Annotated in this window: 73 protein-coding genes, 5 pseudogenes and 1 riboswitch; of the genes and pseudogenes, 29 read left to right on the forward strand and 49 right to left on the reverse strand. The window is 66.0% G+C overall.

Annotation, left to right across the window (positions count from 1 at the left end; genetic code table 11):
* The 5 genes and pseudogenes from AC1DWT_RS14890 to AC1DWT_RS14910 form a co-directional block, all read right to left on the reverse strand.
* Positions 1 to 147: pseudogene (locus tag AC1DWT_RS14890) on the reverse strand (SHOCT domain-containing protein); the annotation flags it as partial.
* Positions 148 to 157: 10 nt separating this feature from the next.
* Positions 158 to 616 carry a DUF6325 family protein gene (locus tag AC1DWT_RS14895; RefSeq protein WP_477921123.1) on the reverse strand — a complete coding sequence of 153 codons (459 nt, stop codon included), beginning with the start codon at positions 614 to 616 and terminating at the stop codon, positions 158 to 160.
* A gap of 597 nt (positions 617 to 1,213) precedes the next feature.
* The gene (locus AC1DWT_RS14900) at positions 1,214 to 1,795 is read right to left on the reverse strand and encodes a transglycosylase family protein (protein WP_477921124.1); all 582 of its coding nucleotides are present in this window, start codon (positions 1,793 to 1,795) and stop codon (positions 1,214 to 1,216) included.
* 8 nt (positions 1,796 to 1,803) lie between these two features.
* A riboswitch (cyclic di-AMP (ydaO/yuaA leader) is annotated at positions 1,804 to 2,018 on the reverse strand.
* Positions 2,019 to 2,366: 348 nt separating this feature from the next.
* The gene (locus AC1DWT_RS14905) at positions 2,367 to 3,119 is read right to left on the reverse strand and encodes a DUF4232 domain-containing protein (RefSeq protein WP_477921242.1); all 753 of its coding nucleotides are present in this window, start codon (positions 3,117 to 3,119) and stop codon (positions 2,367 to 2,369) included.
* Between the two features lie 130 nt (positions 3,120 to 3,249).
* Positions 3,250 to 5,679: a DUF4185 domain-containing protein gene (locus tag AC1DWT_RS14910; RefSeq protein ID WP_477921126.1), complete on the reverse strand. Its 2,430-nt coding sequence runs from the start codon at positions 5,677 to 5,679 to the stop codon at positions 3,250 to 3,252.
* Between the two features lie 418 nt (positions 5,680 to 6,097).
* Between AC1DWT_RS14910 and AC1DWT_RS14915 the strand changes: the two genes are divergently transcribed.
* Positions 6,098 to 6,919 carry a hypothetical protein gene (locus AC1DWT_RS14915; protein ID WP_477921128.1) on the forward strand — a complete coding sequence of 274 codons (822 nt, stop codon included), beginning with the start codon at positions 6,098 to 6,100 and terminating at the stop codon, positions 6,917 to 6,919.
* Positions 6,920 to 6,934: 15 nt separating this feature from the next.
* On the opposite strand, the gene AC1DWT_RS14920 is transcribed toward AC1DWT_RS14915, so the two are convergent.
* Genes AC1DWT_RS14920 through AC1DWT_RS14930 form a run of 3 tightly spaced genes read right to left on the reverse strand, consistent with a single transcriptional unit; the run spans position 6,935 to position 8,306 of the window.
* Positions 6,935 to 7,735: a GvpL/GvpF family gas vesicle protein gene (locus AC1DWT_RS14920; protein WP_477921130.1), complete on the reverse strand. Its 801-nt coding sequence runs from the start codon at positions 7,733 to 7,735 to the stop codon at positions 6,935 to 6,937.
* Positions 7,732 to 8,097, reverse strand: a complete 366-nt coding sequence (gene gvpJ, locus AC1DWT_RS14925) for a gas vesicle protein GvpJ (protein WP_477921131.1) — start codon at positions 8,095 to 8,097, stop codon at positions 7,732 to 7,734. Before gvpJ (AC1DWT_RS14925) ends, AC1DWT_RS14920 begins: the two co-directional genes overlap by 4 nt.
* The gene (locus AC1DWT_RS14930) at positions 8,094 to 8,306 is read right to left on the reverse strand and encodes a hypothetical protein (RefSeq protein WP_477921132.1); all 213 of its coding nucleotides are present in this window, start codon (positions 8,304 to 8,306) and stop codon (positions 8,094 to 8,096) included. The genes gvpJ (AC1DWT_RS14925) and AC1DWT_RS14930 overlap by 4 nt, the downstream gene beginning before the upstream one ends.
* Positions 8,307 to 8,653: 347 nt before the next feature.
* Between AC1DWT_RS14930 and AC1DWT_RS14935 the strand changes: the two genes are divergently transcribed.
* The 4 genes from AC1DWT_RS14935 to AC1DWT_RS14950 all read left to right on the forward strand — a co-directional run bounded on the left by AC1DWT_RS14935 (position 8,654) and on the right by AC1DWT_RS14950 (position 12,730).
* On the forward strand, positions 8,654 to 9,751 hold the full coding sequence (locus AC1DWT_RS14935) for a ferredoxin reductase (RefSeq protein ID WP_477921133.1): 1,098 nt from the start codon (positions 8,654 to 8,656) through the stop codon (positions 9,749 to 9,751).
* An 18-nt stretch (positions 9,752 to 9,769) separates the two neighbouring features.
* Positions 9,770 to 11,164 carry a fatty acid desaturase family protein gene (locus tag AC1DWT_RS14940; protein WP_477921135.1) on the forward strand — a complete coding sequence of 465 codons (1,395 nt, stop codon included), beginning with the start codon at positions 9,770 to 9,772 and terminating at the stop codon, positions 11,162 to 11,164.
* 129 nt (positions 11,165 to 11,293) lie between these two features.
* Positions 11,294 to 11,698, forward strand: a complete 405-nt coding sequence (locus AC1DWT_RS14945; RefSeq protein WP_477921136.1) for a hypothetical protein — start codon at positions 11,294 to 11,296, stop codon at positions 11,696 to 11,698.
* 687 nt (positions 11,699 to 12,385) lie between these two features.
* A complete protein-coding gene (locus AC1DWT_RS14950) occupies positions 12,386 to 12,730 on the forward strand; it encodes a hypothetical protein (protein WP_477921138.1) in 345 nt (114 codons plus the stop codon).
* A 561-nt stretch (positions 12,731 to 13,291) separates the two neighbouring features.
* Here the strand turns inward: AC1DWT_RS14950 and AC1DWT_RS14955 are convergent.
* The 3 genes from AC1DWT_RS14955 to AC1DWT_RS14965 form a co-directional block, all read right to left on the reverse strand.
* Positions 13,292 to 13,567: a hypothetical protein gene (locus AC1DWT_RS14955; protein WP_206017224.1), complete on the reverse strand. Its 276-nt coding sequence runs from the start codon at positions 13,565 to 13,567 to the stop codon at positions 13,292 to 13,294.
* A gap of 255 nt (positions 13,568 to 13,822) precedes the next feature.
* On the reverse strand, positions 13,823 to 14,179 hold the full coding sequence (locus AC1DWT_RS14960) for a hypothetical protein (RefSeq protein WP_477921140.1): 357 nt from the start codon (positions 14,177 to 14,179) through the stop codon (positions 13,823 to 13,825).
* Positions 14,180 to 14,230: 51 nt separating this feature from the next.
* A complete protein-coding gene (locus AC1DWT_RS14965; protein WP_317613003.1) occupies positions 14,231 to 14,362 on the reverse strand; it encodes a hypothetical protein in 132 nt (43 codons plus the stop codon).
* Between the two features lie 765 nt (positions 14,363 to 15,127).
* Here AC1DWT_RS14965 and AC1DWT_RS14970 point away from each other — a divergent pair.
* Positions 15,128 to 15,376, forward strand: a complete 249-nt coding sequence (locus AC1DWT_RS14970) for a hypothetical protein (protein WP_172650884.1) — start codon at positions 15,128 to 15,130, stop codon at positions 15,374 to 15,376.
* 71 nt (positions 15,377 to 15,447) lie between these two features.
* On the opposite strand, the gene AC1DWT_RS14975 is transcribed toward AC1DWT_RS14970, so the two are convergent.
* Positions 15,448 to 15,759 carry a hypothetical protein gene (locus AC1DWT_RS14975; RefSeq protein ID WP_477921143.1) on the reverse strand — a complete coding sequence of 104 codons (312 nt, stop codon included), beginning with the start codon at positions 15,757 to 15,759 and terminating at the stop codon, positions 15,448 to 15,450.
* 255 nt (positions 15,760 to 16,014) lie between these two features.
* Here AC1DWT_RS14975 and AC1DWT_RS14980 point away from each other — a divergent pair, with 255 nt between their 5' ends.
* Positions 16,015 to 16,662: a TetR/AcrR family transcriptional regulator gene (locus AC1DWT_RS14980; protein ID WP_477921144.1), complete on the forward strand. Its 648-nt coding sequence runs from the start codon at positions 16,015 to 16,017 to the stop codon at positions 16,660 to 16,662.
* Between the two features lie 76 nt (positions 16,663 to 16,738).
* Here the strand turns inward: AC1DWT_RS14980 and AC1DWT_RS14985 are convergent, their stop codons facing one another.
* From AC1DWT_RS14985 to AC1DWT_RS15035, 11 genes are all read right to left on the reverse strand, one after another.
* Positions 16,739 to 17,035: a hypothetical protein gene (locus AC1DWT_RS14985; protein WP_477921146.1), complete on the reverse strand. Its 297-nt coding sequence runs from the start codon at positions 17,033 to 17,035 to the stop codon at positions 16,739 to 16,741.
* A 218-nt stretch (positions 17,036 to 17,253) separates the two neighbouring features.
* Positions 17,254 to 17,664, reverse strand: coding sequence for a PAS domain-containing protein (locus AC1DWT_RS14990; protein ID WP_477921148.1), 411 nt, complete (start codon positions 17,662 to 17,664; stop codon positions 17,254 to 17,256).
* Positions 17,665 to 17,984: 320 nt separating this feature from the next.
* The gene (locus AC1DWT_RS14995; protein ID WP_477921150.1) at positions 17,985 to 18,452 is read right to left on the reverse strand and encodes a DUF4190 domain-containing protein; all 468 of its coding nucleotides are present in this window, start codon (positions 18,450 to 18,452) and stop codon (positions 17,985 to 17,987) included.
* A gap of 338 nt (positions 18,453 to 18,790) precedes the next feature.
* Positions 18,791 to 19,018: a gas vesicle protein GvpG gene (locus tag AC1DWT_RS15000; protein ID WP_133988160.1), complete on the reverse strand. Its 228-nt coding sequence runs from the start codon at positions 19,016 to 19,018 to the stop codon at positions 18,791 to 18,793.
* Positions 19,019 to 19,021: 3 nt separating this feature from the next.
* Positions 19,022 to 19,837 (reverse strand): GvpL/GvpF family gas vesicle protein, encoded by an 816-nt coding sequence (locus tag AC1DWT_RS15005; protein ID WP_477921153.1) that lies wholly within the window; start codon positions 19,835 to 19,837, stop codon positions 19,022 to 19,024.
* Entirely contained in the window at positions 19,837 to 20,202 is a 366-nt protein-coding gene (gene gvpJ, locus AC1DWT_RS15010; RefSeq protein ID WP_206017217.1) for a gas vesicle protein GvpJ, read from the reverse strand. The genes AC1DWT_RS15005 and gvpJ (AC1DWT_RS15010) overlap by 1 nt, the downstream gene beginning before the upstream one ends.
* A gap of 311 nt (positions 20,203 to 20,513) precedes the next feature.
* Positions 20,514 to 20,930, reverse strand: a complete 417-nt coding sequence (gene gvpJ / locus AC1DWT_RS15015) for a gas vesicle protein GvpJ (protein WP_477921155.1) — start codon at positions 20,928 to 20,930, stop codon at positions 20,514 to 20,516.
* A complete protein-coding gene (locus tag AC1DWT_RS15020; protein WP_477921157.1) occupies positions 20,927 to 22,327 on the reverse strand; it encodes an SRPBCC family protein in 1,401 nt (466 codons plus the stop codon). The genes gvpJ (AC1DWT_RS15015) and AC1DWT_RS15020 overlap by 4 nt, the downstream gene beginning before the upstream one ends.
* Positions 22,328 to 22,333: 6 nt before the next feature.
* On the reverse strand, positions 22,334 to 22,930 hold the full coding sequence (locus tag AC1DWT_RS15025) for a hypothetical protein (RefSeq protein WP_477921159.1): 597 nt from the start codon (positions 22,928 to 22,930) through the stop codon (positions 22,334 to 22,336).
* Between the two features lie 589 nt (positions 22,931 to 23,519).
* Complete coding sequence (locus tag AC1DWT_RS15030; RefSeq protein WP_477921161.1) at positions 23,520 to 23,915, reverse strand: SRPBCC family protein; 396 nt, start codon at positions 23,913 to 23,915, stop codon at positions 23,520 to 23,522.
* Positions 23,916 to 24,533: 618 nt separating this feature from the next.
* The gene (locus AC1DWT_RS15035) at positions 24,534 to 24,809 is read right to left on the reverse strand and encodes a LuxR C-terminal-related transcriptional regulator (protein ID WP_477921163.1); all 276 of its coding nucleotides are present in this window, start codon (positions 24,807 to 24,809) and stop codon (positions 24,534 to 24,536) included.
* Positions 24,810 to 25,320: 511 nt separating this feature from the next.
* Between AC1DWT_RS15035 and AC1DWT_RS15040 the strand changes: the two genes are divergently transcribed.
* The 3 genes and pseudogenes from AC1DWT_RS15040 to AC1DWT_RS15050 all read left to right on the forward strand — a co-directional run.
* Positions 25,321 to 27,201: an RNB domain-containing ribonuclease gene (locus tag AC1DWT_RS15040; protein WP_477921165.1), complete on the forward strand. Its 1,881-nt coding sequence runs from the start codon at positions 25,321 to 25,323 to the stop codon at positions 27,199 to 27,201.
* A 198-nt stretch (positions 27,202 to 27,399) separates the two neighbouring features.
* Entirely contained in the window at positions 27,400 to 28,113 is a 714-nt protein-coding gene (locus tag AC1DWT_RS15045; RefSeq protein WP_477921167.1) for a nucleotide-binding protein, read from the forward strand.
* Positions 28,113 to 28,523: pseudogene (locus tag AC1DWT_RS15050) on the forward strand (ParB/RepB/Spo0J family partition protein); the annotation flags it as partial. The gene AC1DWT_RS15045 and the pseudogene AC1DWT_RS15050, both read left to right, overlap by 1 nt.
* Before the next feature lie 254 nt (positions 28,524 to 28,777).
* Here AC1DWT_RS15050 and AC1DWT_RS15055 read toward each other — a convergent pair.
* Both AC1DWT_RS15055 and AC1DWT_RS15060 read right to left on the reverse strand, forming a co-directional pair.
* Positions 28,778 to 30,214 (reverse strand): annotated as a pseudogene (locus AC1DWT_RS15055) (ISNCY family transposase); the annotation flags it as partial.
* Positions 30,215 to 30,317: 103 nt separating this feature from the next.
* Positions 30,318 to 31,385 (reverse strand): DMT family transporter, encoded by a 1,068-nt coding sequence (locus AC1DWT_RS15060; protein WP_477921169.1) that lies wholly within the window; start codon positions 31,383 to 31,385, stop codon positions 30,318 to 30,320.
* Positions 31,386 to 31,456: 71 nt separating this feature from the next.
* Between AC1DWT_RS15060 and AC1DWT_RS15065 the strand changes: the two genes are divergently transcribed.
* On the forward strand, positions 31,457 to 32,005 hold the full coding sequence (locus tag AC1DWT_RS15065; protein ID WP_477921171.1) for a CGNR zinc finger domain-containing protein: 549 nt from the start codon (positions 31,457 to 31,459) through the stop codon (positions 32,003 to 32,005).
* 323 nt (positions 32,006 to 32,328) lie between these two features.
* Positions 32,329 to 33,234, forward strand: coding sequence for a MurR/RpiR family transcriptional regulator (locus AC1DWT_RS15070; RefSeq protein WP_477921173.1), 906 nt, complete (start codon positions 32,329 to 32,331; stop codon positions 33,232 to 33,234).
* A 197-nt stretch (positions 33,235 to 33,431) separates the two neighbouring features.
* Here the strand turns inward: AC1DWT_RS15070 and AC1DWT_RS15075 are convergent, their stop codons facing one another.
* Positions 33,432 to 34,847 (reverse strand): amino acid permease, encoded by a 1,416-nt coding sequence (locus AC1DWT_RS15075; RefSeq protein WP_477921175.1) that lies wholly within the window; start codon positions 34,845 to 34,847, stop codon positions 33,432 to 33,434.
* Positions 34,848 to 35,341: 494 nt separating this feature from the next.
* On the opposite strand from AC1DWT_RS15075, the gene AC1DWT_RS15080 reads away from it, so the two are divergent.
* From AC1DWT_RS15080 to AC1DWT_RS15110, 7 genes are all read left to right on the forward strand, one after another.
* Positions 35,342 to 36,115, forward strand: a complete 774-nt coding sequence (locus tag AC1DWT_RS15080; RefSeq protein ID WP_477921177.1) for an enoyl-CoA hydratase/isomerase family protein — start codon at positions 35,342 to 35,344, stop codon at positions 36,113 to 36,115.
* A 2-nt stretch (positions 36,116 to 36,117) separates the two neighbouring features.
* Positions 36,118 to 38,301, forward strand: coding sequence for an acetate--CoA ligase family protein (locus AC1DWT_RS15085; protein WP_477921179.1), 2,184 nt, complete (start codon positions 36,118 to 36,120; stop codon positions 38,299 to 38,301).
* Positions 38,298 to 39,098, forward strand: a complete 801-nt coding sequence (locus tag AC1DWT_RS15090) for a crotonase/enoyl-CoA hydratase family protein (RefSeq protein ID WP_477921181.1) — start codon at positions 38,298 to 38,300, stop codon at positions 39,096 to 39,098. The genes AC1DWT_RS15085 and AC1DWT_RS15090 overlap by 4 nt, the downstream gene beginning before the upstream one ends.
* Entirely contained in the window at positions 39,095 to 39,955 is an 861-nt protein-coding gene (locus tag AC1DWT_RS15095) for a 3-hydroxybutyryl-CoA dehydrogenase (protein ID WP_477921183.1), read from the forward strand. The genes AC1DWT_RS15090 and AC1DWT_RS15095 overlap by 4 nt, the downstream gene beginning before the upstream one ends.
* 15 nt (positions 39,956 to 39,970) lie before the next feature.
* Positions 39,971 to 41,179 (forward strand): acetyl-CoA C-acetyltransferase, encoded by a 1,209-nt coding sequence (locus tag AC1DWT_RS15100; protein WP_477921185.1) that lies wholly within the window; start codon positions 39,971 to 39,973, stop codon positions 41,177 to 41,179.
* 162 nt (positions 41,180 to 41,341) lie between these two features.
* Complete coding sequence (locus AC1DWT_RS15105) at positions 41,342 to 42,439, forward strand: C45 family autoproteolytic acyltransferase/hydolase (protein ID WP_477921187.1); 1,098 nt, start codon at positions 41,342 to 41,344, stop codon at positions 42,437 to 42,439.
* Positions 42,440 to 42,966: 527 nt separating this feature from the next.
* On the forward strand, positions 42,967 to 46,275 hold the full coding sequence (locus AC1DWT_RS15110; RefSeq protein ID WP_477921189.1) for a protein kinase domain-containing protein: 3,309 nt from the start codon (positions 42,967 to 42,969) through the stop codon (positions 46,273 to 46,275).
* A 175-nt stretch (positions 46,276 to 46,450) separates the two neighbouring features.
* Here the strand turns inward: AC1DWT_RS15110 and AC1DWT_RS15115 are convergent, their stop codons facing one another.
* Positions 46,451 to 47,218 (reverse strand): enoyl-CoA hydratase-related protein, encoded by a 768-nt coding sequence (locus AC1DWT_RS15115; RefSeq protein ID WP_477921191.1) that lies wholly within the window; start codon positions 47,216 to 47,218, stop codon positions 46,451 to 46,453.
* 326 nt (positions 47,219 to 47,544) lie between these two features.
* The gene (locus tag AC1DWT_RS15120; RefSeq protein ID WP_477921193.1) at positions 47,545 to 48,906 is read right to left on the reverse strand and encodes an MFS transporter; all 1,362 of its coding nucleotides are present in this window, start codon (positions 48,904 to 48,906) and stop codon (positions 47,545 to 47,547) included.
* A 209-nt stretch (positions 48,907 to 49,115) separates the two neighbouring features.
* Here AC1DWT_RS15120 and AC1DWT_RS15125 point away from each other — a divergent pair.
* The 5 genes and pseudogenes from AC1DWT_RS15125 to AC1DWT_RS15145 all read left to right on the forward strand — a co-directional run.
* Positions 49,116 to 49,493, forward strand: a pseudogene (locus AC1DWT_RS15125) (PaaI family thioesterase); the annotation flags it as partial.
* Positions 49,494 to 49,640: a hypothetical protein gene (locus AC1DWT_RS15130; RefSeq protein WP_477921246.1), complete on the forward strand. Its 147-nt coding sequence runs from the start codon at positions 49,494 to 49,496 to the stop codon at positions 49,638 to 49,640.
* 153 nt (positions 49,641 to 49,793) lie between these two features.
* Positions 49,794 to 50,285 (forward strand): flavin reductase family protein, encoded by a 492-nt coding sequence (locus tag AC1DWT_RS15135; protein ID WP_477921195.1) that lies wholly within the window; start codon positions 49,794 to 49,796, stop codon positions 50,283 to 50,285.
* Positions 50,286 to 50,430: 145 nt separating this feature from the next.
* Positions 50,431 to 51,375 carry a beta/alpha barrel domain-containing protein gene (locus AC1DWT_RS15140; RefSeq protein WP_477921196.1) on the forward strand — a complete coding sequence of 315 codons (945 nt, stop codon included), beginning with the start codon at positions 50,431 to 50,433 and terminating at the stop codon, positions 51,373 to 51,375.
* A complete protein-coding gene (locus AC1DWT_RS15145) occupies positions 51,372 to 52,022 on the forward strand; it encodes a 3,4-dihydroxy-2-butanone-4-phosphate synthase (RefSeq protein ID WP_477921198.1) in 651 nt (216 codons plus the stop codon). The genes AC1DWT_RS15140 and AC1DWT_RS15145 overlap by 4 nt, the downstream gene beginning before the upstream one ends.
* Before the next feature lie 70 nt (positions 52,023 to 52,092).
* On the opposite strand, the gene AC1DWT_RS15150 is transcribed toward AC1DWT_RS15145, so the two are convergent.
* The 13 genes from AC1DWT_RS15150 to AC1DWT_RS15210 form a co-directional block, all read right to left on the reverse strand.
* On the reverse strand, positions 52,093 to 53,310 hold the full coding sequence (locus tag AC1DWT_RS15150; RefSeq protein ID WP_477921200.1) for an acetyl-CoA C-acetyltransferase: 1,218 nt from the start codon (positions 53,308 to 53,310) through the stop codon (positions 52,093 to 52,095).
* A 219-nt stretch (positions 53,311 to 53,529) separates the two neighbouring features.
* Positions 53,530 to 53,946: a WhiB family transcriptional regulator gene (locus AC1DWT_RS15155; RefSeq protein WP_477921202.1), complete on the reverse strand. Its 417-nt coding sequence runs from the start codon at positions 53,944 to 53,946 to the stop codon at positions 53,530 to 53,532.
* Between the two features lie 191 nt (positions 53,947 to 54,137).
* Complete coding sequence (locus tag AC1DWT_RS15160; RefSeq protein ID WP_477921204.1) at positions 54,138 to 55,898, reverse strand: thiamine pyrophosphate-binding protein; 1,761 nt, start codon at positions 55,896 to 55,898, stop codon at positions 54,138 to 54,140.
* A 372-nt stretch (positions 55,899 to 56,270) separates the two neighbouring features.
* On the reverse strand, positions 56,271 to 57,995 hold the full coding sequence (locus AC1DWT_RS15165; protein WP_477921244.1) for an acyclic terpene utilization AtuA family protein: 1,725 nt from the start codon (positions 57,993 to 57,995) through the stop codon (positions 56,271 to 56,273).
* Between the two features lie 71 nt (positions 57,996 to 58,066).
* Positions 58,067 to 60,079 carry an acetyl/propionyl/methylcrotonyl-CoA carboxylase subunit alpha gene (locus AC1DWT_RS15170; protein ID WP_477921206.1) on the reverse strand — a complete coding sequence of 671 codons (2,013 nt, stop codon included), beginning with the start codon at positions 60,077 to 60,079 and terminating at the stop codon, positions 58,067 to 58,069.
* A gap of 11 nt (positions 60,080 to 60,090) precedes the next feature.
* On the reverse strand, positions 60,091 to 61,689 hold the full coding sequence (locus AC1DWT_RS15175) for an acyl-CoA carboxylase subunit beta (RefSeq protein WP_477921208.1): 1,599 nt from the start codon (positions 61,687 to 61,689) through the stop codon (positions 60,091 to 60,093).
* 131 nt (positions 61,690 to 61,820) lie between these two features.
* Positions 61,821 to 62,879 (reverse strand): Ldh family oxidoreductase, encoded by a 1,059-nt coding sequence (locus tag AC1DWT_RS15180; RefSeq protein ID WP_477921210.1) that lies wholly within the window; start codon positions 62,877 to 62,879, stop codon positions 61,821 to 61,823.
* Positions 62,880 to 62,902: 23 nt separating this feature from the next.
* Positions 62,903 to 63,838 carry a PDR/VanB family oxidoreductase gene (locus AC1DWT_RS15185; RefSeq protein ID WP_477921212.1) on the reverse strand — a complete coding sequence of 312 codons (936 nt, stop codon included), beginning with the start codon at positions 63,836 to 63,838 and terminating at the stop codon, positions 62,903 to 62,905.
* 64 nt (positions 63,839 to 63,902) lie between these two features.
* Complete coding sequence (locus tag AC1DWT_RS15190; protein ID WP_477921214.1) at positions 63,903 to 64,772, reverse strand: SDR family NAD(P)-dependent oxidoreductase; 870 nt, start codon at positions 64,770 to 64,772, stop codon at positions 63,903 to 63,905.
* A gap of 29 nt (positions 64,773 to 64,801) precedes the next feature.
* On the reverse strand, positions 64,802 to 66,064 hold the full coding sequence (locus AC1DWT_RS15195) for a cytochrome P450 (protein ID WP_477921216.1): 1,263 nt from the start codon (positions 66,062 to 66,064) through the stop codon (positions 64,802 to 64,804).
* 57 nt (positions 66,065 to 66,121) lie between these two features.
* Positions 66,122 to 67,738 carry an AMP-binding protein gene (locus AC1DWT_RS15200; RefSeq protein ID WP_477921218.1) on the reverse strand — a complete coding sequence of 539 codons (1,617 nt, stop codon included), beginning with the start codon at positions 67,736 to 67,738 and terminating at the stop codon, positions 66,122 to 66,124.
* 37 nt (positions 67,739 to 67,775) lie between these two features.
* Entirely contained in the window at positions 67,776 to 68,804 is a 1,029-nt protein-coding gene (locus tag AC1DWT_RS15205) for an LLM class flavin-dependent oxidoreductase (protein ID WP_477921219.1), read from the reverse strand.
* Positions 68,805 to 69,335: 531 nt separating this feature from the next.
* A complete protein-coding gene (locus AC1DWT_RS15210) occupies positions 69,336 to 69,845 on the reverse strand; it encodes a MarR family winged helix-turn-helix transcriptional regulator (RefSeq protein ID WP_477921220.1) in 510 nt (169 codons plus the stop codon).
* A gap of 249 nt (positions 69,846 to 70,094) precedes the next feature.
* On the opposite strand from AC1DWT_RS15210, the gene AC1DWT_RS15215 reads away from it, so the two are divergent.
* The 3 genes from AC1DWT_RS15215 to AC1DWT_RS15225 all read left to right on the forward strand — a co-directional run bounded on the left by AC1DWT_RS15215 (position 70,095) and on the right by AC1DWT_RS15225 (position 72,838).
* Positions 70,095 to 71,036, forward strand: coding sequence for a beta/alpha barrel domain-containing protein (locus tag AC1DWT_RS15215; RefSeq protein WP_477921222.1), 942 nt, complete (start codon positions 70,095 to 70,097; stop codon positions 71,034 to 71,036).
* 379 nt (positions 71,037 to 71,415) lie between these two features.
* Positions 71,416 to 72,594: a flavin reductase gene (locus AC1DWT_RS15220; protein ID WP_477921224.1), complete on the forward strand. Its 1,179-nt coding sequence runs from the start codon at positions 71,416 to 71,418 to the stop codon at positions 72,592 to 72,594.
* A gap of 52 nt (positions 72,595 to 72,646) precedes the next feature.
* Positions 72,647 to 72,838: a ferredoxin gene (locus AC1DWT_RS15225; protein WP_477921226.1), complete on the forward strand. Its 192-nt coding sequence runs from the start codon at positions 72,647 to 72,649 to the stop codon at positions 72,836 to 72,838.
* 559 nt (positions 72,839 to 73,397) lie between these two features.
* Here the strand turns inward: AC1DWT_RS15225 and AC1DWT_RS15230 are convergent.
* The 7 genes from AC1DWT_RS15230 to AC1DWT_RS15260 form a co-directional block, all read right to left on the reverse strand.
* Positions 73,398 to 74,030, reverse strand: coding sequence for a GntR family transcriptional regulator (locus AC1DWT_RS15230; RefSeq protein WP_477921228.1), 633 nt, complete (start codon positions 74,028 to 74,030; stop codon positions 73,398 to 73,400).
* A 220-nt stretch (positions 74,031 to 74,250) separates the two neighbouring features.
* Positions 74,251 to 75,552, reverse strand: coding sequence for a cytochrome P450 (locus AC1DWT_RS15235; RefSeq protein ID WP_477921229.1), 1,302 nt, complete (start codon positions 75,550 to 75,552; stop codon positions 74,251 to 74,253).
* Positions 75,553 to 75,685: 133 nt separating this feature from the next.
* The gene (locus AC1DWT_RS15240) at positions 75,686 to 76,693 is read right to left on the reverse strand and encodes an alcohol dehydrogenase catalytic domain-containing protein (protein ID WP_477921231.1); all 1,008 of its coding nucleotides are present in this window, start codon (positions 76,691 to 76,693) and stop codon (positions 75,686 to 75,688) included.
* A 188-nt stretch (positions 76,694 to 76,881) separates the two neighbouring features.
* On the reverse strand, positions 76,882 to 77,733 hold the full coding sequence (locus AC1DWT_RS15245; protein WP_477921233.1) for a cyclase family protein: 852 nt from the start codon (positions 77,731 to 77,733) through the stop codon (positions 76,882 to 76,884).
* Positions 77,734 to 77,822: 89 nt separating this feature from the next.
* Complete coding sequence (locus AC1DWT_RS15250) at positions 77,823 to 78,248, reverse strand: Zn-ribbon domain-containing OB-fold protein (RefSeq protein WP_477921234.1); 426 nt, start codon at positions 78,246 to 78,248, stop codon at positions 77,823 to 77,825.
* A gap of 8 nt (positions 78,249 to 78,256) precedes the next feature.
* Entirely contained in the window at positions 78,257 to 79,375 is a 1,119-nt protein-coding gene (locus AC1DWT_RS15255) for a thiolase family protein (RefSeq protein ID WP_477921236.1), read from the reverse strand.
* A gap of 77 nt (positions 79,376 to 79,452) precedes the next feature.
* Entirely contained in the window at positions 79,453 to 81,060 is a 1,608-nt protein-coding gene (locus AC1DWT_RS15260) for a class I adenylate-forming enzyme family protein (RefSeq protein WP_477921237.1), read from the reverse strand.
* A 420-nt stretch (positions 81,061 to 81,480) separates the two neighbouring features.
* Between AC1DWT_RS15260 and AC1DWT_RS15265 the strand changes: the two genes are divergently transcribed.
* Together AC1DWT_RS15265 and AC1DWT_RS15270 are read left to right on the forward strand one after the other, a co-directional pair.
* Positions 81,481 to 83,154, forward strand: coding sequence for a GMC family oxidoreductase (locus AC1DWT_RS15265; RefSeq protein ID WP_477921239.1), 1,674 nt, complete (start codon positions 81,481 to 81,483; stop codon positions 83,152 to 83,154).
* A gap of 406 nt (positions 83,155 to 83,560) precedes the next feature.
* Positions 83,561 to 84,263, forward strand: a pseudogene (locus tag AC1DWT_RS15270) (ExeA family protein).
* Between the two features lie 350 nt (positions 84,264 to 84,613).
* Here AC1DWT_RS15270 and AC1DWT_RS15275 read toward each other — a convergent pair.
* Positions 84,614 to 85,858, reverse strand: a complete 1,245-nt coding sequence (locus AC1DWT_RS15275; RefSeq protein WP_477921240.1) for an IS256 family transposase — start codon at positions 85,856 to 85,858, stop codon at positions 84,614 to 84,616.
* Positions 85,859 to 85,991: the final 133 nt, after the last annotated feature.

Consider the following 85,991-nt stretch of genomic DNA (forward strand, 5'->3'; position numbering starts at 1 on the left):
CGGCGGCGCCGCCGCGGGCGCGGCCGGCTGCGGCGGTTCGCCCGCGCCCCAGCGGCGGCCTTGCCGCCGCGAGACCCGGTTGGACACGGTGGTCGCGGTTCCCGCGACCACGGCGGTGCGGGCAATTCCGCGGAGAAGTCCGGGCATGATGTGCTCCTTATGAATTTTCAGGTGGGTCGTCGAGAGCATCGAGCGCCGCCAGGATGCCCTGGACGGGTATCCGTCCCGAGGCGACGAGTTGAGCGCCTTCCCGGCGTAGCGCGCAGGCGAACGGTGCGGCCCAGCGGTTCTCGTAGACGAGGATCGCTCCGGCGCAGCCCGGTTCGAGGACAGCGCCTGCCTGGTCGAGGTCGTCGCGGTCGATCAGGCCCGACGATGCCTCGGCGAACAGTGTCACATCGACGGTGCCGGTGAAACCCAGATCCTCGACGGCGATCCCGGCGAGCGAACCGTCGGCATTTTTCCGGACGAAGACCAGGTCGAGCACCCGGATGATGTTCCGCTCGACCAGGTCGAGTAGCAGGGGAAGAGCGGAGCCGTCGGGCGGGTGGTCGGCGGGGAATTCCACGACCAGGTAGTCGATCGGCCCGACCTCGTCGAAATTGGTGTCGGTCACTGCCCTGACCTCTTTTCTGAAGACAGCAGCGAGGCAACGTCAGGTGAAACCTCTGCTGCCGGGGACGATCGGACGCCGCCGACCAGTCGTCACAGTTTCCCACCCACAGCCCAGGTCATGTGGGAAAACAAGAGTGGGAGCGTTGTTCGTCTATACATCGCCAGGGCCGGCACCTTGCCCAGCACTGGACTGACGATCATCAGTGTCGATGCCTTCGCCGACAAGTCTTCCCTCTGACTTTGCAGCTCGTCGAGCACGGCGAGCTGGAACGGAAGATGCCGCGGGAACGCGTGGGAGGGCTGACTCGGTCAGGTCCAGCAACGACATAGAGACGCGACCGCCCGGGGGCCTCGGTCAAGGGAAACCGAAAATCTGACCGGCGTGCTCGAAGCAACAGTGCGTGACCCTTCCAGGTCGGCCCCACCGCCAGGCTCATCCGCGGGCTGACAGCCCAAGAATCCATCGGCGTCGACAGGCGACCGGCGGAGTCGCTGCCGTATGCGCATCCGCACACCGTGATCAACCGCTGACCCGACGACGGAAGAGGGGCCCTGCACCGGATCGGTGCAGGGCCCCTCTTCTGTGAGGTACCGGGGATTACTGCGGGAGCAGTCCCTTGTTGGCGTCGATGAGCTGCAGGATCTGCGGATCGATCGCGATGCCCTGAGCCTTGGCGGCCTCGATCGCGCTGTCGACGACGCCGGCGTACTGCGAGGTGCCGTTGGTGCTGGGGACGCCACCGGTGAGGTCGGGGAGTGCCGGTGCCGCGGGGGCCTCGGGCACGGTGGCGGGGGCGTTGCGCTGGGTGGGTGCGCTGCTCAGGCCGAGACTCGAGGAGCAGGACGGCCATGCGCCCCAGCCCTGGGAGTCGAGGACCTTCTCGGCGACGACGATCTGCTGTTCACGCGTGGCCTGGTTGGCGGTGGCCGCGTACTGGGTTCCACCGTGTGCGTTCCAGGTGCTTGGGGAGAACTGGAGTCCACCCTGGAAACCGTTTCCGGTGTTGATGCCCCAGTTTCCGCCGGACTCGCACTGCGCGAGGCGGTCCCAGTCGGAGTCGGGTGCCGCGTTCGCGGTGCCCGAGAAGGCTGCTCCGGCGACGCCCATGATGGCGCCTGTGACGGCGACCTTGGCGACGGTGCGGCCGGTGGTGGTGGGCTTGCGATGGCGTCCGCTCATAGTGGTCGAGATCCTCTCCACACGCGCCTGCGAGGTCAGCTGTCGGGTTCGGGCTGAGAGGTCGCCCGGCCTCGCCGCTCCTGGCTGGAGAGGGTCTGGCTTCACCCCAAGATCCGAGTGCGCGAGGCACATTCGGACCGGTGTCCTTCCGGGAACTCGCGTTCCCTGGAGGACTTTTGGGTCCCCCGTCCTCGTCCCTGGAATGCTTCGTCGGGACTCCGGTACCCGCGGGACGAGGCTTGGCGCGGCGGGCCGGATGTGGCCGATGTTTCCTCGGCCGGTGACGACCGTAACGGGCGGAGGCCGCAATGTCACCATTTGATAACGCGGAGTGTCTTCGCCTGCCGCGGGACCTCATTGGACGCGCAGAGACCCTTCCCAGCTAGTGGCGACGACACGCGGGTATCGCCGAGCCGTTGCCTTTCCGTTACCGCGACGTTATGTGAGGAAGCTCACGTGGGTGCGTCGACGATGTCCTTGCCGAGGGGCCGCTCGCCCGCCGCAGAGAGGTTGCACCGGGGGCCGATGATGGTCGGCGAGCACGTGCGGAGAGCGGATCGGCGCCCGACGATCATTGGCCCGTGGTGCCCGGTACCACCGGGCCCACCCGGAGCTGGGTGGTGACGGGTTCGGGTCGGCTGCAGGCGGTACCCGGGCGCTCGAGATGGAGGGGGACTTCGTCTCCCGGCAGGTAGACGCGCAGGCCGGTTACCGCCACCGGAGCGCAGAGGTCTTCGTCGTAGTTGCGCACGTTCACCGCCACGACCAGTGCGGACGCCGGCTCGGCGACGCCCACCCGGATCGGTCCCGGTGGCCGCTGCCCCTCGGGTACCGCGGAGGCACCGACGGGTTCGCCGTCCCGGCCGGTGACGTAGGAGACCCGGGGGAACCCGTCGAGCTCGCAGGTTCGTTCACTCGCAGCGGTAAAGATGATCGGAAACCCGATACTGCCGGCGGCGCTGGAACTTTGTCCCACCGTGGCAGTCACATCCGATGCCCGGCAGGGTTGCGGTACATCGGGTACGACCGACGACGCCGGTGCGGTTGGTGGGGACACCGACGCCGAGTGCGGCTGGTCAGCCGATGGCGCAGCGGCGGTCGTTGTCGAACCGGAGTCGGGCGCGGTACACCCGACCCCCGCAATGACGATCGCGGCGAGCAGCCAGGCAGCTCTCGCGGATTGTCGTGCCACCCTGTGGACCGTACGCCGGGTCGGTCCCCTCCACGAGGCCCGCCCCGCCCGCGTCCGGCGAATCTTCGCGTCGGACGGGGAGCGAGCGCCGGTGGGGTCCGTCTTCGGTGGCGAGGGGTGTCGCGGCGCCATCGGGTGCGTGAGCACACGAGCTTCCCTTCTCGCTCCGTGTCCCGTCGGCCGCGCCCCACCGCTTCTGCCCTGTCCGGCGCCGCGCACCCCGGTACCCCCTTCGCGTGGGTGTCGGGTGCGCCGTGTGTGTTCAGTACCCGGGCACCCCGAGCTGGTGGGCGAGTGCGGCGATGGCGTCGACGATCGACCGGTTCCCGAGCTGATTCCAGCCGTGGCCGTCCGGACCGCGGATCTGATCGAACACGTCGCGGGCCCGGTCCGCGGTGCCGGCGGGCAGCGGGGCGGGCGCCGCCCCGGCCGGGGGTGGCACCATCCCGGGAACCCCTTGGTGCAGGCCGATCTCGGCGAGCGCGTCGACGACGGACCGGTTGTTCAGTTGTGGCCAGCCGGCACCGGCGGGGCCGAGGAGCTGCAGCCAGAAGTCGAGCACGCAGTCGTCGACGCTCAGTTCGCCGGGAGCACCGCTGAACAGGGTCCGGAGGCCGTCCAGGGTGCCCTCGTAGGCGTTGACGTCGACCAGCCGGCCGGCGACCTGCCCCTGGTCGGAGAACTGGAGGATCTCGACCGGGGCGCCGGGGGTGTAATTGGCCCAGCCGGCGAATCCTTTGCCGGGGTAGATGACCGAGGCGTACCCGGACGCGGTGACGTAGTGCGAGTTCCACAGCGGGGGGAGATTGTTCAGCGGCGGGGATCCCATGTGACCTTGCCAGTACCAGCGGGGCAGGTAGACGGCGCACACCCGCAGGCCGGCCGAGTGGATGGCGTCGACAAGGGCGCGCAGGTTGGCGCCGCTACCACGGGCGTCGGGGTCCTCGTAGTCGAGCATGACCGGAATGCTGGGGTCGCCGAGGTGCGCTTTGAGGTTGGCGACCTGCGCGTTGATCGGGTCACCGTTGCGGGCGAAGTGGTAGCCGCAGAACATCCCGGGGAAGTGCTGTTGCATCAGGTCCCGGTTGCGGGGCCAGAAGGAGTCCTTGAAGAAGTCGCCCTCGGTGCACTTGGCCGCCATGAAGGAGAACCCTTCGCGTTTGGTGGCGGCGATGTCGAAGTTGCCCTGGTGGTTGGAGATGTCGACCCCGTAGAAGGTGCCGGTGGTCGGGTCGATGGTTCCGGTGGGTGGGTTGGCGGCGCCGACCAGCAGCGGTTGCGGGTCGATCGGGGCGCCCCCGAACCGGCCGGGGGAGGTCCAGACCTCGAAGTGCAGGTGCGGGCCGGTGGAGTCGCCCTCGGCGCCGACCCGGGCGATCTGCTGGCCGGCGCGGACGAACATGCCCTCCGAGACGAGCAGGTCCACGGCCCGCATGTGGCCGTAGACGGTGTCCACGTGGGCCGTGGGCTGGTGGTCGATGACGATCCAGTTCCCGAACCCGGAGGCCGGTCCGGAGCGGACCACCACCCCCTCCTCGACGGCGTAGATCGGTTCACCCAGCGGGGCGGCGAAGTCGATGCCGTTGTGATCCGGTCGCCCGGGGGTGCGGAAACCGGAGGAGATGATGTTGTTGCCGTTGGCGACGGGGACGAAGCGGAAGGCCATCGGAGTAGTCCCTTCAGTGACGGGGGTGCTGGTGACCGGCACCACCGGTGTGATGCCGGAGATGCGGTATTGCATCGCCCGGTACGGGTTGCCGTCCGCCGCCCACTGGCTGACGATCATGGCGAATCCGCCGGTCCGGTCGAATCGGCTGTCGGGGTGGATGTAGCAGCCGTAGAGCCGGTCGACGACATCGGGACCACCCGCACCGAAGAAGGAGCCCTTCACCGGACGGTAGGTGGGGGCGGTGTGCCAGTTGTCGGTCGGTTTCGCCGCGACCTTCACGAAGGCGTTGTAGGCGCCGGCGTCGAACCCGGAGAACACCAGGTTGCCCTGGATACGGCGCAGGCAGATCTCACCCAACTTGGTGCGGTCCGGCAGGATGCCCTTGGTCGGGTCGTCGCCCGGCGGGTTACCCCAACCCCAGGAGCTGCCGTTCCAGCCCCACGGCACCCAGGCGGCCGGGTCGGCGATCCGCGCCTCCGGGACCCGGTGCAGGATCGCGTTCTTGTTCCGCGCCAGGCCGCCGGTGGAGAGGATGTAGACGAACCCGTCGCCCCCCTTCTCCCAGGTGACCATGGTGCGCTTGCCGCCGTAGACGGTGGTCGACCACTTGACGCCGGTGTCGGTCCAGTTCTCCCCGAGGTCGTCGGAATACCGGATTTCGCACCACTTCTCGTTGCCGAGGCCCTGGGTGACCATGACCCACAGGTAGATCCGGGTGCCGATCGTGATCGCGTCGCAGGGCAGGATCGTGGAGTATTCCGGGTTGTCGTGCACGTAGTCCCACAGCTGGCGGGCGTTGCGGGCCGCCGATGCGAAGGTGATCGGTGCGGTCACATCGTGGGTGCCACTGCGCAGCAGCATCGGGGACCGCCAGTTCGGTCCCCCCACCTGGGGCTGGGTCCCGGCGAACGTGTCGCCGAGGAGAAAGCCGATCTGACCGTTGGGCATGCGGAACGGAATGCCCAGGTCGGTGCCGCCGATGTCGAACTGCGGCAAAGGGTTCAGGGACTTCACGAATGACATGTCGCCTCCTCGCATCAATCGTGCGGGACCGTGACATGAAATCCGGAAAGTGACACACCATTTGACACGAAATCCGGAAAGTGACACCGCTCCACGGAACCGACACATGAGGCGACCAACCGGGGCAAATCGCCTTGCGATGGCCGCGCCGGACGATCCTGACGGGATGGGGGAATCCGTAGTCGGCCCTCACCGGAACCCCACAGGTCACCAGACCGGGAAAAGTGACATCGACCGGCGGAAAGCGCGGACGTTGTGGGGCGATGTCGTGTCCACGACGCCCGCGGAGGCACGAGGTCCGGTCACGCCGGTCGGTGCAGTGGAGGTCGACCCGTTCGACGTCAGCTGACGACCCATCGTTCCCGCCCGCGTCCCCGGCGCAGTGGCTGGTTTCCGGGGAAGGTCCTATCGTGAGCGCATGGGACTGCGCCAGTTACTACTGGACCTGCCGACCACGTGTTCCCGCCAGGAAGCCCTCTACACCGCCGCCGCCGATCTGCACGACCGCGGCATCCGCGGGTGGCGCAACCTCGAACTGCGCACCACCGATCCGACCAGCACCGCCTCGATCCGCCGGTTCACCTTCACCTACTGGCACCCTGCCACTGTGCCGGCCGCTCCGCCGAACCTCAGTTACCACGTCCTGTGGGAACGCATGGACCAGCCCGCCCGCACCGCCCTGCTCCGACTGGCACCCGCAACCGTTGTGACCGCACAGATCGAGAACGCCCTCGACATCGACGTATCCCCCATCGGTGAAACGAAGCTCGAGAATGAACCTCTCCCCCGGACCTGCCGCGCCCAGGCGCGCGATGATTACGTCGACGATCGCATCGACCACCCACGCGAGCACCCCGCCGTAATCCGACCTACCGTCGGTGGGGTGCGGTTCGGTGCACACCCGGGATACCTCGCACGAGAATCGGGCGGTGTCACGGTCACCGGCCAGTTGTATCAACCGGCCACCGAGAGCTGCAGCCGACGAGCTGGTGGGGTGGCGGCCTGCGTTGGATTCCATACCTGGGGAGTGCCCGACCCTGGGCATTGCGACACGCAGCCCGGTCCACGCCGCGCACCGATACCGCCGACAGGCGTGGATGGACCCGAATCTGTGTCCGCGGCAGCCACCGGCCCGGCAGTTTCCGCAGGCGTCGTTCGACGGCATTACCCGTTATCTCCGGCTCGACCGCCAGCGCGATCACACCCTTCACCGGATGGAGGGCAGCGGGACGATGACTGACAGCGGACCCCTCGGTCAGCCCTCCGGCTTCGGTGCCACCACGAAGTCGTAGGGCGCCATCGGGCCGACGAGGCGCATGGTGACCCGGTCGTCCCAGCGCGCGGCCAGGTCTCCGACCGTTTGCTCGAGTTCGCCTTGCCGGTCCACCTCGAGCAGGACCGCGATCTGGACGGCGTCCTCGTCGTGGGTAGGTTCGCGGACGGTGACGGTGTCGGTCAACGGTGACAGCGCGTCGAGAGTGATGCCGGTGTCCGCGTCCCGCTTGGCCTCGAGGGTGTGGCCGATGATCTCCCCCAACGCCATCCGGTCATCGCGGGACAGCTCCTCGGGCTGGTCGCGGATCGACTTCAGCAGGCTGGTGGCCTTCGGGTTCTCGTCGACGATCTCCCGAACGATGGCCTCCTCGACGTAGCGGCCCCTGACCAGGTACTGGGCGAAGCCCTCGAGCTCATTGAGAGCGGCGGCGAACTCGTCCTCGTGTTCGGCGAGTAACTCGTTGATCACCGCGTCACGGTCGGACACGACGGCACCGAACCGCAGCGGCAGCACCGGCGCGACCTGCGAGGTGCCATCGAGGATGCGGGCGTGAGCCTGCAGATCCGCCGGGGTGCCCAGTCGTTGATCCGGGTCAATCTCGCTAACCACGGCCGCGATGTCGCCGTGGGTGACGATCTCGATCGGGGCGTCGTGGATGCCGGTGGCATCGTCTTCGGGTTGCACGTCGGCGGGCACGATGCCGTACACGTAGATCACGGCCGCCGTCGCAGCCTCTTCCCCAGCGCTGTCGACGTCGTCGGCGTCGTCTGTTGAGGTCATTTCCGCCTCCGGTGGGGTGCGGGTTCGCGTTCGCTGCCGGATCCGCTGAGCAGCTCACCGAGCGTCTCCCCGACGCCCTCGAGGACGCCCTTGGTCTTGGACTTCGTGCTGCCGCTGCCCTTGACGTCGGAGACGAGGTCGCTCAGGCCCTTCGGTTCGCTGCCGATCGCGAGTCGGTTCGCCGCCTCGGCGAAGCGCAGGTAGGTGTCGACGCTGGCGACGACGATGCGGGCGTCGATGGTGAGCAGTTCGATGCCGACCAGTGAGACCCGCACGTAGGCGTCGATGACCAGGCCCTTGTCCAGGATGGTGTCGATGACGTCGGCCAGGCTGCTCGAACTCGGGCCTCCTGCGGTGGTCATCGCTGGACTCCGCGCTTCCGGCTCCCGGAGGTTTTCGCCGGGACGCTCCGCTTGCGGGGCGGCGCATCACTGCGCCTGCGGGGCGGTCGCCGCGCCGACCGTTCCTCGGCCTGCTCAGCCGTCTCGTCGCCCTCGTCTTCGTCGTCTTCGTAGCGGTCGTCCGGCGGAGGTGCCTTCTCCGCTGCAGCGACCTGCAATCGGGTCATCATCGTCGACTCCCTTCACCCGGATCGGCGATCATCGGTCGACGCCGGGCACCCAGGAGCGGGCCGCCCCGCGTACCCGAGATCAGCACGCGCCGGTGCGAACCACCCCGAACCGGACTACCCCCAACGACCAACCTTCAATCGGTCAAAAGCCTGAAGTGACTGGGAAATTCGGCACGTGCGATCGAGGGCCGAAACGGGCCGACCGGTCGCTCCCCAGATACGGTCCGGCCGCGCCGCCGCCCGAACACAGGGAGCCCGCGGCGTTCCGTCGGCGCCGATGCTGATGTGGACGGCGGGGAGGGCGAGGTTCGCCTGTCGGTGAAGGCGCGGTCCTCTACGGTGGATCCATGGCGGAGCGTGGTGCGCGTCCCAAGGTTCCCAAGGCGCAGAAACGCTTCCTGCGCGCGATCCGGCACCTGTTCAGTCCGTTGCGGCCGGACGACTATTTGGAGATGATCAACCCGCTGTGGACCACGAGGGAGCTGCGCGGACGGGTGGAGAGGATCGAACCCGCCGGCGAGGCCGCGGCCACGGTGGTGATCCGGCCCGGTCACGAATGGTCGGGACACCGCGCCGGACAGTACGTGCGCCTCGGCGTGATCATCGACGGCGTCTACCACTGGCGGGCGTATTCGTTGACGTCCGACCCGCACGCCAACGACGGGCTGATCAGTGTCACCCCGAAGGCGGTGCCCACCGGCACGGTCTCCCCGTACCTGGTCCGCGAAATGGCCCCCGGCGACATCGTGCGGCTCGGCGAGATCGAGGGCGTGTTCACGCTGCCCGAACCGCTGCCCGAGCGCCTGCTGTTCGTCAGCGCCGGCAGCGGCATCACCCCGATCGTGAGCATGATGCGCGATCTCGACCACCGCGGCCGCCTCCGCGACGTGGTGGCCGTGCATTCCGACCGGACCGCCGACCAGATCATGTTCGACTCCACGCTGCGCGAGCTGGACCGCCGCCACGACGGCTTCCGTCTCCAGGTGCGGCTGACCGAAACGGAAGGCCGCATGACACCGGCCGATCTGGACACGCTGTGCCCCGATTGGCGCGAGCGTGAGGCGTTCCTCTCCGGGCCCGGCGACATGCTCGACGCGATGGTCGAGCACTGGGACAAGCACGGCGACCCCGACAAGGTGCACCTCGAGCGTTTCCAACCGATCATCGGCGGATCCGCGGGCGCCGGTTCGGGCGGACGGATCCATTTCACCGAAAGCGAGATTGAAACCGACTGCGATGGGGGTACACCGATCCTGGTAGCCGGAGAGGAAGCAGGAGCCACACTCCCCTACGGATGCCGGATCGGGATCTGTCACACCTGCACCGGGACCCTGCGGTCGGGGCAACTGCGCGACCTCCGCACCGGTGAGGTGGCGGACCTCGCGGGCCAGGTGGTGCGGACCTGCGTCAACACCGCGGAAGGCGACATCGAGATCGAGCTGTGAAGCGAAGGGAACCACGAGGTGAGTATCGATACCGAAAGCCCCCTCGCGCACTTGAGTGAGGACACCATCGAGGCGCTGGCCAAAGAGTTCGATGCCATCCACGCCGAGGTCTACGCGGACCTCGGCGAGCGTGACCGCCGCTATATCAAGAACGTGATCGCCGTCCAGCGGCAGTTGGCGGTGGCGGGCAGGGTCCTGTTGCTGGGGTCGGCCTCGAAACCCGCATGGCTGGCGGGCACCGCCTGCCTGGGGATGGCGAAAATTCTGGAGAACATGGAGATCGGTCACAACGTCATGCACGGCCAGTGGGACTGGATGAACGACCCGGACATCCATTCCTCGGTGTGGGACTGGGACAGCGCGTCGACCGCGAAGGCTTGGAAGCACTCGCACAACTACATCCATCACACCTTCACCAACATCCGCGGCAAGGACAAGGACCTGGGTTACGAGATCATGCGGATCGACCCGCATCAGAAGTGGCACCCAGTCTACCTGGCGCAGCCCTTCTACAACGTGCTGCTCATGGCCTTCTTCGAATGGGGGGTCGCCCTGCACGACATGGACCTCGAAGCCGTGCGGGCCGGCGAAAAATCCTGGCCGGAGGTCTGGGAGGACCTCAAGGGCATCGCGGGCAAGGCGCGGGCACAGATCGTGAAGGATTATCTGGGCTGGCCGTTGGTCAGTGCCGGCGCGTTCGGCCTGGCCCAACTCGCCTTCCGGGGCCGGCTCGGCCAACCGACATCCTCCCGCCTCGGGCGGCGGCTGCGGGCCTTGCGCTCGACCGGGCGACTCTCGGGCGTCGCCGACGCACTTGATCGGACCATCCCGGGAGTCGAGCGCACGTTCCTGTCCACCCTGATGGCGGACGCCACCGCGAACATCATCCGCAACGTCTGGGCGCACGGGATCATCTTCTGCGGGCATTTCCCGGACCAGACCTACACGTTCAGTCAAGACGAGGTGAAGAACGAGACCCGAGGTGGCTGGTACGTGCGCCAACTCGTCGGCGCGGCGAACATCGAGGGCAGCCCGCTGTTCCACATCATCAGCGGGAACCTCGGATACCAGGTGGAACACCACCTGTACCCGGACATGCCCAGTACCCGCTACGCCGAGATCGCGCCCCAGGTGCGAGAGATCTGCGAACGGTACGAGCTGCCCTATAACTCCGGGCCGCTGATAAAGCAGTGGGCCATGGTGCAGCGGACCATCCTGCGGCTCGCGTTCCCCGGCGGAACAGCACGCCCGAAGCCGGGCCCGTACCACGGTGAACTCGACCACCACGGCACACCCGGGCCGAGTGAGGCGGCGCGGTTCCGGGAACGCGTTCCCGCCGGCGGCCCGGCCGCGGGCCCCGAACACGACACCGGAGAGGTGCAAGGCTCACCACCCCCGCACGGGCAGGACTAATTCCCCTTCCGACCAGGCCTGCGCCTGCCCGGTGGTGGTCAGGGGCATCGCTGAGATGATCGTGCACTGCATCGAAACCGGACGGGAGCTGACCTCCGACGACGCCGGTCACCGCAGAGGGTCCTCACCGTGCCCGTCGCTCGAGGGGACACCATTTCACGGTGGTCGCGGCACCTGGCCACCGTGATCACCGACACCGCATCCACTGCCAGTGATGTGCTCGTCGAGGAGGGCTTCTACGAAGCGGCCCTCGCGGTGCTCACCGACATCCTCGAGGCGACCACGCCGAAGCCCACGATCAACTGCTCCCCGGCTGGTATTGCCGTGACTGGTACGACCCCGATCCTTCGCCGGGCCACGGGAGTCGTGTGGGAACCCAGCGCACTCGCTCACCGGAATCCTCGACGCCGCGGTCACCGAACTCCTCGACACCCGCACAGTCGGTTCGCTGCCGCAGACGTAGCGCGGCTCGCGGCCACGCCCTACCCCAACAGGGCCTCGGTCCCGCCCAAGTTGGCGAGAATCCGGGAGTGACACCAATTGAGGACTGGGCGGTTCAGCAATCGTGAGACTGGGCAGTTCAGCGCGCTGTCGCTATGACACGTTCCGCGAGAACCCCCATGCTGGTGTCGGTGCGCAGCCTGCCCCCGGCTGTCCTGCTGTCCGGTGACAGCCGATCTTCCTTTTCGCCACTGAATCTTGCTTATCCAGGCACGTCTCGCCAGTGCAATTTGCTCGGTTCGAGATCATCTCATCTGCTAGAGGGACCCTGGCGGCCAGGGCGCTCTCGTCAAGAGCGCCGCCCACCTGGCTCGATCGGCCTCTCTGCGTTTAATCAGGATGCCCGAATAACTGACCGCTGAGAACGCCAGTTCAAGCAAGATCCAATGGCGAAATCCTCCGGGTCCCCCGGTCCAACAAGGGCGTTGACCACGGCCAGTTCGCCACTCAAGATTCCTCACCCCAGGTCCAGGCGCCGGCTTCAAGGACGATTCGCTGGCACAGGACACCTGCATTCGGAGTTGAAAGAGCAGATTTTTGAGCGTGTAGTAGGAAGTGGCGTCGCTTCTCGGCGGCGCACCCGAAAAAGAGAATCGCTGAAGCGACCAGGATTCGAGCTCGACTGAGCTTGGTCGGTTTCGCCCCTTTCGAAGACGGCTTCGCCTGTTGAGGACGTGGACCCCTTACCTTGATCTCTTCGGCGCCACGGAAGGTATGACCGTGCTGAAACAAGCGAAGAAGAATGACCCGCAGCGTCTGCTGGCGAAGATCGTCATCCTCGGAGCCCTTGCTGCCGTTCCGATGTCCGCGGTGGCAACACCCGCTGCGGCCGCCCCGGTGTCGGGGAGTGTGCAGGTCGATCGGGACTGGCAGCAGCCCCGAGGCTGGGACGAGGACCAGGACGAACAGCAGGACGAGAATGAACTCAATCCGTTCGGTTTTGGTCTGTTCGGCGAAGCCATCCCGTTCGGCGACATGTTCGGTGGTCTGTTCGGTGGATCGAATCCGTTCGGTGGTCTGTTCGGCCAATCCATCCCGTTCGGCGACATGTTCGGTAGCAGCTGAGCCAGCTGTGCGGTGATGTTCGGTGACCGAGACTTCGTCGGATGCGAACCTGCCCCGGCCTACCTCGACGTAGGCCGGTTCGTCAGGATCGAGACCTGAATCCGCCCCGGATCGTGGGACTCTTCCGGGGGCGAACCGGCAAGACTGCGCGTCCTCGGCCGGCTGGCCGGCAAGCCGCTCTCCGGCCTCAGCTCGGGCCTGTCCGGGATGAAGAAGAGTGGTTGAGCCGCACCGCCCTGGTCGCCCTCGTCCTCCTCATCGTCCTCGGGCTATTGCTGGGTCCGGTTCTGCTCGTGATCGCCTGCTGGCCATGCTCGTGGCCGGGACTTCGTCGCGGCCGTCCGCGCCGTCGCACGGTGACCCGCCCGCGCCGGGGCCACCCCCACACAGGGTTGTGTGCGTCCGGCCGTCGGGGCAGGCACTTCGGGAAAAGTGACCCGCCTCCGGCGGCYGGACGCAGGGCCCGGGGCGTGCCTCGGCCGCCGCGGCGGCGTTCGAACCGCACAAAGCCCTCGTCGATCACGCCGCCGGCAAGGTCCGCTTGCGAGGTGGTCGGCGCTCTCATCCGACAACGATGAGTACGCCGACCACCGCGACCGCGAGCGCCGAGGCGCCGACGCAGGTCATCCATGCCGGCACTGCAAGCCGGTGCCAATCGTGAACCCGGGACGCCGCGTCGACGGTGCGCATCGGTGACTCCGGATCCGCGGCGGCAGTGTCAGCTGATCGGTGCACTCGGCGGCGGGATACCGCGTCCGCGGTGACCGCGACGCCGACGGACGCCACGATCACCACCAGCGTGGCCACCAGGACCACGACCATCCAGGGCATGTTCATACCAAGCACTTCGGATCTCCTGTTTGCGTGTGGTGTCCGCCGTACACCGCGATCGGTTCCGCCACCGTCCCGCCGCCTCGTGCATCGCCGAGACAACCTCCCGTGTTGCACGGCGTCCACGCTCCATCCCACTCGTCGACGCCCGAGACCACCTTTGAGCAGGCAATTCGCCGGGGCGCGAGGAGATCGAACCTCAACGTGTGATTCGGATCACTGGCCGTCCCGGCCCGGTAGGGCCCGATGAGCGCAACCCGTTCACAGCGGTGCGCCCGGGGACTTGCGTTCGCGGCGGCGACGGTGGAAGCGCTCCCGCTGTTCGTCGAGGAGCAGAACCCCTCGCCGCTGTGTCTCGTGAGAGTCCCGGGCGATCACCGTCCGGACGAGCACGATGTGCCGATCCAGGTCGTCGGCTCGGCGGGCCGCCTCCTCGTCGTCGAGTAGCCGCGCGGCCAGCCGGTCGCAGTCGATGAGGAGTTGCTCATACGCCAGCCGTGTCGAGGCCTGCTCGTCGAGCCGGGACAGCACGCCCCATTCCGCCAACTGCATCGGTATGCGGGCCAGGTGGTAATTGAACCGCAGAAGGGCCAGCGCCGGGCCGCGCAAGGTTGTCACGATCGGCGACGGTAGCCGGTGTCGATGAACACTCATGGCCGAACGCGCGCCTTACCCGGCCGCTATCCGGCACTCGTGCACGTTGCGCAGCGCCTGGAGCACGGCCACATCCCGGGGTGTGGTCGCGTCGCCGAGTGGCGGATCGGCCGCGGCGGCCGTTGCGGGGTCGAGTCCGATCAACATAGCGGTCCTCTCCGAAAAGGAAATACCGGCCATCTTTAGTGGCAGCGAAATGCCTGGCGACCGCATCCAAAGTCGCTTTCTTATAAACCCCACATTCCGCCACATGCTGCAATCGTGCATTTCGGTTTTGGGTGCGCCCGAAATCCGAGTCACGGTGTCGACCTTCCCTGGCCCGTCGACATGCGGTTAACCCCCGGCGAGGAGGTCATGGTGAGCTGCTGCACCCGAGTCCCTGCCACGGTGGAGCAGGCGGTGCGTACACGTACGTGCTGATCAGGGCGGTAGCCCGGCTGCCCCCCGCCGAGCCGGGCCACCGCTGTCCCGGATTGCTCCGTCTCGGTCAGCTCAGCCCGATGCCGCCGCCGAAGGTGACGCTCAGCCACTTCAAAAACGCCTCGAACGCGACGCTGAAGTCGATTCCTGCAGAACCCATCAGAATTCACTCCTCCACTGGTGATGAAAATCCACGGGATCGTCGATCGCCGCTTACACCATTTATCGCGTTCGCAATCTCGGGACGTTTCACCAAACCCGAGAAATTCTCACATATTGAAATTTAACAACCGTCCACATTGCTGGACAATTGATCAAAATCGCCGTTCCAGTGAGAGTTCGTGTGTTTCTCGTGTTTATTAGAGCGAATTGTGAGCAACCAGAGGAACCCCAGAGGCGGGTGAGCGGCGCACCGTCCCCGGGAGCGCCGGATGAGGTTTCGCCGGCGAGGTGCTTATGATCCGGGTCGTAGCGAGCGGAAGGTGCAGACCGATGCCCGAGAAAAAGCACAACCCGACACCCGAGCCCGGCCCACTGGGCACGGGCGCACGAGTGCTGGTGCGGCGGCCGTCCGAAGCGGACCAGACCGGGCAGATCATCGAGGACTACGCCGAGCTGACCGACACCGACGAACACGGGCACGCCTGGGCACCGGTGCACCGGTGGGCGGTCGCCCTCGACGACGGGCGGCTGGTCTTCGCCGACACCGACGACCTGACCGCGGACCCGAGCACGCAATGATTCACCGGTAGACCGACCCTGGCCGGTGGAACAACCAGCCAGGGCCGTGCCCCCGGGACCGACCAACCGGGTTACCTCACCGCCACGCTGCCGGTGAAGAAGAACGGCGCCGTGCCGCCGAAGCAGAAGACGGTCGCGTTACCTTTCACGAACCCGCTGAGCTTTCCCGCAGGCCCCGGTCCGAACCCACCGGTCTTGAAGTTGAAGCCCGAGTCGAAACCGAAGCAGGTCCAGTTCTCACCGGCGGGGACCGTCACCACCACTTCCCCGGTCGCCCCGGCGCTGAGCGCCGGTACCGCGGCGGCGGTACCGCCCGCGAAAACCATCGCGGGCGCGAGGACCGCCGACGCGATGGCGGTGCGGATCGCGATCTTCTTCGTCATGATGCTCACCTCATTCTGAGAGTCCCCGACTCTTGCAGCGAACGGGTGGCGGAACAGCCCCCACAGCCCCTCTGGGCGCCGATTCGGGCACCCGTTCGTGTGAACACACCAGGATTGCCCTGAAAAACAGCAGGGTGAGACGACGAAACGGGTCGAATCTGCGAGTACGCGGCAACCCCGTCCGGCGACGGCTGACGGTGCCCGGGTCGTCCGATTCGTCTGCTGGTGGGACGCGCGAGCGCATACGATCCGCTGATGCAGTGGCTTCCCGCGGAGGTCCGCCGTGGACAGCTCATCGAGGCCGCGCTCGTGCTCGCCGCGCAACAGGGTGTCGCCGCGTTGACCATCCGCCGCGTGGCCGAGGCCGCCGGGGTGTCGCTCGGAGTGGTGCACTACCACTTCGAGGACAAGGAAGAACTTCTCACCGAGATGGCGGAAAGCCTGATCCTCGCCATCAGCGAGTCGATGCGCACGGCGTTCACCGACCTCATCGGAACCGCGCACCCGCGCGGCATCGAGGGCCTTCGTGAACTCCTACGGGCCGGCATCGGGGGCCTGTGGCCGATCATCGAGGCCACCCCCGAGCAGCAGTTGCTCACCTACGAGATCACCGCGCTGGCCCTCCGGCAACGCGGGGCCGGCCACGCCGCGGCCGGGGCGATCGCCGCCCGGCAGTACCGCACCATGGACACCGAGGCGGTGGCGTTCCTCGATCTGTGCGCACACCGGGCGGGCGTCACGTGGAGCATGCCCGTGGATCAGGTCGCCCGGTTCGCCCTGGCTGGGCTCGACGGGCTGGTGCTGCGCTGGCTCGTCGACCGGGACAGTGACGCCGCCCTCGCCGCCCTCGACGACCTGGTACAGATCATCGCCACCAAAGCGGTACCGGATCGGCCGGGATGACCTGTACAACCTTGCTCCCGGTGTTCGAACACGCGTCGGCAGCGTTCGATGGGTGGTAGGGAGTGATCATTTCCGATCACCGCCCGGGCGCCGAGGACGGTCCAGGCATGGTGGTGTGGATGCGTTGTGCTCGTGCGTTTTCGTGGTCGACGATCGCGTCCTGCCACTGACGGTCCGAGCATTCGCGGTCCGGTGCGCAGGGATCGGGAACCCCGAGCCGGGCGCCGATCTGCGCCCAGGACGCGCCCTGTGTCAGGGCGGCGGTCACCGCCCGGGAGAGGAGTTCCTCGCCCAGCTCCCCGGGCGGGGCGAGCTGAGTGCGATCGTCGTCTCGGTGCTGCCGCCGCCGATCCTGATGGTGGACTGGCGCCATCTTCGGGACTGTATCGGACCCCCAGCCGGTGACGAGGCGACGTTCGCCCGCGGCGAAGTCGGCGCGCGGGCCACCTCAGTGAAGGACGTGTCGTTCGAGACCGGCGTGCCGCTCCCGCAGTGGTAGTCGACATCGAGCGGGAGATGCTCGCTCATCTCCGTGCGCGGCGGCGCCCCGCCGCATCGGGCACAGGCCAGTAACCGACGCGATCGCGGCCTTTACCCGAAGGTCGGTGCGTGTCCGCCGTCCCACAACTGCTCGGTCACGTCGTGGAAGCAGACGAGCAGCACCGGGTCGTCCGCCCGTGTCAGCACGGACTTGCTGATCGCCGCCCGCACGGCAGAACCGTCTCGGTGCGTGAGCGTCACGATCGTCCCCGCCGACTCTTGCAGATCCTCTGCGATCGGCCGCGGAGGGGATGCCGTCGGGAGCAGGTCGCGCATCGATCGCCCCGCGAGCGCATCGTGCGGATACCCCATCATGGCCTCGAACGCGCGATTGACGTGCACGACGTGACCGTCGCGGTCGAGGGCGAGCACCGGCACCGGGAGCCGTTCCAGCAGCACCAGCGCGGGAAGTCCTTCGAGGTAGCCCAGTGCGGTATCCGGATCCGCACGTCGTCTCTCCATAATGATGTATCGAGGGTGCGGCCTCGCTGTTACCCCCGACGCCGGAACACCGGCAGCGGCGGCGACTCCTCGATCGGGCCACGTCGACACCTGGCGCCGCGCCGGTCGGTCCTCGCGGCCGAGTGTGGGAGGAGCGACTCGGGCTCGCCGCGAAGTCATGCAGCGTCGTCCCGCCACGCGACGAAATCCCATTCACCGGCTTCCCTGGGTCCAGTTGCTCTCGCAGTCAACATATTTCACCGGCCGCACTCCCGATGAGTCCCTGCTCATCGGCGGACTTCCGGAGACGTTACTCGAGACGCCCGGTGCTGTGGATGATGTCAGGGCTGCGGGACCTCGACGTGGTCGGGGAGTTTGTCGCGCATCTGGTCCACCTGCTGCTCGATCCGGTCGACGGCACTGTCGTTGTTAAGGACGGTGGCCACGCCGGCGGCGAAAGCGATCGAGATGACGATCGCCAGCGCACTCAGCACCAGGCCGGCGATCGCCACACCCTTCCCGGTGATCCCCACCCGGCGGGCCGCCCGCACACCGAGGACACCGAGGATCAACCCGATGATGCCCAGGACCAGTCCGATCGGGGACAGGATCACGATCAGCACACACACGAACGCGGCCACCCCTACCGCGAGCGCGAACGCCGCGGCCGCGCTGGTGCGGGCGGGCTTGGTTACCACCCGCTCCTCCACAGCGACCGGGCGCTCGTCGACGACACGGCGGTCGTCGACCCCGGGCTCCATCCGCCGCGGGTCGTCATCGTGTCCCGGTCCGGTCAGTGGTCTGCTCATCGCTTACCTCCGTGTCGTCGATCCGCTGCATTCGGTGCGGGCGGCACACCCCTTCGCTGCTCGGTATGCCACCCACAACGCATGCCCAGCTCACGGGTGTTCCAATCCGACGAGCCGGCCACCGGGCGGCCGTCACCACGGGCGGCGGTTTCTACGGGGCGTGGGAGGATGCCACCGCTGCGGCGATCAACCGATCCCCGAGTCGACGACGTACGCCGCGCAGCGGGTTGCTGCCCCTACGGCTACGGGAACCGCGGCAAGCGCTCCTGCACAAGACATGACAGTGAGGTGCCGCGGAATCGGATGGACCCCGCCCCACCGCTCCAGTGCCGTAATACCTAGGGCGATCCCGTCATCCGGTCGATGAGCGCCTGTTGGGCCTGCTCCTCCTCTTCGGCCGTGATCTTGCCCGCAGCGCGGGCCTCGTCGAGTTCCTCGAGTGCGCGGCGGATTGCCGCCGGGTTGTGCATTTCCTCCTCGACCTGCCGTTGGATCAACTCCGCCAGCGAGATCACACCCTTCACCGGCTGGAGCGGCAGCGTGACGATGAATGACAGCAGTCCCATGGTTCAGCCCTGCCCGGCCGGATTCTGGGTGACCACGAAGTCGTAGGCGGCCATGGGCCCGAGCAGCTTTATCTCGACCCGGCCGTCCCACTCCTCGGCCAGTTTTCCCACCGCCTCTTCGAGTTGGTCCTGCCGGTCCACGTCGGCGAGCACCGCCACCTGCACGGCCTCTTCCTCGTGCGTGGGTTCGCGGCGGTTGACGGAGTCGGTGAGGCCGCCCAGGGCCTCGACCGTCTTGCGGGTGTCTTCCTCGCGCTTGCCGGCGATCGCGTTGTTCACCAGTTCCCCGAGCGCCATCCGCGCCTCGCGGCCGGCGTCCTCCGACTTGTCCCGGATCTCCTCACGCAACTGCGCCGCCTGCTCGTTCTCGTCGAGGATCTCCCGCAGGATCGCCTGCTCCACATATCTGCCCTTGACCACGTACTGGGCCTTACCTTCCAGTTGTTCGAGGGCCGCCGCGAACTCGTCCGCATGTGCCGAGAGCAGTTCCTCCTTCACGGCATCGGCGTCGGTGAGCACCGCACCGAACCGCAGCGGCAGCACCGGCGCCACCCGGGACGTCCCGTCCAGCACATTCGCGTGGGCACGGAGGTCCTCGGGTTTGCCGAGTGGACGGTCCACGGACATTGCGCTGACCAGGGCGGCGATGTCACCGTCCGTGACGACGTCCACCTTCCCGTCCGCGACCCCGGTCGCGTCGTCCCCCGGTTCGACGTCGGCCGGGACGATGCCGTAGACGTACACCCCCGCCGTCTGCTTCTTGTCCGACTTCCCTGTGTTCCCGCTCTTCTGGTTCTTCGCCTGCTCCGATGTAGCCATCACCTGTCACCTCGAGTCGACTTGCGCGACACCCGTTCCCGTTCCGGTTCCTCTTGCCCGCCCAGCAGGCCGCCGAGCTTGTCTTCGATGGCGCTCTTCGTCTTCGACTTCGCGATCTTTTCCGTCCCGCCCGACACCAGATCGGACAGCCCCTTCGGCTCGCTGCCGATCGCGAGCCGGTTCGCCGCCTCCGCGAACCGCAGGTAGGTGTCGACACTGGCGACCACGATGCGGGCATCGATGGTCAGCAGTTCGATGCCGACCAGCGAGACCCGCACGTACGCATCGATGACCAAGCCCTTGTCCAAGATGGTGTCGATGACGTCCGCCAGGCTGCTCGAACTCGGCCCACCCGCTGTAGTCATGCTCGTGCTCCTTGCTCCCCCGCTCTCGCCCCACCGGGAACGCCGGTGTGCGGGCGGCTCGGCGACGTGTGGCGGTACCGGTCGTTGCTCGGCCCGCTCTGCGCTCTCGCCGTCGCCTCGTCCAGCTCGCCCCTGTGGCATACCCGAAGTGGAGATGTACGTGCGGACTACCGGACTACCCGGAACTCCGAGAGTTCAATCGATCAAAGACCGCAGGGGACTGAGCAATTCGAAGCGTCCACCCCTGCTCGAAACGGTCCGACCGGTCGGCTCCTCGGGTGGGTCGTTGGTCTTCTGTTCCGACGTTGACATCACTTGTCCTCGCGCGTGGACTTGCGTGAAACCCGCTCGCGCTGAGGTTCTTCCTTCCCGCCGCCGAGGAGGTCGCCGAGTTTCTCACCGGCGGCCCCGAGTGCGCCCTGGGCTTTCGATTCAGACTCGCTCTCGCCGCCGCCCCCAGCCAGGTCCGTCAGGCCCTTGGGCTCGCTGCCGATCTCGAGCCGGTTCACCGCTTCCGCGAACCGCAGGTAGGTGTCGACGCTGGCGACCACGACGCGGGCGTCGATGGTCAGCAGTTCGATGCCGACCAGCGAGACCCGCACGTACGCATCGATCACCAGGCCCTTGTCAAGGATGGTGTCGATGACGTCCGCGAGACTACTGGAGCTGGGCCCGCCGCCGACTCCCCCGCCACCACCGCCACGACCTGCGGGTTGTATCGACGTCATCGCCGCGCTCCTCGCTTCGAGCCGGCAGACTTGGCCGCAGTCTTACGCGGGCGGCCCCGGCGTGCCGGAGGCTTGTCCTCACTCGCGGACGCCGTCTTGCGCGGGCGGCCACGGCGTGCCGGCGGCTTGTCCTCACTCGCAGACTTCGCCGCGGTCTTGCGCGGGCGGCCACGGCGTGCCGGCGGCGGCGATGTTTCCTCCTCCTCGTCTTCGTCTGTCTCCTCCGGCTCCTCAGCCTCGTCCTCTTCCGGCTCCTCAGCCTCGTCCTCTTCTGTCTCCTCCGGCTCCTCGTCCTCGTCTGTCTCCTCCGGCTCCTCGTCCTCGTCTGTCTCCTCCGGCTCCTCAGCCTCGTCCTCTTCCGGCTCCTCAGCCTCGTCCTCGTCGCCCTCGTCCGGCTCCTCGTCCTCGTCTGTTTCGGTGGGCTCCTCAGCCTCGTCCTCGTCGCCCTCGTCCAGCTGCGCGTCGTCCTGCTCGTCCTCGTCGGGCTGCGCTTCGTCCTCGGCCGGTTCCTCGTTGTAGTCCTCGGACTCCTCGGGTTCGACAACCTTGCCGTCCCGGATTTCCCCCCGCCAACCCTCGACTTCGTCGGGATGGAGAACGGACTGCGTCATGACATGACGTCCAAAGTGCTTCAATTCCAGCCGCGCTCGCCGCCCCTGTGCACGCCACAGGTTTCCCGTCTTCTCGAACAATCCCTTCGGGTGATACTCGAGGATCAGAACGATGCGGGTGAGATCCGGGGTCACCTCGTGGAACGTCACCGCCCCGTCGATGAAACCCTTGGCACCCTTCGACCGCCACACGATCCGCTCATCCGGAACCTGCTCGATGATCGACGCCTCCCAGGTCCGGTGCGACAAGAAGATCTGAGCCTTCCACTCGAGCTTCTCGTCCGCCTCCTGCTCCACCCGCTCGACCTTCTTCATGAAGGAGGGAAAATCGGCGAACTGGGTCCACTGGTTGTACGCCAGTTGGACCGGGACACCGACATCGATCGTTTCGACGATATTGGTCAACTTAAGCTTCTTGCCCTTACCGCCACCACCACCACCGGTGACCGCGTCCTTCAGATTCGACGCCGTGTCCTTCACCTTGTCGGTCAGCCCGGAGAACAGTGACTTGCCGTCGCCCTTCTCGTCCCCGTCCCCGTCACCGTTGCCGGTGCCGGTGCCGGTGACCGCGGACAGCAGGCTGCCGCCGCCGCCCTCGGCGTAGTCGGTGAGCCGGCCGGCCGCGCCCTGCACCTTGTCGGACACGGTGGAGACCGCCTTGTCGGTCACGGTGCCGAGCAGGCCCTGCGCCGCCTTCTTCAGCGGTGACAGCGATGTGGCCTCACCGGACGCACCGGAGACGTTCTCGCGCAGCTTCTTCGCTGCATTGTCAAGGTTCTCGGTCATCGTCGTTCACTTCCGGCTGCGTCGTATGGGGATGACATCGGTTGTCGCCTTGGCGCGCGACTTCCGGGTGCGGGTGGGGGTTTCGTCCTCGTCGTCGTTGTTCGTCGACGACCGGGACCGGGAACGGGTGGGCCGGGAACCACCGCTGCTCGAGGTGCGGCGGCGCGGGGCCGGGCGCTTGCGGGCGCGGGGCGCCTCCTCCTCGGCTTCGTCCTCCTCGGCGGTCTCGTCCTCCGTGTACTCGTCGTCGTAGTCGTCCTCGGGCTCCTCGTGCCGCCTGCGCTTGGACCTCTTCCCGCCCGCGGTCTCGTCATCGCCCGACTGCAGCCGGGAGTTGAGCGATTCGATGCGATGGCTGGCCGCGGTCACCGCGGCCGTCTTCGCCGCGTTCATCAACTCCTTCCGGACCGCCCCGCCGAGCTTGGCGACCTCGGGCGAATCCGCGAGCAGCTTGCCGGCCTGACCGAGCACACCCAGTGAGCCAGAAGGAAACCGACTGGATGCTCCGGCGCCCGCGAGCATCAGCGCCAACTTCATCTTGTGCGTGCGGCCCAGCATGTACCCGGCACCCACGGCCAACGCCATCTGACCTTTGCCTGCCATCGCCCAACCCCTTTGTCGAGAAGATGTGGTGCACCTCGGCGCCGGCGTCGGCGAAAAGGATGGGGGCCGTGGTCGGTGGGTGGTGCCTTCGTTCCCGCCGACTACCCCGGGGCGGCGACGCTCAATCCGGCCGTACACCACATCCCCGATCCGAAACAGCCACCGCACGAAGCAGGCCAAGGCCGGCTTTCAGGGAAACCCGCGTAGCGCAGTGGCAAGCGGGTACCCGCTGTGTACGCTGCCCGCGCCGCAATGCGGTCCGGGCAGCCAGCCCCGCTCCGGCCGTTGAACCCCTCGGCCCCGCGGGGCGCCCCCGCCGCGCGGGGCCGAGGTCAAGTGTTCGCCCACCCCACCTCAGCCCGCGCGCGGCCCCCACATTCGCGACCTCGTGGAGCTTTTTGCGAAACACTCCACGACCCCGAGCGCAATAGGCCCGGGCGAGTATCGGTATCGCCGTGGGCTACCGCGCTACACTCGGGCTCGAGGGTCGCGTAGAGCTGGGTGTCTGGGCATCTTCCCTGGTTGTGGGCCGCGAGCCGCGAGCCGCGCCACATCGCGCATGCCGTTCAGTTACTGCCCTGGGATGTCCTTATTCGAACGCGCGTCGGCAGCGGTCGATCATGTCCTCGGCACGGCGCCGGAAATCGGTCACCTCCACCCCGTCGAGGAGTTCACTGAGGACGTCGAGTTCGGTGAGCCACCAGCCCATCTCTTCGATTCCGTCCTGGCGGCGGGGGCAATGGTGGCTGAACTGCACAACCGACCGCGAGTGCCCGTCGCCGGTGATCTCCCACCGCAGCACGCTCTCCCCGCAGGCGTACTCGAGCAGGCCGGGCGGCCGGACCCGGCACGCCATGCCCGTGCCTCCGCACGCAGGATGCAGCAGGCGAAGGACCCGCCACACCTCGTCACAGTTGTGGTGCAGCCGACGCTCGAGACGCAGCCGGTAGCGCCCGTTCTCGTCGACGGTGACGATATCGGTCATCGGCGGACATCCTCCGGCGCCCCGACCTTTGGATCAACGTGGTCTTTCGCGGACGCGTACCCAGGTACGCAGGAGCGCAACCGACACCTTCACCGCCCACGATGCGCTCGGAGTGTCGCTACATGGCACGAGCCGGTCACTGTGTGAGCAAATCCCCCGCTGGTCGGGCGCGGTGGTGTACCGAGGTGGGCGCTGGGTGGGATTGCCAACACATGGTCCGTGCCGAGTACGACTTAGTTGCGGGTACCCGAGGAATTCACCATCCAGCCTGACGTTACCGACCGCGAAGTCGGGCAACGCCGGTAGACGATGGTGGAGTGCCACCGTAGGGGTTGAGCGATGACGAAGATTGTTGCCCATGAGAATGCCCGGGCAGTACGGCTCAACGACCAAGCCCTGGCCCGGCGATCCGGGAGACCGCACGCCGGCCGCACGACTAACAGAGGGAAACTAGCCACCGATACGGCCCCGTCGCCGTCCGCCACCGTCGTCGCAGGGCGCCAGGGCGCCGCCGAGAATTCCCGGCCACGGCCGCCGGATCCTCCGCACCGAACAAGGCCGACGGGCCAACCCCTCCGCAACGCTCTGACCCGCTAGGGCATGCAGTGGATCGTCGCGTCAGAGCTCAGCGAGAGACACCAGCCCATCCTGTAGCGCCCGGATCAACAGGCCGGACTTGTCGGCAACGGGGCGGCCTGCGGCAGCGTACTTCGCCCGGATCCGGATCAGGTGGGTGTTGATCGTGCCCAGGCTGATTCCCAGATCGCATGCGGCCACAGTCTTCGATTCACTACGCAGCCACAGGCGGAGGATCTCCAGCTCGTGCGGTGTCAGCGTGGGCCGCCGCTGCGGTTCCCCGTCAATGTCGGGCGTGGGGTCAGGAACAGAAGTCATAGCGATCTCACCTTCTCGGGCCGCAGCGCTTGCCACAGGACACTGGGTGATTCGAGGCGGCACACCAGCCGGATGGGTCGATAAGCAGGCCCGCGCCACCAAGGTATGTCCGTTTTGTCCGTTGTTCACCGCGGTGAACAAACCGTACCCGAAGCCGGTTTCGAGGATGCGTGGGGCTGTCCTGGCTCGGTGAAGGTGGCGACGACTCAGTGAATCTGGCGAGTGTGGCGGTCTGTCTGGCGGACGGCTCAGCGAACCAGGCGAATCCGAGGTGGTCACCCGCGATCGGGAATGAATCGAGGCACCGAGTTCCATGCTCGCCAGACTCTTTGAGTCCGAAGTCGCCGCGGCGACTCAATGTACCGGGCGAACAGCAGGTGCGGCCTCAGCGATCTCGCCAGATCCACTGAGCCAGGACAGGGGCGATGTTCCAGGGGCGCGTCGCTGACGGGGCGCCTGGTGAGGATTGGTTATCGTCGGAGGCCTGTAGAACCAAGGGGGTGCGGCGACCATGACATCACCGACAACGACCGACCTGTCGACGCTGCTGATGATCGACTCGGCGTCTGCCCGGGACCGGGACGACGCCTTCACCGTCACCCCGCTCGCCGGTGGCCGCGGGTGGGCGGTGGAGGTTCATTTTGCCGGCGTCGCCGACGTTGTCGGTCTCGGGTCGGTCGCCGACGAGCAGGCGTTCCTGCGGGCGGAGACGCGGTACCTGCGCAGCCGCACCATTCCGATGCTCGGCGAGACGGCGGAACAGGCTGCCACCCTGAGTTCCGAATCCGTGCGGACCAGTCTGCGGGTTACCGGCACGATCACCACCGGCGGTCGGCTGGTCGATGTCACCGTCGGCCGCGGACAGATTGCGGCGGGTCGGTGCGTGGCGGTTGATCACGCCGAGGCGCCCGCCGTCCTGACCGACTCGACACATCCGCTGCACCCCCAGTTGGTCGCGGCGGAGGCGGCCGCACAGGCCCTGCTGACCGCTCGCCGCGACGGCGGGGCCCTCGCGTTCTACGACCTCACCCGCGGTTGGGCGGCGAATGAGGACGGGGCCATCGTGGCGATCGCCGCGGAACTGCGGACCGTCGCCTACGTCATCGTGCAGGAGCTGATGATCGCCACCAATGAGGCGGTCGCCCTCTGGTGCGTCGAACAGGGGTTGCCGATCCTGTTCCGCAACCACCGCACCAACCCGGTCGCCGGCAGCACCGATGAGCTGATGACCGAGATCGCCGCCGCGGCCGGGGACCCGGACCTGTTTGCGAAACTCCGTGGGCGACTGCTGTCGACGCTGCGGGCCGCGACTTACGATCCGACGGTCCACGGCCACTACGGGTTACGGTTGAGCGCCTACAGCCATGTCACCTCCCCGCTGCGGCGGGTGGCCGACCTGATCAACCAGCGGATCATCTTCGCCCACCTCGACCGCTCCCCCGCCCCCTACACCTCGGATCAGTTGGCGGCCCTCGGCGCGGACCTGAACCGGCGCTCCCGCGCCGCCCGGGAGGCGAAGAAGAATCACTTCAAGCACGCCGACCAACGCATCGTCGCCGAACAGGCGGCCGCCGCCGATCTCGCCGCCCTGGACAGTCGCCGATTCCACAAGGTCCTCAAAGCCGAAGCCGCCGGACCGCTTCGGGCCGAACTCGGCTCCGAGCTCGCCCGCCGTGTCGACGCCGACCTGATGACCGCCCCGGACGTCGCGGTCCTGATCGACGCCGCCGACCCCACCTGGCTGCCCATCCAACTCCGCGTCCTGGACACCCTCGCCGACACCCATCCGGAGATGGGCCCCAGCGTGGTGTCGGTGTGGCGTCAAGCCCACCCCGATCAACCGCCGACCGACGTGGAGATCCGGCGCAACGGTGCCGACCACAACCCACTGTTCGCCGCCCGCGCCACCCACCTGAACATTCGCGGACCGTGGACCACCGGAACGGCGAAGAAGCCGGCCGAACAGGCCGCCCTCTGGGCGGCAGTGCGCGCGCAGCTGACCGGCACCGACAACCCCGACACGGACCCGGACTGGCCCACCACTCAGCCATCCCCGCATCCAACGACTCCCCCACCGGCGCCGCAGTATTCCGGTCCCGCCCCGTCCGCGAAACCACACCGAACGACGACTCCTGCCGCGCTGAATCTGGACGGGGCGAAGAAGTCCAAGGCACTGTCGAACCCGACCGCCTGGCTGATGAGTCTCGCCCAGAACAACGATCAGGCCCCGCCCGTGTGGGATTTCCACACCGACGGGCCCGCACACGCACCCCGGTTCACCGCCACCGTGCACCTTGCCGGCCACACCGCCACCGCCGATGCGACCACGAAAACCGCGGCGAAGACCGCATCGGGCACCGTGCTCGTCGAGGCACTCTTCGCGCAGCACTGAACTGACGATGTCCGTTTTGTCCGTTGTTCACCGCGGTGAACAACGGGCAAAACGGACATCATTAGGCGCGTTGGACGATCCGCGCATCATTGCGCCACCCGGCCGCGTGTCGGACCTGCCGCGACCACCTGATGCCGGTACCGCGCTCTCCGTCCGAAGTAGCCCACAGGAGTGGGTGAAGCAAACGGAAAGGGTCCCATGACCATTCATGTCCTTCTCAATCAGAAGGGCGGCGTCGGAAAGAGCCCCGTCGCCGTCAATCTCGCCGCCGTCACCGCGGACGTTCTCAACCAGGACGACGATCCCGATGCCACCTCCCCGGTCGCCGCGGTCTCCGTCGACCCGCAGGGCTCGGCCATCTGGTGGGCCGACCGCCTCGACAACCTGCCGTTCCACGTCGTCCAGGCCCACGACGACCTCAACGGGCTCCGCCAGTTGGGTCAGCTGCCCGGCATCCGACACGTGTACGTCGACACCCCCGGCTGGATCGACCTCAACGCCGCCGACGACACCTCCGACCCACTCGGTCGCGGACCGGCCGCCGACGCATTGCGGACGGTGCTCGAGGTTGCCGATCACGTCATCGTGCCGATGGAAACCGAACCGCTGTCCTTCGACCCGACCGCCCGCACCATCCGAAAGATCCTCGAGCCCCGCGGCATTCCGTACACCGTGGTCATCAACAACTGGGATCCCCGCGACGGCAAGTCCGACCTCGAGGAAACCAAGGACTTCGTCCGCGCAAACAAGTGGCCACTCGCCAAAACCGTCATCCGGCACTACAAACTGCACGCCCGGGCCAGCGCCGACGGCCTGGTCGTCACCGAATACCCCGCCAATCGGGTGGCGCTGCAGGCCCGGGAGGACTTCTACCGGCTGGCACTGGAACTGCGGATCGACGGTGGCCGGTGATGGCACGCGGCACCCGCACCAACCTCGCGACCCTCGCCGGCGTCGTCGGCGACAACTCCCCCGTCGACCGTCCCGCAGCCGGCGGGACACCGACCAACGTGCCCCTGAGCGAGCTGGCACCGAATCCGCGCAATCCGCGTGATGACCTCGGCGATCTCAGCGATCTGGTCTCGATCACCGGCACCCAACTCCAACCCGCCCTGGTCGTCACCCGGGACGCCTACCTGAAGCTGTATCCAGAAGACGAAACCAAGATCGGGCTCGCCCGCTGGGTGGTGATCAACGGGTGCCGGCGCCTTGCCGCCGCCGAAAACTTCGGCCGCCCCAACCTCGACATCGTCGTCAAAGACGAGGTCGCCAAGGACCGGGAGACCCTACTCGCCGCGGCGGTCATCGAGAACGTTCGCCGGATTCCTCCACCCCGCCGCTGCACTCACCGGCTTCACGAAAGTCCCCACATGAGACAAGCCCTTTCTCGAACCTGACTCGCCGGCGGCCGGCGGAGGTCCTGAATTCGACGTCGTGATGGGGTCGGCATGGGCTGCGTTAATTACTTCGACCTGAAAAACGAGGCGCCTTGGTGAGCATGATTCGGCTGTTCTCGGCCGGCCGGCCGGCCGGTCGGGATTGGGTTGGCCACAGACTCCCCCGATCGGCGTCCTTCAGCTGCCAGGGTGCTGATCTTGACCAGGTTGTGCGCCAGGACCCCGTGGCCGACCCAGATCTGGGCGCCTTCGGTGCTGTCGATTCGGGTGCGGTCCCAGCCGTATCCACGTTTGAGGGCGCTGATTCTGCCTTCGACTCCGGTGCGCCACTTGATTGTTCGTCGGAACGCTGGGCGGTGTTCCTCGGCTCGCCGGCCAGCTGAGGGTTTACCCTTGCGAGGGATCACCACGTTGCGCACGCCGAGGTCGCGTAGGTCATCTTCGACGGCTTTCTCGCCGTAGCCGCGGTCGGCGGTGACCGTGCGTGGCGGGCGCCCGGCACGTGTGCGGACCCGATCCACAGCTGGTGCCAATTGGGGTGCGTCGGCCGGGTTGCCGCGTTCGACGTTGTGGTCCACGATCACGCCGTCGTCGCCTTCGACGAGCTGGGCCTTGTGGCCGAACTCGACGGGCTTACCGAGCCGTCCCTTGGCGATGGGCCGGGCGTCGGGGTCGTGCAAGCTGACCCGCCGGGTCGCTCCGTCCGGGGTCTGCCCGGCCAACCGCTGTCGGGTCTGCGCGGTGATCTGCCGGGTGGCGGTGACCAGGTCCTCGAGGTCGTCGATGGCGCGGGCCAGGTGTCCGCGCCTGCGGCCCGCGGCCCCGTCGTGCGCACCCGTCCCCATCAGGGCTGTGGCCTTGGCGCGCGCCCGGCGCAGCGCGTGTTTCGCGTTGGCCAGCAGCCGTTCGGCATCGGTGGCGGCGGTCTCGGCCAGGTCGGCCCGCTCCCCGGTCGTGCGCCGGACCGCCGCCAGGGCCTCGCCTCGGCCCGCGGCGCTGCGCGACCGCAGCTTGAACCGATCGCGTGCGCACGCCTGCCCGCCGCACGGGACCGGTCCCGCACCCGGGTGCGAGTCGCTCCACCGGCAGCCTGGATCCGCTTGCCCGTGACCGCGATCCGTCGGATTGCCTTGGCCAACAAACCGGAGTCGGTGGGGTAGGACACGTTGCTGGGCACCACCGTCGTGTCGGCCCGCAACTTGGTGGTGCGCAGCACCTTGGCCTCGGTCGCCTTGGCCAGCAGCGCCTCGTTCAGCCCGTCCACCGCCGCCGCGCCACAGCGGGTCGTCAGCTTCATCAACGTGGTCGGGTGCGCCACCGACCCGTCCAAGGAAATCCGGCAGAACCGCCGCCACGTGATCGAGTCGCTCACCTCGCGGCACAGGCTCTCATAGCCGAGTCGGTAGCGGAACCCCCAGGAACATCAGCCGCAGGTAGATCTCCATCGGCGTCGACGGACGACCGATCCGCGGGTCGAAGTACGGCAAGAACGGTGCGAAGAACGCCGGATCATCCAGCAACGCGTCGATCCGAGCCAGCTCGTCAGGGAGCCGGAGCAACTCCAGCGGCAGCACCGACTCGAACAAGGACGGTTGATCGCCTACGGTACGGAACACGATGGCCTCGATCCCTTCTAGCCCAAGGGGTTGAGGCCATTCTCGCGTTCCAGGACTGGCTGATCACGCACCGCCACACCCCGACTTTTTCAGGTCGAAGTAATTAACGACTTGTCCTTCCTCGGTGGCCGACGAGTGAATGACATTTCTCGTCATGGCACCCGGGGACCGGACCCGTCTCAGCAGCATCGCCTACCGCGGTCGACTCCGCCGGTGCGGGCTCGATGATATCGCTGCCAGGCTCCAACACGACGTCAGCGACAGCCTTTTCGCTGCGAACGAAGGCGATACCCACCAAGATGAGCGCGCCCCCCAGCAGCTGCGGCCAAGTCATCGCCTCCCCCAGCAGAACCCACGCATAGGCAGCGGCCGCGACGACCTCGAGCAGCCCCACAAAGGACGCCAAACGTGAGCCGAGCATCCCGCTGGCCGTGATGCTAGTGAAATACGCAAGAGACGTCCCGATCACACCAAGGAGAGCAAGCGGAACCCACCACGGCACGGGAGATCCCAACACCGGCACAGTTCCGAACGTGGCGGCGAATGGCACCACCCCCGCGAGGCCCACGAGCCCGAGTGCGGTACCACCCACCAACAGCCCGAAGGAAGCCAACGCAACCGGCGGGAGGTCGTCGCCCGGATGGGCGGCGATCACGTAGTAGATGGCGCAGCCGATCGCGGCGAGACCAGCAAAGATCAGACCGAGCGTGTCCAGGCTCGTGCCATCGCTCGGCGAAACCACCATGGCGAGGCCGACCATCGACACCGCAGAGCCCATCAGAACCACCGCCTTGGGCATCCGGCGGGTGGTCGCCCAGACGAACCCGACCAGGAGCAGCGGGGCGAGGTATTCGACCAGAATGGCGCTGGAGACAGGGATCCGCGCGATAGCGGCGAAGTACATCAGCTGGCATCCAGCGACGCCGATCAGGCCCATCGCCAGGATGCGCCAGCGGGCCCGCCAGACCCCGGACCAGTTGCCGCACACCGCCAACAGTGCGATCGGCAGCAGGATGACACCACCGATGAGCGCCCGGGCGGTAACGCCGGCCGCGGGACTCCAGCCCGCCTCCAGCATCGGCTTCACGAAGGCACCGGACGTGCCGAAGCTGAACGCGGCGATAACCGCGATCGCCAGTCCTGCCGGGGTCTTGCTCATGATGGTGGACACCACCCTCCATGCTGTAAGGGGCTAAATGATTTACACTGATTACGCTAATCGGCGGATAATAAGGAGTCAAAGTGCATTTTGCCCCTGACACAGTTGCCGATCTCGCGTTCCTCGTCGACCTCGGCAACACCGACCCTGGAGCGACGCGCAGTGGCGACGGGTTGCCGGATCCCGCCGCCCTCACCGCCCTGCTCGACGCCCACGGATACTCGGGTCGGTTCGACCGCGACGACACTGAACTGCGGCACGTGCGGGGCGCACGGAGCTGGCTACGCAAGTCGTGGAGCCTGCCCCAAACCGAGATGGTCGACGAGATCAACGCCACCCTCACCGCGGCCCGAGCCCTGCCTCAGTTGGTAAGACACGACGGACTCGACTGGCACATCCACGCGATCTCGCGGGACGCACCCCTCGCGGAGCGCATCACGGTCGAAGCGGCGATGGCCTTCAGCGATGTGATCCGGTCCAACGAGACCGACCGGCTGCGGGTCTGCGAGGCAGAGGACTGCACCGGCCTGCTGATCGACCTCAGCCGCAACGCCTCCAAGCGCTTCTGCAGCGTGCGCTGCAGCAACCGAGTGAACATGATCGCTTTCCGCTCCCGCGCAACCTCTTCCTGACAGCCCGGGGCGAATGACGCGGTATACACAGTCCAATGGCCTTCCCTGTGGTGATGCCCAAGGTGGCGAAGAGGGTGGTGGTGCCGTCCCGGAGGAAGGTCGCGGCTGCGCTGTGAACAGGAGATCCACTGTGCGGACGACACCGAGGTTGCTGGCAGCTTGACCGTCCTCCCGTCGGCGATGGGGTGCACCCGCGCCCGGGAACAGCAACTTCCAAGAACTGCAATTACAATTGCAGAATTGTTCTCGATGCAATTTCGCAGGCATTGCGATTGGATTAGGTTGAGAGTGATCACCTGACAGTTCCGAGGAGACGAGGGCGCATGGCCACGAAGACTAAGCCGGCGGCGGGTCCTGCGACCTTCGATGACTTGTTGACCGAGATCCGGCAGCGCGAGGGCTCGTTGTCGCCGTCACACAAGAAGCTCGCCGAGCGGGTGATGTCCGACCCCGAGGCGGTGGCGTTCATGACCATCTCGGAGCTCGCAGCCGCGGTCGGGGTCAATGAGGCCACCGTCGTACGGTTCGCAACCGGGTTGGGGCTCAAGGGATATCCGGGTCTGACCCGGCTGTGCCGGGAGCGCCTCCAAGAGCAGGCGCAGCTGCTGCGCCGTTTCGACAACCTCGAGCACATGGCGGCGGACGGGGCCGGGCTGATCGAACAGACCGTCGCCCTCGATCAGGCCAACATCGCCCGCACCTTCGCCCGGATCGAGGATGCGACGTGGAATTCGGCGGTCGAGCACCTCGCCCGATCCCCACGCGTGCATGTCATGGGATTGCGCAAGTGCCACGCCCCGGCGTACCTGCTCGGGTATCTGCTGCGCATGCTGCGTGAGGACGTCGAAATCGTCACCGCCAGCGTCGGTTCCCTCACCGATGATCTGCGTCGGGTCCGCGAGGGCGACAGCTTCGTGGCGATGTCGATTCACCGTTACAGCGCCGACACCGTGCGCGCCGCCGAGTGGGCGCGGCACAGCGGGGCACACGTCATCGCCTTCACCGACAACGCCAGCTCCCCGCTCGCCACGTATGCGCACGACACCTTCTACATCGATGCGTCGAGCGCCTCGGTGTTGCGCTCGATGACAGCGTTCACCTCGCTGGCCCAGGCGATGTCCGGCGGCGTCGCGCAACTTCTGGGACATCGGGTGCGCGAAACCCTCCTCGAGGAGGAGAAGCTGCTGAGCAACTTCAGCGTGTACGCCACCGACGCTACGAAAGGCTGACGGCAACAGAAGGTCACGGCCTGCCCATATCGACGCCGAACGAGTAAGCCCCCTCGTTCTAAATCCTGCGCGCGCCAGGGCGCAGAAATTCCTCGGTCGCAACAACAAGTTGGTGTAACGAGTCGCGCCTGGTTCGCATGAGACGAGTGGGGTGCACCCGATCTGGTGCACCCCACTTCCCGAGTCTGCGAGGGCTACTACTGGCGCGATTCCGCCACCCCGAGATCGCTGCCGGTCGCGGCTGCCGCGGCGGTACGTCGCTGGTGGATCAGTCCCGCGGCCACCGCCATGACGGTGACGATCATGGTCAGCACCAGGGGGGTTCGGGTGGCCTGGACGAAGGCCATTCCGCCGACGATCGCCAGCAGAATCGCACCAACGACGTACGACAGGTAGGGGAAGCCCCACATCTTGACCGGCAGCGCGGCTTTCTCCTCCGCGGTCTTGTTGCGGCGGCCGACGATTTGGGTGGCGCAGATGCACAGGTAGACGACCACGGCGACGGCACCGGAGGAGCTGAGCAGGAATGTGAATACGGCGCCGGTGGGCAGGAAGTAGTTCGCGATCACGGCGAGGAATCCGGCGCTCGAGGCGGCGAGTACCGCTTTCACGGGGACTCCGGACTTGCCGGTCTGTCCGAGCACCCGGGGCGCTTCGCCGCGGCGGGCGAGCGAGAAGAGCATCCGGGAGGAGGAGTAGATGCCCGAGTTCAGGCAGGACAGCACCGCGGTGAGCACGACCAGGTTCATGATGGTTTGCGCGCCGGGCAAGCCGAGGAGGTTCAGCACGGCGGTGTAGGGGCTCTTGGTGACCTCGGTGGTGTCCCAGGGCAGCAGGGTGACGACCACCAGGATGGAGCCGACGTAGAAGATCAGGATGCGCCAGGCGACACTGCGCATGCTCTGTCGGACAGCTTTGACCGGATCCTTGGCCTCACCTGCGGCGATGGTAACCAGTTCGGTGCCGAAGTAGGAGAAGAACACTGTCAAGGTGGCAATCAGCAGCGGGGTGAGGCCGTTCGGGAACAGCCCGCCGTGGCCGAGAAGATTCGAGGTGCCCGGAGAGTCGAAATGCGGAAGCAGACCGCAGATTGCGGCGATCCCGATGCCGATGAACAGCACGATCGCGGTCACCTTGATCATGGCGAACCAGAACTCGAACCGAGCGAAGGACGTCACCGCCGCCAGGTTCACCCCGGTCAGCACGGTCATGAAAATCAGTGCGTAGAGCCAGGTGGGCACGACGGGGATCAGTTGGTTCGCGATCGCGGCGCCGGCGATCGCCTCGAACGCGACGGTCACGCACCAGTGATACGCATAGAGCCACCCCACGGACAGCCCAGCCCACGAGCCGAGTTCGCGGGAGGCGTATGTCGAGAACGAACCGGTCTCTGGGCTTGCGGTGGCCAGCTCGGCGAGCATCCGCATCACCAGAATGATGAGGAGCCCGGTGAACAGATAGACCAGGACGATGYCCGGGCCGGCCGACGAAATCGCCTTGCCGCTGCCGACGAATAGGCCGGCGCCGATGACGCCGCCGATGCCGATCATGGTCAGCTGGCGAGTATTGATGGAGTGCTTGAGATTTTCCGTACTGGAAAGCGAGGTTGGCACGATGCCTTCTTCCGTGAAACGCGGGGATGTGACCCAGGTAACTGCGTGTCAGCCATGAAACACGTCATCGAAGCCGGATGCAAGTGTGTTTGCATAACACTGACGCTCTGCAAATATTGATCGTCTGGACGAAAAGTCGCTTCCAACTGGACAGATGCCGCAGATCGGCGCGCCAGAATCTGCCGAAATCCGATACCGGGACGGGGGCGCCATTCTCGCCGCAACCAAAACTGCCCTCGCCGGGCACGGCCGACACGGCCACCCCTGCACGAAGCGCGATTGCAATTGCGTGATGAATCAGATTTGCAAATCTACTTGCATTGACGGCGGTGATGCTGTTGTATGGATCACATGAGGTCCCGATCGACGCGCTCGGACGACAGCGCCAGCGCGGGATCGTCGGGCAGCGCCCCGCCATGGGAGCCTCCCGCCCCAGTGGCCACACCGGCAGCGGGACAACGTATTACAGATCGAGAAGAAAGCGACGTGAAACGATGACGACCGTCCTGGTAACCCGATCGGGTTCGACCGCGACCCTGGCATTGAACCGGCCCGACCGCCTCAACGCGGTGAGCGAGGAGCTGTACCAGACGCTGATCGACGAACTGGTCGTGGCGGACACCGACCCGGACGTGCGCGCGGTCGTCCTCACCGGCACCGGGCGCGCGTTCTGTGTCGGCGCCGACCTCAAGGCCCACAAGTCCGGCACCCGCAGCCGGGAGGAGCAGGCCCACTATCTTGATCTCGGGCAGCGGGCGTGCGAGCAGATCCAGACGATGGATACCCCGGTGGTTGCCGCGGTCAACGGCTACGCCCTCGGCGCCGGCGCCGAAATGGCCGTCAGCGCCGACTTCCTCGTCATCGCCGAGGACGCCCAGATGGGCTTCCCCGAGGTCAGCATCGGCACCTTCGTCGGCGGCGGCGTCACCAACCGACTCCCCCGTCTGGTCGGGCTGCGGCGGGCGACCGACATGCTGATCCTCGGTGAACGCTTCACCGGCAGCCAGGCCCTCGACTGGGGCCTGGCGCACTCCGCCGTTCCCAGCGATTCGCTGATCGACTCGGCGCACAACCTAGCCGACACCCTCGCCGCGAAAGCGCCGCTGTCCCTTGCTCGGATGAAGGCCGCCCTGCGGCGCAACGATCCCCTCGACGTCGTGCTCGACACCGAACCGCAGGAACTGCTCGCACTGATGGGCACACAGGACTGGGCCGAAGGCGTGGCCGCGTTCGGCGAGCGCCGCACCCCGATATTCAAGGGAAAGTAGAGATGACAACCATGGCACAGCCCGCCCCTGCCGCGGTCGCCGCTCCCCCGACACCGACCCGCACCCCGCTCGAGCGCCTCTTCGACCCCCGTTCCATCGCGATCGTCGGCGCGTCCACCAGCCCGACCAAACGCGGCTATCAGGCCGTCCGCGCGCTGCAGCAGGCCGGGTACGAGCACCCGGTGCACCCCGTCAACCCGAAGGCCACCGAGATCCTCGGTCTCGAAGTCGTCCCCTCGATCGACCAACTGCCCTACGGCATCGACGTCGCCCTCATCGCCCTGCCCGGCGCCGCGGTACCCGACGCCCTGCGCCGCTGCGCGGCAGTCGGAATCGCCGGAGCGGTCGTGCTGGCCAACGGATTCAAGGAAACCGGGGACTCCGGCGCCGACCTCGATGCCGCCCTGGCTGAGGCGATCGCCGAGACCGGCGTGCGGGTCATCGGACCGAACACCTCCGGAATGCTCAACGTCTCGACCGGCGCGAACCTGGTCGGGTTGCAGGACGTGCCCAAGGGCCCGATCAGCGTGGTCACCCAGAGCGGAAACATGCTGTTATCCCTGGTCAACGACAACCGCGCATTGAAGGGCCCCGGCTTCCACGCCTACGTCGGACTCGGTAACCAGGCCGACGTCCGCTACGACGAATGCGTCACCGAACTCGCCCGCCACCCCGGCACCGGTGCCGTCGCCATCCACTCGGAGGGTTTCGCGGACGGGCGGGCGTTCCTGCAGGCCGCCACGCGCGCGGTGCAGGACAAGCCGGTAGTAGTTCTGCGCGGTGGACGCTCCGAGATCGGCCAGCGCACCGCCCTCTCGCACACCGGGTCGATCGCCGGGTCCGACGCCGTCGCCACCGCGGTGCTGCGTCAGGCAGGTGTCGAACTGGTGGACCGCTCCGACGAATTGGCTGTTGTCGCGGGCGCATTGGCCACCACCGCTCCGATCGCTCCCGGCCGCAAGGTCGCCATCCTCTCCGACGGCGGCGGCCACGCCACTTTGGCCGCCGATGCACTGACCGCCCGCGGTATCGAACTCGCGCAGATCAGTGATCGGACCCAGCAGGTCCTGCGGGAGCTGCTCGGCGGGCCGGCGTCGGTGGTCAACCCCGTCGACGTGGCCGGGGCCACCGACGCCGATCCCGCGGTATTCGCCGACGCGGTCGATGCCCTCATGAGGGATCCGGCGGTCGGGTTGGTGCTGATCGTGGGCCTGTACGGCGGCTACCACCTGCGTTTCGACGCCAGCCTGAAAGACGCCGAGGATGCCGCCGCCGACCGGCTCCTCGAACTGACGGCCTCGAATGGGGTGCCGCTGCTGGTGCAGAGCTGCTACGCCGGTGACACCGTCTCCAACCACGACCGCCTGCGGGCCGGTGGGGTGGCGGTGATCAACTCCATCGACCACGCCGTCCGTGTGGTCGCTGCCCTCGACCGGCGCGGGCAACGCCTGGCGACCGCGGCGCAGCGCTCGCCCCTCGCCCTGCCCGCCCCCGCTCCGCGTGCGGCCGGGAGGACGGGAATCCTGGACGAGCCCACCGCCCGCGCTCTCGTCGAGGACGCCGGGGTCGACATCGGCGGATGGACCTTCGCCCGCACCGTCGACGACGTTGTCGCCGCGGTCACCGGATACGGACGGTCCTGTGCGCTGAAGATCGTGTCGCCGCAGGTCATCCACAAGTCCGACGTCGGCGGGGTGAAACTGAACGTGGTCGGGGCCACCGCCGCGGAGAACGCCCAGGCCATCATCGATTCGGTCACCGAGAAGGTGCCCGGCGCGGCAATCGACGGCATCGTCGTCACCCCGATGGCCGATACGGGCATCGAACTGCTCGTCGGCGCCACTCACGACCCGATCTTCGGTCCGGTGGTGGCCTTCGGCAGCGGTGGAGTCATGGTCGAAGCGCTCGAAGATGTCACCTTCCGCGCGGCGCCGTTCACCGAACTTGAGGCCCACGAGATGATCGACGAGACCATCGCCTCGCGCATGCTCGACGGCTACCGCCACCTCCCGGTGATCGATCGGGGCGCGCTGGCTCGATTCCTCGTCCGCGTCGGAGACATCGTCGCCGCGCACCCGGAAATCGGCGAGCTCGACCTCAACCCTGTCATCGCATCGGACACCGGCATCGTCCCCGTGGACGTAAGGATAGTCCTGTCCGACAACATCTCTGGAGCACACGCATGAGCGACCCCCTTCTGATCGATCGCGTCGGCGACACCGTCGTCTGGACGCTCAACAACCCCGAAGCCCGCAACCCCATCTCCGAAGCCGACACCATCGAGGCACTCGAGGACGCCGTCACCGCGGTCAACCGCGACCCGAGCGTACGAGTGGCGATCCTCACCGGCGCCGGCTCCGCCTTCTCCTCCGGCGGCAACGTCAAGCACATGCGGGACAAGGAAGGCATGTTCGGCGGGTCGCCGGCCGAACTGCGCCAGGGCTACCGGCACGGCATCCAACGCATCCCCAAGGCCCTGTATCACTGTGAGATCCCGACGATCGCCGCCGTGAACGGGCCTGCCATCGGTGCCGGCTGCGACCTGGCGATGATGTGCGACCTGCGGATCGCTGCCAGCACCGCGAAGTTCGCCGAAAGCTTCGTCAAGGTCGGCATCATCCCCGGTGACGGTGGCGCCTGGCTGCTGCCCCGCGCCATCGGCATGGCCCGGGCAAGCGAGATGGCGTTCACTGGAGAGGCGATCAGCGCGCAGACAGCACTCGAATGGGGCATGGTCTCCGCGGTCGTCGAGCTCGACCAGCTCCTGGCGAGCGCCCACCAACTGGCCGACCGGGTGGCAGCCAACCCGCCCCACGTGCTGCGGATGACCAAGCGGCTGCTCCGCGAAGGTCAGCACCAAAGCCTCGAGAGCATCCTGGAACTGTCCGCGGCCATGCAGGCGGTCGCGCACCACACCGAAGACCATCACGAGGCTGTCGGGGCCATGCGCGAGCGGCGCACCCCGCAGTTCAGCGGCCGATGAGCGCCACCGCCCCGGTTCGGGTCGGGGTCATCGGCGGCGGCATCATGGGATCGGGTATCGCCGAGACTGCCGCCCGCGCCGGCTGTGAGGTCACCGTCATCGACGTCGCCGCGGCCGAGGCCGTGCTGCCCCGCATCGACAAATCCCTCAGCCGCGCGGTCTCGTCCGGGAAACTCTCCGACGACGACGCCCGCGCGGCACTGTCCCGGATCAGCGCGGCACCGGAACTGTCCGTCCTCGACGAGCAGACGGTGATCATCGAGGCAGTTCCGGAAATCGAGGACATCAAACTCGATCTGTTCGCCCGGCTCGATTCCATCGCCCGACCCGACGCGCTGCTCGCCACCAACACCTCGTCGATACCGGTCGCGCGGATCGCGGCGGCGACAACCCGACCGGAGAAGGTCATCGGTGTGCACTTCTTCAACCCGGTTCCGATCCTGCCACTGGTCGAACTGGTCCCCAGCATGCTGACCGCATCCGAGACCACCGATGCAGCAGCCCATTTCGCAACGGAGGTCCTCGGTAAGCGCGTCATCCACGCAAAGGACCAGGCCGGATTCGTCGTCAACGCACTGCTGATCCCATACCTGCTCTCCGCGGTGCGCATGTACGACATCGGAGTCGCCACCGCCGAGGACATCGACCAAGGCATGGTCGACGGCTGCGCCCACCCACTCGGACCGCTCAAGCTGATCGACCTGATCGGCATCGACACCACCGTGGCCATCGCCGACGCCCTCTACGCCGAGTTCAAAGAACCGCACCTCGCCGCCCCACCGGCCTTACGCCGGATGTGCGACGCCGGCATCCTCGGCCGCAAGAGTGGCCGCGGCTTCTACCAGTACACCAGGTAAGGGAGCACAAAAGACATGACCTTCTCGTCGGACACCTCGTCGGTTATCGTTGCCGGCGCCCGCACCCCGGTCGGGCGGCTGCAGGGAACGCTGAAGGATTTCTCCGGGGCCGCCCTCGGCGGCGTAGCCATCGCCGGCGCACTCGACAAGGCCGGGATCTCCGGCGATCTGGTGGATTACGTCATCATGGGCCAGGTCCTCACCGCCGGTGCCGGGCAGATCCCCGCACGCCAGGCCGCGGTCGCCGGGGGGATCCCGATGTCGGTTCCCGCCTTGACCGTCAACAAAGTGTGCCTGTCGGGTATCGACGCGATCGCGCTCGCCGACCAGCTCATCCGCGCCGGCGAAGCCGAGATCGTTGTCGCCGGCGGCCAGGAGTCGATGTCGCAGGCACCGCACCTGCTCGAACACAGCCGAACCGGATACAAATACGGCGACGTGACGCTGCGAGATCACCTCGCGTACGACGGATTGCACGACGTGTTCACCGACCAGGCCATGGGCGCGCTAACCGACCAGCACAACGCCATCGCGCCGCAGCCGGTCACCCGCGCCGAGCAGGACGCGTTTGCCGCCGCATCCCACCAGCGCGCCGCGGCGGCGTGGAAGAACGGGCTCTTCGACGACGAAGTCGTGGCGGTGTCGATCCCGCAACGCAAGGGAGACCCCCTCACTTTCTCGAAAGATGAAGGCATCCGGGCCGACACCACCGCCGAATCGCTGGCCGGCTTGCGGCCGGCGTTCGGCGCCGACGGCACCATCACCGCCGGATCGGCGTCCCAGATCTCCGACGGTGCCGCCGCCGTCGTGGTGATGAGCAAAGCCCGGGCCCGTCAACTCGGCATCACGTGGTTGGCGGAGATCGGCGCCCACGGCATCGTCGCCGGTCCGGACTCGACCCTGCAACGCCAACCCGCCCACGCCATCACCACGGCCTGCGCCCGCGACGGCGTCATTCCCGAATCGCTCGACCTGGTCGAGATCAACGAGGCGTTCGCCGCGGTCGGGATCACCTCGACCCGCGAACTCGGGCTCGACGAGGCCCGAGTCAACGTCAACGGCGGAGCCATCGCCATCGGCCACCCGCTCGGCATGTCCGGTGCTCGCATCACCTTGCACCTGGCCCACGAACTCCGCCGCCGCGGCGGCGGAACCGGTGCCGCCGCCCTCTGCGGAGGCGGCGGCCAAGGAAGCGCCCTGCTTCTCCGCGTCCCTGGATCCTGACCGGAACCACACGAATGTCTGTGCAACCCCGACCGGGCGGCGCAGACGGCACGGACCAACTGCCCGGCCTGCAACAACCAGGTCGGGCATCGCCGTCCTGATCCCCATCCTCGACTTTCGGCACTCTCGATATCAGCCCACGATTTCCGCGGAGGTACCGCAATGAACGCCCACATCGACGAAAGCACCGTCGCTGGCCTGAAGTGGTTGGTGATCTCCGGCGAGCGCACAGCCGCGTTCAGCCTGCTCGGCGAGTACACCCGCGAGGCGATCACTTCTGTCCAGAACGAACTGCCGGAACGCGAGGGCCTGAAGTCCTTCACCCGCAGCGGAGTCGGCCACCGCATCCTGACCGATGTGAGGGCGGCCACCGAGCAGACCTACCCCCACTACGCCGAGGAACTTCGCGCCCTCGCGTCCGGTGCAGGCCTCGACTATCATGATCTGCTACTCGCCAACTTGCGCGGCGACATCGGCGTCGACGACGGCACCGGCTGCACCGACCTCGCCTGGCGTGGATCTCGCTCCTTCGTCGCCGATAACGAAGACGGCGCCCCAGCCCTCAACGGGCACTTCATGTTCCTGACTCTACGGATCGACGGCGACATGCCCGTAACGGTGCAGTGGTATCCCGGGTTCCTGCCGGCCAACACCATCGCCGCCACCGGCGCCGGACTGGTCTGGGGAATCAACCACATCCAGGTCACCACGCCCATCGCCGCACCGGGCCGCCACTTCGTCGCCCGTGCCCTCCAACAGTGCACCGACTTCGACCACGCGCTCGACTACCTGCGCACCCACCCCAGCGCCGGCGGCTTCGCCTACACGATCGGCGACACCACAACAGGCCGGGTTGCGATCGTCGAATCAGCAGCCGGACGAGTCGCTGCCCGCGAACTCGCGCCGGAGGGCGCCTTCGAATGGCACACCAATCACCTCCGGTTCATCCCCCACCCACCCGATCTGGCACCCGCCGGCACTGCCACAGCCAATCTGGGGCAACGAGAGGAGAGCTTGGGACGGGGCAAGACCCTCGACACCCTGGGCCCCGTACTAGAGCCGAACGTCAACTGGTTCAAACGGATACTCTGCGGAGCGCCCGTCCCCGACGGGGTTCATCGCACCGCCGCAGGTTCCGACCCACTCCAAACACTGTGCACGACCGTCACGAACCTCACCGACAAGACAATCTCCATCAACAGCGCATGCGGATCCAGCACAACGCTGCGGTTGGAGGATTTCACACACGGCAGGTCGTAACCGACTGCTGGCGTCACCCCACCCCCCGCACCACGACGCCGGCACTCCCCGACACGTCGCCGGCACCCCACATCACAAACCGGGGACATGTCATTACACCAGGTCACAGCACCATCACACCCTAACGCAGCACACGGCCCGCACCCCGGGAATCGGGTGCGGCCCGACAGCAAGACAACCACTCAGCACGCTTAGCCACGGCGTACCCCCGCGCGTGGGCCAACAGGCCCGTCCAGACCCCGACTGGACGTGTCACCAGTCCAGTTCAGACGGATTGTCGAAGCGGATCCGCTATCGGGTTTCGTTGGGTCAAGGACGATGAGCATGGTCCGAGGAGAACTCGGGGATCATGGTGCACTCCAGTGTGCGAGCGTCCATCGAGCCATCCGGGCGGCGGCGCAACTTGTGCTGTTGCCCGGAGGGGAATATCCAGACGCTCTACCTAAGCGATACTCTTGAAATAGGTGGTTAAGAGGTGAGCAGTGCGATGTCATGAAGGTCRCCGAACGGACGAATCGATCTAGGCGATGGTCGACGCCGATCCGTTTGCGACGCAGCGCGACGTAGCCCGCACGGTGACTGCGGAATTGGCCTCCGCGGGGTTCGACGACGCCGAGGAGGTCGGCCGAGGCGGTTTCGGTGTCGTGTTCCGCTGCAGCCAGGCGGCCCTCGATCGCACCGTCGCGGTGAAAGTACTCACTGCCGACTTCGACGACGATAACCGGGAACGCTTCTTCCGGGAACAACGGGCGATGGGCCGACTCACGGGGCATCCCAATATCGTTGAGGCGCTGCAGGTCGGTGTAACCGAGAGCGGCCGCCCTTTTATTGTCATGCCTTACCACCCGCGGGGCTCCCTTGACGCCCGTATTCGCCGTCATGGCCCCCTGCCGCTGGACGAGGCGCTGCAGCTGGGCGTGAAGCTGTCGGGGGCTCTGGAAACCGCACATCGGCTCGGCGTTCTCCACCGGGATGTGAAGCCCGCAAACATCCTCCTCACCGAGTACGGCGAGCCCGCCCTCACCGACTTCGGTATTGCCCACATCGCCGGGGGGTTCGAAACCGGCACCGGAGTGGTGACGGGTTCACCGGCGTTCACCGCCCCGGAGGTGCTCGCCGGCGAGTCACCCAGTGCTGTCTCGGACGTCTATGGGCTCGGTGCAACCTTGTTTTGCGCGATCACCGGGCACGCCGCGTTCGAACGGCGCAGTGGCGAGCAGTTGGTGGCACAGTTTGTGCGGATCACTACCGAACCTGTCCCCGATCTTCGTGACCATGGCTTCCCTGATGAGGTGGGTGCAGTGGTGGAACGCGCGATGTCCAGGATGCCGGCGGAGCGACAGTCAACCCCCGAAGAAATCGGCGACGAACTCCGCGCTCTCGAACTGAGCCTCGGCCTTCCGGTCGCGGACATGGCTCTCCATGCGCCGGCGGGGGCGGTGTCGGACGATCGCGAACCAAAGTCGCCGAGGCAGCGGAAGTCGACTGGGCCCGCCGCGCAGCGCGGACGTCAGGGGAACCTCCCGCTTGAACTCACTAGCTTCCTCGGTCGCCGTCACGAGCTGACCGAAGTGAAGAATCTGCTGGCTGGTTCGCGCCTTGTTACGTTGACCGGGATCGGAGGCGTCGGAAAGACCCGACTCGCACTGCGCGTTGCCGCGGCCATGCAACGCGATTTCGCAGATGGTGTGTGGCTGGTCGAGTTGGGTGAGGTGCGCGACGAGTCACTTCTGGTGGACCTGTTGGCCAACGCGTTGGGATTGCAGGACCGGACTGCGCAACCCCTCCAGAATGTGTTGCGCGAGTTCCTGACTTCCCGCGAGGTGTTGCTGGTATTGGATAACTGTGAGCAGATAGTGGACACCGTTGCGGCCCTCGCTTCGACCCTGCTGCGCACTTGCCCAGGTCTGCGCCTTCTCGTCACCAGTCGGGAGGCCCTCGGTATCGGCGGTGAATCGATCCTGCGCATGGCACCGCTCGCGGTACCCGACTACGATCGCCGGCCCGGGCTGAAGGGGCTAATCAGCTACGACGCCGTGGCCCTATTCGCTGACCGTGCGGCCACCGCGGTTCCCGACTTCGCGCTCACCGAGGAGAACAGTGAGGCGATAGCGCGAATTTGCCGGAGACTGGATGGTTTGCCTCTAGCGATCGAACTTGCGGCCGCCCGTTTGCGGGTGATGTCGCCCGAGCAGATCCTGCAACGCCTGACGGACCGCTTCGTTGTGCTGACCCGCGGGGGTCGCGACGCGCCGAACCGGCAGCAAACCCTGCGGTTGTGCATCGATTGGAGTTTCGAACTGTGCACGCCGAGCGAGCAGCGAGCATGGGGCCGCCTGTCGGTGTTTGTGGGCACCTTCGAAATGGACGCGGCAGACGCGATGTGTGCTGGTGACTCGATATTGGACGATCCGCTCGACCTGGTGACCTCGTTGGTCGACAAGTCAATTTTGGTCCGAGAAGAAGCGGACACCATCGTGCGGTTCCGCATGCTTGAAACACTCCGGGACTACGGCCGGGCGCAGATGCAACGCAGCGGCGAGTATCACGAGCTACGCCGCCGGCACCGAGACTGGTACCAACAGATGGTGCTGGAAGCCGAAGCCGAGTGGATCAGTCCACAGCAACTCGAATGGGTCTCCCGAGTCAAACGAGAGCGGCCTAATCTGCGCGAGGCGATGGAATTCTGCCTCTCTGAACCCGGAAGCCGGGAGATTGATGCTGGCCTGCAGATCGCAACGGGTCTTTACATGCTCTGGGGGACACAGGGTCTGCTCACCGAGGGACGACGGTGGCTCGACCAGCTTCTCGCCCGATCCACAGACACGTTCACCATGGAGCGGGTCAAAGCCTTGTGCATCGCGAGCGTGTTAGCCGAACAACAAGGTGATCTCCAGGTGGGAGCACCACTTGTGGAGGAAGCCCGAACAGTGGCCGAAAACATGAGTGACCCACTGGCGAACGCAATCATCGCCCATGCCAACGGGCTCCTCGCGATGTTCAGTGGGAACCTCGAGCAGGCGTTCTCAGAAATCGACAGTGCACTGGAGATGCTCCGTGAGCGCGGCGAGCTCACTCGACTTCTCGGGGGCCTGATCCTGGTGGGCTTGGTACGGGATCTGCTCGGCGATACTGCGCAAGCGATCACATTCTACGCATCGGCCCTGGAGATTACAGAACGTCGCAAGGAGGTCGTCTACCGGTCCTACGCGCTGTGGGCCATGGCTGTCGCGACGTGGCGGCAGGGTGATCCTGATAGGGCAACCGAAAACCTGATGCAAGGGCTACGCCTGGCGCAGCGTGTCGACGATCCGGTCTGTTCTTCGATGTGCGTGGAGGCGCTCGCCTGGATTGCCGGCACGGAAGGGAATGCGAGGCGCGCGGCTGTGCTGATGGGAGCGGCGGAGAATCTTGTTCTGGGCGTGGGAACCTCCGCCTCGTTCATTTCCAACCTTGTTGTCTATCAAGAGGAGTGCGAACGAGCATCACGGCAGGTACTCGGCGACCGGGAATTCGAATCAGGCCTGAGTGAGGGCAGGGCACTCGACCTCGACGGCGCCGTCGCCTTCGTACTCGGCGGCCAGGACCCCGGTTCCTCGGCCATCGCAGGCCCAGAGTTGGTCCTGACCACCCGGGAACGCCAGGTCGCCGAATTGATCGCCGAAGGCCTCGGCAACAAGGCCATAGCCTCTCGCTTGGTGATTTCGCTCCGCACCGCCCAAGGACACGTCGAACACATCCTTGCGAAGCTGGGATTCACCTCTCGTGTGCAGGTCGCGGCCTGGGTAGTGGAGCACAGGCAATCACCAGCGATCCAGGATCACAAGCACCGGTGATCCAGGAGGAACCAGACACCAGCCTCGCCTGAGGGGCGAGCCCCACGCTAGTCGGGGCCGGCCGGGGGAACGCGACGCACTGCCTACGAATTGCGTGAGGAAGTCGGCGTCGCGCTCCCTTCCGCTCGACGTTTCACCGGGTGCTGACGAACCCACCGACAGCTCAGGGTGTGGTCTACCGTGTCTGCGCCCAGATGGGCGGGCGCTTTTCCTTGAATGCAGCGATGCCTTCGGCCGCCTCGGCGGAGGTGAAGAAGTTCGCCGATTGAGCCCCCAGCTCTGCCAGCCGATCGTGCATCGCGGGGTCCTGGTATTCGCGGACAAGCCTCTTCGTCGCCGCGAACGCCCCCGGTGCAGTCAACATCAGCTCGGCGACGACCTCCTCGACCACGATGTCGAGGTTCCCTTTTGTTGCGATCTTGTCGATCAGCCCGATGCTGACCGCGTGCTGTGCGTCGAAGCGGGATCCGGTCACGAATAGGCGATGCGCTGCAGCCGGCGCCATTCGGGGCAGGAGGATTGCCGAGATGACCGCTGGTACCACTCCGATGCGGACCTCGGTCAGGGCGAACGTCAGGTCGTCTTCCGCGACGACAAGGTCGGCCGCCGCCGCCAAACCAAGGCCACCCGCGCGTGCAGGACCGGCCAGTCGGGCGATCACAGGCTTGGGAAATGACCAAATCTGTTCGATCAGTTGCGGAAAGGTAGGCCACGACGGGTCTGCGGTTTGGCCCACTTCTTTCAGGTCTGCGCCAGCGCAGAACGTGGGTCCCTCGTGGGTGAGTACAACAACCCGGGCCGACGGTGTCTGTGCCACGCGCTGGAACGACTCGTAGAGATCGGCCACCAGACGGTGTGATAGTGCGTTGTGGTTCGCCGGTGAATTCAACGCGATGCGCGCAACAGCGCCATCGATGTGCACGGTCGCCAAATCGTCAGGCATCGGAACCTCGGTTGACTCCGGGGATGTACACCGATCGGTCGCGGACGCACTTGCCCAGGACCGTGGGTTGGGCGTCCAACGCCAACGACGCAGTTCCCGTGGCATCTCGTCGGCAGTGGTCGTCGGGAGAATCTCGGTCGTGAGCGCTCGTAGCCACTTCGTGCAGGAGGATGAAACCTCCAAACGACAGGCCCGCTAGCGAAAGGATGGCGGCATAGAGCCGGTCGAACATCGTTACCTCCTTTGGCGTTTCAATTCACAGTGCTTGGAACCGGCAACGATCTCGACGTTGGCAGTGTTGAAGGTGTAGCGGGAGTGCGGATCCCCTATTGAGCGCCGTCCGGTTCGGGCGTCTTGATCACGGAAGGAAGCAGATCGGTTTGCATAATCGGGGGATGGTCGATCAACCGTTTGCGCACGCACAGGGCCCCCACCGCGCTGAGCGCGGCGCCGAACATCAAGAGGAAGGCCGGCGCGTTGCTGTTGCCGGTGATGTTGACCAGAAGCTGGCTCAGGTATAGGGCCGAGCCGCCGAGAACGGCTGCCACCAGGCCGTAGCCGATAGCGAAGACGGTTCCTCTGACGCGGGCCGGAATAACTTCGACGTAGGTGACCGGCGCGATCGCAGAGTAGAGCACCGGGCAGACGGTCAGCAGCAGAGCCCACAGGAAGGCATCCTCCACGGTGTCGGCGCTGCTCAGTCCGCTGAAGAGGGGATACGAGGTGATCAACACGAGGAGAGACAGTGCCAGCAACGGCTTCCATCGTCCCCACCGATCGGCGAGGCGACCACCGACGAAGACCAGTACTACGCCGATCGCCAGTGTCGTGACCGAGATCGTCGTGGCTGCGAGCCGCGAGAAACCAAGTCCAATGATGTAGCTCTGCGAGTAGGTGTAGACCATGTAGATGCCGATCATGTGCAGTGCACCGATTAGGAAGATCAGCAGCAGCAGTCGCCAGTGCTGAGTGAAAGCCTCGCGCGCAGGCGCCTCCGTGGTCTCACCCTTCTTTACGAGTGCCATGAACTCCGGGGTTTCCCCGAGTCGGCTACGCAGGTAGAGGCCCACCACACCCATCGGGAGTGCGAGGAGGAACGGAATTCGCCAGCCCCAGGCCTCCACCTGTTCGGGAGTGAGAGCGGCGTTGAGGACGAGGACGGTCACCGCGGCGAGGAACAACCCCGCGACACTGCCGATCTGCACTCGACCGGTCATCTGGCCGCGCACACGCTCCGGTGAGTACTCGGCGGCGTAGATCAGTGCGGTGCTGTATTCACCCGCTGCGGCCAATCCTTGAACGAGCCGCAGGACCACCAGCAGGACCGGTGCTGCGATACCGATCGCCGCCGCAGTCGGGAGTAAGCCGATCAGCGGGGTCGCGGTTGCCATCAACAGCAGGGTCACCACGAGGGTATTGCGCCGGCCGATGCGATCGGCAAGCGGCCCGAATAACAACGAGCCCAACGGTCGAACCACAAACGCTGCACCGAAAACGGCGAAGATTGACAGCAGTGCCGTGCCGGACTGGGCGTTGGGAAAGAATTGTTTGGCGAGAACAGTCGCCAGAAAGCCGTACACCGCGTAGTCGTACGTTTCGACAGTGTTGCCCACCGTCGCGGCGACCGTCACTCGACGCACGGTTCGGGGCTCGACAACCGAGGTCGTCTGCGGAGATATTGCGTTCACCGTTCTCCTTTGTGCTTGTGCCTGCCGATCGCTGACGGGTCGCAACGATCCAGGACTTAGCGCCACACGCGAAGTGTGGCACAGAACACTATAAGCATGCTGAAGATATACACCACATTGGCCTATTGCAAGCATGCTTACTTATGCTCAGGATTGTTCGTTCGTAGCACTTGTAAATGAAGGTGGACCCAATGACGATGCCCCACAACATGCCCGAATCGGCTCGCACCGAACCCGACACCTTTTCGATCGAGGTAACGGAGGGCGCTGTGCCCTTGTGCAGCCCATGCCGCGAACGCGGGCGCTGCCGACTCGGCATATCCAGCGTGACGCCAGAGGAGGACGTGGTCATTGCCCGCGTGAGGTGCGGACCAGATGGCCGAGGAGCCCCCACGGTTGCTCACGGGGGGTGGATCGCCTCGGTTTTCGACGACGTACTCGCCTACGCCGCCTTGCGCGAGAACCCGAGAGTGGTCACTAGCGAACTGAACGTCCGATATCGCCGTCCGGTCCCGGTCTCGCAGCCACTCCTCGTGAGATCGCGAGTGCTCCACCGCTCCCACACGCGGTGGACACTACAAGGGGAGATGTTCCTCGAAGCTGCCGTCACCGACGCGGCCGTGCTTGCTCAGGCCTCGGCAACATTCGTTGCCCGGGCGAGCAATCACTTCGAACGCGCCGAGGAGTGGATCGGCCAACTGAAGGAAAGCACGGACCCTCGCCGCCTGGATTGAACCGGGTTCGACATGCGCCTCGGGTGCGCGTGCGATGCAGTCCCGGGTACCGAGCAGCCCTCCGACGGATCACACGGGCGATCGCCGCAATCTCCCCCAGCCGCCCTGCCGTGCACCATTGACCAGATAGAAGCATGCGGGTTTAATATAAGCATGCTGACATTACAGAGCGAGATCGACCCCGCTTCCTTCAAAGAGCTGTTTCGCAACGTCCCGGGCTCGGTCGCGGTAGTGACCGGCACGGAAAATGGGCAGCCACACGCCACCACCGTCAGCTCGTTCGCCAGTCTGTCGATGACCCCGGCATACGCGTTGGTGTCGCTCGACATCACTTCGAGATTGCTCCCGGTGCTCGAGCGCACCGGCCGGCTGGGTATCAACCTGCTCGCCCACCACCAACGAGACATCGGCGTGCAATGCGCCGGCAAGGCCGACGACAAGCTTGCGGACATCTCCTGGCACTACAGCCGCGACCTGCCCCGCATCGACGAATGCGCCGGATGGATGGCCGGCGCCGTCGAACAGCTGCTCCACGTCGGTGACCACACGATCATCGTGGTCCGGCCGCTTGAAATGGACACCGCGGACGAAGAACCTCTGCTCTACCACCGAGCGACGTTCCACCGCGTCGGCGCCCAGGCCTGACAAACCGCTCGCCAAGAGTCGACGGCACGGCACAAGAAGGAGAAAGACACATGGTCGAGCTTCCACCGACATACAGCTCATCGAATCCGGAGAAATCGACGCTGCTGCGCTGACGCACACCTCTCCTCGAATAGGACCTGACACCATGCCTTCTGTCCGTATCCGCGAGATCGCCCCACGCCTGGCCGGTCAATCACACCGCATCAGCACCGCCGACAAGGTCCGGCTGATCACCGAACTGATCGACACCGGAGTCCGCGCGATCGAAGTCACCTCGTTTGTGCGCCCGGACCTGGTTCCCGGACTCGCCGACGCCGACGCCGTCTTCGCCCGGATCCCCCGCCGCCCCGACGTCTCCCTCGAATGCTGCGTCGGCAACCTCCGCGGCTTAGCCCGTGCCATCGACGCCGGCGCTGACGCCGCCTGGTTCCTGCTCTCAGCCGACGAGATGTTCGCGCAGAACAACATCGGCCGCTCCACCGACGAATCACTCCGCGAACTCGAACGCATGCAGGAGCTCGCCCGATCAGCCTCCATCCGTCTGGGCACCTACCTCATCTTCGCGTGGGGAGGCCCCACATCGCCTCCCCGCGGACCCGGCGATCTCATCGCCTTGACCAACCGGTTGCTCGATATGGAAGTGCGCGACTGGATCCTCGCCGACTCCAGCGGCTATGCCTCCCCCACCGCGATGCGTCATCTCACCCAGTTCGCCCTCGATCAACTCGGGAGCCCACACACCCTCACGGTGCAAACCCACGACGGTCGAGGAATGGGCTTGGCCAGCCTACTTCCCCTGATCGACCTGGGCGTCACGCAGATAGATACCGCTCTCGCCGGTTCGGGAGGCCACCCGGCCATGAGGAATTCGCCCGGATCCGGGCTGTGTACGGAAGACGCCGTCCAACTACTCGACCTCGAACACATCCGCACCGGAATCGATCTCGTCAGTCTGATCCAAGTCGCCGACTGGTTCGCCGACACCGTTGGCGCACCTTCCAGGGGCTTCGTCCGCCACGCAGGACCCGTGCCCGCCCATGGTGTGCAACCCCACCCCGACGCCGGGGCATTCGAATGGAGAACGGCATGAACACCTCCGCTGGACTCGCCGACACCGCACCTCGTCTCGGGCACCCTGGTCACAGTCTGCGAAGCAACTCCCTGTGGAGCCGCGCTACGGACGCGCTGGCCACTGGAACCCCGGTGATCCTGACCTACCCCAACAGATCGGCTCTCGTGTACCCGGCCTCCCGAATCACGACCGCGCAGATGGCCGACCTGATCGCGCGATCGTCGGGGTTCGTCCAACTGGCCCTACCGGAGCACGTGTGCGACAAGCTGCTCATCCCGGAAGCGGCGCCTTCCGCACGTGACCTGCGCCACCCCGCTTATGGGCAATGCGTATCGGTGGACGCGGCCGACGGAACAACCACCGGCATCTCTGCCCACGACCGCGCCTGCACCGCCCGACGCTTGTGCGATCCGAAAACCTCCATCCACGATCTGACTCGACCCGGCCACCTGGTCCCAGTAAGAGCGCGCATCCAGCCCCTCTCCAACATCCAGACCAACCACCTCGCGACCGTGGCCCTGTCCCTGATCGCAACGCACTCACGCACACCCGGCGCGGTCTACGCCGATCTGGTCTCACCGATAAATCCACTCGTCGACGCCACTCCGGTCGACGCCGCCCACGTGGCTCACGAACTTCACACGGTGGCAGTACCGCTCGACTGACGGCCCTCCAGGTCCCGACCGACCAGAGGGCCCCTCCCAGTGGATGTCCGATGCGCCGGCAAACGGCTGCTCAGCCGAGACGTTCGAGGATCATCGCCATGCCCTGTCCGCCTCCGACACACATGGTTTCGAGACCGAACTGCTTGTCATGGGTCTGCAGGTTGTTGAGCAGGGTCGCGGTGATGCGGGCACCGGTCATACCGAACGGGTGACCGAGGGCGATCGCGCCACCGGACACGTTGAGCTTGTCCTCGTCGATGTTCAGCTCCCGCGCCGACCCGATCACCTGCACGGCGAACGCCTCGTTGATCTCGACGAGGTCGATGTCGGAGATGCCCAGTCCCGCGATCGCGAGGGCACGCTTGGACGCCTCGATCGGGCCGAGACCCATGATCTCCGGCGACAGCCCGGACACCCCGGTGGACACGATCCGGGCGAGCGGGGTCAGACCCAGTTCCTTGGCCTTGGTGTCGGACATGATCACCAGGGCGGCGGCGCCGTCGTTGAGCGGGCACGCGTTGCCGGCGGTGACGGTGCCGTCCGGGCGGAACACGGGCTTGAGCTGACTGACGGCCTCGTAGGTGGTGCCGGCGCGGGGGCCGTCGTCGGTGGACACGACGGTGCCGTCGGGCAGGGTCACCGGGGTGATCTCCCGCTCGAAGAAGCCGGAGTTGATGGCCTCCTCGGCGCGGTTCTGCGAGCGCACCGCCCACCGGTCCTGCTCGTCGCGGGTGATGCCGGTGATCTGCGCGACGTTCTCCGCGGTCTGGCCCATCGCGATGTAGGTGTCGGGGACCAGGCCCTCCTGCCGSGGGTCGACCCACTGCTGGCCGCCCTGGGCGAGCTTCTCGGTGCGGGTCTGCGCGTCGGCGTACAGCGGGTTCTGGGTGTCGGGCAGCGARTCGGAGTTGCCCKYGRYGAACCGGGACACGGTCTCGACRCCGGCGGAGATGAACACGTCGCCCTCACCGGCCTTGATCGCGTGCAGCGCCATGCGGGTGGTCTGCAGCGACGACGAACAGTACCGGGTGATGGTGGTGCCGGGGATGAAGTCGTAGCCGAGCTGGACCGCGACGTTGCGGCCCATGTTGAACCCCTGCTCCCCGCCGGGCAGACCGCAGCCCAGGATGAGGTCGTTGACGTCGGTCGGGTCGAGCGCGGGCACCTTGTCGAGGGCCGCCTGCACCATCTGCGCGGCGAGATCGTCGGGGCGCATGCCGACCAGCGACCCCTTCATGGCGCGACCGATCGGGGAACGGGCAATGGAAACGATGACAGCTTCGGGCATCATGTGCTCCTTGTAGTGTGACGAGGCTCTACCGGGGGCCGGTGGCGGTCGGTCGTGCCGGTTGTGGATCGATCGTTCCCGCCCTGGATCGCCTCCGTGTCCGCTGCTGGAGATAGTCACCGCACAGGGCGGCGATCACGGCGGCGAGGTCCATTTCGGATAGCGGCACCGGCGTTGTTTTCAGTTGTCGGCGCATGGATTTGCGCTGCGGGGAGGTGTTCATTGAACTGCCCGTTTCTGTGTTTCGGACATCGATCGAGTGACATGTTCACGCCGATCACTGGTTGCTGCGGGCTGTCGGCCGTTTCCCGACGGTTCGTGGTGTGGGGAGGTCTGTAGCGCGGCTGGTGTGCCCGAGTTTTGTGCGGACTTCATTCGTCGAAGGCTCCGCCGATCGGATTCGGAGGTTCCGCCCCAGATTCCGTAGGGTTCGCCGACAGCTATGGCGTGTTCCTGGCAACGTGTGCGCACCGGGCAGCTGAAGCACACCTCCTTCGCCCGTCGCTCACGACGAAGGCGGGGACCCTTCCCCTCGTCCTCGCGCGGAAAGAATAGGTCGGCATCCACTATCGCGCATTGCGCCAGCGCCTGCCACGCTCCCCAGTTGTCGCGCGAGTCCGAGAATTGCAGCGGCATATCCTTGTTGGCCTTCTATCCGACACGGGCCGTGATCTGTTGCGGGACGGTGTTTGTGGATGTAGGTATTCGATTCGTGGTCCGGTGTGTACGCGAAGGCCAGGAGTAACCAACCTTCGCGGCCACGGGTCAGGGACCGGCTCGAGAATCGTCTCAGACGGATCGTCCCGGGTTGTCGTTACTCGAGGAGTTCAGTGCGGAAGTTCGATGGAGGTCGCTGATGAGCAGATGCCCTCTTCCCACTTCCGGCCGCCACCGACTGACAGCCGGTCGGGCAATTGCCAGGCGTTGATGTCACGATCGATGATGATCTGGACGACGGCGGGCAGCCCGGATTCCAGCGCACGCTGTACTGCGGGCTGGATCTCGCTGGTCTCGGTGACGAACTCTCCGTGTGCGCCCATGCTGCGAGCGAGGTCGTCGAGCCTGACAAAGGCATGGTCGACTTCGTAGGTGCGGCCGACGGTGTTCATGTAGATGGCGACCTCGTCGGACCACCCCTGGTCGTAGCCGATCACGAAGACGACAGGCAGCTGATGCCGGACTGCTGTCTCGAGTTCCATGGGGTAGAACCCGAAGGAACCGTCACCGCCAATGCAGACGACCCGCCTGCCGGTATCCCTGACCGCGAGTGCCGCTCCCAGCGCGTAGGGAGTACCCGAGCCGATATTGCCTTGTTTCTGCGACTTCACATGCGCACTGATGTTCGCGTGCCGGTAGCGCATCGCCCACAGTCCGAACAGCCCACCTCCGCCGACGACGACAGCGTTCTCGGGGAGCGCCTTCTGCACCTCGACGATGGCACGTCCGGAGTGAATCGGTGTGGTATCCGGCGCCTCTGAATACAACTGCTGATAGGACTCCACACGTCGTTGCTGCTGCGCGGCCAACCGATCGATGCGAGTCTGACTCACAGGGCTGATCCGTTCCGCCAGCTGATCGAGCACGATACCTGCATCACCAACCAGGGCCAGATCCACCGGCCGGTTGCGGCCGACGGCGGCGGGGTCGCGGTCGATATGTATCCAGCGCTGGGAATCGTCACCCCACCAATGCGGCTCGGGGCGCTGTGGCGGCGCTAGTGTGACGCCGCCGTGGTCCAACTTCTCCCCAATGGAGGTACCAATTGCGAGCACCAGATCGGCCTCACGGGTGAGGGTGATGCCAGGCTCCAGACCGTAATCGAATACCTGCGGGTGGGTGTCCGGCAATATGCCCCGTCCCCCGTGGGTGGCCACCACCGCGCACCCGAACTTCTCGACGAACTTTTGGAGCGCTCCGTGGGCCTGCGCCTGGGCCACGCCCGACCCGACAAGGACGATCGGCGACTTTGCCCCCTGCAGGAGGGCAACCGCTCGGTCGACCTCCTCGGCGGTCAGACCGCGGGGCATTGTTCCCGGTCGGTACTGCGAGGGAGCGCGTACTGGCTCATACTCGTTTTCCAGCCCGAGCATGTCCGGGTCGATGCCGATATAGGCAGGGCCCAACGAGCCGGTGTGCATGGCTCGGAACGCCTCGTGAAAGACCTCGTCGGCCAAGCGCGGATCGGAGAGGATCGTGCTGTAGTTCGTGATCGGCCTGACGAGCTCCGCAGTCAACGCCAGTTGAAAGGTCTGCCGACGTGCGGCGTTTCGCGCGACGGCACTGCGCTCCGGCGCCAGGAACAAGACCGGCCGGCCCTCGTTGTACGCGCTGACCACCGCTGGTACAGCATTGATAATGCCCGGACCGCGAGCCGCTCCCACCACGGTGGGTCTGCCTGTCATCAACGAATACGCCTCGGCCATATGACCTCCCGCGGCTTCGTGCCGGTTGGCGATGAGGGGGACGCCACGTTCCGCAAGAGCATGATGGACTCGCCCGAGGGCGACTTCAGGCAGGGAGAACAAGTAGTCGACCCCCTCGGCTACAAGAAGATCAGCGATTCGTTCGGCCAGGGTCTGTCTAGGCATATAGCAACCTCTCCTCAGTGAATGCTGTTGATACACAAGATGCGCTTTCGGTGCGCCCCGGCCACTGAGGCGAGCTCATCCGCCGCCGGCCCGGAGTCGACGACTGCCATCAGCTGGCCGATGACCGGGCTCGCTTCACGGTGGTGTCGAACCGGTCCGCGTTGACGGCGAGAGAGATTTTATGGCCTCAGAGTTCATTCGTAGCACGCCTGGGACCTGGGGATCTCGCGTTCGACGACTCGCTCTTGCTCCCACCACTCGCCCCTGACTGGACGGTCTGAGCTGCGTCTGCCGACGCCGGTGACATCCTCGACGACCATCACGATGTGCTGATGAAACGTGCGGGGCTGTGTTCCGGTCGATCTCGCGCGCTCACGCTCCACTCCCGGCCGGATCACCTGCGGTCCGGGGGCCGTCGAGTAGCTCCGTAGGAACATCGATTAGCTTGGCGCGCAGATACTCTCCGACAGCCTTGGCTTGGGCGTCGAGTGCGTGATTGGCGGCGACGCCGGCACCGAGCAGTCCGACCAGGGTTACCCCGCAGGCCCGCAGGTGCGGCAACTCCCACAGACGCATCGTGAGGTCGGCTGTCTCAGGCAGGAGCTCGCGCAGCCGCGTTTCCGTCCACCAGGACCGCATCCAGCGGTAGGTGGCGTCGTCGCGGGCCCAGACCCCGAGGGTGGCATTTCCGGCTTTGTCCCCCGAGCGGGCCGCGAGGAGGGTACCGAGCGGGACACGCCGGGTCGCGCCGCGGGCCGGCTCGGCTGGCGGCGCCTCAGGGCTGTCGACGGCGCCCGACGGGGCCGCCGCGGTCCGAGACACGGTCCATCTGCGGTCACCTAGCGTCACTGTCTGCGGGAACTCGGCGGCCGGCATGAGAGTCGGCCAGAACACGGTGACCGCTGATCCCGAGCCTGGTGGACCGGTGAGGTGCAGGCCCGGGTAGTTGGCCAGGCCGAGTTCGACGGCCACCCGTGAGAATGATGCGACCCGTGCGCGGTCACGACCGCCGACGGTGATCGTGAGCAGCGCGACCGCCTCATCGACCGCGGCGGGGTCGGGCCGGTCGGCCCGCAGCAGTCGGACGGTGACCTCATCGAAGGCCTTCTCCCCGCCGGGAATCGCTGCCCACAGGGCTGTCTGCAGCGCCTCGGCTTTCGCCTCGATCTCGAGGCCGGTCAGCACGAAAGTCATTTCGTTGCGCCAACCGCCGGGAACCAGCGCGCCGACCTTCACCGAGTTCGGTGCTGCCTCCCCTCGTACGTCGGAGATACTGACGCGGTCGGGACCGATCTGCTCGAGCCGCACGGTGTCGAGCCGGGTGACGACGTCCGGGTTGAGGTAGCGAGGGCCATCGATCTCGTACAACAGCTGGGCTGTGACCGTGTCGACAGTGACCGCACCTCCGGTCCCCGGATGCTTGGTGATCACCGACGAGCCGTCCGCGTGGATTTCGGCAATCGGGAACCCTGGACGGGTGAGGTCGCCGATCTCGGTGAAGAACGCAAAGTTTCCGCCGGTTGCCTGCGTGCCGCATTCGATGACGTGCCCGGCGGCGACGGCGCCGGCGAGCGCGTCCCAATCGTCGTGTGCCCAGCCGAAGTGCCATGCGGCGGGCCCGAGGATGATGGCGGCATCGGTGACGCGACCAGTCACCACCACGTCGGCTCCAGCGGCGAGGGCTTCTGCGATCCCCCAACCACCGAGATAAGCGTTCACCACGTCCGGTTCGGCGCCAGCGGCGGCGAAGGGTGCGGCCGTGTCGAGGTGCGGGGCCTCCCAGCCCTGCTCACGCGCGGCATGGAAGGCCTCGGTCGCGTCGTCTCCGGTGACCACCGCTACCCGCACCGGGCGGCCGATCCGCTCAGCAATCGCCTCGACCTGCTTGGCGCAAGCCGACGGATTCAGGCCGCCGGCGTTCGAGACGATGCGGATGCCCCGGTCGAGGCAGTCGGCCAGAACGTCGTCAAGCTGAGAGACGAAGGTACGGGCGTAACCGGCTTCGGCGTCGCGAGCGCGTTGTCTGCTCAGCAACCCCATAGTCAGCTCGGCCAGCCAGTCCCCGGTGAGGACATCGATCGGGCCGCCGTCAACCATCTCCCGGGCGGCCGCCAAGCGGTCCCCGTAGTAGCCACTACAATTCGCGACCCGCAGCGGGCCCACGGCGCTCAAGATTCTTCCCGCAACGTGACCAGCGTCGCGAGGGCGTCGACATACTGGCCCAGCTCGACGTGCACTGCCTCGACGGTTCCCTCGGTGGAGGCGAGGACGGGTCGCTCCATCTTCATCGCTTCCACGATCACCAGTGACTGTCCCGCAGTGACCCGGTCACCGGGTTGCACCTGGACCGCCACGACGGTGCCCGCCATCTCGGCCACCGGGCCGGCGGCGGCGACGTCGGACGACCGCTGCGGCAATCGTGGGCATGGGTGCCAACCGCGTTGTCCCTCCGGGTCGTTCACCCAGACCGAGCCGTCTGGGTGCACGGCGACCCGACAGAGCCATTCGCAGTCGCCGTCGCGGACTCGCACCGACTCGGGTCCCAGCTCGTGCAACGCGAATTCGCGGGGGGCACCGCCGTCGACGGCAAGGCGGATCGTGGCCGCGCCCGCAGGTGCGTTCAGCCGGTAGGCAAGGGCGAGTTCGTCGGAACCGGACTTCCAGACTGCCTCGGTGTCCGGGTGGGCGGGCAGCAGCCGAAATCGCGGTGGGGCGTGGTTGGTGAGCGTGTCGGATCGACGGCGGAGACCGACGGTGACGGCGACCGCGGCCGCCAAATGCACATGCTCCGGTGTGGGTGGGCCCGCCTCGAGCAGCTCCGGGTTGAGTTCGACGAAGTCCGTGTGGGTCTCGCCAGCGAGGAAGGCGCGAGAGCGCAACGCTGCGACGAGGAAGTCCCGGTTGGTGGTGGTGCCGTGCAGCTCGGTCGCGGCAAGAGCCCGTGACAATCGGAGTGCAGCTTCCTCGCGTGTGGCGGCGTGCGCCACCACCTTGGCGAGCAGCGGGTCGTAGAACGGGGTGACCTCGGCGCTGTCGCCTATACCGTCCTCCCACCTGATTCCCGGCGAGTCGGTATGCCGGTAGCGGTGCAGGACACCCGGTGTCGGGGCGAAGTCGTGTGCCGGGTCCTCGGCGTAGAGCCGTACCTCGACAGCGTGGCCCTGCAGCTGGACGTCCTCTTGGGTGAACCCGAGTGATGCCCCTGCGGCGACCTGCAACTGGAGCCGCACCAGGTCCAGTCCTGTGATCTCCTCGGTAACCGGATGCTCGACCTGCAGTCGCGTGTTCATCTCCAGGAAGTAGAAGCGTTTGTCCGGACCGGAGTCGTCGAGCAGATACTCCACGGTCCCGGCGCCGAGATATCCGAGCTCGCGTACCAGTGCGACCGCAGTCTTGCCCATCCGCTCGCGCAGCGGCTCATCCACCGCGGGCGACGGCGCCTCCTCGATCACCTTCTGATGGCGGCGCTGCACAGAGCACTCACGCTCATGGAGATACACCGCGTGGCCGTGCGAGTCGGCAAACACCTGGACCTCCACGTGCCGCGGAGCGGTGAGGTACTTCTCCAGGAACACGTCGGCGTTACCGAACGAGCTCCCGGCCTCCCGGCGCGCACCCCGGACCGCCTCAACGAGGCTGTCTGGGCCGTCGACGCGCCGCATGCCCTTGCCACCGCCGCCGGCGGTCGCCTTGACCAGCAGTGGGTAGCCGACGCCTGCGGCCGCCGCTTTCCACCCCTCCGGGTCGTCGTCGGTGATACTTGCGTCGGGCAGGACCGGCACACCCGCCGCCCGCGCGACGCTCTTGGCCCGGTCCTTGAGCCCCATGGTCTCGACGGATTCGGGTGAGGGACCGACGAAGACCAGCCCGGCCTCGGCGCACGCCCGGGCGAAGCCGGCGTTTTCCGAGAGGAACCCGTACCCTGGGTGGACGGCGTCCGCCCCGGTCGCGCGAGCGGCGGTGAGGATCTTCTCCTGGTCGAGGTAGGACTCGGTCGCCGTGGTGCCGCCGAGGGCGAATCCTACGTCGGCAGCGCGGACGTGGGGTGCGTCGGTGTCCGGGTCGGAGAAGACCGCCACGGTGCGGATCCCCATGGCACGCGCGGCGCGGATGACGCGGCCAGCGATCTCCCCCCGGTTGGCCACCAGCAATGTGGTGATCGGGGCGGGTGTGTTGCTCATCGGTTGGGTCCTCACATTCGGAACGGGGCGAATCGGGTCGCCCCTGCCACAGGGGCGGAGTGGGTCGCGGACAAGGCGAGACCTAGGACGGTGCGGGTATGCCGAGGGTCGATGATCCCGTCGTCCCACAGTCGGCCGGTCGCGTAGAGCGCCCCGGACTGCTCCTCGATCATCTGCTCGGTTTCCTCCCGTACCCGGCGGTCGGTGTCGTCGTCATACGGCCGCCCGGCACGCTCAGCCGAGCGTCGCTGGACGATCGACATCACCCCGGCCAGCTGGGTTCCTCCCATCACCGCGATCCGGTGGTTGGGCCAGGTGAACACGAACCGCGGGTCGTAAGCCCGGCCCGACATGCCGTAGTTCCCGGCGCCGTACGAGGCGCCCACCATCAGGGTGAGATGGGGAACGGTCGAGTTCGAGACGGCGTTGATGAGCTTGGCGCCGTCCTTGATGATGCCGCCGCGCTCGGCCGCGGTGCCGACCATGAATCCGGTGATGTTCTGCACGAACAGCAAAGGGATGTCGCGGGCGTTCGCCAGCTGGATGAAATGTGCGCCCTTCTGCGACTCCGGCGAGAACAGGATGCCGTTGTTCGCGAGGATGCCTACCCGGTAGCCGTTGATCGAGCCCCATCCGCAGACGAGCTGGGATCCGTACAGCGGCTTGAACTCGTCGAACCGCGATCCGTCCAGGATTCGGCCGAGCACCTCCCGAACCTCCATCGGCCGCTTCGCCTCGGCGGGGGCCACACCGAGCAAATCCTCCGGGTCGAGCATCGGCGGCTCGGCGGTCAGTTCAGGCGCCGGCCCGGCCCGGCGCCACCCGAGGTCGGCGATGATCTGGCGGCCCAGCCGCAGCGCGGTGTATTCGTCGGCGGCGAGATAGTCGGCCAGCCCTGAGACTCGGGCGTGCATGTCGGCGCCGCCGAGGGTCTCGTCGTCGACTTCCTCTCCGGTGGCCATTTTGACCAGCGGTGGCCCTCCGAGGTACACCGCGGCAGCCTGGTCGACGAGCACGGTGTACTCGCTCATACCGGGCATGTAGGCCCCGCCCGCCGTGGAACTGCCGAATACCAGTGCGACGGTGGGGATCCCTTGCGCCGACAGCCGGGTGAGGTCCCTGAACGAGCGGCCGCCTGGTGTGAAGATGTCCGCCTGGCGTGGCAGATCGGCGCCGCCGGACTCGACGAGCGACACGACCGGCAGGCGATTGCGTTCGGCGATCTCCAGCGCCCGTAGCTGTTTCGCCACGGCGCTGGGACTCATCGAGCCCCCCTTCACCGTGGCCTCGTTCGCGATCACCATGCACTCGACGCCACTGACCTGGCCGATACCCGTGATCAGCCGTGCTCCGGGCTGCTCGAGGGGATCGTGGGCACCGGCGTAGCAGGACAACTCGAGGAAGGGTGCATCCTCGTCGAGCAGCAGGTCGACTCGCTCGCGTGCGAGCAGCTTGCCCCGGTCGCGGTGCCGGGCGACTGCCTTCTCTCCACCGGCGTTGACGACGGTGCGGGCCAACTCTTCGAGCTCGTCGAGGGCAGCGACCATGGAGGCCCGGTCCGCTGCGTAGGCCTCCGAGGAAACGTTCAGGGTGGTGTTCAGGACGGCCATCAGACGTTCTCCACCTGATGTCGCGACCGCTTCGCGAACCGTCTGTTGGGCGCTCTCACCACAGAATCCTCTTCTCTCTTAAGCTGTTTCATGATCTCGTTCGTTCTGATGGCGTGATTCATGTGTGCGGATCACGCATCGGAGTTCGACCGGTCCGGCACTCGCCAGCGGTCGATGGTGGGTCCGCTGGCGGCGAGGCGTTTTTCGGCGGCCTCCGCGACGACGGCGTAGACCGCGTCGGATACCTCGATCCGGTCCTCGCTGAGCCGCCGCTTCCGCGCGGCCGCGGATCGGTCGAAGGGCACCCGCACCGGCTGATCTGCGTTGACGGGTCGCGATGCTCGGATCGAGTCAGCGTATTCCGCGACTCGGTGTTGGAAGTCCTCTGTGGAACCAAGCGTCTCGGGGTCGATGAGCACCACGAGGAACCCATAGCCGGAAATTCCCACAGGGGCGGCGTCGGCGCCGGTCATCATCCCCAGCACTTGCACCACCAGTGCAAGGCCGGATCCTTTGTGTCCGCCCCACACCGTGAAGGCACCCCGTAGCGCAGCATCCGGATCGGTGGTCGAGTGGCCCTCCTCGTCGAAGGCCAATCCCTCTTCGAGCGGGCGGCCCAGCCGTTTGGCCAGAGCGACCTCGGCGTGCATCACGTTCGAGGTACCGGAGTCCCAGATCAGTGGGACATCATCGGTGGGGAAGCCGAAAGCCAGAGGGTTCGTGCCGAACCGTGGCTCTGTGCTGCCGTGCGGCGCTACCGCCTGGACGCTGTTGCCTGCGACCAATGCGACCAGCCCCTCGCGGGTAGCCATCTCGGCGTAGTACGAGAACATTCCCGTCATCCAGGTGTTGTTTGCGCCCACGACGGCGATCCCGTGCTGCTTGGCCTTCTCGATGGCTACGGATGTCGCGCGGTGCGCCACCAGGTAGCCGACCTGGTCGCCCCCGTCGAACGAGGCCGACACCGCATTCTCGCGCAGCAGCGTTATCTCCGAAGGCGGCTGCGGACTGTCGCGCAGCCGCTCCAGGATCGACAGCAGCCGCGACATGCCGCCGTAGCTGATGTCGCGCAGCTCGCAGTCGATGAGGTGGTCGGCGATGATGCTCGCCTCGTCGGCGGTGTAGCCTCCGGTCCGCAGGCACTGCTCGGTGAGCGTGCGGGCCTCGTTGATGGTCAGAGCCACGGTCATGGCGTTCCTTATTTGGCTGGGGGTCAGAGGTCGAGTGTCAACGAAGAGGTCCGGGATCGGCTGACACAGATCATCATCCGATCGTTGGCCTCTTGCTCCTCTTCGGTGAGGACCCAATCCCGATGGTCTGGGGTGCCCTTGAGTACCCGCGCCTCGCAGGTACCGCAAGTGCCGTCGGCGCAGGAAAATTCGTAGTCGGGCAGTACCTCGAGTACGACATCGAGGATGGACTTGTCAGCGGGCACCTTCAGACTCAGACCGGACTGTTCCAGTTCCACATCGAACGGTGCGTCAGGCCCTTCGGTGACGACCTCGCCCGGACTGAACCGTTCGAAATGAAGTCGGTCGGTCCAGCCACTCATGGTCTCGGAGACGGCGGTGAGGAGCGGCTCGGGCCCGCAGCAGTAGACCAGGGTCCCCGGCTGCGGCTCGCTCAGCCTGGACAGGTCCAGGTGCCCGACTTCGTCGACGGGGTGGATGACGACTTGGTCGGGGTGGACTCCCAGTTCGTCGAGGAAGGCCATGCTGGTACGGGAGCGGCCGCCGTAGAGTAGTGACCAGTTGTTGTGACCTCGGGCAGTCAGCTGTTCAATCATGGCGGCGATGGGAGTGATGCCGATTCCCCCCGCTACGAAGCAGTAGCGCTCGGCCTCCTCGAGGTGGAAGTGGTTGCGCGGTCCGTCAATGGTGAGTACGTCACCCTCGGCGACCGCTGAGCACAGCTCTGCCGAGCCTCCTCGACCGTCGTCTTGTCGCAGGACCGCGACCCGGTAGCACGATTGGTCGGTGCTGTCTCCTGTCAGGGAGTACTGCCGCACCATGCCGGAGGGGAGCACAACGTCCACGTGGGCTCCCGGCTCCCAGGGCGGGAGGACGGAGCCGTCCGCCGCTACGAACTCGAAGGCGACGACACCGTCGGCGATGTCGGTCCGGCGCCTGACTTGCACTTTGATGCTCATGTCACCTTCACCACTTGCTGTTCCTCGCCCCGGGTCGCCGGGAGTTGCTTGTGCATCTGCGTTTTCACTTGACGGCCTGACCGGCGTCGACGTGCAGGCAGTGTCCTGTGATCATGCGAGCGTTGTCGGAGGACAAGAAAAGCACCGCATCGGTGATGTCCTCCATCTTGATCCGCCACATCGCACCCTCGACGTTGGTCGAGGACGAGACCGCTTCGAAGAACTCCCCATACGAGGAGGCACCCGCCCCGTCCGCCAGCCCCCGCGACATCCCGTTGGGGTTGTCATCGGTGCCCGGGTCGATCGGCCCCGGTGCGATCGCATTGACATTGATGCCGTGCTGCGCAAGCTCGTTGGCCCACGCCTCGGTGAGGCCGACGATCGCGTGTTTGGTCGCCACGTAGTGCGACATGTTCGCCGTTCCGCTCTTGATCACCGCGGAGGTGATGTTGATGATCTTGCCGCTTCCTTGGGCAATCATCTCGCGGGCGACGAACTTGGTCACGTAGATCGTGCCCTTGACGTTGGTGTCAACCACGAAGTCGAGAACCTCAGGGCGCATCTGCGGCAGCGGGTCCCACCCGGCGACGCCGGCATTGTTGACCAACACATCGATCCGCCCGTACGCCGCGACTGTCTCTCGGACTGCTTCCTCGACGCTGTCCTCGTACCGAAGATCCGCACGTACCGCGAGCGCGTCACCGCCAGCCGCTCGGATCCGGTCCACGGTGCCGTCGAGTTCCTCGGTCACCGCGGTCCCGTAGGACACGTCGATGGGCTTCGGCACGTCGAGGGCGGCAACCTTGGCTCCTGCCGCGGCGAAGGCAAGAGCGTGGTAGGCGCCCTGGCCGCGGGCTGCCCCGGTGACCATGACGACTTTGCCTTCAAGGCCGCGAAGCGCCGCCGGCGAGGAAACGGTTGGTTGTTCGATCATGTTAGTTCCGTTCAGCTGAGGAGTGGGCGCTACTGTGCGGGGGTCACTTTGAGTTGGAGGCTCTTGATGCTGCGGATCAGGAAGCTCGGCTCGTACTCGATCGCGTCCCGATTGACGGCCTCGATCGTTTCCCATCGGTCCGCGAGCATGTTCAACAGCACTTCGGCCTCGACGCGGGCGATGTAGTTGCCGGGGCAGGTGTGGATGCCGTGACTGAACGTCAGGTGGTTGACCGCGTTCTCCCGCTCCGGACGGAATTCGGCGGGGCACTCGAAGCGGGACTCGTCCCGATTCGCCGAGCCCAGGAAGGGCAGCACCACGGAGCCTTCCGGAATCTCTTTGCCGTCAATGGTGGCGCCGGGCAGCGCGATCCGCATTGCCGACTGCAGCTGAGTAGCCAGTCGGAGGGTCTCCTCGATAATCTTGGGCCCGCGACTGCGGTCCGCCCGGAACGCCGCCCATTCCTCCGGGTTGTCGGCCAGCATCAGCATCATGTCGCAGAAGTACTTGCGCGTCGTCTCATTGCCACCGGTCTGCATCTGGCGGGCCATCTCGGCAACGACGGCGTCGTCGAAGTAGACCTCTTCACCGGTCTGCGGATCGGGAAACTTTGCGTGAGCGATCGCAGAGAGCACGTGGCTCTCCAACGGCTTGGCGCGCAACTGGTGCACCTTGTTCACGTAGTACTGCTGCATCTCGACTACGTCGCGTTCGACCTGGATCCGCTCCTCGTCGTTGAGGAAAACACCGTAGGCAGCGGCGTCGGCGTCGGTCCAGCGAAGCACCGTCTCCCAGTTCTCCTCCGGGGTGTCGAGGACACGGCAAATCACCCGGACGCCGAAGGGGATCGAGATGCTGTTGTTGAAGTCGATGACGTCCTGGCCGGCGACGGAATCGAGCAGATCAGCGAGCACCTCCTCCATCGTCGGCTTCAGTGCTCGGGCGGCGCGGACGGTGACGTAGGGCGTGATCACTCTGCGCTGCTGAGTGTGCTCGGGCTGGTCGCCGAGGATGAGTGACGGGGTGCGTTCCCAGCCTTCGGCTCGGATCTGGTCCAGCTGGGCCTGCAGTTCCTCCGACGCCGGGGTCGAGGGCGTTCCGATCTTGGAGGAGAAGTGCTCCTTGTCGGACAGGACTGCGCGCACGAGTTCGTCCTTGGTGACCATGACGTAGGGGCTGTCCGGGATTTGGAAGACGCCGCCTTCTTCGCGCATCTTCTTGTAGTACGGGTAGGGGCATCCGAGAAAGCCCGGGTCAGCGAGGTTGAAATCGTTCAGCGTGTCAATGCTCATGGTGTTCTCCTCAGAATGGTGTGTTGCGTGGGGCCAGGACCGGTGCGAAGTCGCGCATCACTTACCGACCTGTCGAGTGGGCACGAAGCCCGCCTGCTGGGCGTCCCACGTTCCATCGGCGCGGCCCTCCTGGCGCAGGAGTACCTTTTGAACCTTGTTGTTGGGGGTGCGCGGTAGCTCGAGGACTGCCAGGAAGAAGCGCGGGACCATGAAATGGGGCAGTCGCGCGTCACAGTGGCGGAAGAGGTCTTCAAGATCGAGTTCGGCACCTCCGGTCTCGAGCACGGCGAGAATCTCGTCCTCACCCAGCTCCGAGGGAGTCGCGACAGCGGCTGCCTCCAGCACCCCGGCGTAGGACGCGAGTACCGCCTCTACTTCTTGGGAGGAGATGTTCTCCCCACGACGGCGTAAGGCGTCCTTCTTCCGGTCGACGAAATAGAAAAATCCGTCGGTGTCCTGATACCCCAGGTCGCCGGTGTGGAACCACAGGCCCCGGGTCGCCTCGAGGGTCGCCTCGGGGTTGCCGTAGTAGTGGCTGAACATCACATGGGCCATGCGCGGCCGGTAGACGATCTCGCCGACGGAGCCGTGCGGTACCGGGTTGCCGAAGTCGTCGTGGATCTCGACGATAGAGCTCGCGGTGGGTTTGCCCATCGAACCGACCTTCCGGCCCTCGAGCGGGCTGTAGGTCATCATCTTGGTTTCGGTGAGGCCGTAACCCTCGATCACACGGACACCGAACCGGCTCTCGAATGGAAACAGTGTCGGGCCCGGCGCCGGGGCGGCGAAGATGCGAGTGACGCGGTGCGCCCGGTCCCGGTCCGACGGCGGCTGTGCCAGCAACGCGGGAAGCATCGAGCCCAACGCGTTGAAGAAGGTGACCTCGTGCTCGATGATCTCGTTCCAGAAGTTGCTCGCCGAGAACCTCGGGGCCAGTACGGCGGTCGCGCCTGCGTAGATCGCATGCAGACAGATGTTGAATTGCGCCGCCCCGTGGAACATCGGGAGGCAGGTGTAAAGCACGTCGCGCGGTGTCGTGCCCAGTGCCACCATGCCCTCCCGTGCTGCGACCACTCCCCAGAGTTGGGAGACCACAACCCCTTTGCTCTTGCCGGTGGTCCCGGAGGTGAGCTGGATCGCGCAGATGTCGTGCGGTGCGACCGTGGGCATCTCATCATCGGGATCGCCCAGATCGAGCATCTCGGACCACGACATCACTCGCTGGTCGCGGGCGGGGTAGTCGGGCGGGACCTCATCGACGAAGACGATGGTTTCCACCGAGGCCGGCAACTTCTCCAGCGCCGCAAGGGCGGGGGCAAGCCTCGACTCGGTCACCAGCACTCGGACATCGGGGTTGTCCAATGAGTACTCCAGGAAGGTGCCTTTATAGGCGGTGTTCACGCTCACCTGGACCATTCCCGCGCGGGACAAGCCCAACCAAGTGGTGAGAAATTCTGTTCGGTTGGTCAGAAACATTCCGATCGAGTCACCGAAGCGTGCGCCCGTCCCCCGCAGCCCCTGCGCCACTCTGGTGGCGACGGCGTCGAGCTCTGCGTAGGTGAAGCGGTCCTCACCACAGATGATGGCTACCTTGTTCGGGTTTTCCGCCGCGCGCCTTGCCAGCAGCCCGCCGACAGTGCCGCCGCCGAGATCCCACAGATCACGTTCACTCATTTTGTTCTCTTCGCCCTCTTCGTCCTGGCCGTTCTTGTCACAGTTCTTTCTTCGCCCGCTCCAAGAACGGGATCAGCTCGGGGCTCCACTCCGCCTCCGTGCCGGTAGTAATCAGGAACGTGCCGATGCCCAGCTCCGTGTAGCGGCGCAGGCTCTCCAGGACCCGGTCCGGGGTCCCGACTAGGGCCTGGGAGTTGGCGAATCCGCCCAGCAAGTTGGTCAGCCCCGTCCAGAAGCAGTCGTCGTGGAGTTCCTGATCAACCAGGGCCAAGGCCCGCTGGCGACCCACCGAGGTGTCGGTCGATGACGAACGCAGGATTTTGTTCGATCCTTGGGCGGCGATGATCTCCTGCTCCACCGCCCGCGCTTTCTCCCACGCCTCTTCGTCCGTCTCACCGAGGAACAGGCGCAGGCTCAGGGAAAATTCGATTTCACGGCGGTAAGTGCGTGTAGCGATGTCGCGGACCCGGTCGACCCGTTCCTGGGTGCCAGCGAGGGGCTCGCCCCACAGCATGTAGATGTCGGCGTGCTGGGCGCCGAAGTCCACCGCTTCGTCGCTCTCCCCGCCCATGTAGATCGGCACGTGGCCCTTGACCGGTCGAATCAGCGGGTGGATGTTCTCGGCTCGGTAGAAGGTGCCCTCGAAAGAGAAGGATTCCTCGGCGGCCCAAGTGCGCTTGAGAAGGTCGACGTACTCCACAGCTCGGGCATAACGAGCGCTCTTCTCGGTGTAGTCGCCCTCGCGGGCGAGGTCCTTGTCCGACCCGCCGCTCACGATATTGAGCGACAGTCGACCGCCGCCGAGCACGTCGAGCGTGGCGAAAAGCCGCGCCGCTGCGGTCGGGTGCATGACTCCGGGCCGGTGGGCGAGGATGGGCGACAGGCGCGAGCTGCGTCCAAGCAGGTATGGCACGGTCGCGTGGTTGTGGGGCCAGATCGACGAGTAGCCGATGAGGACCTCGTCGATCGCCTCGACTCCGTCGAGCGACTCGATAGCCTTGTCGAAGGCTGCGACGTCGTTGACACCAACCTCGAGCGGCTGAAGCCCGGTGAAAAATTTGACCATCAGGACGACTCTCCCTTATTTGTAAGCTTGCTGAAGCCTAACCAGCGTGCTTACATCCGGTCAATAGAGTGACCCCGATTACTTTTGGTAAATCTTTCAAGTCCAGATCACAGCCATTCGAATGCCTGGCCGACCGGCACTCTCCCGGGGTGTGGGACTTCGATCGGCGCGAACCTGCCGGCCATTGCCAGCGGAGGCGATCCCAGAATCGATCCAGGAAACCTGGACGGTGCGGCGATGCACGAAGGCGGGCGGCCGAGGGGCCGTGGGCCGAGGACCGTACAACTCCGGCGAGCAGGCAGATGAAACCGCACTGATTTCATGCGGGTTCCGCACCAAGGAAGGCGACAGCGTCGCCGAAGACCGCCGGATCGACGACGACGGGAAGCCGCCGTCCGCGATCACAAAGGCGCCGAGCCAATGACCAAGACGATCACCAACGGGCAAAACGAGCGAGGTCGGGATCCCCCCGAGCGTCATGCGACCGATTCGGTTGTCGGCAGGTCGGTCGCGTGCCAGACGGAGTGACGCCTACAGCGTCTTGATCTCCGCCTCGATAAGCGCGGCGCGTTCCCGAATCAGAGCATGAAAGTGAGCGACTTCGGGCGGCGTCAGACTGGCGCCGAGGGTCTCTTCAATCTTCTCCACCTCGGCTGCCATACCGTGGGCCGCCTTGACGCCCTCAGCGGTCAACGTGAGCGACACGGCCCGCAGGCTGTCCTCGTTCGGCCCACGCTGGACATAGCCGCGACGTTCCAACTCGGCGACGATCCGCGTCATAGTCTGAGGCTTGACGAAGCAGCGCCGGGAGAGCTGCGCCAGCGACAGATTGGGCTGGCGCTCCAGGATGCGCAGTGCGGCATAGCTGGACAGCGTCATGTTCCACGGGCGAAGCCGCTGCGCCCCGATCTTGGCGATTGCCCGCTCGAGCCGGAACACGGCATCCGAGATATAGGCAAGCCCGTCCACGGGTGGCCTGTGCGCGCCCGCGGCGACCGTCAGCGGACCGCGCCCGGTCTCGCCCACCGTGTCAATCTCCAACTCGTGCATTTTGTTCTATGCGCCCTTTCGTGACGGCCGCCAATCAGCCTCGCTGGGGCCAGTACGACCGGCCCACTCGTCAACCGAGGGCCCGCCCCAGGCTATCTCATAAATGGTTGATCTGCTAAGCATACGGTGATAACGTCAGCATGCTTACATTCCTGCAACGATGGTGAGAGCGCACATGATCGAACTGTTCACAGGCCGCGTGCGGCCCCTGGCGATATGCGAACTCGAGCGGCCCCGCTCATGACACCTCGCCGAATCCGCATCCGCGACGTCGCTCCCCGGCTCGCTTTCCAGGCCCACCCGGCGACGACCGCGCAGAAGGTCGAGACCATCAACCGCCTCATCCGGGCCGGCGTGCCCGCCATCGAGGTGTCATCGTTCGTCCGTCCCGACCTCGTGCCCGGACTGGCCGACGCCGCCGACGTCTTCGCCCGGATAGACCGGACGCCTGGACTGTCCCTCGAGTGCTGCGTCGGCAATATTCGGGGCCTGCAGAGCGCCGTCGATGCGGGCGCCGACGTCGCCTGGTTCCTGTTGTCCGCCGATGACGGGTTCGCCCAAGACAACATCGGCCGCTCCACCACGCAGTCACTGGCCGACCTGGAACAGATGAGGTCGCTGGCCGACGCCGCCGGGATCACCCTGGGGACGTACATCATTTTCGCCTGGGGCGGACCTACCGGACTGGCCCGCGGACCGCAAGACCTCGCGCCGCTCGCCCGCCGCCTGGTCGACATCGGGGTTACCCGCTGGATCCTGGCAGATTCCACCGGCTATGCCGCCCCCCCGCAGACCCACGACCTCATCGAAGCCGCGGCACAGCACGTCCCGATGGAAGAACTCACGGTCCAGATCCACGACGGACGTGGCATGGGCATGGCCAACGTCGTGGCCGCACTCGAAGCCGGGGTCATCAACATCGACACCGCCCTGGGAGGCAGCGGCGGGCATCCCGCGATGCAGGGCACACCAGGCGGCGGGGTGTGTACCGAGGACCTTGTCCAGATGCTCAATCTGATGGGCATCGAGACCGGCATCGACCTGCCGGAGTTGATCGATACGGCGAACTGGCTGGAGACGGCACTGAGTGTGCCGTCAAAGGGCTTTGTCCGCACAGCCGGCGCCGTTCCCACCGGCGCGGGCGAGGTGGCACGAACCGGCACCTTTCAGTGGAGCCAATGACCCGGAAGGGATGGCCGCGGATGACTGAGTGAGCTCGACCGAGAACTGATTGCGGCTGTGCCGCGACCCATCCCGCCGGCGGGATGGTCGCGGTGGCCGGTGGTCCGCAACGAGAGGACGAGATTAACCTCGTCATGGCCACGAACGATGTGAAGCCAGCGACGTGATTGAGAAGCTCGGCATAATCGTCGACGCCCGAATGCGACACGGGCGCAGCCATTCTCACAGATCCGAGCGTGCACCGCCACGAGTGATCATCCAGCCTCCAGTACCTACGACCCGAGCGCGACCAGATCGGACACCAACTCGACTTATCGAGAAAGTCTTCCTAGAAGAAAGGCAAGACCGACATGACTTCGAGACCAGAGACAGTCAGCGCATGACCGGCGGCCTCATCGACCCGGACGAATTTCGTCGCGTGCTCGGGCACGTGCCCACCGGGGTCGTCGTCATCACCTCGCTGGGAGAGAACGGCCAACCGATCGGTATGGCTGTCGGGTCGTTCACCTCGGTTTCGCTCGACCCTCCCCTCGTAGGATTTCTTCCCGCCCGGACATCGAGCACCTTCCCGCAGATCGAGCGGGCCGGGCACTTCTGCGTCAATGTGCTGGCCGCCGAGCAAGAGCCGATCTGTCGCTCCTTCGCCGCTCGGGGCACCGACAAATTCTCCGGCATCTCTTGGACACCCGGACCCACCGGGGCCCCCCGCCTAGATGGCGTAGTGGCCTGGATCGACTGCTCGATCGAGGCGATCACCGACGCGGGAGACCATCAGGTGGTGCTCGGCCGAGTGCTGGACCTCGCCGGGGCCGGCGACCTCCTTCCACTGATCTTCTTCCAGGGTGGATACGGACAATTCTCGCCGCCATCGCTCGGCGCACCTCCCGAACCAGACCTCGTAGGTCACCTTCGCCTGGTGGACTTGGCCCGGCCCGCAATGGAACGCACCGCAGCCGAGACAGACCTGGAGTGCCTGGCGACCGCGATCGTCGGCGACGAGCTTGTGGTCATGGCGAGCACCGGCCGTCCCGGCGGACAACGACCGCCCACCCGGGTGGGGCAGCGGTTCCCGTTCGTCCCGCCGCTCGGCGCGCCACTGGTCGCCTGGTCGCCTTCGGACGCCGACGCCTGGGTCGACCGCCTACCGGACACTGCGAGTCCTGTCGCCCGCGCGGATCAGCTCGCCAGCCTGGAACGAGTCCGTCAGCGCGGTTGGTCGGTCGGCATGGACAGCCCCTCCCGCCGCAGCTTGCAGACCACGCTCCGCCAGTTCCCCCTGACACCGACGATGCAACAACGCCGGTCGGCGGAGCGCCTCGTCCGCGAACTCGGCGACGAGTACGAGACCCCCGAGTTATGCGAGGACGCGCTGTACCCGGTCCGGGACGTCAGCGTCCCCGTCTTCGACCCGCATGGAGACGTTGTCCTCATGCTGACTATCTACGGATTCCCAGCAACCTCGTCCTGGCGAGAGGTCGCTCGCCAGCGGGACGTCTTGCTCGCCGCCGCACACGAGGTGAGCACCCGGCTGGCAGCCGACGCGGATACCTCACGATGACCACCGAACCCTTACTCGACACCGATAAGCCCACAGCTGAAGGAGGCCCTCCATGAGGATCTGCGTCGACCACAACCTCTGCACCGGACACGGCGTGTGCGAGGGACTGGACCCAGAGGTCTTCGAAGTCGGCGACGACGGCGTCGTACACCTCCTCCTCGAACACCCGCCCGAGGACAAACGCGACGTCATGCAGGACGCCGTCGATCAATGCCCCACCCAAGCCTTGGACATCCGCGACTAGCCTCAATCTTCGTGCTTCGTGGAAGCAGGCGAGTTATCGACGGATGCCGGAACTCTGTAGTGAGACCCCGCATCACGCTTGGACACTGCGTAGCGCTGCTGGAAACGGCTGGGAATCCTGGGCGTCCGCCTGTCGGACCGTGTCGGTCGACCCGCAGCGCTCTTCGCGACGGCCGGGGCCATCCTGCTCGTATCCACGTGTGATGCGGCCTGACCAGCAGTCGAATATCTGGGCAGGCCGCAGGAGAGGCGTTGCTGCTTGCCGCCGGTCCGTCGGTCCACTCCGGCGTCGCCCGATCAGCTACGTCGGGCTGCTCCCGGTGAATATGCGGGGGGACGGGCTGGTGGCGTACAACATCGCTGTCACCACTTACGGCGGCGGCGTGGTCTATGTGACACAGTGGCTGGTCCAGTCGAATGGCAACAATCGCAGCGTGTGGATCCTGATGGGCCGCGGTGCCCAGACCGCCGTGGGCATGCGCAGAAACCACGACACCGTTGCCGGCAACGGTGTCGGACTCGGGCTGACGGGCGCCGGAAGCGCTCGGTGCGGGGCGCCGCTACTCTACGAGTACACCACGCTCGGCGAGCGTCGCGACAACTTGTTCCCCTTCTGCGCGGACGTGTTCGCGGCTGATGTAGTCGGCCAGGACGGGATCACCGGCTTTGATTGCCTCGACGAGTATTCCGTGTTGACGATTGGCCTCCACCACCGGGACCGCGGCGGCAAGGACGCTAATCTCGCGCGGGAGGTTGCGGGCGAGTTGCCTCAAGACAGAGCGAGTGCGCTGGCTCCCGCCGGATCGGTTCACAAGCGCGTGAAACTGCCAGTGCAAGTCGTTCAGTACGTCCTGGTCCTCAACCTCACGCATCTGCTGTAACAGTTCCTCCAGCCGCACCAAGCTTTCTGCGGGCATTCGACGCGCAGCGCCGGCAGCTGCCAACCCCTGCACCATTCCGTAGATCGTGTAATGGTCTCTGACGTCTTCGGCTCGAATCGGTACCACGTACATCCCTCGATGCGGTACCGAGGCGACGAGTCCGTCCGACTCCAAAGCGATCAGTGCCTCACGGACAGGAACTCGGCTGACGCCGAGCTTCTCAGCGAGCGCCTCCTGCGGGATGCGCTGGCCGCCCTTCAACGAGCCATCGAAGATCATCATCTTGGTACTTTCGATGATCTCGGCGCTCATCACCTTGCGGTCAACCTTTCGGCTCACAGACATAGCCGCATCCCTCCACTCCGACCTATTGTATAAGGTATCAGGGCGACGTCACCTAGCACCGCGCCGAGGCCAGAGACTGAGCCATCCGGGATGAGTACGTCATCGGAACACACTCACGGGCAACGAGCTTGGAATTGCGGAGGCTCTCTGGACAGCACCCTCCCTCGGGACGACTACCGACGACAGGTCAGGGTGCCAGCGTAGGGCGAAGGCGGAACTCTTTGATACTGCGGATCATGAAGCTGGGCTCATACTCGATCTTGTCGCGATCGACAACTTCGAACTTCTCCCACCGATCCGCCAACAGGTTCAGCAAGACGTCCGCCTCCACACGCGCGATCGTGTTCCCCGGGCAGGTGTGCAGACCATGGCTGAACGTCAGATGCTGCGAACCGTTCTCCCGCCCCGGACGAAACTCCGCCGGGCACTCGAAACGCTGCGGATCACGGTTGGCCGACCCGAAGAACGGCATCACGACCGCACCGTCCGGGATCTCGGCTCCCCCGATCTTCGCCCCCTCACGAGCCACACGGAAACTCGACTGCAGCTGCGTGGACATCCGCAGCGTCTCCTCGATCAACTGGCTGCCGCGGCTGCGATCCCGTCGGTAGGCCTCCCACTCCGCCGGATGATCGGCTAGGAGGAGCATCATGTCGCAGAAGTACTTCCGCGAGGTCTCGTTCCCACCGGTCTGGATCTGACGTGCCATCTCGGCCACCACGGAATCGTCGAGGTAGGCCTCGGAGCCCGGCCTCTGCGGGTCCGGCACCCGAGCGTGCGCGAGGGCTGAGAGGACGTGGTTCTCCTTCGGCCTTTCTCTCAGCTCGTGCACCTTGTTCACGTAGTACTGCTGCATCTCGACAATCGTCATCTCGTTCTGGATTCGCTCTTCATCGCTGAGGAACACCCCATAGGCCGCAGAGTCGGCGTCAGTCCACTTGAGGACCGTCTCCCACATGTCCTCGGCCGTGTCGAGCACGCGACAGATCACTTTGACCGAGAAGGGGATCGAGACGGCGTTGTTGAAGTCCACGATCTCCTCCGAGCTCACCGAGTCGAGCAACTCGGCGACGATGCGCTCCATCTCAGGACGCAGCCCGTCGGCCGCGCGAGCGGTCACGAACGGGGTGATGATCCGCCGTTCCCGAGTCTGGTCCGGCGGATCGCCGAGAATCATCGTCGGCGTTCGCTCCCAGCCCCCGGCGCGGATCTCCTTTAGCCGGGACTGCACCGCCTCGGACGCCGGAGTCGCCGGGGTTCCGACGGCCGATGAGAAATGCTCGGGATCACTGAGGACCTGACGCACTAGGTCGTCCCGCGCGACGATGTAGTTGAGCGTCCCTGGGATCCGGTAGACCTCGCCTTGGTTGCGAATCTCTTCGTAGAAGGGGTAGGGGCACTTTAGGAAGTCGGGTTCTGCGAGGCTGAAATTGTCGAGGTCGGGGTGGGCAACAGTTTCGGCTGTGTCGACTGAGTTGTCGGATGTCATCGATGCTCCTCGGGTCTGTGTGGCGGCCGAGTCGGTCAGTTGACCTGTGCTCGGCTTCTCCACAACTGCGGTGATGTGGTGTCTGGTTCGTCGTTGCTAGGCATCAGAAGGGGCTGAGCACCCGCCGGCTCGATCAGGGCGTGAGGACAGCACGACCGGTGATTCCGCCCGTCTCCATCCGGGTGTGCACCTCCGCCGCCTCCGCGAGCGGGAACGTCTGGGTCACGGGGCGGACCTTCTTCTCCGCGACGAGATCGAGAGCGCGCATGAAGGTAGCCATCGACGTGGAGTTCGATCCGAGGATCGCCACCTCCTTCCCGAAGACGAAGGCGGGATGAAAGGACACTTTCCTGCTCTCGATCTGGCCGGTAAGGACATAGCGGCCCTGCGGTGCGGTTGCACGAAAGCAGGCACTAAAGACATCAGGATGACCGACGTTGTCGAGTACGACCTCCGCCCCTCTCCCGTCCGTAACATCCAGAATTTCCTGAGCAAGCTCCTTCGAGGAGATCAAGACTTCGTCGGCGCAGTTCGCGCGCAACAGGTCCGACTTATGCGCTGAGGAAGTCACGGCGATGGCTCTTGCGCCCAAGGCTGCGACAACTTGAAGTGCATGGAGGCCGAGCCCGCCACCGGCACCGGTCACGACGACGTTCTCACCAGGCTTGACATGTGCGACCTCGCGCAACGCCTGCAGAACTGATCCCACCGCGCAAGAAACGACCGACGCTGATACGGAGTCGAGATTGTCGGGGATCGGGAGGAGCCATTGGTGCTCGAGTGCGACGAACTCGGCATTGCCTCCGTAGACGAACGTCCGCGATTTGCACCAGAGCTCTCGACCGGAACGGCACTCAAGACAGCGCCCGCAGGAGGTCGTCTGGCGGGTGATGACGCGCTGGCCGACCTCTATACCGGTCACAGCGCGGCCGATCTCGACAACTCGACCGGCGATCTCGTGGCCGAGGATCCGGGGCACGGGCCCACGAAGCTGCCCGGTGCGGTCGGCCGTGTCGTGCCCACAGACGCCGCAGGCCTCGACCTCGACGACGACCTGAGTCATTTCGGCGCTCGGTGTCGGGAGATCCACAAGCCCCAAGACCGTTGGATCCCCGATCTTGCTGTACTGAATTGCCCTCATGTCCATCCTTCCGCGGCTAAGAGCGTGTCTCATGTGATTGAAGTGGCATGTGCTGAAAATGCGACTCGTGTTGGATGAGTTTTCTTCGCTATTGGTGCCAGATCCGTTGTGGGGAAATCGCCGAAGCGTAGCCCCAAGACCGTTGGATCCTGCTGCACTGAATTGCCCTCATGTCCATCCTTCCGCGCCTAAAGGATCGCGTGAGCGACAGCGGGACTGCCTGCCGCGCAGGGCACACGCAGGACGCCCGCGCTCAAAAGGAACTCCCAGCGGCCCAGCGCCGCACACGCGTCGGCCAGATCCTTCAGGTACCAGAACTCACCGAGTCCCATACCGAGGAGCGGAATGAGCCTGTGATGCAGAAACCCTTTCTCCTTGAGCACCGGCATAGCCTCGACAGAGATGTTGTCGGCGGCGGCGGCGACGGCTCCTCGGTCCCAAAGCATCTCCGCCATGGCGCATGAGGACTCCAGACCGGGGCAGTGCAGGCTCTTGCCGACCTCGCCCCGCATGGCCTGTCGCTCTTCGAGATCAAGTGTCAGGTACCACTCCATCCATCCGGTTCGGAGGATCCAGAAGTCACCGTCGCGGAAGGTTGTGCCCTGCTCTGTCGCCACCTCGTCGATGAGTTCCGGGGTGATCTCGAAGCGGCTACGTTGATCGATCGACTTGCCCTGCTTGTGCAGATGAGCGGCTACGTCGATGAGGACGCCGCGGCCGATGGGCCCGACTGACGCCCAGTGATCGATTCCGATGTCGCGCGTGGTGTCGAGATCGTCTTCCGTGCGCCCACCCCAGTAGCCGTGTCCGCGGAATGTGATGTGGCGCAGTCCGTCCCACTGGCTGGAGAATTGCAAATGTAGGTTGTCGAGGCGGTCGTCACGGCCCGTGCGGCCTCGCTCCACCACGTGCTCGAAGGGTGTGCGTCGTGGGAAGATTCCGGGGTCCGGCTCGCCCAGCGGCAATGCGAGCGGGACGACGAGTCCCTCCTTCACACTTGCGGCGGCAGTGGCGATCTGCGCGGGCTGAAGCCGGTTCATGGACCCGAGTTGGTCCTTTCGGCCCCAGACGTCCCAGGCATGCCTTTCCGTCGTGCCCTCGACGAATGGAAGCTCGGAGTAGCGGGGAATCATGCGACCATCTCGAACCCTAGGACTCCGAAGCCATCGGTCTCGAAGAAGCCGGCTTTGACCGCCGCGCCGCGGCCGACGTCGCCTTCGCCGACGACACGGCCGGGTAGACGCACGCCGCAGGCGAGGTCGACGAGCGCGACCGTGAAGGGGATTTCGGACGCCCACGCCTGGTCACCCAGGGCACGGTGGATGATGATCGCACTCGAGACGGTCCCGTCGCCGTCCACCTCCACCCACTCCCAGGCGGGCGACGAGCACAGCCAACACATCGGGGCAAGGGGGAACCGGACCTCGCGGCAGCTCGTGCACCGCTGCAGCTCGAGTCGTCCCTCTTTCAGGCTGGACCAGTGGCGCGCGGTTTCGGGGTGGATCGGCGGCACGGGTCCGTGGTACTGCCCAAGGGCTTTCAATGATTGAGGCATCGTAATTCCTACCGGTCGCGATCGGATGTGAAGATAAGCGAGTCACCCCAGGGACTCATCCATTGGAGGACCTGAGCGTCCGCTATCTGGCGCGGCCCGCCCTCCGCCCGTAACTGCCTGACCATCTCGACCAGGTGGGCATAACCGGAGAAGTGTCCCTCGGACATGAGGCCACCGTTGCTGTTGACGACGACGGGAGAGCCGATGGTCATGCCCGCGTCCTTGACCCAGTGGGGGGCCTCGCCCTCGCCACAGAAGCCGAAGCGCTCAACAGTCGTCCAGACATTGCTGCTGAAAGCATCGTAGATATACAGACCGTCGACATCAGTTTGGCTCACTCCGGCCATTCTGTAGACGGGCTGCTCCTCAGCGATGTACGGGAAGTCGCCGCCGAATCCGACACCCAGTCCGGGACGCGAGAACATGACATAGCTGTCTCTGTCTGCACGGATGCTCTGGGCGCCCGCGACGACCACGGGGGTCGATCTGAGATCCCGTGCGCGGTCCTGACTGGCGAGGAGCAGACAGGTGGATCCTTCGGTGGTCAACGAGAAGTCGGCTCGCCGAAATGGGCCGGCGATGCGTGGCTCCCTTATGTATGCATCCGCGTCCATGTGCTTCTCGCGCATCGTCGCCATGGGGTTATTGGTTGCGTTCTCACGGAATGCACAAGCAATGCGGCTGAGGTCATCCTCGGTGGCGCCGTACTTGTCCATATACCTCTGCGCGACCATGGCTGTCGCGACACCGGGTGTGTCCATCCCGTGTACGGACCACTCGCCATGCCCGCCGCCGAAGTCCCGAAGACCTTCGCGAGTATGGGAGCCGCCCAGTGCGGCCAGATGCTTCGCGTATCCCCGACGTGTCGTGTTGGTGTTGATCACCGCCACCACGTCCGCCATACCGGACAGGATGGCGAGGGTGGCGTGGGCGACTGAACCTGCAGCCCACCGACCATGTGCCCAAGCCTGGTCGACGAAGCGGCACTTGAGCCCGGCCGCTGCGATGAACTCCTCGTAGTCGACGCCGGTGGGTGATCCGGTCGCGGTGGTGTATCCGTCCACGTCCGCTCTGCCGAGTCCGCTGTCGTCGAGTGCCGCGGCGAAGGCTTCGGCTTGGAGCGCCATGGGGCTCCGGCCCAGATCGAATCCGAATTCGCGACTCGTCCCGACGCCGACCACACAGACGGGTTCGCGTGAGAGGCTCAAGACCATGACAGTCCAGCCAGATCCTCGGTGACCGCGGCGAGCAATTGCGGCTTGGCTACCTTCCCGCTGGCTGTACGCGGAATCCAATCGGCGTTCTTGATGAGTACGTGTCGCGGCACCTTGAACTTCGCCGCGCGCTCGCGCACATAGGCCCGAACGTCTTCAGCGTCCATATCGTGAAGTGTGCTGACAACGGCAACGATTGCCTCGCCGCTATCCCCATCCGGGACTCCTAGGACGGCGGCACTACTTACTCCGGGATTCTGCAGGAGGAGTTGCTCGAGCTCGATCGGCGAGACGTTGATACCACCGATTTTCATGACTTCTTTGAGTCGGGATGAGTAGTAGAAATAGCCGTCGGGGCCGAAGTAGCCCAGATCGCCGGTGTCGTAGAAGCCGTCGCGGTCGAAGGCTGCGTCAGTGAGCTCAGGGGCCCGGTAGTAGCCCGGTGTGGTGTAACCGCGGACCAGCAGGAGACCGACCTGTCCTTGCGGCAGGATCTCGCGCGAGTGTGGGTCGACGATGCGGAACTCGAATCCGGGAAGTGGTGCACCGGAGGAGGTGAGCTTGAGTTCGAGACTGTCGTCCGGGTATCCAGCCAGGCAGTTGCCGTACACCTCAGTCGCCCCATACGACGTGTTTGCCCCTGAAACACCCATGCGTTCGATCAGGATCTGACGTTCCGCTGGGGAAATGCCTGCCGCGCCCTTGATCAGGCTGGCAACGCGCTCGGGCCGGAAGGTCGGATCCTCCACGATCTGTCGGGTCATGTTGCTCATGCCGTAGTAGACAGTGCACCGTTCCCGTTCGACCAGGTCGATCGCGTCGCTCGGCGAGAACTTCAGCTGGAGGTACAGCGTCGCACCGTGGGTGAGAGTGGCCATCAGGCAGTTCTCTGATCCGAACCCATAGAACAGCGGTGACCCCAGCCAGACGCGGTCCGTCGAGTTGAGGTTCCGCCGCTCGCCGATGTTGAAGCCGTTCTCGACGAGTCCGCGATGGTGCAGGACGACACCCTTGGGCTCAGCCGTACTGCCGGAGGTGAAAAGCAGGAGCGCCGGGTCGTCCTCGAGGGCTGCATCCGTCTGGCCGAGCTGGGAGTCTTCGCTGTCCTCACCGAGATCGGAGCCTTGTCCCTCCTCTACGAATGTCTGCCAGCTGCCTTTGTCGAGGTTCCCGTCCGAGAGGAGTACGACTCGCTTCAGTGAGGGGAATTCGGTGCTGCCGGTCGTTGTCAGTGGGTCGAGGAGCTCCGGTACGAGCTGCTTCCAGTCGTCAGTGAAGTCTCGCCCGAGGAAGTCGGTCTCGCTGATCACCAGGGCGGGCTCGCACTTGGCGATCGCCCAGCGCAGCTCAGAGGTCTTGTGCCAGGTGTTCAACGGTACGAAAAGGGCACCTATCCTCGCTGCCGCTAGATAGGAGATCACCCACTCTGGACGATTGCCGAGCAGGGCGGCGACTCGATCACCGTGTCGGACACCCGCGCGATTCATCGACGCCGCAACCTTTTCGACCAAGTCGTCGAGCTGTCGGTAGCTCAGGCGGCGATCACCGAAGGCCAGCGCTGCGTTGTCCGGGTACTTTCCCGCGACTTCGCGTAACAACTCGCCGAGGGTTCGGCTCGTCCAAGGGATTGTCGGTGCAGGGGTCGAGATGAAACTCAATGCGGTCCTCCGTGATTAGGCTGCGGGTTCTGCGGGGTAAGCACGCCGGCGAGGGCTGTGCACGCTCCGGATCCGCGAGCGCAATGATTGGATGCAAGATTCGTTCGCGGTGGCGCACGTCGGGCCGACCGGCCGGAACGAGCGCGGAAGGCCGTAGGCGATTTCCGTTCCGACACGCCACCCTGCCACCTCTGCCTGTCAGTGAGCGAGCGTCCGGGGAGGAAGACCTGGCTTCACTGCCGGGCTGTGTTCGGCCGTCCTTGACGGACGATGACGGGTCTAGTAGACCATAACTGGATAACGTATACAAGATCTGAGGCCCTCGTGAATCGATCAACGTCCATGAACCAATCAACGTCCATGAACCAATCAACGTCAAGGCGGAGCGATGAGGCGACCTACGACTACGTAGTGGTCGGAGCCGGCTCCGCGGGCGCCGTGGTGGCCAACCGCCTCGCCACATCGGCCGAGCGACCGCGTGTCCTCCTCTTGGAGGCCGGTGGCACCGACATCTCGCCCTTCGTCCAAATTCCTGCAGGCATTCTCTGGATGCCACACCACAACTACTGGGAGTACGGCACCGAGCCCGACCCGACGCGGCGGGGACGGCGCGACATGTGGGCTGCGGGCAAGGTCCTGGGCGGCAGCAGCTCCGTCAACGCGATGTTGTGGGTCCGAGGCAACCGGGCGGACTACGACCGCTGGGCCGAGATGGGCGCTTCCGGATGGGACTTCGACAGCCTCCTGCCGCTTATGCGCGACATCGAGGACTGGACAGGCCCGCCGTCGAGATGGCGCGGACGCGGAGGTCCGCAGACGGTCTCCCCACTGCGGGTCAATCACCCGATGGTCTCGCACTGGCTCGCTGGGACGGACGAGGCGGGCTTCACGCAACTTGCGGATGTGAACGGAGAGAACCAGTTCGGGGCGGGCCCGGGACAGCTCTCGCAGCGGAATGGCTTGAGGAACGGCACTGGTCGTTCGTACGTCGCACCCGCCCGGCGCCACGGAAACCTCACGGTCCGAACACATGCACAGGCGTCGCGGATCCTCTTCGACGGTAACCGGGCGCTCGGCGTCGAATACCTCTCTCGGGGCCGCCGACGTCGTGCATACTGCAGGCGTGAGGTGATCGTCAGCTGCGGCGCGATCGGGAGCCCGGCGCTCTTGCAACGGTCGGGAGTCGGCGACGCCGAGCTGCTCGGTCAGCTGGGCGTCGGGGTCGTCGCGGACGCCCCGATGATCGGTCGCCACCTCCAGGAGCACCCGATCTTCACCTTGTCCTACCGGGTCCGCGAGAAAACCTTGAACCAGGAGTTCAACCCGGTGGGCATGCTCCGCGGGGCCGCGGAGTTCGCCCTCCACCGTCGGGGTCCGGCCACAGCAGGCCTGACGCACGCGACCGCCTACGGAAGAATCGACCCTGGGTCGCCGTGGCCCGACTTCCAGTTCATGTTCTCCCCGATGGCAACCATGTCGAACCGACCGATGGACGCGTCGGAGGTCAAGGACAAGCGCCAGGTGTCGCTCCCCGACGATGCTGCGGTGAACTGCCATGTCTGCCTGCTCCATCCCCGTTCTGAAGGTACGGTGTCGATCACGTCGACGCAGCTCGAAGACATGCCGCGCATCGAGCTGGATTACTACGGCGACCCCCGCGATCTCACGAACGCAATATCGGCGGCCCGCCGCGCGCGGGAGGTGTTCCAGACGACGGCCATGAAGCCGGTCGTGATCGAAGAGACGGACGCGACTCGCCATCTCGAGTCGGACGAGGACTGGGCTGATCATATCGCCGGGAGCACCTTCAATGCAGCCCACTGGGTGGGGACGATCCGGATGGGGGCCGCCGACGACAGTACTGCCGCACTCGACCCTCAACTCCGTGTGAAAGGCGTTCAAGGCGTCCGCGTCGCCGATGCCTCGGTCATGCCGACTCTGACAAGTGGGAACACCAACGCCCCGTCGGTCCTCATCGGAGAGAAGGCGTCACGGCTCATCCTCGGCGAACGTGACAGGCACTTAGTCGGCTAGCTCCCCCTGTCGATCTCCCGCGGGCACTGCCCGTCACAGCAGCACTCATGGCGGTGTTCCTCTGGGAGGAACACCGCCCGCGTGACCAAGACCGCGACGGTGGAACTGCGGTCGAACGCCGCTCTCGTGGGACACAGGGTGGAGCTGCTATTCGAGCCGTTCGATCTCACCCGCATCGAGGTCCGCCGCCACGGCACACCGACGGAACTCGTGGGGCGACAATCACATCACAGCGAACCCGAAACTCACGCGACGGCAATGAAACCCAGCGGCATCGACTACGCCAATCTCATCGCAACCGCGCAGGCGGCCGAGCCGGCCGCGGCGTCAGCTACGGCGCCCTCTCCAGCGCCGGACAGATCCTTGGCCAGCTCGACCGCTACACCGGCGAGAATGCCATCCCGTGATGATGGACTCGCTGATCTTCGGTTTCTCTCGCGCACTGTTCGGACGCGAACTCGTCCCCGACATGCTGCACCGGCACAGCGCCCACAACGAAGCGGTTGCCCGCATCGGCTAGTTCATCACCGAACGCCACATCGGGCCATCACCGGCGAGGTCGGCGCCGCTCTCAATTGCAGCCCACTGCGTCATCTACCTGCCCCCACTGTCGGCCTACGCGGTATCCACTGCAGCGTCGCCTCCCTCGGCCGGCGACCGCTCGTGCATCACGCCACCCACGCCCCGCAGGCCGCCGACGGACTCGGCGAGCGGGGACGCTCCGGGGTCGTCTTCGAGGAAGCCGCCGCCTCGGCCACGACCCGCTCGAAGCGTTGCGCTGCTCACCGACGACGACGTCGACTCGTCGAGCCCATTCGCCTCCCGGCTCGTCGGACAACCACACTGCGCCGGCGGATGAAACTCGGCGTGCTCGCCGCGCTCTATCAACGCATCGGCCGCGCTACACGATGCCGGCCCTGAGCGAGACCGGGTCTCCCTAGAACACCACCTGAAGCTGGCCCGACGGAGGACCGGTTTTCGCGTTACGCCGTCGCGGCTACGGTCACCGACCTCGAGGGGTAGCCCTCGTCACCGTAATGGCCACCGACGAAGCCATTGTCGACGAATCCTCCCCACGCGCAGCCCGCGCCGAGGTCCCCGCAGACTGAATTTGCACCCCGACACCACGAACACCAACGACCGCGCCACGCACAACAAGGCAGGGCGTCGTTTCGGGCCCGCACACGCTCACCGTCAACGTCGCCGACGTGCTCATCCTGAGTGCCGGTCAACACTCGATGGGCTCAGCCGGGTGTGCCCACACCGCCACAGCCTGCCGGAACGCGCCCCGTGGTGGTACACCATCCCCTTGGGGCGGCCCGTGGCCCCGGAGCAGTTGATCGACAACAGCGATCCCTCACCCCCTGCAGGGTGGAGCGGGCCGGCGCCGGCGAGCCAATGGTGGTCAAGTCCAGGGAGGTGGTGTACGACGTCGTCGCGTGACTCCTCGTCGGGTGAGTCAGGCAGTCAAGGCCGGTGTCACCTCCTCGGTGGACTCGGTGCTGCTGTCGGTGGTGTTGTCGGTGCGGGAGCGGGCCAGCACGTCCAGACCGAGATAGCGGCGCCCCTCGATCCACTCGTCGTGCTGTTCGGCGAGAACCGCCCCGACGAGCCGGATCAGGGCGGTACGATCCGGGAAGATCCCGACCACATCGGTTCTCCTGCGGATTTCCTTATTGAGGCGCTCCTGCGGATTGTTGCTCCAGATCTGTTTCCAAATCTGCTTCGGAAATGCGGTGAACGCCAACAGGTCCGGTCGTGCCGCGTCGAGGTGGTTGGCGACCTTCGGTAGCTTCTCGGCTAGTGCGTTGATGACCCGATCATATTGGGCATGAACAGAATCCGCGTCCGGCTGGTCGTACACCGAGTGCAGCAACGTCTTCACCCAAGGCCACGACGCCTTCGGGGTCACCGTCATCAGGTTCGTCGAATAGTGCGTTCGGCACCTCTGCCACGAGGCGCCCGGCAGGGTCGCGCCGATCGCCGCCACCAGCCCGGCATGGGCGTCGGAGGTCACCAACCGCACCCCGGACAGGCCGCGAGCAACGAGGGAGCGGAAGAATGCGAGCCAGCCGGCACCGTCCTCGGACGAGGTCACATCCACGCCCAGGATCTCGCGGTACCCCTCGGCGTTGACGCCGACCGCGACCAGGGTGTGCACGTTGACCACCCGACCGTTCTCCCGCACCTTGAGCACCAGGGCGTCGGCGGCGACGAACGTGTATGGCCCGGCATCGAGCGGCCGGCTGCGGAACGCCTCGACCTGGGTGTCGAGTTCCTTGGCCATGACGGAGACCTGCGACTTGGACAGGCTGGTGATGCCCAAGGTGTCGACGAGCCGGTCCATCCGGCGGGTGGAGACGCCGAGTAGGTAGCAGGTGGCGACCACGGTGGTCAGGGCCTTTTCGGCGCGTTTGCGGCGTTCGAGCAACCAGTCGGGGAAGTACGAACCGGATCGCAGTTTGGGGATGGCGACGTCGAGGGTTCCGACGCGGGTGTCGAAGTCGCGGTGCCGGTATCCGTTACGGGAGTTGGTGCGCTCGTCGGAGCGTTGTCCGTAGCCGGCGCCGCACAGCGCGTCGGCTTCGGCGCCCATCAGGGTGTGGATGAACATCGTCAGCAGCTCGCGCAGCAGGTCGGGGCTCGCGCCGGTGAGTCGGTCGGTCAGGATCTGATGCAGGTCGATATCGTGGGCAGTGGTCATCGCGTGCTCTTTCGTCGAGTCGAGTTGGTACCTCTCTCGAAGAATCACGCGGTGACCGTCTCTCGTCCGGTTACGACACGCCGGTCATTGGTACGAGATCCGGCTCGTACACCATCATCGTGGACGTAACCCC

The sequence above is a fragment of the Rhodococcus sp. P4_B6 genome, assembly GCF_056402215.1.

What these genes read in the sequence shown, in the direction of transcription:
- AC1DWT_RS14965 (WP_317613003.1), bottom strand. Translation starts at nt 14,362, where the DNA reads ATGTTGATCGGACTCGACCCCGCAACGGCCGCCGCGGCCGATCCGCCA.
- AC1DWT_RS15195 (WP_477921216.1), bottom strand. Translation starts at nt 66,064, where the DNA reads ATGAGCATTGACACGCTGAACGATTTCAACCTCGCTGACCCGGGCTTT.
- AC1DWT_RS15000 (WP_133988160.1), bottom strand. Translation starts at nt 19,018, where the DNA reads ATGGGACTGCTGTCATTCATCGTCACGCTGCCGCTCCAGCCGGTGAAG.
- AC1DWT_RS15145 (WP_477921198.1), top strand. Translation starts at nt 51,372, where the DNA reads ATGAACACCTCCGCTGGACTCGCCGACACCGCACCTCGTCTCGGGCAC.
- AC1DWT_RS15170 (WP_477921206.1), bottom strand. Translation starts at nt 60,079, where the DNA reads ATGAGCAACACACCCGCCCCGATCACCACATTGCTGGTGGCCAACCGG.
- AC1DWT_RS15255 (WP_477921236.1), bottom strand. Translation starts at nt 79,375, where the DNA reads ATGGCGCTCCAAGCCGAAGCCTTCGCCGCGGCACTCGACGACAGCGGA.
- AC1DWT_RS15185 (WP_477921212.1), bottom strand. Translation starts at nt 63,838, where the DNA reads ATGAGCATCAAAGTGCAAGTCAGGCGCCGGACCGACATCGCCGACGGT.
- AC1DWT_RS15115 (WP_477921191.1), bottom strand. Translation starts at nt 47,218, where the DNA reads ATGCCTGACGATTTGGCGACCGTGCACATCGATGGCGCTGTTGCGCGC.
- AC1DWT_RS15135 (WP_477921195.1), top strand. Translation starts at nt 49,794, where the DNA reads ATGCTGACATTACAGAGCGAGATCGACCCCGCTTCCTTCAAAGAGCTG.
- AC1DWT_RS14985 (WP_477921146.1), bottom strand. Translation starts at nt 17,035, where the DNA reads ATGGCGCCAGTCCACCATCAGGATCGGCGGCGGCAGCACCGAGACGAC.
- AC1DWT_RS15025 (WP_477921159.1), bottom strand. Translation starts at nt 22,930, where the DNA reads ATGGCAGGCAAAGGTCAGATGGCGTTGGCCGTGGGTGCCGGGTACATG.
- AC1DWT_RS14980 (WP_477921144.1), top strand. Translation starts at nt 16,015, where the DNA reads ATGCAGTGGCTTCCCGCGGAGGTCCGCCGTGGACAGCTCATCGAGGCC.
- AC1DWT_RS14970 (WP_172650884.1), top strand. Translation starts at nt 15,128, where the DNA reads ATGCCCGAGAAAAAGCACAACCCGACACCCGAGCCCGGCCCACTGGGC.
- AC1DWT_RS15140 (WP_477921196.1), top strand. Translation starts at nt 50,431, where the DNA reads ATGCCTTCTGTCCGTATCCGCGAGATCGCCCCACGCCTGGCCGGTCAA.
- AC1DWT_RS15040 (WP_477921165.1), top strand. Translation starts at nt 25,321, where the DNA reads ATGACATCACCGACAACGACCGACCTGTCGACGCTGCTGATGATCGAC.
- AC1DWT_RS15235 (WP_477921229.1), bottom strand. Translation starts at nt 75,552, where the DNA reads ATGACATCCGACAACTCAGTCGACACAGCCGAAACTGTTGCCCACCCC.
- AC1DWT_RS15230 (WP_477921228.1), bottom strand. Translation starts at nt 74,030, where the DNA reads ATGAGCGCCGAGATCATCGAAAGTACCAAGATGATGATCTTCGATGGC.
- AC1DWT_RS15245 (WP_477921233.1), bottom strand. Translation starts at nt 77,733, where the DNA reads ATGAACCGGCTTCAGCCCGCGCAGATCGCCACTGCCGCCGCAAGTGTG.
- AC1DWT_RS14900 (WP_477921124.1), bottom strand. Translation starts at nt 1,795, where the DNA reads ATGAGCGGACGCCATCGCAAGCCCACCACCACCGGCCGCACCGTCGCC.
- AC1DWT_RS14995 (WP_477921150.1), bottom strand. Translation starts at nt 18,452, where the DNA reads ATGAGCAGACCACTGACCGGACCGGGACACGATGACGACCCGCGGCGG.
- AC1DWT_RS15240 (WP_477921231.1), bottom strand. Translation starts at nt 76,693, where the DNA reads ATGAGGGCAATTCAGTACAGCAAGATCGGGGATCCAACGGTCTTGGGG.
- AC1DWT_RS15100 (WP_477921185.1), top strand. Translation starts at nt 39,971, where the DNA reads ATGACCTTCTCGTCGGACACCTCGTCGGTTATCGTTGCCGGCGCCCGC.
- gvpJ (WP_206017217.1), bottom strand. Translation starts at nt 20,202, where the DNA reads ATGACTACAGCGGGTGGGCCGAGTTCGAGCAGCCTGGCGGACGTCATC.
- AC1DWT_RS15005 (WP_477921153.1), bottom strand. Translation starts at nt 19,837, where the DNA reads ATGGCTACATCGGAGCAGGCGAAGAACCAGAAGAGCGGGAACACAGGG.
- AC1DWT_RS15030 (WP_477921161.1), bottom strand. Translation starts at nt 23,915, where the DNA reads ATGACCGATATCGTCACCGTCGACGAGAACGGGCGCTACCGGCTGCGT.
- AC1DWT_RS15200 (WP_477921218.1), bottom strand. Translation starts at nt 67,738, where the DNA reads ATGAGTGAACGTGATCTGTGGGATCTCGGCGGCGGCACTGTCGGCGGG.
- AC1DWT_RS14975 (WP_477921143.1), bottom strand. Translation starts at nt 15,759, where the DNA reads ATGACGAAGAAGATCGCGATCCGCACCGCCATCGCGTCGGCGGTCCTC.
- AC1DWT_RS15045 (WP_477921167.1), top strand. Translation starts at nt 27,400, where the DNA reads ATGACCATTCATGTCCTTCTCAATCAGAAGGGCGGCGTCGGAAAGAGC.
- AC1DWT_RS15265 (WP_477921239.1), top strand. Translation starts at nt 81,481, where the DNA reads ATGAACCAATCAACGTCAAGGCGGAGCGATGAGGCGACCTACGACTAC.
- AC1DWT_RS15130 (WP_477921246.1), top strand. Translation starts at nt 49,494, where the DNA reads ATGTTCCTCGAAGCTGCCGTCACCGACGCGGCCGTGCTTGCTCAGGCC.
- AC1DWT_RS15110 (WP_477921189.1), top strand. Translation starts at nt 42,967, where the DNA reads ATGGTCGACGCCGATCCGTTTGCGACGCAGCGCGACGTAGCCCGCACG.
- AC1DWT_RS14930 (WP_477921132.1), bottom strand. Translation starts at nt 8,306, where the DNA reads ATGATGACCCGATTGCAGGTCGCTGCAGCGGAGAAGGCACCTCCGCCG.
- gvpJ (WP_477921155.1), bottom strand. Translation starts at nt 20,930, where the DNA reads ATGACGTCGATACAACCCGCAGGTCGTGGCGGTGGTGGCGGGGGAGTC.
- AC1DWT_RS15180 (WP_477921210.1), bottom strand. Translation starts at nt 62,879, where the DNA reads ATGACCGTGGCTCTGACCATCAACGAGGCCCGCACGCTCACCGAGCAG.
- AC1DWT_RS15175 (WP_477921208.1), bottom strand. Translation starts at nt 61,689, where the DNA reads ATGGCCGTCCTGAACACCACCCTGAACGTTTCCTCGGAGGCCTACGCA.
- AC1DWT_RS15190 (WP_477921214.1), bottom strand. Translation starts at nt 64,772, where the DNA reads ATGATCGAACAACCAACCGTTTCCTCGCCGGCGGCGCTTCGCGGCCTT.
- AC1DWT_RS15215 (WP_477921222.1), top strand. Translation starts at nt 70,095, where the DNA reads ATGACACCTCGCCGAATCCGCATCCGCGACGTCGCTCCCCGGCTCGCT.
- AC1DWT_RS14920 (WP_477921130.1), bottom strand. Translation starts at nt 7,735, where the DNA reads ATGACCTCAACAGACGACGCCGACGACGTCGACAGCGCTGGGGAAGAG.
- gvpJ (WP_477921131.1), bottom strand. Translation starts at nt 8,097, where the DNA reads ATGACCACCGCAGGAGGCCCGAGTTCGAGCAGCCTGGCCGACGTCATC.
- AC1DWT_RS15095 (WP_477921183.1), top strand. Translation starts at nt 39,095, where the DNA reads ATGAGCGCCACCGCCCCGGTTCGGGTCGGGGTCATCGGCGGCGGCATC.
- AC1DWT_RS15020 (WP_477921157.1), bottom strand. Translation starts at nt 22,327, where the DNA reads ATGACCGAGAACCTTGACAATGCAGCGAAGAAGCTGCGCGAGAACGTC.
- AC1DWT_RS15165 (WP_477921244.1), bottom strand. Translation starts at nt 57,995, where the DNA reads ATGGTTGACGGCGGCCCGATCGATGTCCTCACCGGGGACTGGCTGGCC.
- AC1DWT_RS15080 (WP_477921177.1), top strand. Translation starts at nt 35,342, where the DNA reads ATGACGACCGTCCTGGTAACCCGATCGGGTTCGACCGCGACCCTGGCA.
- AC1DWT_RS15155 (WP_477921202.1), bottom strand. Translation starts at nt 53,946, where the DNA reads ATGCCGCTGCAATTCTCGGACTCGCGCGACAACTGGGGAGCGTGGCAG.
- AC1DWT_RS14935 (WP_477921133.1), top strand. Translation starts at nt 8,654, where the DNA reads ATGGCGGAGCGTGGTGCGCGTCCCAAGGTTCCCAAGGCGCAGAAACGC.
- AC1DWT_RS14905 (WP_477921242.1), bottom strand. Translation starts at nt 3,119, where the DNA reads ATGGCGCCGCGACACCCCTCGCCACCGAAGACGGACCCCACCGGCGCT.
- AC1DWT_RS15250 (WP_477921234.1), bottom strand. Translation starts at nt 78,248, where the DNA reads ATGCCTCAATCATTGAAAGCCCTTGGGCAGTACCACGGACCCGTGCCG.
- AC1DWT_RS14915 (WP_477921128.1), top strand. Translation starts at nt 6,098, where the DNA reads ATGGGACTGCGCCAGTTACTACTGGACCTGCCGACCACGTGTTCCCGC.
- AC1DWT_RS15085 (WP_477921179.1), top strand. Translation starts at nt 36,118, where the DNA reads ATGACAACCATGGCACAGCCCGCCCCTGCCGCGGTCGCCGCTCCCCCG.
- AC1DWT_RS15090 (WP_477921181.1), top strand. Translation starts at nt 38,298, where the DNA reads ATGAGCGACCCCCTTCTGATCGATCGCGTCGGCGACACCGTCGTCTGG.
- AC1DWT_RS15160 (WP_477921204.1), bottom strand. Translation starts at nt 55,898, where the DNA reads ATGCCTAGACAGACCCTGGCCGAACGAATCGCTGATCTTCTTGTAGCC.
- AC1DWT_RS15105 (WP_477921187.1), top strand. Translation starts at nt 41,342, where the DNA reads ATGAACGCCCACATCGACGAAAGCACCGTCGCTGGCCTGAAGTGGTTG.
- AC1DWT_RS14990 (WP_477921148.1), bottom strand. Translation starts at nt 17,664, where the DNA reads ATGGAGAGACGACGTGCGGATCCGGATACCGCACTGGGCTACCTCGAA.
- AC1DWT_RS15070 (WP_477921173.1), top strand. Translation starts at nt 32,329, where the DNA reads ATGGCCACGAAGACTAAGCCGGCGGCGGGTCCTGCGACCTTCGATGAC.
- AC1DWT_RS15205 (WP_477921219.1), bottom strand. Translation starts at nt 68,804, where the DNA reads ATGGTCAAATTTTTCACCGGGCTTCAGCCGCTCGAGGTTGGTGTCAAC.
- AC1DWT_RS14910 (WP_477921126.1), bottom strand. Translation starts at nt 5,679, where the DNA reads ATGTCATTCGTGAAGTCCCTGAACCCTTTGCCGCAGTTCGACATCGGC.
- AC1DWT_RS15225 (WP_477921226.1), top strand. Translation starts at nt 72,647, where the DNA reads ATGAGGATCTGCGTCGACCACAACCTCTGCACCGGACACGGCGTGTGC.
- AC1DWT_RS15275 (WP_477921240.1), bottom strand. Translation starts at nt 85,858, where the DNA reads ATGACCACTGCCCACGATATCGACCTGCATCAGATCCTGACCGACCGA.
- AC1DWT_RS15220 (WP_477921224.1), top strand. Translation starts at nt 71,416, where the DNA reads ATGACCGGCGGCCTCATCGACCCGGACGAATTTCGTCGCGTGCTCGGG.
- AC1DWT_RS15035 (WP_477921163.1), bottom strand. Translation starts at nt 24,809, where the DNA reads ATGACTTCTGTTCCTGACCCCACGCCCGACATTGACGGGGAACCGCAG.
- AC1DWT_RS14955 (WP_206017224.1), bottom strand. Translation starts at nt 13,567, where the DNA reads ATGAACATGCCCTGGATGGTCGTGGTCCTGGTGGCCACGCTGGTGGTG.